We start from the raw sequence: 84,516 nt of genomic DNA on the forward strand, positions 1-84,516 counted from the left end.
AAGGGGGGACTAAGGGGGGATCGGCACCCCCCTTATCAAGGGGGGCAGGGGGGATCGAACCTAAAATCCATTTTTAATTTAATTATAACCAGCTACTTAACATAAAGTTTGATAATAACTGTGGTATAACTTCACAAGAACTTGATATTATTATTACAATAGTCTCAAAAACAATGATCGAATTAAGTCCCGCCGCCGCTAGAGAAATTGAACGTTGGAGTCAAAGCCGTCGTCTGACTGGTTCCTATCTGCGTTTGGCAGTAAAAAATGGTGGTTGTTCGGGACTTCACTATCATCTCGAATTAACCCCTATTGCGGCAGAAAACGATCGCTTTTATCAAAGTCAGGGTATTAATATTGTAGTCGATCCTGACAGCGATCGCTACCTACAAATTTTAAAATTAGACTATTCAGAAGATCTCATGGGTGGTGGTTTGCGTTTTACCAATGCCAACACCCAAAATACCTGCGGTTGTGGTCTTTCCTTTAGCGCTTAATTAACTGCTCCAAATAGCCAAGACAACTAAAAGCGCATTAACCAGATAAAAAGCTCCCACAATCTTCGTTTCCGTCCAACCACTTAATTCTAAATGATGATGAAAAGGAGCCATTTTTAATAATCTTTTGCCCTTGCCGTCGGGTCCTTTTGTGGCTTTATAATAGATAACCTGAGCGATTACCGAAAGAGATTCCAGAAAGAACAGACCACTAATTAAAAATAATCCCCAGAGATGTCCAGTAATTAAACCCACCGCAGCTAAAGCGCATCCTAAAGCGAGGGAACCCGTATCACCCATAAACACTTTAGCGGGGTTGCGGTTATGAAAAATGAAGCCTAGACAAGCACCAGCAAAACAAGTGCAGAAAATCGCCAAATCTGGATGACTAGGAGCGATAATAATGGCTAAACCCAAAAAAGCGATCGCACCTGTTCCCCCCGCTAATCCATCCACCCCATCGGTGAGATTAGTGGCGTTACTTTCAGCCACAAGGACAAATCCCGCCAAAATCCAGAAGAAAAAGCCCAAAGGAATGACTAATCGACCCCAAAGGCCGATATCGGTACTCACCTGATTGAACGACATCCAGAGGCAAAAAAGCACCGCCCCCGTTATCTGTAAAATTAACTTCATCCGGGGAGATAGGCCCTTATTCGACTTATAACGCAAAATTTGCCAATCATCTAACCAACCGATACCCATGTAAGCAAAAGTCAGCAAAGCAACCGCCACCACATTAGGAGTAAATTTAGACCAGATTAAAGCGAAAATAAGGGCTACTGGCACAAAAAAGCTGCCTCCCATCGTCGGGGTTCCTGCTTTCTTTAAATGGGCCTGGGGTCCATCTTCGCGCATGATCTGACCCATTTTCAAGCGCCGTAGCATCGGTACTACTTGACAGCCAAGACCAGCACTGATTAACGTTGTGGCCATCAGGGGGATTAACAGGGAATTAGTGGACTGAAAAAAAACTACTAACAGAAATAGTAATCCCGTTAGTAGAATCAGGAGATGGGTTCCAGTGGGTTTTTTAAAGATAGGGGCGGAAAAAATGTTAGCGTTCACGACTAAAGCGTCAGATAAGGGTAAAATTTGCCAAAGAAGACAGGATTAATCTTCATCTAAGACTAATTCGTCCTCGTCGTCATCATAACCGATATCATCGACATCCATCAGTTCAGATAGTTCCACATCTTCTTCGAGAGTCAGATCCGGTTCGGCGATTTTATCCCGGGGAATCATGCGATTATTTTTTTCTAACCACTCGACAATGGAAGCGTCTTTTTTTAGGGGAATAACCGCGGCCGGTTCGTAGCGGGGTTCTTGACGAATAGAAGGATTAAGCATAATCACTCGACGATTAACAGCAATCATTTCGAGTTTACCATGTCTTTTAAGGCTCTGATAATCTCTTGATTGGCCGCGGGGAAAGTGTAATTATCTAGTTCCTCGATAGTTACCCAGCGGATTTCTTCACATTCGATCGCTCTTGCTTGGCCGCTGAGATAACGACAGTTATATACTTGTAGATTAACCCGAAAATGACTATAGGTGTGGTCGATGGTGATTAAATGACTATCCACTGCGATGTCAATGCCAATTTCTTCTAATATCTCTCGTTTAATACATTCCTGCACCGTTTCATTGCCTTCGATTTTGCCGCCGGGGAATTCCCAAAAACCGCCTAGGAGTCCCTTGGCCAGACGGCGATCGATTAAAATTAAATCTCGATCATCTCTAATTACGGCCACACCGATTTGTTTAGAAGCTAAAGAGTCTGTTTCGGGAATCATAGTGGTTATTGGCGAAAAAATAGGAAAAAATAGTTAAAAACTGACTGCGGAGAATTGAGTCAAAAGATGATATAATGGAGAATTGTACGATTAACGATTAACAATGACAGTCAGTTCCGAATCAAAGTTTATTTTAAAAGTATTGTGGTTAGATCAGAACGTAGCGATCGCTGTAGATCAGGTGGTCGGCAAAGGAACTAGCCCCCTCACCGCTTATTTTTTCTGGCCGCGCAATGATGCTTGGCAACAACTGCAAGAGGAGTTAGAAGCAAAACACTGGATTGATGAGTCCGATCGCGTTGATGTTCTCAACAAAGCCACAGAAGTAATTAATTTTTGGCAAGAGTTACGCAATCAAGGCCGACAAATCACCATGGCCGATGCACAGTTAAAATTCCCCGAAGTTGTTTTTAGTGGTAGCAATTAATTTATCGAAAAAATCGGGTCTAAAACCTCGCCTTAAGGCGAAAAGTTTTTGGAGCGGGGCATAAATCCCCGTGACAAAAACGGCCTCCTGCCCCCTGCCTCCGTTAAGTCCGACTACTTAACTGATAACTGATAACTGATAACTGATAACTGAAAATTAATCGGGTAGGTTTATATAAACCCGCCCGATTTTGCTTTAATTTAATTTGATTTGGTTGGGTTTAAACCGATACTAAACCGCCAGCGGCCTGGTATCTAGCGCGAGCTTTGCGCCATGATTGTTGCGCTTGGATAGTTTTGCGACGGTCATCCCCTTTACTGACTTCATCGAGACGAGTTTGGGCCCGTTCGTATTCGGCGCGAGCTTTTTCCTTATCGATTTTTGAGCCTAATTCCGCCCCATTAACGAGGACTTTGATCTCATTATTTTCGACTTCGGCAAAACCGCCCAAAACCGCGATATTTTCCCAGTCTTTCCCCGGTCGAATTCGCATTACGCCAATATTCAGGGCAGTTAATAAAGGAGCGTGACCGCTAAGAATACCTAATTGTCCCGTGGAACTGGGTAGGATTACTTCTTCGGCCACGTTATCCCAGACAATGCGATCGGGTGTAATAACCCGTACTGTAATGCTCATTGGTGATAATAACGATAATTTTGGCAGATTTCTGGGTTAAGTAACCGCTAAACGCGGTTACTACTGACTTTTAATTAGCCTTTTTTGAGTTTTTCGCCTTTAGCGATCGCTTCATCGATATTGCCGACCATATAGAACGCTTGTTCGGGTAAGCGATCGAGTTCACCTTTGAGGATCATCTGGAAGCCTTTGATCGTATCAGCGAGGGTAACGTATTTACCTGGGGAACCGGTGAACACTTCCGCCACGAAGAAAGGTTGCGAGAGGAAACGCTCAATTTTGCGAGCGCGGTCAACGGTGAGACGATCTTCTTCCGACAATTCGTCTAAACCGAGAATAGCGATGATGTCCTGTAACTCTTTATAGCGTTGCAGGGTAGATTGAACAGCGCGAGCGGTGCCGTAGTGTTCATCACCGACGATATCAGCTTGGAGCATGGTGCTGGTGGAACCGAGGGGATCTACCGCCGGATAGATACCTTTGGAAGCCAGACCCCGGGATAGTACAGTAGTTCCATCCAAGTGAGCGAAGGTAGTAGCGGGAGCGGGGTCAGTCAAGTCATCCGCCGGTACATAGACCGCTTGGATGGAAGTGATCGATCCCTCTTTGGTGGAGGTAATCCGCTCTTGCAGGTCGCCTACGTCAGTGCCGAGGGTGGGTTGGTATCCTACCGCAGAAGGCATCCGACCGAGGAGCGCCGATACTTCCGAACCAGCTTGCACGAAACGGAAGATATTATCAATAAATAAGAGTACGTCTTGCTTGCTGACATCGCGGAAATATTCGGCCATGGTCAAAGCAGAGAGACCGACGCGCATTCTCGCTCCAGGGGGTTCGTTCATCTGACCGTAAACGAGGGCAATTTTCGAGTCTTCGGGGTTATCAGCGTTGATTACCTTCGATTCGATCATCTCGTTGTAGAGGTCGTTTCCTTCGCGGGTTCTTTCACCCACACCGCCAAAAACCGAGACACCCCCGTGTTGAATGGCGATATTGTTGATTAATTCCATCATAATGACGGTTTTGCCCACACCAGCACCCCCAAAGAGGCCGATTTTGCCACCTTGACGGTAGGGGGTGAGCAAGTCAATTACCTTGATACCGGTTTCAAAAACCGTCGGTGTTACCTCAAGATCGACTAATTTGGGAGCGGGACGGTGAATAGGAGAGGTTTCGGTGACGTTAACCGGTCCTTTTTCGTCCACGGGTTCACCAAGAACGTTAAAAATCCGACCGAGGGTGCATTTACCCACGGGAACGCTAATCGCTGCGCCGGTATCCACGATATCCATACCGCGCACTAAACCATCGGTGGTACTCATGGCAACAGCCCGCACTTGGTTATCACCGAGTAACTGTTGCACTTCACAAGTAACCGATAGATTTTGACCAGCGGAGTTGGTTCCTTTTACGGTTAAGGCATTATAAATACGGGGCAGTTTGCCACTGGGAAATTCGGCATCGATGACAGGACCGATGATCTGGACGATTTTACCAACGTTAGTTTCTGTTGTCGCTACCATTGTTTATGTCTACTCTGGGTTTTAGCTGATAACTCCCACAAGGGGAAAGTCTTAATTTTTTGTAAAATTAGCCAATACACAGCTTATCACGCTAGGGGATCAGATCAGTTATTTTCGCTATCAGCCCTCAGCAGTCGGTCGTCACGAGACTCGGAGACAGGAGATTATTTTATTTGTTCCCCCCACTTCCCGCTTCCCACTCCCCGCTTCCCGCTCCCTGCTTGACAAACACAGGGGTTTGCCTTTAATTGAACGTTACCTCATGTCTCAAGGAGAAGATGGCCACAGTGTCGAGGGTTTAATTGCTCAAGATATAGGTTGGGATTTTTAAGGGGAAACTCTCTTTTAAAATTGGCGTTTACTTTTGATTTTATTACTCAATCCAAGCTTTTGGGGGGTTGGGGGAAGTCGCTGAGTCTCAAATTAAATTAATTAAGCTTGAACAAATGCCAGAAAAAGCGACATTTTTTAAGGGATTACAGATACCAAAATACCATTTTAATTTCTATAAGTCATACAAAAATTTAGGTTAAGATGACCTCCGAGGATGAATTAATCTGATTTTTGACGCTTTCTAGTAAAAGTTGATACAAAAAATGAGGTGTTTTTTGATTGGCTAATTCCAGACTATTCTGATAAATTTTAACAGCAGATTCATCATTAATCATTCGATAGTGAATGATTTTTGTCCATTCTGGTGCAGTTATCATTAATTGAGGAATCACTTCAATAAAAGCCTGTATTTGTTGTTGGGGTTCAAAATCTTCTAAAAAATGCAATAAACTAAACATAATTTCAGGATGTTCACAGTTATCATCTAGGATAAGATGTAAGTCTTTTAAATCTTTATCATCAGGATATTTGGCAAGTTTTTTTAATGTTTCCTCAAATAAGTTAATTTCTTGGGGTGTTTTCATTAAGCGATTCTCTTGTAGGATTTTTATTAAATTCATGGGGTTGTTGCTCCTTGATCAAAAAAGGTTGACCAAGTAGTTTTATTAAGTTGAATGAGTTCTTGTAATCCCTTTCTAATATCTGCATTATATAATCCTTGACCTAGATAAATTGAGCGAATATCCCAAACTTCTTGTGCTAAGGTTTGTCGAGGGGAAAGAGTTAAGTCTGGACTTTTACCATAAGATAAGGTTTGACGATGACGACCTCCTTTTCCGGGGGATAAGTGTTCCATCATGATAGCAATTCCTTGATTAGTTGTGTAACCTTTGATTTTCGCTTTCATATACGCATTGGATGGTAGATGATGAGGGGTTAAGTTATCTCCTCTACGACCTAATTTTAACAAGTCGCCGTATGTCCCGACTTTTCCTTCTCCTGTCAGTAGTTTAAATTGAGTGATGTTGTCTCCTTATGATTATTTTAGGCCATAGGTTGATCATAGGTGAATAAAAATCTTATCACTCTTCTATCTCGGAAAATCCCTGTCAACACATAAGTGCTGAAACTCCTATTTTATAAGCGAGCGCTCGCCTATTTTCTAACAACAACTCGAAAATTTAGTTTCTGTTAGTTATTGATCACCCGAAAGCTTGCCCCGAAAGAAAGCTAGAATTTAGACACGATCAGAGCTTTTTCCTGATAATTAAGCTTCAATGACCCATTTTCCTCTTTTCCCCCTGCTCCCCTCTTCCCAACCCAAAAAAGTAAGGCAGGCCTTAGCCTACCTTAAAACAAAGCGAGGTTGATCAACTTTGAAGATGCCGATGCAGTGGATGGAATTGGACTCATACCATATATTGGCGATTATAACAAGGGTTTTGCTGCTTGCATGGATTCAAATAAAAAATAATTTAAAGCTTGACCATAGATTTTAGTCTATATACTGAAACACAAGAACTATCTCCTGTCAAATTTTCAAGGGACAGCTTTACTGAGACGCACTCCCTTCCCTCAACCGTCCGGGAGAATTGTGCTGTAAGATATCTTCAGTTTCAATTGTTTAGGCTCGCAATCGTAGATGAGAATAAATTTCGGTAGCTTTTGCGGCAATCTCAGGAAATTATCGGTTAATTATATGAATTCTGGTAAAATTATCGCCATTATCACGGGAGCGATTTCGATTTTAATCGCCGTTGCCTATTTAATCCTAGTCCAGATTCTGGACTTTCGCACCGAGATGATTCCCGCTCCCCTAGAAGTTATTTTTCCAGGATGGTAAAAATCGGGGTTGAACATTTTTCAACCCCGAAAAAAAGCAATTTTTGAGCGGATTAACCCACCGATTGTAACTGTAATTGCGAGAGAATATCGCTCTGCTCAGAGCGCTGATGACTAGAGACTGTCACCACACCGTCCGCAGTTACATCTAATAGCGCATGGTCTCCAGAATTGACTTTTCCCGATAACATCGCCTCGGCTAAACTATCCTCTAAGCGTCGAGTTAAAGCACGACGTAAAGGCCGCGCACCGTAGCTAGGATCATAACCCTCATTGATGACCAAATCCTTGAAAGCGGCGGTAACTTCCACAGAAATGCCTTTTTCTGTCAATTGTTTGGCTATATCTGCGATCAGAATATCGGCAATCTGGGTAACTTCTTCGCGAGTTAACTGTCGGAAAACAATGATTTCATCGAGACGGTTGAGAAATTCGGGACGGAAATATTGTTTTAACTCGTCTGTCACCCGATTAGAAATCTGTTGGTAACGCGATTGAGCAAAATCGTCAGCCATCTCGAATCCTAAGCTATTACCGCCTTTTTCGATGACTTTTGAGCCAATATTCGAGGTCATGATAATTAGGGTATTCTTAAAGTCCACCCGACGACCTTGGGAATCGGTCAAACGACCATCTTCTAACAGTTGCAGGAGAAGATTAAAAACATCGGGATGTGCTTTCTCGATTTCGTCAAACAAAACCACTCTATAGGGTTGACGACGCACAGCTTCCGTTAACTGACCACCTTCATTGTAACCGATGTATCCGGGAGGCGCACCAATTAACTTAGAAACCGTGTGGGATTCCATAAATTCCGACATATCTAGGCGAATCATACTGGATTCCGAGCCAAAGAGCAACTTAGCTAAGGCTTTCGTTAATTCAGTTTTACCCACTCCCGTGGGACCGGCAAAAATAAACGAGGCAATCGGACGGTTAGGATTCTTTAAATTTACTCGCGCTCGACGAATAGCACGAGAAACGGCATTTACTGCCTCCTGTTGACCAATAATCCGCTCGTGCAGTTGATATTCCAGATTTAAGAGCGATTCCGACTCAGTTTCAGTTAATTGGGTAACGGGAATACCAGTCCAAGCGGCGACAATTTGGGCGATTTCCTCCGCATCCACCACCGGAATTAAAGATTCGGGGTTAATTAGGGGTGATTCTTCGCTAACCTCCGCAGGACTTTTACTTTGTAGGGAATAGCGTAGATGGGTGCGGGATCCCGCTTCATCGAGAAGATCGATCGCTTTGTCCGGTAAAAAGCGATCATTGATATAGCGAGAGGATAGATGAACAGCAGCTTCGATCGCTTTTTGATCGTATTTTACCTGATGGAAATCCTCGTAGGTGGCTTTTAAACCGCGTAAAATCTCGATCGCTTGCTCTTTGGTCGGTTCTCCCACCATAACTGGCTGAAAACGTCTTTCTAGAGCCGCATCTCGCTCAATATGCTGTTTATACTCATCGAGAGTGGTTGCCCCTAAACACTGTAACTCGCCGCGAGCTAAAGCAGGTTTAAGCAGGTTAGAAGCATCCATAGCTCCCCCCATGCTACCAGCACCCACAAGAGTGTGAATTTCATCAATAAACAGGATAATACTGCCCGATTTGCGAACTTCCTCCACGATACCCTTTAAACGTTCCTCAAAATCGCCGCGAAAACGGGTTCCCGCCAGTAAAGACCCCATATCGAGGGCAATTACCTGTTTATCCTGCAAAAGTTCGGGAATATCGCCACTATGGATGCGTTGTGCTAACCCTTCAGCGATCGCTGTTTTGCCTACCCCCGGCGCACCCAGTAAAATCGGGTTACTTTTGGTACGACGGCCTAAAATTTGGACAACTCGCTCGATTTCTGGCTCTCTACCGATTACAGGGTCAATTTTGCCATTTTTGACCTCTTGGCTTAAATTGCGACCATATTGGGCTAAAATACCGCCTTGGGGAGCATTTTTCTGGTCTTCATAGTCACTGCTTGCCGTGAAGCGACCACTAGCGACTTTTTCCCCAGCATTTTTCAGTAAAAGGCCGCGAAGTTTGATCAAATCAACACCCTGCATAATTAAAATTTTAGCGGCTAGGGATTCGGGATCGGCGGTGATAGCGAGTAATAGATGTTCAGGTGCGATCGCCTGTTCCCCTAATTGTCGAGCTTCCTGAAATGCTTGCTCGAACATCTTTTTCGCTTTCGGGGTAAAAGGGATATTAACGGGACTGTAACCGCTGCCACGGCCGGTCATTCCTTCAATCAGGCGGCGACTTTCGTGCAGGGTGACTTTTAAATCCTTGAGAATTAAGGCTGCGGCGGCGGTGGCTTCTCCTATCAATCCTAACAGTAAATGCTCCGTACCCACGACACTGTGACCGGCACGACGGGCTTCTTCTTGGGCGAACATCACCGCTTTGATAGCTTTCTGGTTAAAGTATTCAAACATGATCGACGGCTTCCTGGCTACTGGGCTTTACTTGTTACTGTAACGTTTTCTTTACATTAGCTGGAAGGGGGATATCCGTATCAGTAGGGTGGGTTAGTCAGTGGTGAGTTTGGGCGATGCTTAAAATCCTTAACAAAAATTAAGGCTGCTGGCAGTTATAACCTAACCCCTGTGCAACTGTCGCTCTACAAAACTAATGCAGAAATGATAATTATTGATGTACCATATAAGGCGCGATAACTGAGGACGTAAGGATTGAAAAGGCTGCCAGCCAAGTTTTTTCGAGCCGAAGGTGGGTCGGAGCCAGTCAAAGATTGGTGGAAAACTCTCAGCCGTGAAGATTGCCGGATTATTGGCAGCGATATCAAGGACGTAGAGTTTAGCTTTCCCATCGGCTGCCCCTGTGCCGTTCACTTTCATCAAGAAGTCCCAAAAAAAACCAAAACAGGAAATCGATTTAGCTCTCAATCGTAAGAAGGAACAGAAAAAATATGACCCCTAACCCCCATACTGGCTCCGATTTCGATGATTTTCTCAAAGAAGAAGGTCTAGGAGGACTGTAGTGCGGTGGCACTCAAACGGTTACGGTTGCGGCAGTTGGCTGAGGAGATGAAACGGCTCTCTCTGACGAAAACGGAGATGGCGGCGCGGATGCAGACCAGTCGAGCGCAACTTGACCGCCTCCTCGACCCCGAAAAGACGGGCGTTTCCCTCGATACTATCCAACGGGCGGCTTCTGTGGTGGGCCGCCAATTGCGAATCGAGTTGCTCTGAGGGAAGTCAGAAAGTTCGGAGTGCCGCAGATGAAATTACCCAACGGGGAACTGGCAGAAATCTCGATGGAAAAACTGATTGGCTATTGCTTAAATCCAGAACATTCCAGGGGAAAAAATAAAGCCAGAGTCTTTCGCTCTCGTCTGGGAATAACTGCCGAGAACGCTGAGGTTTTGCGATCGCTCATCTCACAGGCTGCCCTGGAGGGGGAAGTTGTGCAACAAGCGGTCACGGAATTCGGCCAGCAGTTTAAAGTGGATTGGACGATACCAAAACGGGAAGGAACACAACTGCGAACTATCTGGGAAATCAGCTTAATTAATCCTAACCCTCGCCTAATTTCTGCCTTTATCAAGTAAACTACCATGAAAGACATCAAACTCTTAGATCCGGTTGCCATCCTCAACTCCGTCCCTCGGGAGCGATTGACTTTAGTTGAGCCAGATTATGAAGCTGTCCCCAGCTTGCCAAGCGGACAGGTGGGAACGGTGGTTGAGGTGTATGAAAAAGGTTCGCGCTATCAATATTTAGTGGAATTTTCTGACAGTCAGGGGCGGGAATATGCGATGGCTATTCTGCCAGGCGATGAGCTTCTGGTCTTGCATTATGAACTGGAGGCGGCGTAAATTCTGCTTAAGGGAAAACACTTATGGCTCAAGTAAAAGTTTTCTATGAACCGGAAATCGCACTTAACAATTATGTTCTAGCATATATTTTTTTAGTACGGCATTAATTAAAGTCTGATATTTTTTGGGAAATTGCTGTTTATACCAAGCAACAACTGAGGGTTCAAGCTGCAGAGTTACAGGAACTTTTAGAGGAGAATTAACAGTAGCTTCTTGCCAAAATTCGGCATCAGTAGCAGCTACATCTGAATAATCTATATCAGAATCTTTCATCTGACCAAGGATATTTAATTGTTCCTCTCTCGACATACTCATAATAAATTCCCCTTTCCTCTGCATTAGCGCGTCTTGTAGATATAAGCCGTATTTTCTGTTCTCGTAGAGTGTACACTGCAACTAGGACAAATTCTCCTAAAAGTCCCAAAGCGATTAATCTTTCTTCGCCGTAGTCTCTGCGATTATCAGGTTTTGATATCCAGACTCCTGAAAAGATTTCCTTGGCAAAATTAAAGTCGATCCCGTGTTTTTCAATATTGATGTTGTTCTTTTGGTCATCCCACTCGAACTCCATCTTTTCACTCTAACTCCATAAACTAAGAAATTATACTGCGATCGCAAGCGATGTATAATACACCCTCCCAACTACCAAGATAACCTCTAAGTCTAGAAATCATGCCTACCGGGGAGATGCAAGACTTAACAACAGTTAATAAATAATTACCTAACAATGTTAGCGAAATTTTGAACCCTATTATCGAATCTGACACACCGCGCCACAATCCCTCACGGAAGGCGATAGGTCGCCTGAGAAGCAGTAAAACAGGGGAAAATACCTGAAACTCTTTCCCCTGTGAATCCCTAAGCTAGGGAGAAGAATATAAAGATTTATTAAATTGTAGCTTTTGCTACAGTTGTGGGGGGGGAGTGTGTATGCTTCTGCTATCTCCCTTTGGTGTTGGGTTGGGGTGCTGCTTGATCTAGCTACGAGGGAGGGCGATCGCACTACCCGCAATTTCAACAATGGCATGGGCAAGGATGCGCGAGTCTATCTCGATTCGATAGAAACACTACTAAAAAGATTAATATTCATTATGGGTTGGAGAAATTCACTTTTACTAACATTGTTGATTTTGGTTGTTGGCATTGGTCTTGGAGCGATTACAGGAAGTCCTATAATGCGTGGACTTGTCTTCTGGACAGCACTTTGGGCAGCAATTGATTCCCATAGAATAGAAATTCATAAGTATAAAATTACAGGATCATTCGTACCATCATTTGGTAATTCATGGTCAGTTTTTTTGTTTTTACTTCTCCTTTGGGTGTATTGTTTTCCTGCCTATTTGATTATTAGAGGAAAGATTCTTAAAGGAATTATACCTTTAAGAAACGAAGACGAATAAGGCTACCAATCAATCCAGACTAACTCCCCTCTCCTGCTCCCAGAGGGGTTGGGGGAGAGGTCAAATCATCAAACTATTATCTATCAACGAGTTGCTCATCGCCAAGAAATTTATAAATTTTTCCCTTAGTGCGATAACATGATCTTGTATGGTATTTTCTTCAACCGCAAACTGAAACCTTCCCAATATACCGAAAAAGAAACCACAAAAGCCAGCTAAATTGTTTCTAAAAATACCATAAATGCCCCTTCATTCAGTCAGTTGAGGAGGGGAATTTATATCGTATTTTTATGTTATCTTGGGGGTATTTATACCGTTTTGCGGAAGGCAAAAGTCTTATACCATAAACTTTTCACGTTCCTAGTATGTGCCTCACTCATTCGCAAATTGCTATATTTTTACAATCCAAGTCAATCATTTTCAGTCTATACTGTTACCAGTGTAAAATAAATAAGAGGGGTTATTCATAATGAGTCCACATCCGTATAACTTTGACAACCTTCTCTTCTGGAATAACCTGATAAACCAAACGATGCTGAATATTAATACTTCGGGAATAATAGCTCGCTAAATCGCCACTGAGTTTCTCATAAACAGGATAAGATTGATACGGATTTGACTTAAGAATATTTAATAACTCGTTAGCTTGTTTTGCCAACCAAGTACGAGCCAGCTTTTCAGCATCTTTTTTCGCTTGTTTGGTAAAAACCAACTGCCAATTATCCATTTAAAATTGCTCTGATACCCGCCTCATCCACACAATCTTCAATAGAAGTGTTGCCACCTTCAATAATTGAATCTACCATACCAGGAATAGAATACAAATAAAGCGTTTCTTGAATAGAGTTCCAATCTTCCTCAGCAATTAAAATAGCATTCTTTTTCGTACCAGATAACAAAATCGGTTGATGATTATCATTGGTATCATTCACTAATTCATCAATTTGTTCTTTGGCTTCAGTAACAGTAACAATTTTCATGTAGCTATCCCTTAAATTAACAACAAGAGTGCAACCGATTCTAACACAAGTCAACTATTATTCAGGATAATAGCACCTTTTCTAAATATTTGTCAAATTTATTTTTGCTTATTCTCGTTGCCAATTCTTGATAAGTTGCCTTGCTCTGAAGAATGGTACATTGACTGATTGATTACTTTTCTGGGTGTTCCTAGTGGATTGAGTAAAGCACTAATAAAAACATTGGTATCTATAACAACTCGATTAGTCTGAGTAAAACTCCTAGTTTGGGTTGAAGCATGAAACCCAACAACTTCCCGGAATATTTTCACAATCTTGGTTGGGTTTCGCCTTGTGAGCCGATTGGTAATACCTGCTCAATAATGATAGCTCAACCCAACCACCTTGTTCCTAGAGATTTACACTTTTTGTTATCTCTGATCAAGGGTTGCGCTTGCTTTGGTTTAACCTGAGCGACTTAGTTTTTGCTGCGCTTTTTTCCGGCTTGAGATTTTGAGTTTTACGGCAACCGCTTGAGTTTTTTTGAATTACCCCTTGACAATCAAGACAGTCGCTACGGCTGATAACTGATAACTGACTTCTAACCCAATTTTGGACAAAGATAAGCAAAAATTATTTATTGACTCCACAAACTTGAGAATATTTAAATTAACATTTCGCAATATTTACAAATTCTTAAGAATTAATTGAGAAAGATTTTTATTTAACAACGATGTTATGATGGTCACAGCGATTTTACTGAATTTCATAATGGGTTGTTTTGTGCTTTTTTGGGCAGCAATGGTTGAAACCCTTGCCACATCTACAGGGTAATCCTAATTAAGAAGGGTAAATTAGTCAATTTCACGCATAACGATGATCTTTTTTTTGTGTAGTTTTATTGCAAAAAAAAAGTTTTTTTGACAAAAAGCACAAAGTATGATGGGTGCGTCAAAGTATTTCCGGCTGCGAGTAATTATTGCAGAGTTAGGTCAAAATCAGGGGATTTCCTGTTTTCAAGTGATGAAATACAGAAAAGCAGCAATTCGATCGAGAAATCGATAAAAACAGCCTAGACTAGAAAAAGAATCCTCTATCCTGACAGCTATCCTGTGGAGATTACTTTTTTAGGAACCAGTTCCGGGGTTCCCACTCGTTCGCGTAATGTCTCTAGTATCGCCCTTCGTTTGCCGCAACGGGCGGAAATATGGCTGTTTGACTGTGGAGAAGGAACTCAACACCAGTTACTGCGTAGCGACCTGAAAAGTTCCCAAATCCGACGCATTTTTATCACCCATATGCACGGGGATCATATCTTTGGTTTAATGGGATTGTTAGCCAGTATTGGATTAGCCGGTTCTGCTCAGGATATTGATATCTACGGACCCCCCGGACTAGGGGACTATCTGCGTGCTTGTGCTAAGTATTCCTATACTAATTTAGCCAATCGGGTGCGTGTCCATCCCATTTCCCCCGGCATACTCTACGAAGATGAAGAATTTACCGTCTCCTGTCAGCTATTAAAACATCGTATTCCTGCCCATGGTTATCGTATCGCCGAAAAAGACCGTCCTGGACGTTTTGATGTGGAAAAAGCCAACGCTTTAGGTATTCCCCCCGGACCAATTTACGGCAAGCTGAAAAAAGGAGAAACTGTCACCCTCCCCGATGGCAGCAAAATTCGCGGTCAGTCCCTCTGCGGAGAAACGGAAATCGGCCGTAAAATTGCCTACTGTACCGATACTATTTTCTGTGAAGGATCGATCGAATTGGCACAAAATGCAGATGTGCTAATTCATGAGGCGACTTTTGCACACCAAGATGCCGGATTAGCCTTTGAAAGTGTTCACTCCACTTCGACGATGGCAGCCCAGGTGGCCTTGGCAGCCCAGGTAAAATTGTTATTAATGACCCATTTTAGTCCCCGTTATCTACCGGGGAATTCTCTGGATATTTCCAATCTGTTAGAGGAAGCGCGGGCAATTTTTCCTAACACTAAATTAGCCTACGATTTCCTCACCTACGAAGTCCCCCGCAACCGTCAAGAAATCGCCTTAGGAGTTAAGTAATTATGCCAGCAGCAGTAGAAGAAAAAAGCATGGTTCCCACGGTTTTAGTGGGTATTGGTGGCACGGGTAACGAGATTTTATCGCGCTTGCGTCGCTTAATCGAGGAAAGTTATGGCAGTTTGAGCAATTTTCCGATTGTCAGTTTTTTGGTGGTTGACACGGATAAGGATTATAAAATCAGTAATCCTGAAGCTGCTGGCAGTGCTTTTAAAGATAACGAAAAACACTGGGCCCGGGTGAGTGGAAAACAGGTACAGGAGATGGTATCTGATATGGATAGATATCCCTGGATTAATAGTTGGTTTCCCCCGGAATTAGAGAGAAATATTACTTCCCTGGAAGCGGGAGCGGGACAAATTCGCGCCTGTGGTCGTTTTGCTTTATTTTGTAATTATCATGAGATCCAAAGAAAATTTCTAGACGCGGTGAGACGGGTAAAAGGACAAGAAAACTTTATGCTTGATCGCTATGGAATTAAAGTTAGTAATAGTGCTATTAATGTCTTTACTACGGGGTCTTTAAACGGTGGTACGGGTAGCGGAATGTTAATCGATCTAGGTTACTGTATTCGTAATTGGTTACGAGGGGAAAGTAGTCCTTTGAGTACGGCAATTGTTCCGACTCCTGAAGCATTTGCGGGGATTAGTGTCGGCGATCGAGTTTTGGCTAATGGTTACGCTGCCTTGATGGAATTGAATTACTTTTCTGACTACAGAACTGAATATCAGCAACAGTTTAGCAGCGGTTTAGTCGATGAAGTGGTTAGTAAATTACCCCCCTTTGATTTTACCTATTTAGTGGGGACAAAAAACGGCGAAGGTGATTTTAAACTCGGTCAAATTCGGGAAATGATCGCCCAAAATATCTTCCTAGATATGACCTCTGATTTTGCCCCCCATAAACGTTCTATTAGAGATAATATTAAGGGTTCTTGGGCGCAAGCTGACCCGGGGGGACGCGGTTATCCTAAGCAATTTATGAGTTTTGGACTATCAACTATTGAAATTCCTATTGCCCAAATTCGTGCTTCCTTATCGGAACGTTTAGCCAAAGATTTAATTAATTGGTGGCTGAATGATTCCGTGATTTTACCCGCTCAAATGTTGGACTTAGTAAGAGGTGATATCCTCAAAAAAATGCGCTTGAGCGAAGGGGAATTAATTATGGATTTATGTGCCGACAAGGATCGCTCTTTAATTGCCATAATCTCCCAATGGATTAACGAAACTCGTCAGGAAATCAATCAAGATAATTGGCTCTCTTGTACCAAACAGGGTGTTAATATTTTAGGCAATGAACAGGGAAAAATTCTGCAGTTTATTAATGATTATTTAACGCCAAGAGTCGAGGAATTTAAACGCAATCATTTACTAGAATTGAGTCCCGATGAACGGATGCACGGCGATTATCTGAAAAAGATTTATAGTAACCGAGATGAAATTATTCAACGGGGTAAAAAGTCCCTAGAAATGGAGTTTTATAATATCCTTGAGGATCGGAACCGTGGGGTAAAATTTGCCGAGAGTTTTATTTTTTTAGTACGACAAATCTTCACCGACATAGCGGAAAAATTCCGTCGCGATCAAGAACAGGTTTGGAGTCAAAACGAAAGTAAACGTCAACGAGAATACGACACAGCCTTGGCAGAAATTAATGATATGAAAGATAAACTTCATATCTCAAAAAAAGATAAGATGGAAGAATATTGTGAACAAGCTTTAACGGGATTGGAAGGCTATTTAATGGCCAATATTCAACGAAAAACCAGAGGTGCGGGAGTAGAGGTTATTAATCGTTTACTGGAACATCTTAATCAATTAGAAAGCCGTTTTAATCGCTTTCGTCAGAAGTTAATTCAAAGTCGCGATCTATTTAATCTGCAAGCTAACCAACAGATTGATAGTGCCGATGCTTTGTTAATTAATGGGATTAAATTATTTGATAGACAAGAATTAAATGGTCTTTATCAAGACTTTATCGAACAATTTGCTTCGGGGATTGCTGGTAACAAAAACGCCTACGATACGGGTATGGATAACCTTTGTTTACCTCTCTCAGAAGAGATTTTAAAGCAATCTAGTCCCCTCTGGAAAGAAACGCGGCGCTCCGATGAAAATATGCGTTTATTTGACATCACCGAGATTGCTGATATTCGTCAAGGTGATTTTCAAAAAGTTATCCTAAACCAAGCTAATCAACTCCTACAAAATGCTCCCGCTAGTAGTCGCATTCAGAAGGAATTGGCCGCTTGTGATCGCTTGTTAAAAATCTATAACAACGATGCCGATATTATCAATAATCTTCGCATTGCCTACCAAAAATCGCGACCCCTAATTATGCTTAATCCTGCGGTTTTGCGGGGAAAAGATGCGGGTTTTACACCCCAATTAAATCAAAATGTGGCCCTGATTGGGGGAAGAAATACCAGTAACCCGGCAGCCCAAAAAATTATTCCGAAACTGCGGGAATTTATTGCCAACGAAGACGATATTAAACCCTTGGGAGACGTGGAAAAATATCGTCTTGTCTTCGTGCAGGAAATTGGCGGTTTTTCCCTACGTTGTCTCGAGGGAATGCGAGAGTTGCGCCAATCCTATCAGGACTGGAAAGGAGAATTTATTCTCGCCAAACGCGCCCAACAAATGGGGGAAAATCGCGATTTACCCATCCCCGTGCATATCCAAAAGGAACCGCCTTTCTGGGATGTTTTTCCCGAAGATCCGAGTATTTATCAATTGGTGGTAACAGCCCGAGCTTTGAAAGTGCTTTTCCCAGAAGTCAATCGAGTCACTAATGAGAAAACAATTCGCTATGAAATTAAAACCGCAACGGGATTAAAAAAAGTCGATATCGCCACCAGTTGGGAAGATGCGGTACAGGTGTTAGAAGTAAAAGCTTGTCGCGAAGATAAGGAAAAAATTCAAAGTCAGGTGACAGCTAAGTTACAGGCTGCAGCTACTCCGGAGAAAAAACAAGCTTTGTATCGGACTTTCATTGAATATTTACAACAACGTTCCGAGGAGTTAACAGGAGGAAAAGACAATACAGAATATAAACGGGAAGATGCAATTATTTTGCAGTTAATCCATAACTATAAGTTGGATAGCGCTGGAGAAATTCCTCTTTCTCCGGTGACGGAAGTGGCTAACCCAGCTTTAATTATCTGCGGTAATTGTGGACATAAAAACCCGCCCTCGTCTAATTTTTGTTCTAAGTGTGGGGCAAAATTAGTTAAGTAGAAATTAGGCAATTGCTTGTTTTTAGTCCTCGGATAACAGAAAAAGTGGGGGTGTTAGCTGGACTAACATCCCCCAAAGTGAAAATTTTCGGGAAAAATTGCCTAATAGCGAAAAAACTGGATTATAATAAGGTCTTTACCCAAGATTTTTGCTAATCGCTAACTGCCATAAAACCCAATCAAGACCCCTGTTTATCGAGAGAAAAACCAATGGTAGCCACTTTAAAAGGACGAGATGTTTTAAGAATAACCGACATGAGTAGCCAAGAAATCAGCGCCCTACTCAATCTATCGGCACAGCTTAAAGCTGGCACTCTTAACCCTAGCTGCAAAAAAGTCTTAGGATTGCTATTTTATAAAGCTTCCACCAGGACCCGGGTTTCCTTTACCGTCGCCATGTACCAGTTAGGGGGACAGGTGATCGATCTTAACCCCAGTGTAACCCAAGTGGGGCGCGGGGAACCCTTAGCCGATACAGCCCGGGTACTCGATCGCTATCTCGATATTCTCGCGGTTCGCACCTTTAAACAAGAGGATTTAGAAGCTTTTGCCAATTACTCGCGCATCCCGATTATCAACGCTTTAACGGATTTAGAACATCCCTGTCAGATATTAGCCGATTTACAGACTATCCAAGAGACTTTTCAGACTTTACGGGGAATTAACCTCACCTATGTGGGGGATGGTAATAATGTCGCTAATTCTCTCCTCTTGGGTGGTGCTTTGATGGGGTTAAATGTGCGGGTTGCCTCCCCTGCAAACTATCAACCCGATGGGGAAATTGTCGCCAGCGCCCAGGCTATTGGCGAGAAAACCGGTAGTAAAATCTTGATTACCGACGATCCCGTTACGGCCGTAAAAGACTCTCAGGTAGTCTATACTGATGTCTGGGCAAGTATGGGACAGGAAAGCCTCGCTGATGCCCGAATTCCCGTTTTTCAGCCCTACCAAGTCAATGAACAGCTAATGAGTCACGCTGACAAAGACGCGATTATTCTCCATTGTTTGCCTGCTCACCGGGGCGAAGAAATTACCGACGGGGCGATCGAGGGTGTACAATCAAAAGTCTGGGAACAAGCGGAAAATCGGATGCACGCCCAAAAAGCTTTAATGGTGAGTTTATTGGGATTAATCTAGCTGCAGATGCTCAGTTACCTAAAATAATTATTAAACTCGATCATCAATCATCCTAAGACCTGTCCGACACCGGAAGTTAACGCTAGGATTGATGGTAAGAGCAATAATCAGGGCAGCCTCCACACCTAACTATATGTCAGACACCTCCGCCGTTAAAAAATATCTCGCCCATTGGTTTCAATTGGGAAAAAAAGTTATTTGTCCCAAAAACCAAGCTATGCTATTTCCGCTGCCAATTTTCAATGCTGATCGCTATTCGTCGGAGTTTGAAGATTGTTGGCAAAAAATGCTTGATCCTCAAAGTGGCGATTGTTACCTAGAGGGTACTCAACAAACCATCCAAGACTTACTTTCCCCTCAATGGGAATTTCATCCCTGCGCTCGTTGTACTATACCTGTACCAATTGAAGTGCTGGGCCAATCGGGTTTATCCTGTCCCTGCCATGATTTGAGTAATTGGCCCAATTTAGAATTACCCTTACCCCATTTACCTGTCAATAGTCGAGAAAATCTCGATCGCATCCGGCAAAGATTGCTAAAAAATTCTCCCTCACATTAACCGGACAAAAAGAGACGTTAGGGGTAACGTCTCGACAAAAGGGTTGATATTTAGGGTCTGCTGAATAAATCTAAAAACCTTGTTGGATAAGACTTTTAGACTTTTTTTTCCTCAAAAAGTGCCAGCCGTTGCGGGGATCGGGGGGAAAATTCAGGTACTTTTTCCCTGAAAATTAGGTAATTGACTACCTCAAAATCGGTAAAACCCCACACCCCACACCCCACACCCCACACCCTGCCCCCAGGAAAAGCTTTTTGCCGCAAACGCTATTTAACGATTTCTGCCAAAAAGATTGACTAAATCTCGCAATCTATCGCTATATTCTCCGGTTAAAGCTTCCTGACGATAGCGCCATGACCAATTCCCTTCTGCGACACTGGGGGTATTCATCCGCGCATCCGATCCTAAACCTAACACATCCTGTAACGGTACGATCGCCTGATTAGCCACGGAACTATAGGCCAGTCGAATCAGATCCCAAGCCACTCCCTGACCACTGGGAGCGCCAAGATATTGATATAGTCGCGCTTTTTCGTAGTCATTGGCGTTATCCTGAAACCAGCCCACAGTAGTATTATTATCGTGAGTGCCGGTATAAATCACACAGTTGCGTTCGACGTTAAAAGGAAGATAGGGATTACCCGCATCACCCCCAAAAGCGAAGTGGAGAATCTTCATCCCCGGGAAAGCAAAGTGATCGCGAAAATCTAGGACTGCTTGGTCAATATCGCCCAAATCTTCGGCAATAATCGGCAATTTACCTAAACGAGCGCCAATAGTATTAAAGAGATCATAACCCGGGGCCTTGAGCCAATGACCATTAATAGCGTTTTCCTGGCCAAAAGCCACCGCCCAATAGGCCTCTAATCCGCGAAAATGATCGATACGGATAATATCGACTAGGGAAAGAACCCCTTTTAAACGGCGTACCCACCAGTCAAAGCCCGTATTTTTGAGATAATCCCAGTTATAAAGAGGATTGCCCCATAATTGCCCCGTTTCTGAGAAATAATCCGGGGGAACCCCGGCCACTTCCAAGGGATTACCGGTTTGGGTATCTAGTCGGAAAACCTGCGGATTTGCCCAAACATCGGCGCTATTATGGGAGACATAAATGGGGATATCACCGATAATCTCGATACCGAGGGAGTTAGCATAGCGTTTTAGGGCTAACCACTGCTCAAAAAACTCAAATTGCAGGAATTTGTGCAGAAAAATCTCCTCTTGTAACTCCTGTTTCGGTGTTTCCAACGCACCCCAATGACGTTCGCGAATTTCTGTCGGCCATTCCATCCATGCTTTACCCTGGTAAGCGTGGGATAAAGCCATAAATAGGGCGTAATCCTCCAACCAATCGGCATTGCCATCACAAAAGCCGGCAAACTGTTTGTAAAGAATTGTGTCAGAACCCTTGACAAAATTGCTCGCCGCCTTTCTAAGTAGGGGAATTTTCCAAGCGATCAATCGCTCAAAATCCACTTGATCGAGGGGAAAATCGGGAATATCCTCGAAATCTGCGTCACTAAGCAGGTTTTTCTCCCGAAGAAGATCGAGACTAATCAGGAGATGATTGCCGGCAATGGCGCTAAAACTCATGTAGGGAGAGTTACCGTACCCTGTGGGGCCTAAAGGGAGAATTTGCCAGAGTTTTTGACCACTTTGAGCCAAAAAATCGATAAATTGATAGGCTTCCCTACCTAGTTCTCCAATCCCGTAACGGCCAGGATGACTGGTGGGATGAAGCAAAATACCGCTAGAACGGCTAAAAGCCATGAAAAAACCCCCTTATCAGTGATTCGGTTAGCAGTTATTAAGTGTTTAAAGCTGAATGCTCACTGCTATCTCCAAGCTAACCCGATCTCGATCGATAACGGCAATACTTAACAACTTTATTAGACCTATAGGACAAAATGAGGCATTACAGCCGTACATTAACAGATCGTCTTTCCAGTTAAAAAGATTCCTTCGGATCACGTTCCACGTTACCCCGGAGGAAAAACCGATCGCTTGTCAGTTATTGCGCCAATGATAGGGGCGCATCGTGGTCAGTGAGTTGATCGAACTGCGTGCGCCCAAAATGTAATATAGATATTTCGACCAAATTGAGATGCAGCCGCCGAAAATTCAAGAGCGATTCACTTACTGTCAGTAAGTCCCACTTCTTGTAACCTCCTCTTCAACCCAGACCGGTTACTGTACTGCTCGTAAATCCGGTTCAGGCGCTCTTGAAAAACGGGCAACCGGTTTTGATATTCGGCTAAATCTCTTAATTTGACCAACAATTTAACAGCCTCATCGTAGGATTTAGACTGAGCTTTCTGAATTAGGGACTCGACTTGCTGCCAAACTTGCGCTTCCCGTTTAGCTAAAGTTTGTAGTTCCTCAATTCGCTTGGCTTCCGCTTCTTGTTGTCGCCGTTTTTCTGCCTTTTTTCCTTCCTCAGCAGCAGCCTCAAGAAGTTCTTGGATCGTGCGTCGAGGCTGGTTAGAAGCAGGAGAATTAGGGATTAATTGAGATAGCTTTTGTTTGAATTTAGCAGATAAATTATGTTCTCCTTTAGCCAATCTTAATAGGAAATCTTCGCGTTCAGAAGCCGATAATTGGCTAATAGCTTGTTGCCAAGTTTGCTCCGAGATAGTTGTTAGTTTACCACTGGATGCACAAGCAACATTTAATAAGTGTTCGTCCAATTCAAAGATTTCCGTAAAAGCCTTTTGAGCGGCAGAAAGTTGCCCTAGTCCGGGGGGTAAAGGAGGTTCTAGTTGGGTCTTATCGATGTCTATATATCCCTCGGATAAGTCAATAGCTTTCAGCCAGGCTAAATATAATCCTCGATAATCTTGCTGGAGAATTTCTTGGCGTAATCCTATCAATTCCGATAGAATCCCTTCTCCTTCTATCCAGTCATTAAAACCTTCTTCTTGACTAAATTCCCAATCTAAAATTGCCCAATCTCCCGCAAAAGATAAGCTGATATAATTATCGATACAGTAAAGTTCAATTGTTTCTCGGTTGATCAGGGATGTGGGAAAACGAAACATTAATTGCTGTGTTCCCCAGTTGGTGATGTAGTACATGATATCGAAATACCGAGCCAGCACCTGTTTGGGATCCCCGCGAAAATTGCCGTAACTATAGTTGAAACTGGCAGTCGTTGCCGTCGGTTTGACGCGACTCGATAGCTCGCAGATGGCAGCCCTTTCCTCTTGGGTGAGGGGGCGATCGATAGCTTGGAATTCGTAATATTGGTATTCGCTCATGGTGTGCAACCTATCTCAAGGTTTATGATCGATATGCTGATAATTGTACGGGGATAGTTAGGGTTTAAAGATAAATTCGACAGGACGGGCGCTCTCGGATGTATTAGGAATAGCAAGAATAGGCAAATCGCCCGATCTTTACCGATAAGGAAAAAGTTCGGGTGATCGATCGGTAATTTTCCCGCATCTGTTTTTTCGAGAAATCTAATCTATTCCTTTGGATAGTGGCACGGTCAAAATCGATAAGATTATAATTTCTTTTGTTAAGCACTTTAGCGATCGCTGGATATTTCTACGATTCGTTGTCGGCTAATCGTTAAATTTTGTGAAAAAAAACTCATTGGTTGAGATTATCGGAGATAGAATCAGAATAGTTGAATAAGGGGGAAATAATTAGAGCCTTTTGGCATGGTTTATCGATAGAAAATTCTATAGATAAAAAAGCACTGGGTCTGCTTTTCCCGACTATTACCGGAAGATCGGTTTGGCGGGTAGGGCGGTGGCGTGTTTTTGAATTTAAAGTGCGATCGCTGTTCTTAGGGAGCAGTATGCTGTGGGGACAGTGACGGCGAAGATTGTTCAACCGAAACCTTTTCAATGAGTTTAACTCCCCCTTTGATGAACGGTCTCATTACTGGTTTATCTGAGAGGAATACAAGCCAAAAGGTCGCTGCCCGCAGATTGCTAAAAACCAGTTTTAGGGACAAGTATAAAAATGAGATGTTCCCAAGTTATAAGTTACTTAGAATCGGAAAGAAAAAAAGGGAGAGAGTAAGCGATTAGGAGTATCTAAACAAGTCTGTTTCTGATTAAGATCAAAATAATTGAGGAAATTATCTAATGACTAAAAATTCCAATAGTAAAAAAAATATTAGCAAACTAGAACTAATAGGATATTTATTTGCATTTTTTTCGTTTATGATGGCTATCTATACATTTTTCTTATGCAAAGAAAATGAGATAAGAAAACAGTCTATATTTTGGTTTTTTGGGTCTTTTGCCGCCGCTTCTATTTCTTATATCGATCAATTTAAAGTTGGAGATATTGAATTAAAACTCCAACAGCAAACAGAACAGATAGTCAATGAAGTGGGAGATAAACTTCAAGAACTTATCAGAGATAAACTGAGTCTAGTTGATTTACTGGAAGACTCAATAACCGAAGACCGCAGAAAAACAAGAGATGATCAGAATAGAAAGTATTTAGAATGGTTAAATAGTTTGCCAGAAGATAAAAAGTTAGCAACTCAAAAAATGAATACAATATTTCAGCTAACACAACGGAGTTTAAGAGTATCTGACTTAAAAAAAATGCTTGCCAAAGCATCCCTATATCAAGGAAATACTGAAAATGAAGAATTTGATAGAGAATTAACAAAAGCAATTGAAGAGTTCCAAAACAAATATGGATTGTCTCCTGATGGAACTTGTGGACAGATAACACTAAGTAAACTAAGTAAAGTTGTGAGGGGCTAAAAAACTAAATCTCAGTATTGGCAATTTTCCCTGCTTTCGCGTTCATCACTTAGTCAGTATTTAGGATTATCTCAACGACTCTTGGTGACAGATAATCGTACCAGTATGCCTGAACATTTAGAGGAATATTGACAAAAGAATCAACAAATCTGGGGACTGTTTTGGATACGTCCCACCACAACGATGGGAAAACTAGCCGAAGAATTAATTATGATTTGGGAAACTACCGAAGCAGAAGATGGATCGATTTGTCGATTGGATTCCTTTTTAATTAATGATATAATAAGATTATTAGCGTCCTTTTTATGCTTGATTATTAATTTGAATGACTCGCCAAATTCATGACCAATTTGCTAAGGAATATTTAGAGGAATTACTAACACCTCTAGGGACGATTAGAAAAAGTAAGAAAGTAAAAAGTGAGGTTCAAGAAATCGATGTCTGGTTTGAACCATTTAGCTCACCTACTCCCACTGAGTTACCTTTAGGGTTACTTGGAAAAATGGCGGCTACTTCCTGTTTGTTTGAACCTTTCCGCAATCCCCCGACCGAGGTAGAGATTCGCAGTTGTTTGTCAAAGTTATACGCGGTTCATGGGGATGTCTTGAGAAAAGCGAAACGGTCAAACAAAACTCTAACAGAAGCTGAACTACCAGTTCTCTGGATTCTAACGCCCACCTTTTCAGCTAGAATGATTGAAGATTTCGGGACTCACAGCGATGAGAGTAATTGGTTAACAGGGGTTTACTTTTTAGCGAAGTCTCTCAAAGCGGGTATCATCGTCATTCATCAATTACCAGTAAATGAAGACACCTTATGGTTAAGAGTATTAGGTAAAGGAGGAACTCAAAAACGAGCAGTAGAAGAGTTAGTTGAACTGCCAGAACGCAATCCTTTTCGAGAGAATTTATTAGAAATTCTGGCCAACTGGCGCAAAAACTTAGAATTGAGAGATAATTTAAGTACCGAAGAACAGGAGGACATCATGAATCTATCACCAGCTTATTTACAACAAAGGGAAGAGTGGAAGCAAGAAGGTACTTTAGAGGGACAACTTTCGCTGATAGCCAGTCTTCTGGAAGGACGCTTTGGCAGCCTAGATTCGGAATTATCTGGTCTGGTGGAACGGATCGCCCAACTTCCTATCTCGGAACGCACCGGATTGCTTCTTTCTTTGGCAAATTTATCCCGCGAGGAATTGTTGGAAAGATTGTAAATTTCGTTTCTCGCTCTTCTTACAGTCGTTCAACGATAACTGTTTTCCTTTTGTTTTTGCCGATAAGCTTCAAATTCGGGGTTACTGGCAAGAATTTGACGGACACGCTCGCGACTTATGCCGTATTTATCCCCTATTTGCTGATAGCTCAATCCTTGTCTATGGAGTTCTAAAAAATCGTAGCTTTTTTGCAGTTTTTCCTTTCTCTGTGCATCTCGTCTTGGGGTTGGACTCTTATCGCTAAGGTGTCCTACTATTTCCCTTCCCAACTCAGTCAAAGAATATTGAGAATCGTGGAAACTAACCAATCCTTGTTTTTCCAATTCTTTAAGTATTTTATGTACTCTGGTTAAATTATGAGCAGTTGTTGCCAATTGCCGAGATGGTTCCGAAAGTATCCGAATTGCCGAATCGATCTCAATCGGATAATCTAACATCCCTTTCAGAATCTGTTTCTGTTTTGCTTGGAGATTAGCGATCATCTCTTCTAAATGTTGAAAGTCTTCATTTTTATCCATCGGAATTATCGTTTCAATAGACCTTTCCCTAGTCTGATAAAATCACAATCAGGGGATATTGTCAACAACTAACCGTAGCTTACCCAGTCGTTTATGTCTTGCTGATGCACTTTTTTTAAAATGGTGATAAACTCAACTGTACTGGGTACACTCTCCCTATCGGATGAATTTGAGAAAAAATCGAGAGAAAAAAACGATGAACGAACGAGAAACATCCAACAAAATTGAGGCGGGCGGGGGTTTTCCCGTATTGCAATATTGGGCAGAAAAAACTCTCTCTCCTCAAGGGGTTAAACTCTGGCAAACCTTGAATCATAAAAGTGCCTGTTTAGCTTGCGCTTGGGGAACGGGAGGACAAAAGGGCGGTTTTGTCAACGAAGCGGGGGAAAGTCTGCAACGTTGTCTCAAAAGTGTCGAGGCAGTTACTTCCGAATTAATGCCAGGTATTAAAACCGATTTTTTTCAGACCTATCATCTCGCTCAATTACAGTCCTTAACCTCCCTAGAATGCGATCGCTTGGGTCGTTTCAGTTATCCCGTCCTCTTAAAAGCCGGAGAAAGTCACTATCAACGGATTAGTTGGGAAGAAGTGTATCGATTAGCCGAACAAGCTTTTCGTCAACCGTCCGAGACTATTGCCTCCTATAGTTCGGGACGTTCTTCTAATGAAGCCGCCTATCTCTTACAATTGTTTTTCCGGGCATTAGGAAGTAATAATTTAGCCGATTGTTCCGATCTCTGTCATGCCGCCTCGACCGTAGGCTTAAAACAGGTTTTCGGAACCGGAACTTCGATGGTCAGTCTGGAAAGTTTAAAACAAGCCGATTGTGTGGTGTTAATCGGTTCTAACGCTCCAGCTAATCATCCTCGCCTGATGAATGAATTAATTCAAATTCGTGATCGCGGCGGTAAAATTATTATTATTAACCCGCAAATTGAAGTCGGATTGGTCAAATTCTCCTCGCCCGCTTTTCCGATTAAATCTTTATTGCGGGGCGGTTCCGATATTTCAACTCTCTACCTACAGCCGATTCCGGGTAGCGACACCGCCCTATTCGTCGGATTACAAAAATCTTTGATCGAACAAAATTTAGTGCGGTGGAATTATCTGGAATCCCATACAGAAAATTGGCAATCTGTTATAGATTATGCCCGACAAACACCATGGGGAACCATTACTAAAACCTGCGGTTTGTCCCGAGAAGAAATTGAAGCAGCCGCCGCCCTTTTCGGCAATTTAGAGCGTGTGGTTTTCGCTTGGGCAATGGGGGTTACACAACAGGAAAACGGGGTAGATAATATTATCAGTATTGCCAATACCGCTTTAATGACGGGAAATGCTGGCAAAATCGGAGCCGGAACCATGCCAATCAGAGGTCATTCTAATGTACAGGGCTTCGGTTCTATGGGCGTTACAGTGAGATTACGTCAGGAAATCGCCGAGGCACTTGCTCAACTTTTAGGAAAGCCATTAAATATAACCGGCGGTTATGATACCAGGGCATTAATTGAAGCTGCCGAACGGGGAAAAATTAACACTCTTTTCTGTTTAGGAGGTAATCTTTATGGAGCAAATCCAGATTTAACTCAAGCCAAAAAAGCCTTAGCTCAAATTGATACAATTTTTTATGTAGCTACTAAGCCAAATTTAGGACATTTTCAGGGATTAGCCCGACAAAATACGATAATTTTACCCGTATTCGCTCGTTTTGAAAATCCTCACCCGACAACCACCGAATCGGGCAATAATTTTGTCCGTTTTAACGAGCGGGGAAGCAGTCATCTACAGGGTTCCCATGTGGATATCATCTCGGAAGTAGAACTGTTAACAAATATTGCCGTCAAGGTTTTAGGCACAAACCCGATTGATTGGTCGAGATTACACGATACCGCCTATATTCGTCAGTTAATCGCCAAAACGATTCCTGGTTATGAAAAGATCGGGCAATTAGATCAAACCCAAACAGAATTTACCATTAGCGGACGGATTTTTACCGAACCCCATTTTCCAACATCGACTGGAAAAGCGCAAATGTCTGTCACGCTTTTACCCACTTTAAAAGCACCGCAAAAGCAAGATTTCAATCAACCAGAAAATGCACCCGGAATTGCTCTGATTCTCGGAACAGGACGCAGTTATGGACAACATAATACCGTCGTTTATCAAGTGGGCGATAAATATCGGGGAATGCCTCACCGTCATTGTTTATTGATCAACGCCGAAGATGCCAAAAAAGCGGGCTTTCAAGAACATCAACGAGTCACCGTTCAAGGAGATGCCGGCAAATTAGAGAATATCGAACTTATTTTCGGTCCGATTCGCGAAGGTGTTGGCTTTATGTTCTATCCCGAAACTAATGTTTTATTCAAAGCTAAAATCGATCCTCGCTGTGGGACTCCTGCTTATAAACGAGTTCCCGTCTGGGTTTTTTAGTTATCAACTCCTCTAATTTTCTTTTTTGGAAATAATGAAATAGGGTTAACCAAGCCAACCAACGAATCGAGCAGAATGAAAAAGTTATGGTCGATTCGATCGCATTTCTGTTATCTTCTTCTTACCGTCATTAAAATAAGTATCCATGGGTAAGTTTTTACTAACCGTATTAAGCATAGCAAGTTTGTTTGCTGTCGGGATGGCTACCCCTAGCATTGCCAGTCCCACATCTGCAGCGACAAACTTGCAACTAGCTCAACGTCCTAACTGTAACAATCCCCAGACTCAAAGCGAAATGAACATTTGTGCCAGCATCGCTTATCAAAACGCCGATCGCAAGTTAAATCAAGTTTATCGACAACTACTGCCAAGACTGTCAGCTGCTCGCAAACAAAAATTAATTAGCGCCCAACAAGCTTGGATTAAGTTTAGAGACAGCAGTTGCGAATTTGAAAGAAGTGCCTATGAGGGAGGCTCTCTAGCTCCCATGATTTACGGTTTTTGTTTGGCAAATGTCACCGAGCAGCGTACCAAAGATTTGCGGAGATATTTAGAAGATAGCGATCTCTAAGTCAGAATCGCCGTTGATATTACCGATAATTCCTTAGACGTTTACTGCACAACAGCCTAAGCGGGTGAGGGGAATCGAACCCCTATCATTAGCTTGGAAGGCTAGGGTTTTACCACTAAACTACACCCGCATTTTCTTAGCACTTTTGTTAGCATAACACGAATTGCCAATTTTTGCAAGTAGGGATTTTCAGCTTGTTAATCGCCTCTAGATGGTCATAGATTGCCTAAAAATCCCGATCGCTCCTTTGTATCCCCGATTTGGCTAAAAGTTTCCTCCACGCGATCGAGGTCTAGTTGGGAGAAATTATCGATCGCCCAGTTGGACACTCTCTGCATAAAATGGAAGGGGTAGGTATGAGCGATTCCCACCACCTGCATTCCCGCTCTTTTTGCCGCTTCGCAACCGACAAAAGTATCTTCAATCACCAGACATTCCCAGGGTTGCAACTGTAGATTAAAATTCCAACGATTGAATCTTTCTACGGCCAGTAAATAACCATCCGGTTGGGGTTTACTGGTGCTGATCTCATCACCGGTGACAATGACACTAAAGTAATCCCCAAGGCCCGTCTGTTGCAAGATTGATTCCACTTCCGAGCGTATTGCTCCCGTCACCAAACCGATTTGTAGATCCCTGGCCTTAACTCGTTTTAAAAAAGAGTATATCTCTTCATAAATAGGAAGTTTCTCTAATTTTTCTAATCTTTCTCGGTATAAACTCGCTTTTTTGTTAATTAACTTAGTCAGATACTCCTCGGTCACTTGACGACCGCGACGGGTGAGAACATTACGCAAACAGACGCGATCGCTTCTTCCCAGACATAACTCCGCAAATTCCGACCCTAGGGGCAGTAAATTTTCCCCGAGCAAGATTTCATTGATTAACTCTTGATGGATTGGTTCATCATTGATGATCACCCCATTAAAATCGAACAGAACAGCCTTTAACATCAATCTTAGACAGAAAAGCTAATAAATACTCAGTGTTCTTGATTATACTAAAGTTTTTCGTCGAGGCTGGGGGGGTCTTGTCCCTGACCCCATCTCAACAAACAATTTTAACTGGAAAATTGCCAAGGCCTTGACAAATTCCCAGATTTGTTCTATTATTTTGTTATAGTGGGAATCCGTGCTGTCCTGTAACCCCCCTATTTGGGGCTGAAATATTAGCCAAAAATATAACAAAAGAATTTAGGGACCTGCGTGGGAATAATATCCCAACCGATCGGAGGGCGCAAGCTTTGCGCCCCTACAGTAACGGATTTTGTCCACAATGTAGGGGCGAACTGCGTTCGCCCAAAAGGTACATTAATGTAGGGGCGAACTGCGTTCGCCCAAAAGGTACATTATTAAAGCGCAAGTCCCTTAGGCCATTGTTTCCGATACCCAACGACGGAATAATTCCACAGCAATCCGATAACGGCAGTCTTGGCATTCGATGACATGATGATTTTCAAGGGTTTTTAGGGCCCGGTCGAGAGTTGTGGCAGTTAGTCCGGTGCTGGACAGTAAATCTGCCCGGGTTAATCCTTGCAGATGGGGAGAAAGAACTATTAAAATCTCCTGTTGTCCGGCCGCATCTTGTTTAGCCTGTTTCCAGACACCCGTAAAATAATAATTCCCCCTTTGGAAAAACTCGTCATCGATAGCTTTTTCCACATCTTCCACCTGAAAACGAATATCTTGGGGACGTTGCAACTCAAAGACCTGTTTATTATAAAAACGTACCAGATGAAAGCCGATCAGTTGTACTAAATAGGGTTGACCGTGGGTAAGTTGATAAATTTTGTCCAAAGCGGATGGGGTATAGTCTAGGGGAAAATCCTCGTCTTCCCCAACGGGATTAGCGAGGATAACGCGAGTAGATTCAGGAGAGAGGAAACTAACTGGAATCGGGTAAACACTGCCAAAAAAAGGATGAAAATAATCGGCAGTCATCTCCTCTAGGGTATGTAATCCGGCAAAAACAAAAGCTAGACGCGGACTACTCTGGACAAGGGAACGCAGATAGCCGAGGAAATTCGGGGGGAGGGTATTCGCTTCGATTAAATCCTCAATTATCTCGAACTCATCGAGGGCAATAATTAAACCGGTTTTAGCTTTTTTCGGCAGAATCTGGCGCATCAGACGGTCTAAATAACGATTAAAATACATTTCTGGATGTTGGGAGATTTTTTCCTCTTCTGGGGCATCAATTGCCAAAGTTTGGGCGATTTCCTCAGCCATAGTCAGGAGAACTTCGGCTAGGCTGGTTACTGTGGCCAAGCGCTGTAAATTAATGTAGATAACCGAGACATTTGGTGGAAGATAGGCCTCCAGATTGCGTAGAATCGAAGTTTTACCCATGCGACGATGACCATAGAGAACCACGGAGGATAGGTTATCTCCGGACCACATTGACTGAAGTTCCCGCAGGATATCCTCACGACCAACAAAGCGTTGACCGATCACTGGATCACCGATAATGTAGGGATTAGGAATCGGTTGGGTAATAGTTACCGTTCCCACCGTTCCCGCGATGGATGTGCTAATTTTTGCCCATTTTTCGGCAATAGAAAGGATTAATTCTTTTTCTGCTTGGGGTAAAGTAGCCGCCTTTTGGTCGGTTATATCCCTTAATTCCCCGATAATCCGATTAAGAGCGAGGGATCTGGTCTGTTGGGAGTAACTTCTCTGGACTAAAGCCATTTCTGTGATAACTAGATTTAAACTGCTGATAGCTTGCCAAGTTTGCGGACGTAATGAAGGTTCTGCGGCAATGGGGGCAACCTCCAGGGAAGCGATACTATCGGGAGTTGCTGCCAGACTAAATCGGTGTAAAGTTTGGGCGAGGCTATACATTTCTTCCCCGTAGGCGAGGGAACGTACCACAGCAAAGGCTTTTTCGGCTTTTTCGGTGTCCCGTTGGCGAAGATACCAAAAACCGGCGGCGGCGGCACGAGCAGGGGTATCGAGACGGATTTTGCTGGGAGGAAAAGAAAACAGTTTCGCCGACGCATATTTTAACAATTGCCAATCGGAGGGATTTTCTGCCAGACGGGAGACGCGATAGATAATTTCTGCCTCTGGGAATTGCGATAAAACGCGGTTAACGGCGACAAGGACAGGAATAAACTGGCGGCTGTACTGAAGGTATTGATTGAGGTTATTAATAGCCGTTTCCCAGTCTTGCTGTAACCATTGTTGTAGAGTCGAGGTTAACCCCGGCAGCGGTAGAAGGGTAATACGGGGAAAAAGTCGCCCTTGGGGACCAGCCAAAAGCCCGATTAGCCAATTATCAGGACGGAAAAAGGCGAATATAATCCCCACGCTGGACACCACGCCGGACACCACGCCGGACACCACGCCGGACACCACGCCGAAGTCCACGCCCAACGACACGCCGAACAGCACGCCGGACGACACCAAGCCAGACTCCACGCCGTACCCCACGCCGTACCCCACGCCCAACACCACGCCGTACCCCACGCCCAACACCACGCCCAACCCCACGCCCAACCCCACGCCCAACACCACGCCGTACCCCACGCCCAACACCACGCCCAACACCACGCCGCCGTACCCCACGCCCAACCCCACGCCCGACACCACGCCCCACACCACGCCCCACACCACGCCCACCCAATTAACAGAAAGTCCTAAATTTGCCGCTATGCTACAGATAATGAGAGGGGTAATTACAGTTAAGAGAAGACCCTGAATCCCTAGACGCAATTGTACGGGATGGTCGCGGAGAAATTGCCTTGTATCGCGCCATGTTTTCTGTTCTTTTAATTTATCGCCGCCGCCTCTCGTTTCCACATACCAGCGCACTGCTTGGGGAAAATAAAACACCCAGTACAACAGCAAAAGATAATCAAAGGGATTCCATAAAGATAAATCGCGTCTGAGTTTAGGAGCGAGATTAATTCTGGGGACGGTGCTTTCCTTCATAATTTTTATCTCTAGCTATTTACCCGGTGATGGTTTATTAAGTAGTTAGGTGTTACTCAAGGTAGGGTTGATTCATGAATCAACCCTACTATTCAGCACCCCCCTTATCAAGGGGGGCAGGGGGGATCAAACCAAAAATTAAATCAACTTATTGTTTAGTTATAACCTAAGTTCGGGATGCTGAGTTATTGACTTTGGTTTGATAAAGTTTAAAACAATTTTGCATCACCTCTCGCGGCTTTCCTTGACTTTGCCTAACAAGAGAACTTATTTCCTCCTCAGTAAAAGTCACTCCAGTTTGACTTAGACGATGACTAATAAACTCTTTAATTTTAGCTTCATCCCATAATTTAATCGGAAATTGTTGACAAATTCCCTCGAAAGGTGAATCACCTCCTTTGTTATCAGGAAATAAAACATCAAGGGAACGATTAGCCGCTACTACTAATCTTAAAGGTGGATCGGGACGATTAGCCAACTCTCTTAATTGACTTCTAAGCTGATAGCTGAAATATTTTTGAGTCATATTATCTACCACATCCAATAATAACAGGATTTTGTGTTTTTCTAATTCCCTAGTTAATCTAGTTCCTTTGAGCGGTTTATCGTAATTCGCATCTATACCAATCTGATGACATAATTCATAATAAAAATCCTTATCTCCTGCTAATCCTTCTAAGTTTAGATACAAGGGTTGTCGCTGACTAAGTAAATACTCCCTTGCTTGATGGTAAATTCCCCAAAGCAGGGTGGTTTTTCCCGTTCCCCTTTCCCCGATAATAGCAGCACTACTGCCGGAATTTAAAACCTCAAAAATATCTTTAATTTCTTGTTCCCGGCCAAAAATCTGCTGAATTTCTTCAATACCTCCGGAAGTGGGTTTAAAAGGATTATGGGCATTTTTTTGGGGTTGTAATTGCGGAAAATATTTAAAAATAGTCTGAACTGGAATCGCTCTTCCTCCTAAATCAGTAAACTCATCTCTGGTTATATTCACCACTCCGCACACTTTCCCCGTGCGTAAATTTAACAGAGGTGAACCACTAAAACCGGGTTGTACTTGCCCTAATTTAAACTTGATTAAGGGGTTTTCATCCCCCGTTAAACCTATATACTCAAAGTCACTAGGATCACCGTTCGGATACTCGTTGGTATAGCCGAAAGTGTATAATTTATCTGTTAATTGTAAATCGTGATCAAAATCGACATATTTGTGATCTAAAGACGAGTTTAATTGTAAAAGAGCCAGATCGATCCCATCTAGATTCGGTAAGTGGATAATTTTAGCCCCAGAAATTTGACCTTGCCAAATTATCTCGATAGTCTCGCGATTATCCCGCGCATCTTTCACCACATGAAGACAGGTCAAAATTAACCCTTGTCCCACAAAAAAGCCTGTTCCTGACCCATAGATTAACTTTAACCTGACAGTGTACGGGGGTAGAGATTCCGGGGTAAGCATTTAATCAATTTATCCTCCCCATTCCAGAGTAATTTTTAAATTTCCCTTTCCTTCACCTTCCACAATTAAAGCGGTTAGTTTACCAGATTTTACCCTGACTTCTACCCCAAATTCTACGGTTGCCTTTTTGGGCTGCACTTTACTTATCGTAGCAGCGATCGATTCAGTAACTGCCTCAATTGTATCAGCCACACTTTGAAAGTCAAATATTTGATCGGATACTTCCCGTTCACCACCGAAACTTCTCGCTTCCACTAACATGGTGACATTTTCTTTAACTTTCACTGAAATAATCTCAGATTTAGATTCTGGCATAAGGCTCCTCCAATGACCCGTTTATGGTTTTCTCGATTGCTTCTCGGACAAACTTATAGCGGAACTAAAAAGGCTTATATATATTTCGGCACGGATTCCCATTATACTAGAAAGTATAGGTCAAATCGAGGGATTTTGTCAAGTCTTTTTTGCCATTAATCTATTTGTGTTATGCAGTGGAGGGGGTTATAAGGAATAAAACCCCGATAGAGACAGACATTGCTGCGATTTTTGTCAATTGTTTTCGCTCTAGAACAAACTAATCAATTAAGTCTCTTGCCATATAAGGATTTAGTCAATTTATGCCCCTATATCGAACCATACCAAGTAACGAAGAACCTTCTTTTTCCTCTTCTTGAATCGCCGATTTCGGGACAATGACGACGTTAACCGATTCTTCTACTTCGTTGAATAGTTCTAAAACATATCCTTCCTCACCCCCCTTCGGATGGGCAACTATATCAACAAGAATCGCCGAATCACCCTGCTTAAGATTGTATTCGGGAACGTCGCGGGCTAGGGTCACTTCTTCGTATAGTTGCGCCATGGTTTATTTTTCCTTTCGGGGTTTGAGGGTGATAAATTGAAATTGATGATCTAGGTTTCGTTTTAGCCAAATCGTGACAACGGATAGGGGAACTTGATTACTGCTGATTAATTCCCCCTCGACTCTATAGAAGGTTCCGTATTCGATTCACCGATCAAGTGTATTAATTGATATTGTTTCAAGTTTTTTTTGGGGTTGTAATTGCAGAAAGTTTTTTGAAATAGTCTGGACTAAAAAGGCTTATATATATTTCGGCACGGATTCCCATTATACTAGAAAGTATAGGTCAAATCGAGAGATTTTGTCAAGTTTTTTTTGCCATTAATCTATATAATTGTCGGGCTGCTCACCAGTCATTGTCCTGAAAAAAATTATGCCCCGGTTTGTTAAACAAGCATATATGCAGCGTTTAATCAAGTCAGTCCCGATGAAAAAATTTTCACCCCCACAGATGAAAGAGGTTTCTTTCCCTACACCCCACACCCTACACCCTACACCCTCTTTCAAGTCAGGACGGGAGACAAAAACGAGTTATTGGACAGAAAGAGGCGATGGGATGTTATTATTTAAAGCCGATTCCCCGGAAGCAGCCGAATCGATCATCGGGCAGCATCCCCTGGCGAATAGTAGTGGAATAGGCTATTAAAGGAGTGAACCCTGTGCAAATATTCACAACAATCCCCGGTTTACGCACTTTTTTGGCTGATTATCGCCATGATCACAGTATTGCCCTCGTGCCAACCATGGGCGCCCTCCATAAAGGTCATGCTAGTCTAATTCGACGCGCAGTGACGGAAGCGGAGGTAACTGTGGTCAGTATTTTTGTTAATCCTCTACAATTTGGCCCCACAGAGGATTTTTCTCGCTATCCCCGCAGCCTTGACAGCGATCGCCAATTGTGTGAATCTTTGGGAGTTGCTGCTATTTTTGCTCCCAGTGCGGAAACTTTAGGAATTGGTGATTCTGAGGAGATAACCGCAGTTGTTCCCCCGATTTCTCTGACTAGCGGGTTATGTGGTGCTTTTCGTCCGGGACATTTTCAGGGAGTAGCCACAATTGTCACCAGGTTGTTTAATATTATTGCACCGACGATCGCCTATTTTGGCGAAAAGGATGCCCAACAGTTAGCGATTATCCGGCAATTAGTCAGGGATTTAAATTTAGCGATCGAGATTCGCGCTTGTGCTACAGTGCGAGAAACATCGGGATTAGCAGTTAGTTCTCGCAATCAGTATCTATCGGCCACAGAAAGGGAAAAAGCGACAATTATCGCCCAAAGTTTGCAATTAGCTCTCGAAAGTTTTCGTTTAGGGGAAAGACAAAGGGAAAAACTACTGGCTATTGTCCAAAAAAATCTCGACAGGGTGCCAGAATTTCGCTGTCAGTATCTGGATTTAGTCCATCCCCAGAGTTTACAACCGATCGAGCAGATCGAGACAGGGGGACTGTTAGCGATCGCTGGATCGATCGGTCAAACCCGTTTAATTGATAATATTATCTTGCGTCAACGTCGGGCAGTTATCGCTATTGATGGACCTGCTGGAGCGGGAAAATCGACAGTAACGCGCTTAGTAGCCGAAAAATTGGGGTTAACCTATCTCGATACCGGTGCGATGTATCGCGCGGTGACATGGTTAGTGGTGAATTCCGGTCTGGATTTGTCCGCAGAAGCGGCCATCGCCGAGTTATTATCTTTAGCGAAGATAGAAATAATCCCGGTCGATAGTCCCGAAAATGTGACTATAGTGAAGATTAATGGGCAGGATGTGACTTTAGAGATTCGCTCTCCCGCAATTACCGCGCAAGTGTCCAGAATTGCCGCTCAAAAAGCGGTGCGACAGCAGTTAGTCACCCTGCAAAGACAGATGGGAATGTCGGGGGGAATAGTTGTGGAAGGTCGGGATATTGGTACTAATGTTTTCCCAGAAGCGGAATTAAAGATTTTCTTGACAGCGACACCCGAAGAAAGAGCCAGAAGGAGATTAAAAGACTTAGAAGCGCAGGGAAATGGTGGGATTAGTCTCGCAGAATTAACCCAAGAGATTGAAAAAAGGGATTATTTGGATAGTAATCGCTCCCTAGCACCCCTGCGAAAAGCCACAGATGCGATCGAAGTTAATACCGATCATCTCACTATTACAGAAGTCACGGAAAAAATCATTGCTCTTTATCATCTTAACCAAGGGGATTTAGGGGGATAATTATGAAGTTAAATTACCTGACTTTATCATCTATCTGTTTAACGGTAACTTCCTTGATAATTATCGGCAGTCCAGCTATATCTTTAGCCGATCATAGATCACCAATAACTTTAGCTTCTCGGGATTTATCAAACCAGCAACAGGGAAAAAAAATTATTCTTAATGGTCGTTCTTTGCCCGTTTCTTGGCGACAGTGGACAGCAGCAAATAGTACCAGAATCGCCATGGGTGACACGGGAGCAAGACAATTATTCGGCATGGATTTTCTTAGCACAAATGATCCGAAAAAGCAACCGATAAACTGGTTTAATTTACAAACTTTATCGGCTAATTTGATCAATTCCGATCGCTGGCTGGATGTTACGGATATTTTACTAACAATGGGGGCAACAACCACTATTAATGGTGATAGTTTAACTATTAACTTTCCTGCTGCCCAGATTCAAGATATTCAGCTAGAAAATTATGGAGCAGTACAAAGGATTATTATTCAACTCGATCGCCCGACCTTTTGGCAAGTTAGTCAAGCAAAAAATGAAGCAGTGATTACCCTAGAAGGAAATGCCCAGCAATCGCTCATCTCTAGGTTTCAACCCCAAACTATCAGCAACAGTAACCAAAATAACGATGAAGATGATCTAGGCAACTCCAATAATAACTTACCCACTCAGATCACTTCCTTAGAAAATAATGGAGTGATCAGTCGTTTAAAAATTAACCTTCCCACTGCCTACGGATTACAGATCAGCAGTGTGGCTAATCCTCCCCGAATTATCATTGATTCTCGTCCCGATGCTATGGATGAAAAGCGCATTGTTTGGCAACCAGGATTAGTCTGGAATCAAAAATATATCCAGTTAGACAAAGATTGGTTTCCCGTGACTTGGTTAGAAATCGATCCCAGAAATCCTCAGATAACTATTAAACCAATTACCGCTAATTCCACCTCAATGCGCGGCACTAATCCCCTGATCACGATTAATAGCGAAAGTAACGCAGTAGCGATGATTAATGGCGGCTTTTTTAATCGTAATAATCAGTTACCTTTGGGGGCAATTCGTGTGGATGGCAAATGGTTATCTGGACCAATTTTAAACCGAGGAGCGATCGCATGGGATAATCGTGGTAAAATCAGGATCGATCGCCTTAGTTTAGAGGAAACCCTGATTACTGCCACCGGACAACGTTTTCCCCTAACCCAGTTAAATAGTGCCTTTGTGGCAGCCGGCTGCAGTCGTTATACTCGCGATTGGGGGAGTAATTATCATCCCCTCACCGAGCGGGAAACTGGGTTAGTCGTCCAAGGCGATCGCGTAACGGAGAAATTAAATAATCTTTCCCCACAGAACAGTATAGAAGTACCAGAAAATGGCTATTTAGTCATCTGCCGAAAGACAGATATTAATTTAAATATTGGTGAGACAGTCAACCTCGATAGCGTCACCCTACCGGGAGATTTTGCTAATTATCCTCAGATTTTAGGTGCTGGCCCCCTATTATTGCAGAATGGGCGCATAGTTTTAGATGGAAATGCCGAAAAATTTAGTCCTGCATTCCAAAATCAACAAGCTTCCCGCAGTGCGATCGCAGTTAGTCAAGAAGGAAAAATTCTGCTAGTTGCCATCCATAATCGCGTCGGGGGAAGGGGGGCAACTTTAGGCGAATTAGCCCGAATTTTGCTGTTAATGGCGGCAAAGGACGGTTTAAACCTAGATGGGGGTAGTTCCACCGGGATAGCCTTGGCGGGTTATCTGCTCGATCGCTCTGCCGTTACCGCCGCAAAAGTCCATAATGGAATAGGAATATTTTTATCCCCGTCTCCTTGAAAGGTGTGAAAACAATGGATAATAGCGACTGGATTAAACAATTGCTGCTGATGGGTATTGGCACCACTTCCATGGTGGCAGAAAAGATCAAAGAAGTGAGCGACGAATTAGTCAAAGACGGTAAAATCAATTCTGATCAGGCTAAAAACTTTGTCGATGATCTGATGACACAGATGAAGTCTGAACAGGGGAGCTTCGAGAACAACTTAGAACGCTATATTCGCCAGATTTTGCAGGATTTAGGGGTTCCCCGACAATCGGAAATGGACGAACTGCGGGGAAGGATTGATAGATTAGAACGACAGGTGAGAGACTTAGAGAATAAACTCTGGCGTTAGGGAACTATGAAATCAATGCGCGAAATCTTGCTCAGTTTTGCTATCATTGCGGTTTGTGGCTTATTTTTAATCCTTGCTTCCCTCTTTGGTGGAGGGGAAAAAGCCAATGCGATCGCCGCAGAAATCGATCCACCCCCTATCACTCAAACTATTAATAAGGAAATCATCTCCATGGATTTAGATCAAGCAGTTACCACCGATTCGGGACTAAAATACATCGATATCGTGGAAGGAACTGGAGAAACTCCCCAAAAAGGTCAAAAAGTGACTGTTCACTACACGGGAACCCTGACAGACGGCAAAAAATTCGATAGTTCTAAGGATCGCAATCAACCTTTTACCTTTACCATTGGAGTTGGTCAAGTGATCAAAGGATGGGATGAAGGAGTCGCATCGATGAAAGTCGGTGGGCAGCGTACCTTAATTATCCCCCCAGAATTAGGTTATGGTGCGCGGGGTGCCGGTGGGGTAATTCCTCCCAACGCGACTTTACTTTTCGATGTGGAATTGTTGGGAGTTAAATAGGTTTTTCCTCTGATTTTTCACTTCTACCCGCATCTATCCTGAATGCGGGTTTTTTGACAGATTGCTGGAAGCTAAGGGCAAAATCAGGAGGATTTAGTAAATTCTAGACCGTTTTCGCTGCCGTAACGCTCCATAAAACGCATAAAACGATCCCACTCTGCGGGAGAATTAAAAACCACCGTAGCTTCGATCGCCGTGGGTTTACCGTTGATGAATTTGCCTTTTACTTCCCTGGTGACGATTTCTCCTTCTTCATCGACGAGATACATCCCCGTGATTTCCTCGGTTTGTTGATCTCCGAGGATAGTCGGTTGATCAAAATAAAATTTTGCCGATCCCTTCTCTCCCGTTTTAGTGCGACTTAAGCGGATATCGGGAACAACTGGTTCTTTTAACCCCCGGGAAAACTGAATTTCTGCCATTACTTTTCTTTATCCTTCTCATAAAATAGACATTTCTAGATCATCTCACACCAAGTCGCAAGTAAAAAGCAGATGGGACACCATAAACTTAAAGTATCCACGGTAAACTCGCGGGGGTGGGTTTGACTGATGAAAGATCACCTGTAAACCTCTCCCTTCCCACTGATAACCAATAACTGAGATGAGATGGTTTTATTAGAAGCAGCGGTTCATTCTTCCCTACGCGCTTTTTTACGCGAACAAGGACGCTTTTACTGGTCTCATCATCTCACTATGGGGCGACTGGTGGCTAGAGCTTTACGCTTAAAACGGTCCTCTCTCATACAAACTGGAACTACTCTGTCCCGTTATTGTCTCAGTTATCTCACCCCGGCTCTTTTAGGTGATACACCTGTTCTGATAGTTGCTCCAGAGTCGGAAGTAAACCTACTGTTAGAAGTGGAAATCCCCCGTCTGCAAGCATGGTTACAAACTCAGCGAGATATCCTCAAAAGCGATCGCTTTCCGGCTAATTTTACCGGTTTACTCCTCACCACACCCCAACAATGGTTAGAGGATAAATTGGGCAATCTCGGTCATTTTCCCCAGAATATCGCCACTATAATCGATCGAGCCGAAGATTTAGAAACTTGTCTAGTAGATTATCTTACCGTCACCATTACTCCCGAACAATGGTCTGCTTTAGAGTCAGCATATCCCCAGCATAGAGAGTTTATAGACTTAATTAAAGCACAACTTAGCCAAAGTATTCTTGGTCATCCCATTAATCCCTATAATTGCTATCTTATTGATGCCAAGGAAAAAGAATATATAATTGCTCTCCTGCAACGCTTGCATCAAGACTTAACCACTGATTCTGTTTGGCAACTTTTAGCGGCAAAAATCCCCGAGCATAATTATCTCCTCTGGACATCAGTAGATCGAGATCGAGAAGAATTTACCCTAAAAATCAGTCCTTTGGAGGTGGCTAGTTTTTTCAAACCGATTTGGCAGCAGCAACCCTTTGTTTTAATCGGCAGTTTTTTAGATAGCGAAAAATCCGCTAATTTATACCGTCAAAATCAAGGTATCGGAGAAATTTTAACTCTAAAGTTTGCAGCTGATCGCGAAAGTGAATATATTCATTTATATCTACCCGATCGCATCAGCGCCCCCAATACCCCCGAATTTCAACCGATGTTATTAAAGCAAGTGCGGGAATTAGTTAGTGCTAATCATACCAGTGAACAACCGATAGTAATTCTGATTGAAGATGTTCCCCTCAAAGCACAAATTGCCACCCAAATCGCAGCCGATTACGGTTCGCGAGTACAAGTGGAAAAAACCGAGATTAATAATAATACTATTCTCGTTTGTGGTTGGCAATTCTGGCAAACCCATCAAGAAAAATTTCTCATCCCCAGTTTATTAATTATCGCTACTTTACCCTTACCTTCCCCCGAAAATCCTCTTGTTGCTGGCAAAATTGCTTACTACAAACGACAACATCTCGACTGGTTTCGTGCCTATCTTTTACCCACAGCAGTGAGGGAAATTCAGCAATCTGTTCAGTCTCTCCGGGAGTGTCAAGGTTGTGTGGCTGTCCTCGATAATCGTGTCAATGCTCGCAGTTATGGCCGACAAATTCTCTCCGCTTTAGAACCCTATGCTAAAGTTAATTATCTCGATCAACAATTTTTTCAAGATAAAGATTAAATCAGTTATCAGTTATCAGTTATCAGTTATCAGATGGGGTGCATCTCAATTTTGTAGAAATATCTATATTACATTTGGGCGCACGCAGTGCGCCCCTACCATTGACGCGATAATATTATTGTAGGGGCGAATTGCATTCGCCCTCTTGGAATAACTTCTGCTGCTCACCAATATGTGAGAGAATGTCACCAATAAGAGATGCACCCTATCAGTAATCAGTTCACTGTTCACTGTTTACTGATCACTGATCACTGATTACTGATAAAATCTCCCCCAGAGCCATATTTCCAACTATCTAAATAACGATGATAAAGATATTTTTGCTTGTCGGGTAACTTTTCTAAAACAGGTTTTAAGGTGGCTGCCAAGGGATATAAACCACTATACAAAGCTAAATTAAAATAATGTCCCGTCCAATCGATAAAAGGACTGATACCCACTTGTGGAATCATCGGTAAAACTAATTGAGGATTAACCAAAGGCAAAGTTTTTGAGAGGGAAGAAAACTGCACCACATCCTGTAAAAACGGTTTTAAGACCTCATCTCCCAACTTATCCATTACCCGAAAAACTCCACTCATTAAGTCATTAATTTGATTGGGATTAGGGTTAGCAGACATGGCAACACTCATAGTTTTTTGAAATAGCCACGTTACCGATATATTCGGTTGATAGGGTTGTAAAAGGGCTAAATCTTCTCGGTTTAAAGCATCAATTTGTAAAGCTTCCTCGATGGCAAAAGTTAGCCTTTTTAAATGTCTGACCATTGCCCCAAAACCACCAAAACTGACCGGAGATTGACTACCGCTACTATCTCCCACTGCTAGAATTCTTGACCAAGGCATTTTTAAAGGACTTTGACGATAGGCCGGGAAAAAACCCGCTAGAAAACGCTGAAATTTTACCGCTTCTAAATCCACCTTTTGATACTCTGGCAGTAATCTTAAATACTCCTCCATCAAAAATTCTAAACTAAAGCGATCGGGATGGGTATCAAGATAGGTAAATAAATAAGTTGTCCGACCATCCTTAGCGGGAAATGCTTCCCAAAAGTATTGACATTGGTGCAAGATTGGGGTAAAAGAATAAATCAAATCACCAGTTTCATTACTGGGAAAACCCTGACCGCAACTACCCACCACTAAACAAACTCCATCGGGTTTTTCTCCTTTTCTGGCCTGTTTTGCAATTGGGGAAAAATGACCCATGGCATCGATTAATAAACGGGTTTTTAAAGTCATTTCTCCCGTTTTAACCATTACTCCATCGGGATGAATAATCCCCCCACTAAACCCCGAATTTTCTAATAACTTCCCTCCCGCTTGCAAAAACTTAGTTTTTAAAGTCTCTAGCAAATAAACCGGATTAACACCAATATTTAAAATATCTCTAACCCAAAGCTCATAACCTTGATAAAATCCCACCCTCCCAGGATTATATTCCGTCGCTATCGCTTGATTTAATTCTGCTTCGGTCAATAAATCTAACTCTAAAAAACTGCTTAATTCTAAACGTGAAATATTCCACTCCTGCTCACGACCGCGCAGAATACCTCTTTCTAATAATGCCACACGCCAGCCCCTAGTTTGTAAAGCAGCCCCGATAAAAATTCCCAAAGTTCCCCCCGCAATAACTAGATCAAAATCCGTCTCTCCTAAAGATTCTTGACTTTGATTAATTACCGTAGGAATAAGCGGATTTTCTAAACGCAAAGCTTGCCAAGTTCGATCGCTGGCTCGCAATTGTTGTAAACTCTGAGGAGATACTCGATCGAGTAAAGATGCAACTAAAGACATAATCTTATATCAGTTATCAGTTATCAGTTATCAGTTATCAGTTTTCAGTTTTCAGTTTTCAGTTCACTGTTTACTGACTGAACACTCAAAAAAGCACCCTTCTAGTCGTTTCCTAACAGTGGAGACTTGCTACCTCACCATTAAGATAACTGCTCTATACGAGAAACCTATTTAGATTGGAAAAACTTTTTCCCTTCTTCAATGAGTTTATTAATATCCTTGAGAGAAACTCCGAAAATTGCTAAAACTCCCGTAAAGACTAACAAAAAACCGATAAAACTATTTCGATCATAGAGAAATAACCCCACTAAAACGATAAAATAGGGAGAGAGAATTTTACTAATATTTTCAACTACAGTAACCACCTCTGGAGTAGGAGTCTCAACAAGATTAATATCAGTTTTATCCTGATCTGGTTCGAGATTTTGCTTAATTGAAAACATCACCTCCTGTAAGTCTTTTACCTCCGGTGGGTTCGGTTCCTTCGCTGGTTTGCCAAACATTGTTAACTCCCTCGCCAATTTATCTATATCCTCTATGGTAGCCAAAAAAAGGGCAAGCGGGAAAAGCGCGAGCAGGTCGAGAAATTCTCAGGGCAATTTTCCTTATAACCCCCTCGGCCTCGGCTGCTATAATCAGAGGAACAACTCCCAAGTTCGTTAACGGTACAAAAAAACTATGAATACCAGTCCAGACCGTGTGATTATCTTCGATACCACCCTTCGAGATGGGGAACAGTCCCCGGGTGCCGCTTTAAATGTGGATGAGAAGCTAACCATAGCGCGCGCACTGGCACGACTGGGAGTTGATGTCATTGAAGCAGGTTTTCCCCACGCTAGTCCGGGGGACTTTGATGCGGTGCAGAAAATTGCCGCCAGCGTCGGCAGCGAAGCTGATAGCCCGATTATTTGCGGATTAGCCCGGGCTACTCAAAAAGATATCAAATCAGCAGCCGATGCGCTCAGACCCGCCGCCAAGCCCAGAATTCACACCTTCCTAGCCACATCTGATATACATCTCCAATACAAACTTAAGAAGACTCGTCAGGAAGTTCTTGAGATTGTGCCGGAAATGGTGGCCTATGCCAAATCCTTCCTTAATGATGTGGAATTTTCCCCCGAAGATGCCGGCCGCAGCGATCCGGAATTTCTCTATCAAGTCCTCGAAAGAGCGATCGCCGCAGGAGCCACCACCGTTAATATTCCCGATACCGTCGGTTATACCACCCCTAGCGAATTTGGGGCTTTAATCCGGGGAATTAAGGAAAATGTCCCCAATATCGACCAAGCAATTATCTCCGTCCATGGTCACGACGATTTAGGGTTAGCGGTGGCTAATTTCCTCGAAGCAGTTAAAAATGGCGCTCGACAGTTGGAATGTACCATTAACGGTATCGGTGAGCGTGCCGGTAATGCTTCCCTAGAAGAATTGGTGATGGCTCTTCATGTGCGGCGCTCCTATTTTAATCCTTTCCTCGGTCGTCCCCCAGAGTCCACGGAACCTTTAACCAAGATCAACACCAAGGAAATCTATCGCACTTCTCGCCTAGTTTCTAATCTTACCGGCATGATCGTGCAACCGAATAAGGCGATCGTCGGTGCTAACGCTTTCGCACACGAGTCGGGAATCCATCAGGACGGGGTGTTAAAACATAAACTCACCTATGAGATTATGGATGCAGAATCGATCGGTTTGACCCATAATCAGATCGTCCTCGGTAAACTCTCCGGCCGCAACGCTTTTCGCTCTCGTTTACAGGAATTGGGTTTTGAGCTTTCGGAAACGGAACTTAATAACGCTTTCATCCAGTTTAAGGAAATGGCCGATCGCAAAAAGGAAATCACCGATCGCGATCTAGAAGCTATTGTTAACGATGAAATCGATACGGTTCCCGATCACTTCCGCCTTGAGCTAGTACAAGTGTCCTGTGGAAATAGTGCCAGACCCACGGCCACCGTAACGATTCGCACTCCCGACGGTAGCGAGTTATCCGATGCGGCCATTGGTACAGGACCAGTGGATGCTCTCTGCAAGGCGATCGATCGAGTGGTGCAGATTCCGAACGAATTAATCTCATTCTCGGTGCGGGAAGTTACCGAGGGAATCGATGCTTTGGGAGAAGTGACTATCCGTCTCCGTTACGAAGGACGCACCTATTCTGCTCGCGCGGCCGATACCGATATTATTGTCGCCTCCGCTCGTGCCTACGTCAGCGCCTTAAACCGTCTCCACGTCGCACTGCAGCAGAAGGAAAAAACCCCAGAAATGGTACAAGTCTAGATAGGGTTTTAGGGTGTTAGGGTTTTAGGGTTTTAGTTGAAATTCCCCCACTACCCCACCACCCCACTTCCCCACACCCCACACCCCACACCCCACTCCCCATCTCCCCACGGTGCTATTGGAGAAAATCTTAAATTTGTCTCGCAAATTTCTAAAATGTTGCTAAGTTAATATTATGAGCTTGCGCTCTAACAATTTTAATACACTTGTATTGAAATTGGATTCGCGTAAAAGCAATGAGGGATGAAATTTGTCCGTAAGAATCCGATCAAATTAAATACAATAGCTAAAGACTAAAGGAATTAGCAAGGGCCAATAGGGATTATGTTCCTCTTGCCAGTGGGAACAGTTAACCCATCCCATAATTCCTTTGATACTTAGCTATCTGGTCAACACCGCAGACAAACCGGCGATCGGATTCCAGTCCTCCAGCCATTTACCCAATTTTTGCAGGAGCCAGATTATGAGTTGACCGAGCTAAAACGGCATTCCGTGTCGCTAAAATCGCATCGACACAAGGAAATTTAAGCAAAAATCTTCTCCCATTTGTTGTAATTAAAGCTACAATCGGAAAAGTCTTTCCCCGTCTCGGATTTGAGACACAAATTTGTTCAGTATCACCTAGATTGAGATTCGATCTTCTAGTTTTGCACAGAAGGAGCAAGAGGAAAACGGCATGATGCAGGCCCACGATGTACTAACCCTTACCGAGCCGCCATTGGATTTAGATTTGATTGACCTAGACGAAGACTTCGATGATGAGGATATCGAGTTAGAGCTAGAAGAAACCAGCGATAGCAACGATGGCAAAAAAACCCGCCGCCTTGCCAGCGCTCGTCGTCGCGACGCCGCTAGAAAAAAACCCTATACAGAAGATTCGATTCGGATTTATCTGCAAGAGATCGGCAGGATTCGGTTATTGAGAGCGGAGGAGGAGATCGAATTAGCGAGAAAAATCGCCGATCTCCTGAAATTAGAACGCATTCGCGAAGATTTTTGCCTCTATAGCGATGCTGAATGGGGAAAACAGGTTTTCCTGTTCGAGCGCATCGAAAAAATTATCGTTGAAAAATCGGAAAAAGAGCCGAAACTATCGGATATTAAGGCTTATTTAGGTAAGACGGAGCTAACGGCTCCCCTGCTGGAAGAATGGCTGGCCAAATCAAAGGAATACTTATCGGCCTTTAAGCGTCGTTTGTACCATGGTCGTCGCGCTAAGGAAAAAATGGTACAATCGAACCTGCGTTTAGTGGTTTCGATCGCCAAGAAATACATGAATCGCGGTCTTTCCTTCCAAGATTTAATTCAAGAAGGTTCCCTCGGTTTGATCCGTGCCGCCGAAAAATTCGACCACGAAAAGGGTTATAAATTCTCCACCTATGCCACTTGGTGGATTCGTCAAGCCATCACCCGGGCGATCGCCGATCAATCCCGCACCATTCGTCTTCCCGTCCACCTCTACGAAACCATCTCCCGGATCAAAAAAACCACCAAGATTCTTTCTCAGGAAATGCGTCGCAAACCCACCGAGGAAGAAATCGCCACCAAGATGGAGATGACCATCGAAAAACTGCGTTTTATTGCCAAATCTGCCCAATTACCGATTTCTCTAGAGACTCCTATCGGTAAAGAAGAAGATTCCCGTTTAGGAGACTTTATCGAAGCGGATGGGGAAACCCCAGAAGATGAAGTTTCTAAAAATTTATTACGCGAGGATTTAGAAAACGTCCTCGATACCCTTAGTCCTCGCGAACGCGATGTGCTGCGGCTGCGCTACGGTTTAGATGACGGCCGGATGAAAACACTCGAAGAAATCGGCCAGATTTTCAACGTCACTCGCGAGCGCATTCGTCAAATAGAAGCCAAGGCCCTGCGGAAACTGCGTCACCCTAACCGTAATAGTATCCTCAAAGAGTACATTCGTTAATTTCCCGTCCTTAAAAAACTAGAAACTGAGTCTCATTGAGGCTCAGTTTTATTGTAATCTGCACCTACCTCGACGGCTGCATCTCAATTTGGTCGAAATATCCATATTATATTTTGGGCGCACGCGATGCGCCACTAGCACGGATAGGTGAACTTGATTACTGCCGATTAATTCCCCCTCAACTCGATAGAAAGTCCCGTATTCGTTAGTAAGATATTCGATAGCGGGATTGACGAGGGTAAAACCAGCAGGATAACTGCTATACTATATTTATAGTTTACTGAGAGAATAGAAATGGATCACAATTGCGATGCTTGCGATTCTAAAATCGAAGATATTCCAGAGTTTATTCGTCAAAACCTCATTGTCGTAACATATAATATATGGACAGACAGCTGTAAGGCAATTAAAGAATTAAAAGACAATGATTACAACAAACACCTGATTTTAATTATAACAGATTTAGAAGAAGAAATTTTAGAAAATCGAGAAAAATTTTCAAAAAATCAATTTGCCAGAAATTATTTTACTACACAGATTAAACAATATTTAGAAGACCCAAAAAAATCTGCTGGGGAGCCATCGGCTAAGAGTTTATGGGCAAAACCAATATCTACTCAGTTGAAATTTATTTTAGAAGCTTTAAATTCAGCATCAGATTCTAAAAAATTTGAATTAAAAGACATATTATATTTTGTTGAAATAATACAAAGAGAGATAATTTCAGTAGAAAGTCTTGAAGGTTTACTTAATTTACTTATTACAGAAATCCTCAAAGAAGAAATGAATCGAGAGGAATTAAAATTTATCGTTAACACTATTATAATAATGTTTATTGAGCGAGGATACCATGTTAAAACTCTAGAAAATTTATTACCTAAACAATTATCTTTGTTTCAAGATCATTGGAACCTTATAAGTAAAAGTAAATATCGATTGTATTTATACCGTGCACTCATATATGAATCACCCAAATATAACGAGGAAGTTTATTCTGAAGACGAAGACTATAAAATTGCCCTCAAGCAATATTATGACTCTTTGGGGCTTAAAGATAGGATTTTTCTGATGAAAAAAATTTATGTCGAACCACCTAAAAAGTATAAGGTTATTTTTAAAATTTCTAATTTTGCTCTAGCCAATTCTCAATCATTAAATATAGGTAACGTTTATTTTTATATTCCGCGAATTCATGGAAAAATAACAAAAAGTATTTTTCGAGACGACACATACATAGATGAAAGTTCTGATCTTGTTCAGTTTGAAAAAAGAATACAGGAATTTGAAGTGATGTCCGAGAGTATTTATTATGTTGCTGTTGACATCGAAGGAAATGATTTTTATTCAATGAAGGATCAAGCGATAAGAACAGTAGAGAGGGCTGTGTCTGTCTTTTTCCGAAAGGATACTCTCATGAAAAAGACAAATAACAACGAAATACAAATAATGTTAAATAATTACATTATCTGTGACGATCTAGGTGAGGGTGCTTTTTTTGAGCATTCTTATATATCGAATGAAGAATTTGATATTCCTAATAATATTTATACTGACAGAATTGGTCCTTGGCTTTCTTCTAAAAACTCACTTAATAAAAGCGTTGAAACATGGTTAACTGCCATTGAACTATATCGTAAATCTGTTGAGTCAGTACAAAGTTCCGACGCGCTTCTATATTCTTGGTATTCCCTTGAGCATTTTATCAATAAATCGGAAAAAATTACTGTGAGGCTTCCGAAGGAAAAGGAATTTGATAAATCTGTTTTTGGAGAATGGTACAATGCGGACAATATTTCAGTCCTACAATTATTGCTCGCTATTGTTACCATTAAATCCAAGTTTTTTGATCTCCTAATTACTTTTGCGGATAATTTAGCGAGAAAAGGCTTTCCATGGGATAGATACTCAGTATCTGATGAAATTTTAAATATATTTTTTATTAGTAAAAAAGATAACGGTTCTATTGGGATAAACGCAAGTAATTTTCTTGAAAACTTTCAATTAATTTTTGATGATTTTGAGCAGAAAAATAGTCAATTCGATAAATATATAAGTGAGATTCGTGGTCATTTTATTGATCACACAACTTGCTTGAATAAAATAAAACAAGCAATAATCGATGTCAAAAATGATGTGTATAATATCTATCGCATTAGAAATATGCTAGTTCATAGTAGTAACACAAAAAGTAAGCTTTTAGAAGATTATTCAAAAAGAAATAAGGAATACAGCTTAAGACTTATTTTAGAAATCAGAAAACATTTATTTGCAACCGAGAGTGATACTGAAATACAGCCGATAAATACTTATTTTACAAGGATGATAATTGATGCTAACGTGGCATTTGAAGCAGTAGTCAATAATGATATGGATAAATTCAGAAAATGGATAATACAATAAGAAATTCTACGACAAGTAGCCGCAAAAATTGATAATATCGGGGGTAGAACTGAAAAAAGCAATTTAGCCGCCGCTACAGCAATTCTGGCGGGGTTAGTATTAAGTAAGGAAATCATCGGAAGCTTATTAAGGGAAGAAATTATGCGCGAATCAGTTATTTATCAGGATATCCGGGAAAGTGGAAAAGCACAAGGAAGAGAGGAAGGAAGACGAGAAGAAGCGGTTTCTTTAATTCTACGGCTACTTAACCGTCGTTTAGGTGAAATATCCTCGACTTTAAGCCAACAAATCCGAGAACTATCTCTAGAACAATTAGAAACTTTAGGAGAAGCGCTGCTCGATTTTACTAGCTTGACAGATCTGACCGCTTGGTTATCGGAGATAGAAACTTAAATCCCCAGAAGATGTCTGCTCGTCCTGCGTTAAATTTTTAAATACCGGCTTTTTTCCCGTATTGATTTAACTATGGCTACCAGCGATATTCCCCATTCTACTCACTCATCCCCAAAACCCCTGCCAAAACTGGGGCTTTTCACCATGTTTCGTTTAGGACTCTTTCAGATGGGACTAGGTATTATGTCCCTGCTGACTTTGGGGGTTCTCAATCGGATTATGATCGATGAGTTAAAAGTTTTACCCTTTCTCGCCGCAGCTGCGATCGCTATGCACCAGTTTGTTAGTCCGGCGCGCATCTGGTTTGGGCAAAGATCCGACGGTAAAACTATTTTCGGTCATCATCGCAGCGGTTATGTCTGGATTGGGGCGGCAGTTTTTACCGCTTTAGCTTTTATTGCTTTGCAGGTAGTCTGGCAATTGGGACTTAGTATTCAAACTTCGGGATGGAATACCATTTCCTACGCTTGGATTGCCCTCTTAGCCCTAATTTTCGCCCTCTACGGACTAGCTTTAAGTGCCAGTTCCACCCCTTTTGCTGCCCTCTTGGTGGATGTGTCCGATGAAGATAATCGATCGCAATTAGTTGCTATAGTTTGGTCAATGCTGATGGTGGGAATCGTCGTCGGGGCGATCGTTAGTTCTCGTTTGCTGGATACTCCCAATATCTGCGGTACAAATATTTTGACCTATGATCCGACTCAATCAGCCCCTATAGCCAATATTCCGCAACTACAGGCGAATATTAACCCCGTGTTTGCGATTATGCCCGCTATCGTTTTCGGTCTCTGTATTTTAGCGACTTTTGGCGTAGAAAAAAAATATTCTCGTTTTAGTAGTCGGTCCACTCTTGTGCAAAGAGAGGATCAAATTACCTTTAAAGATGCCCTACAAGTTCTCACCGCTAGTCGGCAAACCGGTTTATTTTTCACCTTTCTGCTGATGATGACTTTGAGTTTATTTATGCAGGATGCAATTATGGAACCCTTTGGCGGCGAGGTTTTTGGGATGTGTATCGCCCAAACCACCCAATTAAACGCTTTTTGGGGAACCGGAACCCTTTTTGGTATTGCTGCCACGGGATTTATGCTAATTCCCCGCATCGGTAAACAAAAAACCACTAAATATGGCTGTATTTTTGCAACAATTTGTTTTATTCTCTTGATTTTTGCCGGCTTTTCTGCTAATCAAAGTTTATTAAAATCAAGCTTGCTCTTTTTCGGTTTAGCTTCGGGAATGATTACCGCTGGGGCTACCAGTTTAATGTTAGATTTAACCGCCGCCGAAACTGCGGGAACTTTTATCGGCGCTTGGGGATTATCACAAGCGATCGCCAGGGGATTGGCCACGGTTTTAGGCGGTACGATTTTAAATATCGGTAAAGTTATCTTTTCTAGTCCGGTTTTAGCCTATAGCTTAGTTTTCCTCGTGCAAGCATTGGGAATGATCCTGGCAGTTTGGTTATTAAGTCGCGTCGATGTCAAGGAATTTAAGGAAAATGCCCGAGCAGCGATCGCAACAGTAATGAAAGGAGAGATCGACTAGCAAAAGCAAGTAAAAGTGAGATAACAGGAGAATTAGCCCGATCGGGGGAAGTTGGTTAGCAGCTTTTTTCCTATCCTAAAAGTAGAGAAGAAAACGAAAGAGGAGGCTAAAACGATGAAAAGGACTTTAATGATTGCCCTAGGTTCCCTAGCTTCCTTACTGCTGATTAACCCCGTCGGTGCGGAAAATCCCCGACAGGTGCAACAATTATTGAATACGGGGGAATGTCCGGGGTGTGATCTCCGGGGTGCCGATTTAAGAGGGGCGCATCTAATCGGTGCAGATTTGAGAAAAGCGAATTTACAGGGAGCTAATCTCGAGGAAGCTAACTTAGAGGGCGCAGATTTGACCGATGCTAACCTAGAAGGCGCAAATTTAACCGCAGTTCTTCTGACTAATGCCAGTTTAAATCAAGCTAATCTCAATGGAGTTAATTTCACCAGTGCCATGATCTATGATGCTGATGTGACGGGTGCGTCAATGGGGGGAATTAACTTGACAAATGCTCAGATTTATGGTACCGGCATCGCTGTGGGTGGTGAAAATCCTTAGATGTTCTTGTCCTCAAAATATAGTTAATTTTGTAACAGATGCGAGTGTCGCGTCTGTTTTTTTATACACTCTTAAGTAGGTAGGTGTTAAAAATTGTCAGATACCCCCCTTATCAAGGGGGGGCAGGGGGGATCGAACCCAAAATCTATCTTTAATTTAATTATAACCACTTACTTACTAAATAGTTTGAGTTATAAAATAACCGGCATGACTCAACCCACACCGCGCTCTAGTGTCTTAATTGTCGATGATTTGCCCAATAATGTGCGGCTATTGTCGATTATGCTCACCGAGAAGGGATATCAGGTACGCAAAGCGATTAATGGACAGATGGCCCTGAATACAGTGCGATCGCTAATTCCCGATCTGATCCTCCTCGATATTAATATGCCCGATCTCAATGGTTATCAAGTTTGTGAACAGTTAAAAGCTGATGAAAAAACCAGAGAAATTCCCGTGATTTTTATCAGCGCTCTTGATGATGTTTTAGATAAAGTCAAAGCTTTTCAAGTGGGAGGTGTCGATTATATTTCTAAACCTTTTCAAGGGGAAGAAGTCATGGCCCGCATTGAAAATCAATTAACTATTTGCCGTCAAAAAAAACAACTACAAAACGAAATTAAAGAACGTCAAAAAACTGAGGAAACTTTAGAAATTTATCTTCATGCTGTCTCTCACGATCTCCGCAATCCCGTGATCGGGATGTCAATGATCTTAAATAATTTAATTAAAAATTCTCAGGGAGAAACTAAAGAAGTATCCCGGAAGATTTTACAACAGATGGCCAACAGTTGCGATCGACAATTAACTTTAATTGATTCTCTTGTCGAAACCCGACAAAATGATCTTTGGGGAGTTTTCCTAGAACTAAATCCTTTATCTCTCTACGAAATTGGTCAACAGATCGGTCAGGAATGGGAGTTAAGATTAAAGGAAAATCAAGCAACTTTAATTAATAACTTTTCCCCCGATTTACCCTTAGTTAATGCCGACGCTCACCATCTCTGGCGAGTTTTTGAGAATTTATTAGCCAATGCCCTTAAACACAATCCCCAAGGAATAATTATCACTTTCTCGGCTAGACTAGAGGGCAATTATCTCCGGTGTACTATTGCCGATAATGGGGTGGGAATTAGCGAAACCCAGAGAAAACAATTATTTGATCGCTATCAACGAGGCAATAATAATAATCAGATTAGTTTAGGACTAGGTTTATATCTATGTCGTCAAATTATCCATGCTCACGGAGGCGAAATTGGCATTATGAATAATGATGAAAAAGGTTCACAATTTTGGTTTACTTTGCCCTACTAAGCTGTTGACTAAGTAGGTAGATGTTAAAAACTTTCAGACACCCCCCTTATCAAGGGGGGATCCCCCCGCCTATCGGCACCCCCCTTATCAAGGGGGGCAGGGGGGATCTATCTTCAATTTAATTATAACCAGCTACTTATCTACATTACTCGTTAAGACTGTCTATGAGCAGGAAGAGCTAGTTTAAACATTTGTTTTTTTCTGTGACTGCGGAAAGAAAGGGCTAAGATCTATCTAGATCAACTATCTTCACTTGCCATGGCCGCTAATGCCGACTATTCTGCCCATTCTAGACTTAACTTGCAACAACCTTGGCATACCTATTCGGTGGAAACCACCCTATCTATCCTCGGTAGTTCGGCTGTTAATGGCCTCAATAGGGAGCAAATCGCCCAAAGAATTAAATATTATGGCAAAAATGAACTAAAAGAACGTCCAGGGCGCAGTAATTGGCAAATTCTCCTAGATCAGTTTACCAATATTATGCTCCTCCTCTTAATTGCCGTGGCCATAATTTCCGGAGGACTGGATTTACTGGCATTGCAGCGCGGTCATCTGGCTAAAATTGGTGTTCCCTTCAAAGATACGATCGCTATTTTAACAATTGTCATCCTCAATGGCATCCTCGGCTATCTGCAAGAAAGTCGCGCCGAAAAAGCTCTGGCCGCTTTAAAAAAACTTTCCTCTCCCCAAGTTAATGTTATCCGCGAGGGTCAACGCAGAGAAATAGATGCGGTTAATCTCGTCCCTGGGGACATCATGCTGATTGAAGCGGGAACCCAAATCAGCGCCGACGGCCAAATTATCGAAGCTTTTAACCTGCAAATTCGCGAATCGGCCTTGACAGGAGAGGCAAATAGTGTTAATAAATCCGCCTCCATTGACCCCTTAGACAGGGATACTCCCCTTGGCGATCGCTTAAATTTTGTCTTTACTGGAACAGAGGTACTGCAAGGCCGGGCTAAGGTCATCGTTACCAATACGGGGATGACCACGGAATTAGGCAAAATCGCTCAAATGTTAGCAACAGTCGGCAATGAACCCACTCCTCTCCAAAAAAGAATGACTCACTTGGGTAATGTCCTTGTTGCTGGTTCTCTCATTCTAGTGGCCCTGACTATTACCATCGGCCTGATCAATGCCGGTTGGTCGGCCCTAGAGGAATTAGTGGAAGTTTCCCTTAGTATGGCAGTAGCCGTCGTTCCCGAAGGATTACCCGCAGTTATCACCCTAACTCTCGCCCTAGGTACCCAACGCATGGTCAAACGTCAGGCCTTGATTCGTAAACTGCCGGCAGTAGAAACCCTTGGTTCCGTTAATGTGATCTGTTCCGACAAAACCGGGACGCTAACGGAAAATAAAATGACCGTGCGGGAGATAGGGACAATTAATCGCAATTTTTCGGTGACTGGAGAAGGATATAGCCCAAAAGGACAATTTTTAGACACCGAGCAACGGGCGATCGATCCCAAAACCGATCTAGAATTACATCATCTCTTAATTGCCAGTGTCCTCTGCAACGATGCCAGTTTAAACCTCGATAACGGTCAGGATAGCATTTTAGGCGACCCCACAGAAGGAGCCTTATTAGTTTTAGGGGCGAAAGCGGGCTTAAATTTATCCCTAACCAAGCAAGAGTTCCCTAGAATCGCTGAAATCCCCTTTTCTTCTCAAAGAAAGCGAATGTCGGTCATTTGTCAAGGAGTCAATCCCGTACTATTTACCAAAGGTTCCCCGGAATTAATTCTTGAACAGTGTCTCTCCTATCAATCGGGATTAGAAAGTCTTCCTTTTGGGGATAGGGAAAAAGAAAAAGTCTTAGTCGCTAACAATGCTATGGCTAACAGGGGTTTACGAGTCTTAGGATTGGCCTATAAAAACCTGATTTATCCGCCAGAATCAAATGAAATCAGCGAAGATGCCCTAATTTGGTTAGGAATGGTCGGTATGATCGACGCAGCGCGACCGGAGGTACAAATCGCCGTGGCTAGGTGTCGAGAAGCGGGAATCCGTCCAATCATGATCACCGGTGATCATCAATTAACCGCTCTAGCGGTGGCTAAAAGTCTTGGTATTGCCCAAGCGGGAGCTTTAGTCATCTCAGGGCGAGAATTAGATAAATTATCACCAATTCAGCTAGAAAACATCATTGACAAAACTAACATCTATGCCCGTGTTTCCCCCGAACATAAATTAACTATTGTCCGCGCCTTGCAAAAAAAGGGTAAATTTGTTGCTATGACCGGAGATGGGGTGAATGATGCTCCGGCCTTGAAACAAGCAGATATCGGCATTGCCATGGGAATCTCCGGCACCGATGTCACCAGAGAGGCTAGTGATATGATTCTCCTTGATGATAATTTTGCCACTATCGTCGCTGCCACGGAAGAAGGGCGAGTGGTTTATAACAATATTCGCAGTTTTATTAAATATATTCTCGGCAGTAATATCGGGGAAGTGATTACTATCGCTGCTTCGCCTCTTTTGGGTTTAGCTACTCCTCTCACTCCCCTACAAATTCTCTGGATGAATTTAGTTACTGATGGTTTACCCGCGTTAGCTTTGGCAGTGGAACCCGCTTCTCCTAATATTATGCGTCGCCCTCCTTTTAGTCCCCAAGAAAGTATTTTTGCTCGCGGTTTGGGCAGTTATATTGTGAGAATTGGGATTATTTTTTCGATTATTAATATCACTCAAATGTTAATCGCTGTGCGCTTGGATCCGCTTTTTGGTAATACCGGTTCATGGAAAACTATGGTTTTTACTACTCTCTGTTTAGCTCAGATGGGTCATGCCATTTCTGTGCGATCGAGCGATCATCTTACCATAGAAATGAATCCTTTGACTAATCCCTATCTTTGGGTAGCAGTAACCCTGACGACAATTTTTCAACTGATGTTAATCTATGTTCCTGCCCTGCGGGATTTTTTCGGTACTCAATTTTTAACTAAAGAAGAATTATTAATCTGTTTGGGATTTAGTACCTTGTTATTCGTTTGGGTGGAGTTAGAAAAATTATTTACCCGTTGGTATCATCGGCGATAACCAGAGAGTTTTTTTCATTGTTCAGTAAACAGTGAATTGAAAACTCAAATCTCATAACTGATAAACCCCATCCACAGGGAAAACCATAGTTTGGCTTTTTCAGCTACGATCCTTATATAGCAATACTTTTAAGGCTTAGTGCCTTGGCCGTAAAATTCCAGTTCTCTAGCTGATTGCGATTTGGCTTACTATTAAAAATTGTTTTGATCTAAGATTGAATCAGCAATATTTTATTGGGAGTATCAAACAATGGAACCAGTTTCTCTGATTATCGCCGCCTTGACTGCTGGTGCGGTTGCTGCGGCTAAAGATACGGCGGAAAAAGGCGTTAAAGATACATATCAAGGTTTGAAAACCTTGATTAAGCGTAAGTTTGCTAATGATGCTTTAGCACAGGCAATGGTGAGGCAAAACCAGAGGATATCAAGAAAGCTGAAGGTTTGTTAAAAGATAAAATTGTCGAAGCCGGGGTTGATAAAGATAATGAAATCACTAAATTAGCCCAAGATTTACTAGACAAGCTCCAAGAACAACCCGGTGGACAACAAATTATCACCCAAAATATCAGTAATGTTAAATATGCTGCTACCTCTGGCACGGGTAATGCTAGTATTAGCTGCATCACCGAGCATGGCACATCTAAGGATGACTGAGACTGTATTTTAATTAATCAGGATGGTTGATATGTCAGAACCAAGCGAAATTCAACAAAATATTACAGAAGCTCAATATGCTGCTGCCTCTGGGACTGGCAATGCAACCATCACGATTACCAATTACTATTATCGAGAAGAAGCAAGAATAGCCCCTGCTGATTCTGCCGATGTTGCCGATGATAAACTGCCCTGTCCCTATCGTGGCTTGTTTCATTTTGGGCCAGGAGATGCAGAATACTTTTTTGGGCGCAAAAGCTTTATTAAAACCCTATTTCAGGCAACCCAAACCCGTAATTTTATCCCCCTATTAGGTGCGTCGGGAAGTGGTAAATCCTCGGTAGTTTTTGCGGGATTAGTCCCCAAATTGCAACAAGAAAGTCACTGGCAGTTTACCCATTTTCGTCCCGGTTCTGACCCTTTTCATGCCCTAGCTTTAGCATTAGTTCCCCTTTATACAACTAATCTAAATGAGACAGAACGCCTCGCCCAAGCGCGTCAGTTAGCCAATTATTTGCGTGATGGCGACATTCCTCTAGCTGATGTTTTTGCCCAAATCAAACACAATTATCCCAGTGAACGGGTACTGCTAATTGCCGACCAATTTGAGGAACTTTATACCCTCTGTCCTGATGAAACAATCCGCCGTAATTTTCTCGATAAATTAACTACATTCCCCTTTGAAAGGGTAGGAATGGTGTTGGTATTAACTATGCGGGCGGATTTCTTGGGGAATGCTCTTTCCTATCGTCCCTTTGCCGATGTCTTACAAAATACTGACTTGAAATTGGGGCCGATGAACCGAGAAGAACTCACAGAAGTTATTGAAAAACCGGCGCAAAAATTGGGGGTGACATTTGAAGCGGGACTGGTGGAGCGCATCCTCGATGATGTGGAGAGTGAGCCGGGGAATTTGCCATTACTAGAGTTTGCCTTAACGGAATTGTGGCAGCGGCGACAGGGCAAAGAATTAACCCATCTGGCATATACAGAAATTGGCGAAGTGCAGGGTGCTTTGGCCCGCCATGCCAATGAAGAATATGACAAGCTGAGTGAGGCGCAACGGAAAGAGGTGCGGCGCATTTTCATCCAATTGGTACGCCCAGGGGAAGGCACAGAAGATACGCGGCGGCTGGCGACAAAAGCGGAATTGGGGGCGGTAAATTGGGCGCTGGTGAAACAATTGGCGGATGCGCGTTTAGTTGTCACCAGTCGCAGTGAAAAGGCACAGGTGGAGACGGTGGAAGTGGTGCATGAAGCACTGATTCGCAATTGGGGGGAATTGCGGGGCTGGATGGATACAGACAGGGTTTTTCGCGCTTGGCAAGAGCGATTAAGGGCAGGAATGTATCAATGGCAACAGATAGAAAATGGAGACGTAACTGGATGGGATGAAAGCAGATTGTTGCGGGGTACAGCGTTGGCGGAGGCAGAAGAGAAGCTGAAACAACGTCCAGAGGATTTGAGCGAAGGGGAGCTATTTTATATCCAAGTAAGTGTAAAACTGCGAGACAAAGAACAAAGGCGGCGAGAACGTGTAAGACGACAGACTGTTTATGTTTATGTACTAGCAGGAGGTTCGATTTTGATTTTAGCTTTGGGTATATTGATTCAATGGCAGAACGCCGAAAAGCGAAAAGAAATAAATAACCTTGAACGACAACTAGAGTACGAGATAGAGTCCGCGAAAGAACAAGTAGAGTCCGCGAAAGAACAAGGGAGGACAAGCAAAATTCATGAGAGAGGGAGAATGTGTTACCAACTCCTAAGAGATAGGAATTGGAAACAAGGTTATGGAACGGTTGAGGAGTATGAAGAAAACAAAAGAAGGTTTGATTATTGTGAGTCGGAATGGGGTAAATAAAAGTAACACCGTGTGCGACTTTTTCAAAACTCTGATTTCACAAGTATTTCAAAGATACGGACTTGGCACGTTATTAGTGTCAGTTTCAGTCCTGACGGCAAGACTTTGGTGAGCGGTAGTCGGGACAAAACTATCAAACTCTGGAATGTAAAAACAGGCAAAGAAATCCGCACCCTCAAGGGGCATGATAGCTATGTCTATAGCGTTAATTTTAGTCCCGACGGCAAGACTTTGGTGAGCGGTAGTTGGGACAAAACTATCAAACTCTGGAATGTAGAAACAGGCAAAGAAATCCGCACCCTCAAGGGGCATAATAGCCGTGTCAGAAGCGTTAATTTTAGTCCCGACGGCAAGACTTTGGTGAGCGGTAGTGAGGATAAGACAATCAAACTGTGGAATGTAGAAACAGGCCAAGAAATCGGCACTCTCAGAGGGCATAATGGAATTGTCTTAAGCGTGAGTTTTAGTAGCGACGGTAAGACCTTAGCTTCTAGTAGTTATGACAATACAATCAAACTGTGGAATGTCGAGGGAAAAGAAATCCGCACTCTCTCTGGGCATAATAGGGAAGTCAATAGCGTTAATTTTAGTCCCGACGGTAAGAAATTAGCGACCGGTAGTGGTATCTTGATATCTGTTAGAGACAACACAATCAAACTATGGAATGTAGAGACAGGTCAAGAAATCCGCACCCTTCCCTTGCAACTCTACGAGAACACTGGGCATGATAAAAGTGTCACTAGCGTGAGTTTTAGCCCTGACGGTAAGACATTAGCTTCTGGTAGTTATGACGAGACAATCAAACTGTGGAATGTAGAGACAGGTCAAGAAATCCGCACTCTCACTGGGCATAATAGTAATGTCAATAGCGTGAGTTTTAGCCCCGACGGTAAGACATTAGCGACCGGTAGTGATGACGGCACAATCAAACTGTGGAATGTAGAAACAGGGAAAGAAATTCGCACTCTCACAGGGCATAATAGCACTGTCACTAGCGTGAGTTTTAGCCCCGATGGTAAGACATTAGCGACCGGTAGTAGTGACGGAACTATCAAACTGTGGAATGGAGAATATGGTTGGGGTTTAGATGGTTTAATGGGGCGGAGTTGCGCTTGGGTACGGGCTTATTTGCACAATCCTAATTCTGGTGTTAAGGAGGAGGATAGGCATTTGTGTGATGGGATTGGGGGTAAATAGTCAGTATCAGGATTTTGAGGATTAGAGGATTTTCAGGATGCTCAACCTTAAAAGATTGTTGGGAGTTTCCAAGTAAATAATCCAGTTAATCCTAAAATCCCGTTAATCTTGGTTTAGACTTCTTTGTGAGGATACAGAAGGATTGTAGGACGATGCAGAAGCATTTTAGGGCGATGCAGAAAGATTGTAGGACAATGCAGGACTTAAACGCTTTAATGGGGCGTAGTTGCGATTGGGTGCGGGTTTATTTAGAGAATAATATTAATGTCAGGGAGGAAGATAGGCATTTGTGTGATGGGATTGGTACAAAGAATTATCGGACTAAGGAGATTTTGCCATGACTTCCACGAAAGAATAGAGCTAACCAGCTAGGGTAAAATTAGGGTTTCGGCTTATCCTCAACTCAGCTTACCTAGGAATAGGCCGATTTATTTTGCTAAGGCTATATTTTGAGCAACTTTTGTCAATTTAGCCACAAACAGAAACATAAATCGTAGGTGCGTTAGCCAAAGCGTAACGCAGCAATTTATAGCGTTTCCTGTTCGCAAGAGGTACATTATCGATGTTGAAAAGTTTAATTAGCAAAGGTTAACTTGTGCCACACAGGTGTGAGAACTGCTATAATGCTCTTCTGGGACTTTCGGAAATTCCTGACCGAATCCAGATTCTGAAACCCTTGGTTGACAAGTGATCGCTAACTTTTTTTCTAATAAAAACTCAAATTTCGGGTTTCTGTTAGTTAGCGATAGCTTGAAGGCTTACCCCATAAGAGAGCTAGAGTTTAGAGACTGTAAGACTTTTGCCAGAGTCCCAGAAGAGCTTTATACTAAATCCGGTTATTGAAAACTGATTATCTATTACCCGGATTTAGTATGAGATATTATAGAGAGGTCTCCAGAAGTCAAATCGTAATCAGGAGTTAGTATATGCAAGCAATCCTTTTAAGCCGTGAAGAAGTTGCTCAACGTGCAGAGAAACTGTACGAAAGCAGAATCCGCCAAGAGGTGGAAGTTGAAGAAAAAATTGGCAAGATGGTCATCATTGACATTGAAACAGGTGACTACAAAGTTGATGAAAATGGCTTACACGCTGCTGACTTATTGAGCGAGAAACACCCCCATGCTCGGCTCTTTGGGATCAAAATTGGCTACAACGTTGCTGCCGCTGGTAATGATTCGTTAGTAGTGGCGTAGCCCTCTTGCTTACCTGCTATGAATTATGTAAAATATTTATTAATAAAAATAATTGGAACCCGATCAGTCTTTAAACCTCTAGCTTGATCATGACTTTTCTGATAAATATCTTTTTCTGGCTCCTGTCTGGCTTACTCAAATATCAGCTCTGGTAGGGTGCGTTCCCTAATGCAAGTATAGTTATGGTTTTCAGCGAATTGTGGGATGCCATGTCGCAGTAAGGTTTTTGCCTTGTGGTGATAGGCTATTCTCCCTAACGACCGTACAGCCGGCTTGCTTTTTGCTTCGGTAATATGGAATAAGATGATAAAACTCCCAATCGAACTTTCAAAACCCACTCCCCTCCGACGGCTGGCAATGGCAAAACACAAAGCCTGCTTGACCCACAGCGTGCCGAATGCCTTTGGTTAGCTATGGCTGTAGCCACTCTCTGGACGGTTATGCTGGGTGGAGAAGCGGAAAATCAATCTCCTGAACCCAATTTAGAGCAACTTCCCCCCCAACATACTGTCTTTAGTAAAACTCTCCACCTCAAACCCTTACGTCAGCTTTCTTGTTTTCTTCTGGGTTCTATTACCCTAGTTGCTGATTTACTGAAAGGTTTGTCGATTCACCTTCATCGGAAATTTTGGGTCTGAAACCCCGCCGTTCTAGGTTGGCTTTACGTTAGAATTAAAAGGCCAGTCTCGAAAACCAAGTGGACGGCGCAGCACCTTGAAAACTCGGCTTAGGGGGTTCCGACCGGAAAAGCTTGGCTGGGTAAAAAGTCGCGCGCAACAAGTACAAGAAGCTATAGGCGGTCAACGTACCGTGGGACACACGGAATCGGGCTTCTGAAATGGGGCGAAAGTCTGTGGACTCTGTGTAAGACAGTACATGGTTTTTTAACTGTGGTATGCGACGGTGGTGGAAGCAGAAACTTAAATCGTGAGGTTTAGGAATCGCCGCACTTTTAGGGCGGCGAGGATGTCAACGTTGAAGTTCTTTCCCTCTCACCCCCGTTGATGCTTTTTACTACTCCCCTTCCTCTTAGTTGTAAAATACCTACACCTGTCAGTCCCTATTGACCATCTCCTAAATCCTGAGAAGATTACCAAACAATGTTAGAATAATTCCCGTACTGTAGGCGCTTGCAGATTCTTGTGGGCGTGGCAGGGCAGGCGAAAAACGATTCCGTTAGGAATTAAACCAAAAAAGTTCCACTGGCAACAGCAGTAGATTTTATCTCACTGGGTTGACCAGTTGGCAGTTCGTCAAATTACGGATCAATACAAAATTATCATTTACAGATCTTTCTTGGTAACTTATGGCACAGCGTACACGCTTAGGTGAAATCCTTCGTCCCCTCAACTCAGAATATGGTAAAGTTTCTCCCGGTTGGGGAACTACCTTGCTGATGGGAGTGTTTATGGCTCTGTTTTTAGTCTTTTTGCTGATTATTTTACAGATCTACAACTCCTCCCTAATTTTAGAAGGATTTAATGTGGATTGGGGTCAGTAAGCAGATTCCAACAATCTTGTCGGCATTTTTGGCCGCAGAATTGTCTCTCGGACTTTAGCAGGTGGGTTATTGCCCACCGCAAGTTTTTTATTAGGAGCAAACACATGAATATTTTTGGGATTGGATTGCCAGAAATGGGGTTAATTCTCTTGATTGCCCTGCTAGTTTTCGGACCGAAGAAATTACCAGAAATCGGTCGCAGTTTAGGCAAAACTATTCGAGGATTTCAAGAAGCATCCAAGGAATTTGAAAGTGAATTTAAGCGAGAGGCCCAGCAGATTGAAGACTCGGTAAAAATCAAAGCTGAATTAGAAGAAAGTCAATCTCCTAGGGATCAAACTCGTTCCAGTTGACAACTTTGTAGAGATGTAGAGTAGGTCAAATTCGAGGCTATCCGCTAGATTAACATCGAGAATGACCAAATCGAGATTAAATTGGCAGTTTTACCATAGACCTCTTGTAAAAATCAAAAATTGTTGTTAGGGTCAGGAGTCGGTCGTCGGTCGTCGGTCGTCGGTCGTCAGGAGATTATTTTATTTATTCTTCCCACTTCCCCACACCCCGCACCCTACACCCCACACCCCACACCCTACCCCCACGAAAAACTTTTTCAGCAGACCCTAAGTAGGCAGAATATATCATTAGTTTGAGAATTCCCAGAAGGCAGGGAAAAAATGACTATTTCCTTGCTATAAGTATTGTAGATGTCAAGAGTGGTAAATGAATGTCTATAGTGGTATCCCCCGAACAAGTCCATCAAATCGTCAACAACCTCCATCACGATCCCTTTGAGGTTTTGGGGGCCCATCCCCTAGAAGAAGAAGGAAAAGTCAATAAATGGGTTGTTAGAGCCTATTTACCGAAAACCACGGCCGCCTGGGTTATTTTACCGTCCCAAAGACAAGAATATCCCATGACGACCGCTTATCACCCCCATTTTTTCGAGTGCGTTATCGATATCGGTGAACTGAACAATTATCAATTACGCATCCACGAGGGAGAACAGGAACGGGTAATCTATGATTCCTATGCCTTCCGTTCTGCCAAACTTAGCGATTTTGATTTACACCTGTTTGGGGAGGGCAACCATCATCGCATTTATGAAAAATTAGGGGCGCATTTAGCCGAAATCGAGGGTATTAAAGGGGTTTATTTTGCCGTTTGGGCTCCTAATGCTCGCAATGTCTCGATTATTGGTGATTTTAATAACTGGGATGGTCGTGATCACCAAATGCGGAAACGTAATAATATGGTCTGGGAATTGTTTATCCCGGAAATCGGTGTTGGCACTAAATATAAATACGAGATCAAAAATTGGGAAGGTCATATTTACGAAAAATCTGATCCCTACGGTTTTGCCCAAGAAGTACGCCCGAAAACCGCCTCGATCGTGGCCAATTTAGATAGCTATACTTGGGATGATAGCGATTGGATGGAAAAACGCCGCCATAGCGATCCTTTAACTCAACCGGTTTCCGTTTACGAATTACACCTCGGTTCTTGGCTGCACGCTTCTAGCGCCGAACCACCCCGTTTACTTTCCGGGGAAGGAGAAGCGGTTCCCGTGTCGGAATGGAACACTGGGGCCCGCTTTTTGAGTTACTACGAGTTAGCCCAAAAACTGATTCCCTACGTTAAGGAATTAGGTTACACCCATATCGAATTATTACCGATCGCCGAGCATCCTTTTGATGGTTCTTGGGGTTATCAAGTGACGGGTTATTTTGCCCCCACCAGTCGCTACGGCAATCCTGAAGATTTCATGTATTTTGTCGATCAATGTCACCAAAATGGCCTTGGTGTGCTAGTGGATTGGGTCCCCGGTCACTTCCCCAAAGATGGCCACGGGTTAGCTTTCTTTGATGGTACTCATCTTTATGAACACGGCGACCCGCGCAAAGGGGAACACAAGGAATGGGGAACCTTAATTTTTAACTACGGTCGCAACGAAGTCAGAAATTTCCTGGTGGCTAATGCCCTATTTTGGTTCGATAAGTACCATATTGACGGTATTCGAGTGGATGCGGTGGCTTCTATGCTCTATCTCGATTATTGTCGTAAAGATGGGGAATGGGTGGCCAACGAGTACGGTGGCCGGGAGAATTTAGAGGCCGCCGAATTCCTGCGTCAAGTCAATCATGTAATTTTTAGCTATTTCCCCGGAATTCTGTCAATTGCCGAAGAATCCACCGCTTGGCCGATGGTGTCCTGGCCCACCTATATGGGCGGTTTAGGCTTTAATTTGAAGTGGAATATGGGCTGGATGCACGATATGCTCGATTATTTCGGCATGGATCCCTGGTTCCGTCAATTCCATCAAAATAATGTCACTTTTAGTATGTGGTATAACCACAGCGAGAATTATATGCTGGCTTTGTCCCACGATGAAGTGGTTCACGGCAAAAGTAATATGATTGGCAAAATGCCGGGGGATGAGTGGCAAAAATTCGCCAATGTCCGGGCATTATTTAGTTATATGTTTACCCACCCCGGCAAGAAAACCATGTTTATGAGCATGGAATTTGGCCAGTGGAGTGAGTGGAATGTTTGGGGTGATTTGGAGTGGGGTCTTTTGCAGCATCAACCCCATCAACAGCTAAAACGCTTTTTCTCAGATTTGAACGCCACCTATAAGAGTGAACCTGCTTTATATACCCAGGATTTTGGTCAGGATGGCTTTGAGTGGATCGACTGTAGTGATAATAGTCATAGCGTCGTTTCTTTCCTGCGCTGGAGCAAAAATTGGCAGGAGTTTCTGGTGGTGGTCTGTAATTTTACTCCCCAACCCCACAGCCATTATCGCGTTGGTGTACCCCATCCCGGTTTTTATCAGGAAATCTTTAACAGCGATGCGGGTAAATATGGCGGTAGTAATATGGGCAACCTTGGCGGTAAATGGTCGGAGGAATGGTCCTATCATAGCCGTCCCTACTCGATCGATCTCTGTTTACCACCTTTAGGGGTTTTAGTTCTCAAAATCGGTCCTCATGCTTCTGGGGAATAGGTAAGCTTTTTTCAGTGTTGCCAAAGGCACGGCGTAGCCGTCCAGTAAACAGTAATCAGTGAACTGAAAACTAACATCTGATAACTGATAACTGAGCTGCCATTACTGTCGAGATGGCTAATACTAAATCCGTTGAGTAACGCACAGAAAACGGGTTTCTCCGAGAAACCCGTTTTCTACTCATGTAATAGGCAAAAGGATCAATAGATAATCAGTCTTTAATAACAGGATTTAGTCTGAACAGGTACAGACAAGAAAGTGCAGAAAGTGGGCATTTTCCTCTGGCGAGCATCGAAACCATAAACAAGCAAAAGTATCTGTATATTTACTGACTAAATAAGACAGATTTGCCCTAGATGCGGCCTAGGGAAAAGCCGGTCAAAAACTAACCCATCAGGATCACCGTATCGATGACGTGGATCACACCATTATCCGCCTCGATATTACCCGCGATCACCGTGGCATTTTTCACCTCAAAACCTTCGCTACAATCGACGGGAATCGGTGAACCCTCTAGAGAAGTCACTACAGCCAATTTTGCCAAATCTTCCTGCATATATTTGCCCGCAGCGACGTGATAGGTGAGAATTCGGGTTAATTGGGGGATATTCTGCACTAGGGTTGTAATCGTCCCGGGGGGCAATTTGGCAAAAGCTTCGTCGGTGGGGGCAAAAACCGTGAAGGGGCCAGGACTTTTTAGGGCATCCACAAGATTAGCCGCTTGTACCGCCGTCACTAGAGTTTTAAAATTATCGGCACTGACCGCAATATCGACAATATCTGCCATAAACTTAACTCAATCCCTTAAAAAAATTATCTATTTCAGATTTTAAACTCAATCTTGTGGCTCTTCTCGACTTTGTGTGATAATTTTTGCTTATGGAATCGTGAAATGTTGACGGAGAAAGACTTTTACGACTATTTTGCCGAAGAAACTATCAGTATAGGCTTCGTTTCCACACAGAAACCAGAAGAGCCATCTTGTCCCAAAGATCACTTTACTAAATTGTGTGTCAAAAGTTGGTAAAGTAGCCTAGTCTCATAAAATAGCAACCGACATAGGCCATCCTTACCTAATGCCTTAAAACTGGGTAACTCTTGGGTGACTTTGATTTTTTTCCCGGTTTTTTCGTTGCGAGTAAAATAGGTGTGTTTTCTGGGATTTAGCCAAGAGTTCTTAAGTTTAGCCATAGTCTCAGTTTTAGCGGGTTTATTCGGGCAAATAGTCACCATTGCCTGCTGTCCTTTAGTCAAATCTTTCTTAACATTTCAAACCCTTGTAGCACAAGGCTTTCAAGACTCGGTTAACAATTTGTAATATTCCTTGTTGACACCCTTACAAAACAAAGAAAAAACTGAAATCAAGTCAGGATCAGGGTTGGAGTGCTTACTGAAAAAATTGTTAAGAAAGATGCCTATAAGGGATAGGAGGGTGTCTGATAATTTTTAACGCCTACCTACTTAACTAGGGTTTATAACTGGGAAAATCGATATAACCTTCCTTGTCAAAAGAATACCAATCCTTCATCTCAGCATCGGGATTAAGAGGCCAATTATTGGCGAATCTTTCCACCAAATCGGGATTACTGATATAGGGGCGACCGAAAGCAATTAAATCCGCATCTCCTAACTGAATAGCGGCTTCAGCAGTTTCTTTTGTATAACCGCAATTGCCGATTAAAGCACTATTAAAAACAGCCCGAAACTCGGATAAAAGCATCGGTTTACCCTTTTCATGAAAACCAAAAGCCAAGCCATCTAGCAGATGCAAATAAGCTAAATTGTACTCATTTAATCTTTGGGCAACATAGAGAAAAGTTTCTCGAAAATCCTCGGAACCCATGTCATTATAAACCCCATTGGGAGACAGACGCACCCCCACCCGATGACTGGGAAAAACAGTTAAAATTGCCTCGACTACTTCCTGTAAAAAACGATAGCGATTTGCCAAACTGCCACCGTACTTATCCTGACGCTGATTAGTAACAGATTGTAGAAAAGTATCGATTAAATAACCATTAGCCCCGTGAATTTCTATGCCATCAAACCCCGCTAATTTTGCCCTCTGAGCGGCTTGACGGTAATCGGCGACAATTGCGGCGATTTCCTCGGTTTCTAAGGCTCTAGGGGTCTCGTAGGGCTGTTTGCCTATGGGTGTATGCAACTCCCCCTTAATCCTAATTGCGGAAGGGGCAACTGGTAAAGCCCCATTTTCCTGAAAACTAGAATGAGAAGCGCGACCACAGTGCCACAATTGACAAAAAATTGGTGTTCCTTTTTTTTGGGCGATTTTAGTCACCATTTGCCATGCTTGCGCTTGTTCATCGGTGTAGATACCGGGGGTATTTTGCCAACCGTTAGCTTGGGGAGAAATTACCGTCGCTTCTGTAATCATTAATCCCGCGCTGGCCCTTTGTCGGTAATACTCGGCCATTATCTCATTAGCAAGACGTTTTTCTCCGGCTCGCGCTCGCGTCATGGGAGCAAGCACAAGACGATTTTCTAAGTTTAAATCTCCCAATTTAAATTGACTTAAAAGAGCCAGGGAAGTAGTGAAGGAAGTCATCGAATTTGCCGATAGAGAGTTTAGGTTAATTTTACCGCAGTTAGTTAAAACCAGACAATCGCACCCAAGTATGATTGACTGGCCATCTGCGAGATTGTTCCTCTGCTAAGGGAGGAGAATTAATCGGATCAACTAGCTGAATATAATTAATATTGGTCATAAATCTGACTATAATTACAAGTTATTTAATTTATTCATCATCCAAAATTAAAGAGACAGAAACTATATTTTCTGGTAGTTAAGTCATGATGGTTCGGTATAAAATAGTGTAATTACGCTTATGTTTATCTGACCAGAAATAGTCATTGTCGAGATGTCTAGTAACTGGTGTTTTACCGATCAAATAGACTTCCTAGTGACTGAAACGAAACCCTTACTATTCGGTGCTTGCGAATTTTAAGAGGGTTTTTCAGAATCAGCATTTTTTAGTAAACTTACCCAAAAATACCCAAAAGAGGCAAACAGCCTCTACATTGCATTGATAAAAATGGGAAAACAGGAGTTTTTAGCAAGCATCATTCATTTAATTGTGCTAATCTCCAAAAAATAGCTATTTTTTCATAATTTATAGCAGTTCTCACACCTGTGTGGCACAGTTAAACCTTTGCTGATTAAGCTTTTCAACCTCAACAATGTACCTTTTGTGAACAGGAAATGCTATATTTAGAACTAATTTATGAGTAAAAAAAAAGTCTTGATCGACTTGGGCTTTGTGGCTAGTATGTAAAGCATCTAGCTTCTTCATTGGAGACACCTGAATGAAAGCCCTATTACTGTGGCCGCTGATGCCCAACTCCTTTTGGTCCTATCAAGAGACTTTAGATCTAGCCGGTTTAAGATCAACCAATCCGCCTCTGGGTTTAATTACGGTGGCGGCCCTATTGCCATCGGATTGGGAAATCCGGTTTGTTGATCGCAATGTCCGATTAGAAACGGCTTCCGATTGGGAGTGGTGCGATTTGGTCATCATCTCCGCCATGATCATTCAGAAAAAGGACTTTCAAGAATTGATTGCCAAAGGGTTGCAGTTGGGTAAAAAAGTGGCGGTGGGCGGGCCTTACCCCACCTCCTATCCAGAAGTTGCCCAAAAAGCTGGAGCAGATTACCTGATTCTGGATGAAGGAGAACTGACAATCCCGCTGTTCCTGGCAGCCCTGGAGCGGGGTGAACCGAGTGGTGTCTTTAGAGCCAGCGAGAAACCCGATGTAACCATGACACCGATCGCCCGCTATGATCTACTAGATCTGGATGCCTATCTGGCGATTACCGTGCAGTTTTCTCGGGGTTGCCCCTTTCAATGCGAATTTTGTGACATCATCAACCTCTATGGCCGCAAACCGCGCACCAAAACCCCAGAACAAATGTTGGCTGAGTTGGAGACGTTATATCAACTGGGCTGGAGGCGCTACATTTTTGTTGTCGATGACAACTTCATTGGCAATAAGCGGAATGCCAAGGTGTTTCTGCGGGAGTTGATCCCCTGGATGGAACAACACCAGTATCCCTTTAAACTGATTACGGAAGCTTCCCTTAATCTGGCCGAAGACAGCGAACTGATCGAGCTAATGGTCAAGGCCGGCTTTATGCTGGTGTTTATGGGGATTGAGACACCAGATACCGATAGCTTAATGGGCATTAACAAGGTTCAAAACACCCGCCAATCCCTGATCGAATCCTGTCACAAAATTACCCGCATGGGGCTGCAGATTATGTCTGGCTTCATTATCGGTTTTGACAATGAGAAACCAGGCGCAGGGCAGCGGATCAAAGATTTTATTATGGAGGCGAGTATTCCCCAGGGGCAGTTTAGCCTGCTCCAGGCACTGAAAAATACCGCCCTGTGGAATCGCCTGCAACGGGAAGGTCGTCTGGTAGATGGCATGGGCACTGTCCATCAGGGAGCCATGATGAACTTTGAGCCAACTCGCCCGGTGGAAGAGATTACCGAAGAATACATCGACGCTTTCTGGGAAATCTATGATCCTGTTAACTACCTGAAACGAACCTTCAACCATTTCATGATCATGGGGGGATGGCGCGGCAAATCGAACCGTAAATTAGATGGGCAACAGTGGCAATTGTTCCGCTCCTTGCTCTGGCGGCAGGGGATTGTCCGACCGACGCGCTTCCGTTTCTGGTGGCAACTGGCAGTGATTGCCTGGGTCAAACCCCGTCTGCTAGAAGAGTATCTAGCGACCCTAGGGATAGGTGAGCATTTTTTTGCCTATCGCTATGAAGTAAGAGAACAATTACTAAAACAACTAGCCGATTTGAAGCAACAGAAAGCAAGGGTAGCCCAGCTGGAAAAAACGCTCAAAAGCTAGACAATAGCACCGACGAACAGTCAATGCAGACATTTTGGCGAATTTTTCTTTTGTACGATAGTTTTCCTGAGTTGAGATTCTCCCCCCTTACTTTAAGTAAGGGGGAAAAAAATCAATTGGCACGCTGTTCAACCAACAGTTGGTAAGCATGATTAAAATCAGCCGTTGTAATGCGAATATCAGCCGGGTCAGTCATTCCCTGATGGCGATAACGACGAATTGCCATCAGTGCCGCTTGGTTACATAATAACGATAAATCTGCACCATTCCAGCCTTCCGTTGCCTCGGCCCAATAGCCTAAATCCACATCCTCTAAAGGACGTTCATCATTATGGACCCCGAGAATTGCTAAACGACTAGAGGCATTGGGTAAATCAACTTTTAACTGTAAATCTAACCGTCCCGCTCGCAATAAGGCTGGATCTAAGGCATCTGGGCGATTAGTGGCTCCAATCACTAAAATCGTTGCCGCCGTTTGCAACCCATCTAACTCCGTGAGGATTTGTCCCACAACCCGGTCACTCACTCCTGAATCTCCACTATAACGACCTCTTGCCGGTGCTAAAGTATCAATTTCATCAATAAAAACCACACAAGGGGCTGCCTGACGAGCTTTGGCAAACAACTCACGCACCGCTTGTTCGCTCGCACCCACCCATTTACTCAAAAGCTCAGGTCCATTAATACTGATAAAATTAGCTCGCGCCTGAGATGCAACCGCTTTGGCCAATAAGGTTTTTCCCGTTCCGGGGGGACCCCAAAGTAAAATACCTTTGGGAGCTTGGGCTTTGGTTTGCGTATATAATTGCGGATGGAGTAATGCTCCTTCCACAGACTCCTGTAGGGTTTGTTTAATCTGTTCAAGTCCGCCAATATTGTCCCAGTCCACATGGGGAGACTCCACCTCCACAGAGCGCAATACCGCCGGTTTAACTTCTTTAAGGGCTTGCAAAAAGTCGGCTTGGACTACCGTCATTGTTTCTGGAATTCGCGAGTCAATCGTAGGAACCTGGCGCCGCAAAGCACTATAGGCCGCTTTCTGGCAAACGGCTTTTAAATCTGACCCGACAAATCCCACCGCGTTATCGGCAATCAGATCTAAGGAAACTGATTCATCTAGGGGCATGGAACGGGTGAGAATTTGCAGGATTTCTAAACGGCCCTTGCGGTCAGGCACCCGAAAGAGGACTTCTCGGTCAAACCGTCCAGGGCGACGTAGGGCAGGGTCAAGATGGTCGGGACGGTTTGTCGCCGCTAGAACAATCACCCCCTGGCTTTGGGCAAAGCCATCCATTAAACCCAACAATTGGGCTACCAGTCTTTTTTCTACTTCCCCTTCAACTTTACTGCGATCGGGTGCCATGCTATCAATTTCGTCAATAAAAACGATACAAGGCGCATTCTTACTGGCTTTCTCAAAAATTCCCCGCAGTTTTTGCTCAGCCTCCCCATAATATTTGCTGATCACCTCTGGTCCGACTAAGGCAATATAGTTAACACCGAGTTCTTCGGCCAAAGCACGGGCAGTCAGGGTTTTGCCGGTTCCAGGGGGGCCGACTAAGAGAACGCCGCGAGTGGGTTCAAGTCCTAACTTGGCCAATAAGTCGGGGCGTTTCAGAGGAATGGCAATTAGTTCCTTGAGTTCTTTGATCACTTCCGTCAAGCCACCAACATCCTTCAGGGAAGCCGTGGTCGGTCCTTCGGGCGGTGTCACACTGTCTTCAACCCCTGAATCGTTGGGGGTATCGCGATTGCGATTAACCTCAAAATCATCCCCACCAGAATTGTTCGGGCGAGAAACTCCCCCTGAACGGGGAATACCGCCAGCACGGGGGATGTTACTCAAGGGACGAGAGTTAAACTGCACTTCGGTTTTAATTTCCCCTTTTTCCAGTTTTTCCTCTAAGGTTTTAGCCAGTTCGACTAATTGCTCAAAGCCTTTGAATAGTTCTACCATAAAATTTCTCCTGAGTCAAGTGAAGGATGGGGACTGGGTAATAGATGGGGTTAAGAAGTCCGACTTTAAAGACTAATTACCTTTAAAATAACAGATCTGCCGCGGCTTTGACCCGGGCTAGAGGTTCTACAGACCGAGGTAAACTGGGTAAGCGGATCAAAGTTTGATCTGGGAATAAATCCCGATCAATTTCCTCATTAGCATGATAACGATTCTGCACGACGTAACGTTGATAGACTCCCTTTTTTTTCAGAGATGCTGTCAATCGCAGTTGTTCGGCAACGATGGCATCTTGGGCTTGCAAAACTCCAATAAATTCTGTATGTTGGGGGTCTTTGAGTTTTTCCTGGGCAGACATCACCTGTTGTCTTAAGATTCGCAATCGTCCCATTAAATCTACACGCCCTAAGACATCTTTATACTTCATCCAAAGCTTAAAAATCCAACTTAACCAATCTCCTAAAGCCGTTGGCATTTCTAAAAATCGCAGGAGATGACCGGTAGGAGCCGTATCTAAAATAATCAAATCTTGTTGTTTCTGGTCTAATAACTCCATTACTTTTACTAGGGACAACATTTCATCAATTCCTGGCAGAGATTGAGCGACAATTTGCCGCCAAGCTTCTGGAGTATAAGCTAGTTTGATGTTCCCCTCTTCCTTACCTTCTCCACTAATCATTTCTGCCAGTTCCCATAAATAATCATCCCGAAATTTTTCTAAAATGATATTAGCATCAACTTCTTGACCACTTAAATTAGCAGTTAATTGTGTGGATTGATGTCCTAACTTTGTCCCAAAGGCATCTCCCAAAGAATGAGCCGGATCAATAGAAATAATTCTAATTTTTTGCTCGGGATGACGATTAGCTAAGGCCCAACCAATAGCTGCGGCAACGGTGGTTTTTCCCACTCCCCCCTTGCCACCAATGATAATGAGTTGGCGTTTGTCGTCAATAAAATCACTAAAACTCGGCAGAATTTTTTGCGGCCATTGAATAGGAGGCGGGGCCATAAATTCTACTTTTTCGATAATTTCAATTTGACTCATGATCTGATCTAATGCTTCACCTCCTAGGGGTTCTTTTGCCTGTTGGGGCAGGGTGAAAATTGTTTCTTGACCTGGAATTTTTAGGAATTTATCGAGGAGTTGCTGTTGCTCACTGTAGCGATCTAAATTTTGATTAGGATCCGTTAGAATGCGATTAATAAATAATCTGCCGCAGGGAATATTTAAGTGATGCAAACTATTGAGTAATCGTTCGGTTTCTAATAAACTCATCGGTTCGGCAATTGCCACAATTAAACAAAGGGTAAAATCCCGATCTTGTAGGATTCGTTTGCCTTCGGTTAATTCTGCTTGTGTTTTGACTAAAAAGTCATCCACATCATCGGCATTGTAGGTTTTTGCAAAAGTTTGCGAAATAACACGATGTTTTTCTTGAAACAACTCTAAAGAATTTAAAATAATCTCTAAAAAGTCTTTAATCCCCAATAAATTCAAGGTATGACCAGAGGGAGCCATATCAACAACAATTCGATCTACAACATTCTCTATTAGTAATCGTTGAATTTCTAATAGACCCATGATTTCATCTAAACCTGGCCAGTCTAAATCCCAAACAGGAGTTAAATCTTCTCCTTCAACAAAACTGCCCCGTTCTACTAAAAGTTCTAAAAATTTTCCGTATTTTTCTTTAAATTCTAAGAGCAATTTTTCCGCATCTAATGCCCTAACTTTTAAGTTGGGTAAGTCTTTTACAGGTGATGCTTGATCGCTAACTTCTGTTTGCAATACATCCCCTAAAGAATGAGCAGGATCGGTTGAGATTAACAGTATTTGTTCCTCGGGAAATAATTTAGCCCAACGGCGAGCAAATCCACAGGAAAGGGTGGTTTTTCCCACTCCTCCTTTGCCACTAAACATAACTAAATGTCGAGTGTCATAGCAACTTAGAGCGTTATTTACCAAGTTAAAGTTAGTCATAGAGAAATCAAGTTAAGTAAAGTGATAGGGGGGAGAAACTTGTCCTAATTGTAATTGCCAACGGGGGCAAGCTTTCTGCCAATGCAAGACTTGCTCGATTAGTAAAGGTTCTTCTTGAAAATTAACTAAAAGATAAATTCGTGATTCTGTCCCCGGAGCAGTAATAATCCTAGTTGACGGATAGCTTTGGGTCACTAAATGCCCGAGATTTTGCCATTCTGAACCTTGCAAAGTATAAAAATCTTGTTGGGCTTCATAAAGCTGTTTTTTGGCTAAAAAATATTGTCTGCCCTTGCTTTCAGAAGAGAGTACAGGCTCCTCTGGCTTACGGGGAATACATTTTAAAAGATATTCTCCTTTTCCCTCAAGTTCTTCAATTTTTTCTTGATATTCTTGGCCATGAGAACAAAGATGAGTCAGTAAATTTTCTGTCTCTAAAAAAGATGTGCCAAAACGTAAGGGTAAAACAGTGGTTTGTTGAAATAGTTCACAGATAACTCGATCGTGACATAAAACCGATTGAATCAAGCGTTCATCATCATTTTGTAAAGTGTCTAAACCAACTTCGGGTTCGACTACGGCCGAGAGAGAGCCAACAGTTATCAGTAACAATGGGTTAGCCATTCCAACGGGTAATTTTAGGCTTTCTATGGGGGTTTTCAAAAAAGCGTAAGTATATAGATTGTACAATTTCATAGGGTTTACCAAAAGAAAATTGACGATTTTTTACAAATTTTTATATTGGGGCGTTGATATGCTAGAATATTCTAAGTTATTCAGGGATTGTTATGACAACCACTCGTCCACCCAGACCAATTAGATCTAAAATTAGCACCATGCCTCGGAAACAATCTGAAGCAGATCACCAACTTGAGCTTTATAAGTTAATTACTGAAAAACAACGTATCCAAGAAAAATTAGAAATGATGGAGCGGCAGATTCAGCAATTAAAAAATCGTCTCACGTTTGTGACAGAGCAAATTGAGACTACAGAACAAAGTATTCAAAATTTGCGTGCAGCCAACCCTCCTAGTGTAGCTAAAAAACCTGATTCCCCCAAAACTGTTGCTCACTCCTCTAATAATTCCAGTAATTTCCAAACTTTTTACCTAGAATATTAAGGCTTAACCAAGGGCTAGTTCTGACCAAGCTTCAACGAGTTCTCCAGCTTGTCAAATCCGCCCTTACTAAGCTTACAATCTGTGATTTTGTTCATGATCTATGTGGTGGGAAATATTGCAAGTTTAGAGAGAAGATTCAGATTCGTTTTCTGCCTCTTCTTCTTCTAAGGCTTGAATTTTTAATAAAAGTTCTTCTTCCTGAATTTCAAACTCCTCCTCAGAAATGTTGCCCATATCGTAAGATAGTTGTAGGGATAATAACAATTTGTGCAAATTTTCCGCCTCATCATATTCTATATCTGCACGCTCTTGAATTTTCTCCCCAATCCAGATCAGACCCCCAATAGGACCGGTAACAGGAAGAAATAAAAGATCGAGAAACATAACTAATACTCTCCTTAGATAAGTTGGGCAAAGGTATAGGGTGCGGTTAAATTGTTATAGCGAATTCTTAGGCGATCACCAAACTGCTGATCGATCGCTTCAACGTTTTGGCTAAATTCCGGCTCTTGCTCCCAGGGAATTAAATAAGCTGCATTGTAAATCATGTCATCCGTCATCGGATCGCTTTCAATCACCTCTTGGGCGCGATGATTCAATTGCTCTCTAAAGACTTGAATAATGTCTTGTTTCCGTTGCAATACAGTAGCTTCAATGAGTTGACCTATATGGATAATTTCTTCCATATTTAAGTTTTTCCCCATCATCGCATCCCGTTCTTGTTTTAACTTAGGATTAGACTCCAAAGCCGCTTGTAATTCCCACTTATTATCCCAAAAAATCTTAATGCTAACCTCTCGTTGTCCTGACAGTTTAGCAAATAATTCTTTCAGTTGGGTTTTATAGGGAGTAATTAGTTGTTCGGTGACGGATTCCCAGGTTTTGATAACTAAGCCAAACCGCAGGGGCAACAACGTTGTAAACCCTGCTTCCATGACAGTTTCTAATACTTTTTCATGGCAAATTAAATAGCGACGGGATGCCAAATACTTCTCTTTATGAGCAGCGGAGTAGAGAAAACTAAAACCATCAATCATCTCACTGTGAACCGGCTCATTATCAATCCCCTGCAAAACCAGTCCGTCAGGAACTGGTTCGGGAAATATGCCATATAAATAAAGACCCACTGTCATCAGTATTCTCCCAAATTAAACCGGCTGAGAAGTTAAAACCAAACGAAGCTTTAGATGAATTAGATCTAGTTGAGCTAAACCCAGATCAACATTTCCTTCCACAACAACTCCTGTATTGAGAAGTCTATCCACTAATTCTAACACAGAGGGCTTAACACCCTCCTCTCCCGGGTAATAACTCCCTGCTTCCGGTAAAAGAGTGCCAAACTCTCCTAGGTGGACATTTAACTCTTCTGGCTCAACCTCAAAAATTTCACACAAATGGAGAACTTGTTCTTGCAATTTTTGGATACTTTCTGCAGCTCTATCTAAATCAGACTCACTGAGAACCCCTTTTTCCATTCGGCGAATGATTTGGGCTTCGAGCAATTGGCGTACCAGTTCCACAACAGTTAACAGTAAAGGGGCTAAACCAGCTTGGCTATTACTTTCTGGAGGGGTCAGCAAGGCTTGATTATCAGAATCGTAAGGTGTGCAAGCAAGGGTCATGGTTGGAGTTGGTAAATGAGGAGTTCTTAAGGGTGAGTCTCTAGTGGGAGGCTTGGCCAAGAAATTTTATCTGAGGGAAAAAACGATGTAATTAAACAATTTCAACCTTCCCCTGCCCTGTGAAGATTCTGGTGAGGAATTTACCCGACAGGAGGAATGTGCTTGATCATTTTAACTGGTATCATGGCCCTCGATTGCCTCCGATTGAGGTAGGAATTTTAAGGCTTGAAGTTCAGCTGCCAGGGTTTCTGTTAATAAGGCTTGGGATTGGCTATAGAGATAGGAGTCGCTTGCCCACCCATTAATTACCATCTCCCTTGCTCTATCAACAGAGGCAATCGTTAACTACTGTAAACTTCTTGACCGTTTGAGGATTCAGTTGAGGAATTTCAATATATACGAGGAATGTGATTGATCGTTGGGACTGCCATCACGTCTCTCCACTACACTCCATTTGGTTAAGGATTTTAAGGTTTGAAGTCGGCGTGAAAGTTCCAGGTTTTCCGCGAATAAAGCTTGGCCTTGGCTAGGGAGGTAGGGATAACCTTGCAAGCTGTTAATCGCAGTTTCCCTGGCCTTATCAAGGGGGGCAATCGTCTCGTGTAAATTTCCTAACCTTTGAGGATTCAGGTGAGGAATTTCACGCATCTGAGGAATGTGCTTCATCGTTCGGACTGGTATCATGGCTCTCCGTTGCACTCAATTGGTTTAAGGATTTTAGGGTTTCAAGCTCAGTTTCCAGGGTTTGGAGTCGGAGCGAAAGTTCCCGATTTTCTGCTAGTAAAGCTTGGGATTGGCTATGGAGGTAGGGGTCTCCTTCCCACCAGTTGATTCCCATTTCCCTGGCTTTATCAACAGAGGCAATTAACAAACGAATGCGGATATTTATAAGTTCAGTGGAGGCGATCGAAACGGAAATATCGCCGGCAATTACAATTCCTTTATCTAAAACTCGTTCGAGTATATCCGCTAAACTCGAACCTTGAGTTGCTGTTTTTAGGGAGTTGCTTGACTGGTTTTTGAGCGAGCCAGCAAAAGTGGAAGAAGTCACGGTTGGTTTCACTCAATAAGAGTATAAAATTAGTCTTTTCGCTGGGGCAAGTTGCCTCGCAGTAAAGATTGAATGGCTTTTAACGATTGATTTCCTGTCGAAGGCTCAGGAGTTGACGCTTGGGCATCGGAAGGCTCCGTTTCCTCTATAAAGGATAAGGATTCTAACGGATTGTCCTCGAGGATTTCCCATAAAATCGCTCTTGACTTATCAACAGATAAATTGGTGCGGGACAACAGAACATCGGCGCATATATCACGGAAGTCCGAGTCAGAGGAATCGGCCGCAATATCGTGAGAGGCGCAGACTTTAGCAATCATTAAACAAGAGCGCAAACCCGACGTTTTTTCAGTCCCAGTTTTCACCCGGAAGGTTTTGACAAGGTTGACAATAAATAAAGCATCTTCTCGACCAATTCCCGTTTTTTGAGCAAGAATTTCTGTCTGAGTTAGTTGGTCTGGTTCAGGCATATTGATAGTTACCAACCGATCCATTAAAGCATCTTGGGTGGCATGAACCCCACAGTATTCTTCTGGGTTGGAGGTGAAAATTGCCCGAAACTGAGAATTGACTTGTAGGTAATCGGGTTGATGGCTAGTGGGGGGCAGGGTGAGAATTTTTTCTTCCAAGGCAGAGAGTAAAACGTTGTTGACCTCAGGCCGAGAACGATTGAACTCATCATAAACTAGGGTAAACCCTTCTCGACAGGCCATTGTTAACCGAGAATCCACCCAATTGTGTTTTAGCTCGTCTTCAACCTTGAGAACGCTGTGGATATAGTTATCCATCAGTTTTTTATGGGTGTAGCCAGACTGGCTACCAATTAAATCGGAACTGGTAAAGTCATCATCGCCAAAGATTAGCATCACAGGTCTGGCTAAACAATTGGCCAGGTGCATTGCCAAGGTGGTTTTTCCCGTTCCTGCCGGACCACATAGATGGATGGAAAAACCAGCGTTTAGATAACGTAAGGCGCGAGTGGCAACTTGATCAATCGAAGGCGTAACAACAAATTGACCGGGGCGGAGGCTGAGGACGGATCTTCTTGTTTGAGTTTCAGTAAATGTCATAGTTGAAGTCTAGTAAATACCATTGATAATCCCCGCCTTGAGCGGACGGGTATTCTTGAGCTAACAATTGCCCGTTCAAATCTACCCTCAATAACCGATTAGGCAAAATCGTCTTCGGCTTTTAAGGCTTACCTCATAATATATAATATCCCAAAAGATCAGGAAGTGTCATCAATTACCTCTAGAACCTTGATTCTGAAGGTGTTTTTAGGATATTCATCAGTCAAGGGGCTAAGGGGCTACAATTCTTGTATAGATTACTTTTCAAGACTTAAACAATGAAAAGCCCAGATACAGTCCTTTTCCCTTACCTCCTTTGTCAATAAAAAACTACTAATCACGACATTAACTATAGACTGAGTGAAGCTTTATCATACTTTTTAGTTTACCAGAGACCTAGAGCGGACTAAATGGGAACCCAACACTCCTAGGTTGAGTCTAGGAACTTAGAAAAGCAGGATCAGCATGGTAGGTTGAAAACCAAAGGCTTATTGTTTTATTCTCAGATAGTCCTCTAGTTTAGCCAGGAAAAGGGACTAGAGGGTTTTAACTCTAGCCCTAGGCTTAAGTGGGTTGGAATTAACCTAGAGATTTATTTGCCAAAAACGTAGATAGACAAATCTTGACGAAATTGACGCAATTCGTCTTTTAGCTGTTTCGCTTCAGCTAAACGTCGTTCTTGAAATTGACTTAAATCATCCTTCACCTGTTTGGCTCGATCTAGATGAAGTTGGCGTAATTCGTCCTCTAGCTGCTTCGCTGCCGCTAAACGCTGTTCTTGGAATTGACTTAAATCCTCTTTCAGCTGTTTAGCTCGATCTAGATGCTGTTGACGTAAGTCGTTCGCCAACTGTTTCGCTTCAGCTAAACGTTGTTCTTGGAATTGACTTAAATCCTCTTTCAGCTGTTTGGCTCGATCTAGACGCTGTTGCCGTAAGTCGTTGTCTAGCTGTTTCGCTGCCGCTAAACGTTGTTCTTGAAATTGACGTAAATCCTCTTTTTGCTTTTCCGCTTGAGCTAAACGCTGTTTTTGGGTAGCTGTTAAAAACAAGTGGCTTTCCTGTTGAACTTTTTGGAAAGACTGACGCAAGGCAGTTGCCTGTTCTTGCGCTTGTTTTTGTCTTTCAGTTTTAACATCCGACAAAAAAGCTTGGACTTCTTGCGAGAGTTTAGCTACCTCTCCAGCAATCGATAAACGCTCCTGGCGGAACTTTTCGATGAGAGCAGGCATGGGGTTGTCCTCAATTACTAAATACTATGGAATGGATTAGACCCAATCACCCGCTAGGAAAACCTTCACGGGGACTGGGGGGAGAGACAGTAGAGTCCGACTTTTCTTATCACCCCAAAGTTGAGATAGTGAACTACCCTATCAATTATAGACTATTGCGCCCCAAGAGAGGGGTAACTAAACTCAATAGGGATTAAAGAAAAGCCGAGAATCTAGAAAACCTGGTCGGGTTTTAACTGAGCAGATAGGAGAATCTGGGATCAATCCTTAAGCAGGAACCGCCGCCGATTGAGTCAGACCAACTGCTTCAGCATATTTGAGGTAGGTTTCAACAGAAGCGATAACTACACGAGCTTCAATCGCTAATAATTCGATTCCGACGAGAGAGACGCGAGCCCAAGCATCAATAACGATACCTTTATCAAGGATACGATCGATAACTTCAGCTAAGCTAGAGGAAGAGTTGGTTTTTTCGACTGCCATGGTAATAGACCTTGTTTGTTAGTTGTATAGAAAGTGTACAGTGCTGATCCCAAAGTTGATATATCGAGCTACCGCATCTCAGGGGCGCGGCTTCCTAGCCCAAGAATGACCTTCTATTCCGAAAAATAGTGAGTCTCACACTCTGGTGATAGGGGGTAAACCTAGCTGCAAGGGTCAAAACACGTTTGCCGTGGCAACCTTGTCAATCATAGAGCATTGCGCCCCAAGAGAGGGGTAACTAGACTCAATAGGGATTTAAAGAAAAGCCGAGAATCTGGAAAACCCAGTCGGGTTTTCACTCAGCCGATGGGAGAATCTGGGATGGATCCTTAAGCAGGAACCGCCGCAGATTGAGTCAGACCAACAGCTTCAGCATATTTGAGGTAGGTTTCAACCGAAGCGATAACTACACGAGCTTCAATCGCTAATAATTCGATTCCGACGAGAGATACGCGAGCCCAAGCATCAATAACGATACCTTTGTCAAGGATACGATCGATAACTTCAGCTAAGCTAGAGGAAGAGTTGGTTTTTTCGACTGCCATGGTAATAGACCTTTTTGTTAGTTGTATAGAAAGTGTACAGTGCTGATCCCAAAATTGATATATGGAACTACCGCATCTCAGGGGCGCGGCTCCCACACCAAAAATGACTTTCTATTCCGAAAAATAGTGAGTCTCACACTCTGGTGATAGGGGGTAATCCTAGCTACAAAGGACAAAATCACGTTTACAAAAATAATTTGTAGGGGTCTAGCTTCGTTTTCGCTATCCGTTGCCGTGTCAACTTGATCAGTTATAGACTATTGCGCCCCAAGAGAGGGTTAACTAAACTCAATAGGGATGAAAGAAAAGCTAAGAATTTGTAAACCCCAGCAGGGTATTCACTGAGATCAATCCTTAAGCAGGAACCGCTGCAGATTGAGTCAGACCAACGGCTTCAGCATATTTGAGGTAGGTTTCAACCGAAGCGATAACTACACGAGCTTCAATTGCTAATAATTCGATTCCGACGAGAGATACGCGAGCCCAGGCATCAATAACGATACCTTTGTCAAGGATACGATCAATAACTTCAGCCAAGCTAGAGGAAGAGTTAGTTTTTTCGACTGCCATGGTAATAGACCTTTTTGTTGTTTTCATAGAAAGTGTACGGTGCTGAAGTCATGGAGGATTCAGAAACTTGTTTGTTTTTTCTGCCTTCATCACTTCGGCATCTGAAGAATAACACCCTTTTTTTGTCGGTGTCAATACCTAATCTCGATTTTTTCGTTAAGAAATAGACCTCTTGCATAATTTTTTTATGGTATAATATAAGGTTTTGCTTTTTTCTCAATTCTTAGATTGAAGTGGAAAAAAGAATAAAATGTGATCTTAGGTCAGGAAATCATCTATAATTTTGCTATGTTTATTAGCAAAATTATGGATTATCAAAACTTATCAGA

79 protein-coding genes, 1 tRNA gene and 4 pseudogenes are annotated in these 84,516 nt (G+C 42.8%); 42 read left to right on the forward strand and 42 right to left on the reverse strand.

Annotated elements, in window-relative coordinates; translation table 11 throughout:
- The first annotated feature begins 173 nt into the window (after positions 1–173).
- The gene (locus H6G40_RS05770; RefSeq protein ID WP_016514646.1) at positions 174–497 is read left to right on the forward strand and encodes a HesB/IscA family protein; all 324 of its coding nucleotides are present in this window, start codon (positions 174–176) and stop codon (positions 495–497) included.
- On the opposite strand, the gene mraY is transcribed toward H6G40_RS05770, so the two are convergent.
- From mraY to mutT, 3 genes are read right to left on the reverse strand one after another with little or no spacing between them, the layout of a single operon-like run.
- The gene (gene mraY, locus H6G40_RS05775) at positions 498–1,565 is read right to left on the reverse strand and encodes a phospho-N-acetylmuramoyl-pentapeptide-transferase (RefSeq protein ID WP_069475137.1); all 1,068 of its coding nucleotides are present in this window, start codon (positions 1,563–1,565) and stop codon (positions 498–500) included. It lies immediately after the preceding gene.
- 45 nt (positions 1,566–1,610) lie between these two features.
- Complete coding sequence (locus H6G40_RS05780) at positions 1,611–1,874, reverse strand: DUF3134 domain-containing protein (RefSeq protein WP_002735746.1); 264 nt, start codon at positions 1,872–1,874, stop codon at positions 1,611–1,613.
- The gene (mutT, locus tag H6G40_RS05785; protein WP_069475138.1) at positions 1,871–2,293 is read right to left on the reverse strand and encodes an 8-oxo-dGTP diphosphatase MutT; all 423 of its coding nucleotides are present in this window, start codon (positions 2,291–2,293) and stop codon (positions 1,871–1,873) included. Before mutT ends, H6G40_RS05780 begins: the two co-directional genes overlap by 4 nt.
- A gap of 103 nt (positions 2,294–2,396) precedes the next feature.
- On the opposite strand from mutT, the gene H6G40_RS05790 reads away from it, so the two are divergent.
- Complete coding sequence (locus H6G40_RS05790; RefSeq protein WP_002736597.1) at positions 2,397–2,720, forward strand: 30S ribosomal protein PSRP-3; 324 nt, start codon at positions 2,397–2,399, stop codon at positions 2,718–2,720.
- A gap of 220 nt (positions 2,721–2,940) precedes the next feature.
- Here H6G40_RS05790 and atpC read toward each other — a convergent pair whose 3' ends face one another.
- The 4 genes from atpC to H6G40_RS05810 form a co-directional block, all read right to left on the reverse strand.
- Complete coding sequence (gene atpC / locus H6G40_RS05795; RefSeq protein WP_002735380.1) at positions 2,941–3,357, reverse strand: ATP synthase F1 subunit epsilon; 417 nt, start codon at positions 3,355–3,357, stop codon at positions 2,941–2,943.
- 74 nt (positions 3,358–3,431) lie between these two features.
- Positions 3,432–4,880 carry a F0F1 ATP synthase subunit beta gene (gene atpD / locus H6G40_RS05800; protein ID WP_002737987.1) on the reverse strand — a complete coding sequence of 483 codons (1,449 nt, stop codon included), beginning with the start codon at positions 4,878–4,880 and terminating at the stop codon, positions 3,432–3,434.
- A gap of 524 nt (positions 4,881–5,404) precedes the next feature.
- Complete coding sequence (locus H6G40_RS05805; protein WP_002754861.1) at positions 5,405–5,833, reverse strand: Imm30 family immunity protein; 429 nt, start codon at positions 5,831–5,833, stop codon at positions 5,405–5,407.
- Complete coding sequence (locus tag H6G40_RS05810; protein WP_002737970.1) at positions 5,830–6,120, reverse strand: hypothetical protein; 291 nt, start codon at positions 6,118–6,120, stop codon at positions 5,830–5,832. Before H6G40_RS05810 ends, H6G40_RS05805 begins: the two co-directional genes overlap by 4 nt.
- Before the next feature lie 792 nt (positions 6,121–6,912).
- Between H6G40_RS05810 and H6G40_RS05815 the strand changes: the two genes are divergently transcribed.
- Complete coding sequence (locus H6G40_RS05815) at positions 6,913–7,056, forward strand: hypothetical protein (protein ID WP_002737229.1); 144 nt, start codon at positions 6,913–6,915, stop codon at positions 7,054–7,056.
- Between the two features lie 52 nt (positions 7,057–7,108).
- Here H6G40_RS05815 and H6G40_RS05820 read toward each other — a convergent pair whose 3' ends face one another.
- A complete protein-coding gene (locus H6G40_RS05820) occupies positions 7,109–9,496 on the reverse strand; it encodes an ATP-dependent Clp protease ATP-binding subunit (RefSeq protein ID WP_190537396.1) in 2,388 nt (795 codons plus the stop codon).
- A gap of 255 nt (positions 9,497–9,751) precedes the next feature.
- Here H6G40_RS05820 and H6G40_RS05825 point away from each other — a divergent pair, with 255 nt between their 5' ends.
- The 4 genes from H6G40_RS05825 (at position 9,752) to H6G40_RS05840 (ending at position 10,896) form a co-directional block, all read left to right on the forward strand.
- A complete protein-coding gene (locus H6G40_RS05825) occupies positions 9,752–9,970 on the forward strand; it encodes a hypothetical protein (RefSeq protein ID WP_199309365.1) in 219 nt (72 codons plus the stop codon).
- 177 nt (positions 9,971–10,147) lie between these two features.
- The gene (locus H6G40_RS23640; RefSeq protein ID WP_256094070.1) at positions 10,148–10,270 is read left to right on the forward strand and encodes a hypothetical protein; all 123 of its coding nucleotides are present in this window, start codon (positions 10,148–10,150) and stop codon (positions 10,268–10,270) included.
- A 29-nt stretch (positions 10,271–10,299) separates the two neighbouring features.
- Positions 10,300–10,629, forward strand: a complete 330-nt coding sequence (locus H6G40_RS05835; protein WP_002756983.1) for a DUF6883 domain-containing protein — start codon at positions 10,300–10,302, stop codon at positions 10,627–10,629.
- Between the two features lie 6 nt (positions 10,630–10,635).
- The gene (locus H6G40_RS05840; RefSeq protein WP_002765844.1) at positions 10,636–10,896 is read left to right on the forward strand and encodes a DUF4926 domain-containing protein; all 261 of its coding nucleotides are present in this window, start codon (positions 10,636–10,638) and stop codon (positions 10,894–10,896) included.
- 63 nt (positions 10,897–10,959) lie between these two features.
- On the opposite strand, the gene H6G40_RS05845 is transcribed toward H6G40_RS05840, so the two are convergent.
- On the reverse strand, positions 10,960–11,169 hold the full coding sequence (locus H6G40_RS05845) for a BrnA antitoxin family protein (RefSeq protein ID WP_238142392.1): 210 nt from the start codon (positions 11,167–11,169) through the stop codon (positions 10,960–10,962).
- A complete protein-coding gene (locus tag H6G40_RS05850) occupies positions 11,156–11,467 on the reverse strand; it encodes a BrnT family toxin (RefSeq protein WP_061430167.1) in 312 nt (103 codons plus the stop codon). The genes H6G40_RS05845 and H6G40_RS05850 overlap by 14 nt, the downstream gene beginning before the upstream one ends.
- A 355-nt stretch (positions 11,468–11,822) precedes the next feature.
- Between H6G40_RS05850 and H6G40_RS05855 the strand changes: the two genes are divergently transcribed.
- Entirely contained in the window at positions 11,823–12,296 is a 474-nt protein-coding gene (locus H6G40_RS05855) for a hypothetical protein (protein ID WP_253845440.1), read from the forward strand.
- A gap of 460 nt (positions 12,297–12,756) precedes the next feature.
- Here H6G40_RS05855 and H6G40_RS05860 read toward each other — a convergent pair whose 3' ends face one another.
- The 3 genes and pseudogenes from H6G40_RS05860 to H6G40_RS23895 all read right to left on the reverse strand — a co-directional run.
- Positions 12,757–13,023: a Txe/YoeB family addiction module toxin gene (locus tag H6G40_RS05860; RefSeq protein WP_069475142.1), complete on the reverse strand. Its 267-nt coding sequence runs from the start codon at positions 13,021–13,023 to the stop codon at positions 12,757–12,759.
- Entirely contained in the window at positions 13,016–13,276 is a 261-nt protein-coding gene (locus H6G40_RS05865; protein WP_002736246.1) for a type II toxin-antitoxin system Phd/YefM family antitoxin, read from the reverse strand. The genes H6G40_RS05860 and H6G40_RS05865 overlap by 8 nt, the downstream gene beginning before the upstream one ends.
- 76 nt (positions 13,277–13,352) lie before the next feature.
- Positions 13,353–13,581: pseudogene (locus tag H6G40_RS23895) on the reverse strand (putative toxin-antitoxin system toxin component, PIN family); the annotation flags it as partial.
- A gap of 786 nt (positions 13,582–14,367) precedes the next feature.
- Here H6G40_RS23895 and H6G40_RS05870 point away from each other — a divergent pair.
- The 4 genes from H6G40_RS05870 to H6G40_RS05885 all read left to right on the forward strand — a co-directional run bounded on the left by H6G40_RS05870 (position 14,368) and on the right by H6G40_RS05885 (position 20,258).
- Entirely contained in the window at positions 14,368–15,324 is a 957-nt protein-coding gene (locus H6G40_RS05870) for a ribonuclease Z (protein ID WP_002756024.1), read from the forward strand.
- A gap of 2 nt (positions 15,325–15,326) precedes the next feature.
- Positions 15,327–18,563: a tubulin-like doman-containing protein gene (locus H6G40_RS05875; RefSeq protein ID WP_190537398.1), complete on the forward strand. Its 3,237-nt coding sequence runs from the start codon at positions 15,327–15,329 to the stop codon at positions 18,561–18,563.
- A 209-nt stretch (positions 18,564–18,772) separates the two neighbouring features.
- Entirely contained in the window at positions 18,773–19,699 is a 927-nt protein-coding gene (gene argF, locus H6G40_RS05880) for an ornithine carbamoyltransferase (RefSeq protein WP_190537400.1), read from the forward strand.
- A gap of 133 nt (positions 19,700–19,832) precedes the next feature.
- Positions 19,833–20,258 (forward strand): hypothetical protein, encoded by a 426-nt coding sequence (locus H6G40_RS05885; RefSeq protein ID WP_039899639.1) that lies wholly within the window; start codon positions 19,833–19,835, stop codon positions 20,256–20,258.
- A 270-nt stretch (positions 20,259–20,528) separates the two neighbouring features.
- Here H6G40_RS05885 and malQ read toward each other — a convergent pair whose 3' ends face one another.
- Positions 20,529–22,031, reverse strand: coding sequence for a 4-alpha-glucanotransferase (gene malQ / locus H6G40_RS05890; protein ID WP_069475145.1), 1,503 nt, complete (start codon positions 22,029–22,031; stop codon positions 20,529–20,531).
- Positions 22,032–22,393: 362 nt separating this feature from the next.
- Positions 22,394–23,518, reverse strand: a complete 1,125-nt coding sequence (locus H6G40_RS05895; RefSeq protein WP_069475146.1) for a hypothetical protein — start codon at positions 23,516–23,518, stop codon at positions 22,394–22,396.
- 840 nt (positions 23,519–24,358) lie between these two features.
- Here H6G40_RS05895 and H6G40_RS05900 point away from each other — a divergent pair.
- Entirely contained in the window at positions 24,359–24,994 is a 636-nt protein-coding gene (locus tag H6G40_RS05900) for a peptidoglycan-binding domain-containing protein (protein ID WP_069475147.1), read from the forward strand.
- A 325-nt stretch (positions 24,995–25,319) separates the two neighbouring features.
- Positions 25,320–26,210, forward strand: a complete 891-nt coding sequence (locus tag H6G40_RS05905) for a hypothetical protein (protein ID WP_069475148.1) — start codon at positions 25,320–25,322, stop codon at positions 26,208–26,210.
- Between the two features lie 29 nt (positions 26,211–26,239).
- On the opposite strand, the gene H6G40_RS05910 is transcribed toward H6G40_RS05905, so the two are convergent.
- Positions 26,240–26,728: a sigma factor-like helix-turn-helix DNA-binding protein gene (locus H6G40_RS05910; protein WP_002736581.1), complete on the reverse strand. Its 489-nt coding sequence runs from the start codon at positions 26,726–26,728 to the stop codon at positions 26,240–26,242.
- Between the two features lie 196 nt (positions 26,729–26,924).
- On the opposite strand from H6G40_RS05910, the gene H6G40_RS05915 reads away from it, so the two are divergent.
- Both H6G40_RS05915 and H6G40_RS05920 read left to right on the forward strand, forming a co-directional pair.
- On the forward strand, positions 26,925–29,162 hold the full coding sequence (locus H6G40_RS05915) for an FdhF/YdeP family oxidoreductase (RefSeq protein WP_190537402.1): 2,238 nt from the start codon (positions 26,925–26,927) through the stop codon (positions 29,160–29,162).
- Positions 29,163–29,307: 145 nt separating this feature from the next.
- Positions 29,308–29,733, forward strand: coding sequence for a lysozyme inhibitor LprI family protein (locus H6G40_RS05920; RefSeq protein WP_042790808.1), 426 nt, complete (start codon positions 29,308–29,310; stop codon positions 29,731–29,733).
- Between the two features lie 59 nt (positions 29,734–29,792).
- Here the strand turns inward: H6G40_RS05920 and H6G40_RS05925 are convergent.
- From H6G40_RS05925 to H6G40_RS24255, 7 genes and pseudogenes are all read right to left on the reverse strand, one after another.
- A tRNA-Gly gene (locus tag H6G40_RS05925) sits at positions 29,793–29,863 on the reverse strand.
- Positions 29,864–29,948: 85 nt separating this feature from the next.
- Positions 29,949–30,686: an HAD family hydrolase gene (locus H6G40_RS05930; protein ID WP_190537404.1), complete on the reverse strand. Its 738-nt coding sequence runs from the start codon at positions 30,684–30,686 to the stop codon at positions 29,949–29,951.
- 414 nt (positions 30,687–31,100) lie between these two features.
- Positions 31,101–33,668 carry an AAA family ATPase gene (locus H6G40_RS05935; protein ID WP_190537406.1) on the reverse strand — a complete coding sequence of 856 codons (2,568 nt, stop codon included), beginning with the start codon at positions 33,666–33,668 and terminating at the stop codon, positions 31,101–31,103.
- Positions 33,669–33,834: 166 nt separating this feature from the next.
- A complete protein-coding gene (locus H6G40_RS05940) occupies positions 33,835–35,130 on the reverse strand; it encodes a S1 family peptidase (protein ID WP_069475152.1) in 1,296 nt (431 codons plus the stop codon).
- A gap of 9 nt (positions 35,131–35,139) precedes the next feature.
- The gene (locus tag H6G40_RS05945; protein WP_069475153.1) at positions 35,140–35,445 is read right to left on the reverse strand and encodes a CU044_2847 family protein; all 306 of its coding nucleotides are present in this window, start codon (positions 35,443–35,445) and stop codon (positions 35,140–35,142) included.
- Between the two features lie 295 nt (positions 35,446–35,740).
- A complete protein-coding gene (locus H6G40_RS05950) occupies positions 35,741–35,992 on the reverse strand; it encodes a DUF4926 domain-containing protein (RefSeq protein WP_002755998.1) in 252 nt (83 codons plus the stop codon).
- A 3-nt stretch (positions 35,993–35,995) separates the two neighbouring features.
- Positions 35,996–36,136, reverse strand: a pseudogene (locus tag H6G40_RS24255) (DUF6883 domain-containing protein); the annotation flags it as partial.
- Between the two features lie 229 nt (positions 36,137–36,365).
- Between H6G40_RS24255 and H6G40_RS05955 the strand changes: the two are divergent.
- From H6G40_RS05955 to H6G40_RS05975, 5 genes are read left to right on the forward strand one after another with little or no spacing between them, the layout of a single operon-like run.
- The gene (locus tag H6G40_RS05955; RefSeq protein ID WP_103112380.1) at positions 36,366–36,638 is read left to right on the forward strand and encodes a hypothetical protein; all 273 of its coding nucleotides are present in this window, start codon (positions 36,366–36,368) and stop codon (positions 36,636–36,638) included.
- Positions 36,639–36,651: 13 nt separating this feature from the next.
- Positions 36,652–38,193 (forward strand): bifunctional pantoate--beta-alanine ligase/(d)CMP kinase, encoded by a 1,542-nt coding sequence (locus H6G40_RS05960; RefSeq protein WP_190537407.1) that lies wholly within the window; start codon positions 36,652–36,654, stop codon positions 38,191–38,193.
- A 2-nt stretch (positions 38,194–38,195) separates the two neighbouring features.
- Positions 38,196–40,019: a phosphodiester glycosidase family protein gene (locus H6G40_RS05965; protein ID WP_190537410.1), complete on the forward strand. Its 1,824-nt coding sequence runs from the start codon at positions 38,196–38,198 to the stop codon at positions 40,017–40,019.
- A 14-nt stretch (positions 40,020–40,033) separates the two neighbouring features.
- On the forward strand, positions 40,034–40,357 hold the full coding sequence (locus H6G40_RS05970) for a phasin family protein (protein ID WP_002746237.1): 324 nt from the start codon (positions 40,034–40,036) through the stop codon (positions 40,355–40,357).
- A 6-nt stretch (positions 40,358–40,363) separates the two neighbouring features.
- Positions 40,364–40,882 carry an FKBP-type peptidyl-prolyl cis-trans isomerase gene (locus H6G40_RS05975; protein WP_042790805.1) on the forward strand — a complete coding sequence of 173 codons (519 nt, stop codon included), beginning with the start codon at positions 40,364–40,366 and terminating at the stop codon, positions 40,880–40,882.
- Between the two features lie 83 nt (positions 40,883–40,965).
- Here the strand turns inward: H6G40_RS05975 and psb28 are convergent, their stop codons facing one another.
- Positions 40,966–41,304, reverse strand: a complete 339-nt coding sequence (psb28, locus tag H6G40_RS05980) for a photosystem II reaction center protein Psb28 (RefSeq protein WP_002737398.1) — start codon at positions 41,302–41,304, stop codon at positions 40,966–40,968.
- Between the two features lie 186 nt (positions 41,305–41,490).
- Between psb28 and H6G40_RS05985 the strand changes: the two genes are divergently transcribed.
- Entirely contained in the window at positions 41,491–42,999 is a 1,509-nt protein-coding gene (locus tag H6G40_RS05985) for a helicase C-terminal domain-containing protein (RefSeq protein WP_069475157.1), read from the forward strand.
- A 248-nt stretch (positions 43,000–43,247) separates the two neighbouring features.
- On the opposite strand, the gene H6G40_RS05990 is transcribed toward H6G40_RS05985, so the two are convergent.
- Together H6G40_RS05990 and H6G40_RS05995 are read right to left on the reverse strand one after the other, a co-directional pair.
- A complete protein-coding gene (locus H6G40_RS05990; RefSeq protein ID WP_069475158.1) occupies positions 43,248–44,795 on the reverse strand; it encodes an FAD-dependent oxidoreductase in 1,548 nt (515 codons plus the stop codon).
- Positions 44,796–44,962: 167 nt separating this feature from the next.
- Positions 44,963–45,298 carry a hypothetical protein gene (locus H6G40_RS05995; protein ID WP_002738082.1) on the reverse strand — a complete coding sequence of 112 codons (336 nt, stop codon included), beginning with the start codon at positions 45,296–45,298 and terminating at the stop codon, positions 44,963–44,965.
- A 175-nt stretch (positions 45,299–45,473) separates the two neighbouring features.
- Here H6G40_RS05995 and H6G40_RS06000 point away from each other — a divergent pair, with 175 nt between their 5' ends.
- From H6G40_RS06000 to glgB, 17 genes and pseudogenes are all read left to right on the forward strand, one after another.
- Positions 45,474–47,075, forward strand: a complete 1,602-nt coding sequence (locus H6G40_RS06000; RefSeq protein ID WP_002736592.1) for a 2-isopropylmalate synthase — start codon at positions 45,474–45,476, stop codon at positions 47,073–47,075.
- A gap of 676 nt (positions 47,076–47,751) precedes the next feature.
- Positions 47,752–49,002 carry an RNA polymerase sigma factor RpoD gene (gene rpoD / locus H6G40_RS06005; protein WP_002755984.1) on the forward strand — a complete coding sequence of 417 codons (1,251 nt, stop codon included), beginning with the start codon at positions 47,752–47,754 and terminating at the stop codon, positions 49,000–49,002.
- A 294-nt stretch (positions 49,003–49,296) separates the two neighbouring features.
- Complete coding sequence (locus H6G40_RS06010) at positions 49,297–51,402, forward strand: hypothetical protein (protein ID WP_190537412.1); 2,106 nt, start codon at positions 49,297–49,299, stop codon at positions 51,400–51,402.
- A pseudogene (locus tag H6G40_RS06015) lies at positions 51,403–51,795 on the forward strand (DUF4351 domain-containing protein); the annotation flags it as partial.
- Between the two features lie 72 nt (positions 51,796–51,867).
- Complete coding sequence (locus tag H6G40_RS06020; RefSeq protein WP_190537415.1) at positions 51,868–53,340, forward strand: BCD family MFS transporter; 1,473 nt, start codon at positions 51,868–51,870, stop codon at positions 53,338–53,340.
- A 114-nt stretch (positions 53,341–53,454) separates the two neighbouring features.
- Entirely contained in the window at positions 53,455–53,892 is a 438-nt protein-coding gene (locus H6G40_RS06025; RefSeq protein WP_002735631.1) for a pentapeptide repeat-containing protein, read from the forward strand.
- 207 nt (positions 53,893–54,099) lie between these two features.
- Complete coding sequence (locus tag H6G40_RS06030) at positions 54,100–55,206, forward strand: hybrid sensor histidine kinase/response regulator (RefSeq protein WP_190537417.1); 1,107 nt, start codon at positions 54,100–54,102, stop codon at positions 55,204–55,206.
- Positions 55,207–55,464: 258 nt separating this feature from the next.
- Positions 55,465–58,251: a cation-translocating P-type ATPase gene (locus H6G40_RS06035; RefSeq protein ID WP_190537419.1), complete on the forward strand. Its 2,787-nt coding sequence runs from the start codon at positions 55,465–55,467 to the stop codon at positions 58,249–58,251.
- 249 nt (positions 58,252–58,500) lie between these two features.
- Positions 58,501–58,698, forward strand: a complete 198-nt coding sequence (locus H6G40_RS24105) for a hypothetical protein (protein WP_002736092.1) — start codon at positions 58,501–58,503, stop codon at positions 58,696–58,698.
- Positions 58,692–58,904 carry a hypothetical protein gene (locus tag H6G40_RS24110; protein ID WP_002737147.1) on the forward strand — a complete coding sequence of 71 codons (213 nt, stop codon included), beginning with the start codon at positions 58,692–58,694 and terminating at the stop codon, positions 58,902–58,904. Before H6G40_RS24105 ends, H6G40_RS24110 begins: the two co-directional genes overlap by 7 nt.
- A gap of 31 nt (positions 58,905–58,935) precedes the next feature.
- Positions 58,936–61,965 (forward strand): annotated as a pseudogene (locus H6G40_RS24115) (WD40 repeat domain-containing protein).
- Positions 61,966–62,117: 152 nt separating this feature from the next.
- Entirely contained in the window at positions 62,118–62,306 is a 189-nt protein-coding gene (locus H6G40_RS06055) for a hypothetical protein (RefSeq protein WP_042790804.1), read from the forward strand.
- A gap of 585 nt (positions 62,307–62,891) precedes the next feature.
- Complete coding sequence (locus H6G40_RS06060) at positions 62,892–63,158, forward strand: hypothetical protein (RefSeq protein WP_069475164.1); 267 nt, start codon at positions 62,892–62,894, stop codon at positions 63,156–63,158.
- A 413-nt stretch (positions 63,159–63,571) separates the two neighbouring features.
- On the forward strand, positions 63,572–63,796 hold the full coding sequence (locus H6G40_RS06065) for a hypothetical protein (RefSeq protein ID WP_002736478.1): 225 nt from the start codon (positions 63,572–63,574) through the stop codon (positions 63,794–63,796).
- A 668-nt stretch (positions 63,797–64,464) separates the two neighbouring features.
- The gene (gene psbH, locus H6G40_RS06070; RefSeq protein ID WP_002736544.1) at positions 64,465–64,659 is read left to right on the forward strand and encodes a photosystem II reaction center phosphoprotein PsbH; all 195 of its coding nucleotides are present in this window, start codon (positions 64,465–64,467) and stop codon (positions 64,657–64,659) included.
- A 104-nt stretch (positions 64,660–64,763) separates the two neighbouring features.
- The gene (locus tag H6G40_RS06075) at positions 64,764–65,012 is read left to right on the forward strand and encodes a TatA/E family twin arginine-targeting protein translocase (protein WP_002743526.1); all 249 of its coding nucleotides are present in this window, start codon (positions 64,764–64,766) and stop codon (positions 65,010–65,012) included.
- A gap of 371 nt (positions 65,013–65,383) precedes the next feature.
- The gene (gene glgB / locus H6G40_RS06080) at positions 65,384–67,663 is read left to right on the forward strand and encodes a 1,4-alpha-glucan branching enzyme (protein WP_002737827.1); all 2,280 of its coding nucleotides are present in this window, start codon (positions 65,384–65,386) and stop codon (positions 67,661–67,663) included.
- Between the two features lie 385 nt (positions 67,664–68,048).
- On the opposite strand, the gene H6G40_RS06085 is transcribed toward glgB, so the two are convergent.
- On the reverse strand, positions 68,049–68,450 hold the full coding sequence (locus tag H6G40_RS06085) for a fasciclin domain-containing protein (protein WP_123230391.1): 402 nt from the start codon (positions 68,448–68,450) through the stop codon (positions 68,049–68,051).
- Between the two features lie 54 nt (positions 68,451–68,504).
- On the opposite strand from H6G40_RS06085, the gene H6G40_RS23910 reads away from it, so the two are divergent.
- Positions 68,505–68,690, forward strand: coding sequence for a hypothetical protein (locus H6G40_RS23910; protein WP_002747899.1), 186 nt, complete (start codon positions 68,505–68,507; stop codon positions 68,688–68,690).
- A gap of 438 nt (positions 68,691–69,128) precedes the next feature.
- Here the strand turns inward: H6G40_RS23910 and H6G40_RS06090 are convergent, their stop codons facing one another.
- Entirely contained in the window at positions 69,129–70,229 is a 1,101-nt protein-coding gene (locus H6G40_RS06090) for an alkene reductase (protein WP_069475165.1), read from the reverse strand.
- Between the two features lie 758 nt (positions 70,230–70,987).
- Here H6G40_RS06090 and H6G40_RS06095 point away from each other — a divergent pair.
- The gene (locus tag H6G40_RS06095; RefSeq protein WP_123230393.1) at positions 70,988–72,553 is read left to right on the forward strand and encodes a B12-binding domain-containing radical SAM protein; all 1,566 of its coding nucleotides are present in this window, start codon (positions 70,988–70,990) and stop codon (positions 72,551–72,553) included.
- Positions 72,554–72,665: 112 nt separating this feature from the next.
- Here H6G40_RS06095 and H6G40_RS06100 read toward each other — a convergent pair whose 3' ends face one another.
- From H6G40_RS06100 to H6G40_RS06110, 3 genes are all read right to left on the reverse strand, one after another.
- Positions 72,666–74,510, reverse strand: coding sequence for an AAA family ATPase (locus tag H6G40_RS06100; RefSeq protein ID WP_069475166.1), 1,845 nt, complete (start codon positions 74,508–74,510; stop codon positions 72,666–72,668).
- A gap of 82 nt (positions 74,511–74,592) precedes the next feature.
- Positions 74,593–76,494 (reverse strand): ArsA family ATPase, encoded by a 1,902-nt coding sequence (locus H6G40_RS06105; RefSeq protein ID WP_080601638.1) that lies wholly within the window; start codon positions 76,492–76,494, stop codon positions 74,593–74,595.
- 12 nt (positions 76,495–76,506) lie between these two features.
- The gene (locus H6G40_RS06110) at positions 76,507–77,190 is read right to left on the reverse strand and encodes a GvpL/GvpF family gas vesicle protein (RefSeq protein ID WP_069475167.1); all 684 of its coding nucleotides are present in this window, start codon (positions 77,188–77,190) and stop codon (positions 76,507–76,509) included.
- 92 nt (positions 77,191–77,282) lie between these two features.
- On the opposite strand from H6G40_RS06110, the gene H6G40_RS06115 reads away from it, so the two are divergent.
- Entirely contained in the window at positions 77,283–77,615 is a 333-nt protein-coding gene (locus H6G40_RS06115; RefSeq protein WP_002737996.1) for a gas vesicle protein, read from the forward strand.
- Positions 77,616–77,738: 123 nt separating this feature from the next.
- On the opposite strand, the gene H6G40_RS06120 is transcribed toward H6G40_RS06115, so the two are convergent.
- The 11 genes from H6G40_RS06120 to gvpA (H6G40_RS06170) all read right to left on the reverse strand — a co-directional run bounded on the left by H6G40_RS06120 (position 77,739) and on the right by gvpA (H6G40_RS06170) (position 84,187).
- On the reverse strand, positions 77,739–77,999 hold the full coding sequence (locus tag H6G40_RS06120) for a gas vesicle protein GvpG (RefSeq protein ID WP_002736124.1): 261 nt from the start codon (positions 77,997–77,999) through the stop codon (positions 77,739–77,741).
- Positions 78,000–78,013: 14 nt separating this feature from the next.
- Positions 78,014–78,748 carry a gas vesicle protein GvpF gene (gene gvpF, locus H6G40_RS06125; RefSeq protein WP_002737267.1) on the reverse strand — a complete coding sequence of 245 codons (735 nt, stop codon included), beginning with the start codon at positions 78,746–78,748 and terminating at the stop codon, positions 78,014–78,016.
- A 15-nt stretch (positions 78,749–78,763) separates the two neighbouring features.
- Positions 78,764–79,237, reverse strand: coding sequence for a gas vesicle protein K (locus tag H6G40_RS06130; RefSeq protein WP_002737325.1), 474 nt, complete (start codon positions 79,235–79,237; stop codon positions 78,764–78,766).
- A gap of 171 nt (positions 79,238–79,408) precedes the next feature.
- A complete protein-coding gene (locus H6G40_RS06135) occupies positions 79,409–79,549 on the reverse strand; it encodes a hypothetical protein (RefSeq protein WP_176721672.1) in 141 nt (46 codons plus the stop codon).
- A gap of 63 nt (positions 79,550–79,612) precedes the next feature.
- Positions 79,613–79,921, reverse strand: coding sequence for a hypothetical protein (locus H6G40_RS06140; protein ID WP_002773813.1), 309 nt, complete (start codon positions 79,919–79,921; stop codon positions 79,613–79,615).
- Positions 79,878–80,288, reverse strand: coding sequence for a gas vesicle protein (locus tag H6G40_RS06145; RefSeq protein WP_002738199.1), 411 nt, complete (start codon positions 80,286–80,288; stop codon positions 79,878–79,880). Before H6G40_RS06145 ends, H6G40_RS06140 begins: the two co-directional genes overlap by 44 nt.
- A 29-nt stretch (positions 80,289–80,317) precedes the next feature.
- Entirely contained in the window at positions 80,318–81,358 is a 1,041-nt protein-coding gene (gene gvpN, locus H6G40_RS06150) for a gas vesicle protein GvpN (RefSeq protein WP_069475168.1), read from the reverse strand.
- A 592-nt stretch (positions 81,359–81,950) separates the two neighbouring features.
- Positions 81,951–82,589: a gas vesicle protein GvpC gene (gvpC, locus tag H6G40_RS06155; protein ID WP_002736872.1), complete on the reverse strand. Its 639-nt coding sequence runs from the start codon at positions 82,587–82,589 to the stop codon at positions 81,951–81,953.
- A 267-nt stretch (positions 82,590–82,856) separates the two neighbouring features.
- Complete coding sequence (gene gvpA / locus H6G40_RS06160) at positions 82,857–83,072, reverse strand: gas vesicle structural protein GvpA (protein WP_002735503.1); 216 nt, start codon at positions 83,070–83,072, stop codon at positions 82,857–82,859.
- A 329-nt stretch (positions 83,073–83,401) separates the two neighbouring features.
- Entirely contained in the window at positions 83,402–83,617 is a 216-nt protein-coding gene (gene gvpA / locus H6G40_RS06165) for a gas vesicle structural protein GvpA (RefSeq protein ID WP_002735503.1), read from the reverse strand.
- Between the two features lie 354 nt (positions 83,618–83,971).
- On the reverse strand, positions 83,972–84,187 hold the full coding sequence (gvpA, locus tag H6G40_RS06170) for a gas vesicle structural protein GvpA (RefSeq protein ID WP_002735503.1): 216 nt from the start codon (positions 84,185–84,187) through the stop codon (positions 83,972–83,974).
- Positions 84,188–84,516 lie beyond the last annotated feature (329 nt).

The sequence above is a fragment of the Microcystis viridis FACHB-1342 genome, from assembly GCF_014698335.1.
Taxonomy (GTDB): Bacteria; Cyanobacteriota; Cyanobacteriia; order Cyanobacteriales; family Microcystaceae; genus Microcystis; species Microcystis ichthyoblabe_A.

Bases quoted from the DNA above. Each gene is read 5' to 3' on its own strand.
- glgB (WP_002737827.1), top strand. From the start codon at position 65,384: ATGTCTATAGTGGTATCCCCCGAACAAGTCCATCAAATCGTCAACAAC.
- H6G40_RS05810 (WP_002737970.1), bottom strand. From the start codon at position 6,120: ATGAAAGCGAAAATCAAAGGTTACACAACTAATCAAGGAATTGCTATC.
- H6G40_RS05905 (WP_069475148.1), top strand. From the start codon at position 25,320: ATGACTCGCCAAATTCATGACCAATTTGCTAAGGAATATTTAGAGGAA.
- malQ (WP_069475145.1), bottom strand. From the start codon at position 22,031: ATGGCTTTTAGCCGTTCTAGCGGTATTTTGCTTCATCCCACCAGTCAT.
- gvpC (WP_002736872.1), bottom strand. From the start codon at position 82,589: ATGCCTGCTCTCATCGAAAAGTTCCGCCAGGAGCGTTTATCGATTGCT.
- H6G40_RS05770 (WP_016514646.1), top strand. From the start codon at position 174: ATGATCGAATTAAGTCCCGCCGCCGCTAGAGAAATTGAACGTTGGAGT.
- H6G40_RS05940 (WP_069475152.1), bottom strand. From the start codon at position 35,130: ATGCTTACCCCGGAATCTCTACCCCCGTACACTGTCAGGTTAAAGTTA.
- H6G40_RS23640 (WP_256094070.1), top strand. From the start codon at position 10,148: ATGCAGACCAGTCGAGCGCAACTTGACCGCCTCCTCGACCCCGAAAAG.
- H6G40_RS05780 (WP_002735746.1), bottom strand. From the start codon at position 1,874: ATGATTGCTGTTAATCGTCGAGTGATTATGCTTAATCCTTCTATTCGT.
- gvpA (WP_002735503.1), bottom strand. From the start codon at position 83,072: ATGGCAGTCGAAAAAACCAACTCTTCCTCTAGCTTAGCTGAAGTTATC.
- H6G40_RS06130 (WP_002737325.1), bottom strand. From the start codon at position 79,237: ATGACCCTTGCTTGCACACCTTACGATTCTGATAATCAAGCCTTGCTG.
- H6G40_RS06025 (WP_002735631.1), top strand. From the start codon at position 53,455: ATGAAAAGGACTTTAATGATTGCCCTAGGTTCCCTAGCTTCCTTACTG.
- H6G40_RS06055 (WP_042790804.1), top strand. From the start codon at position 62,118: ATGCAGAAGCATTTTAGGGCGATGCAGAAAGATTGTAGGACAATGCAG.
- H6G40_RS05935 (WP_190537406.1), bottom strand. From the start codon at position 33,668: ATGAAGGAAAGCACCGTCCCCAGAATTAATCTCGCTCCTAAACTCAGA.
- H6G40_RS06075 (WP_002743526.1), top strand. From the start codon at position 64,764: ATGAATATTTTTGGGATTGGATTGCCAGAAATGGGGTTAATTCTCTTG.
- H6G40_RS06020 (WP_190537415.1), top strand. From the start codon at position 51,868: ATGGCTACCAGCGATATTCCCCATTCTACTCACTCATCCCCAAAACCC.
- H6G40_RS05910 (WP_002736581.1), bottom strand. From the start codon at position 26,728: ATGGATAAAAATGAAGACTTTCAACATTTAGAAGAGATGATCGCTAAT.
- H6G40_RS06090 (WP_069475165.1), bottom strand. From the start codon at position 70,229: ATGACTTCCTTCACTACTTCCCTGGCTCTTTTAAGTCAATTTAAATTG.
- H6G40_RS06105 (WP_080601638.1), bottom strand. From the start codon at position 76,494: ATGACTAACTTTAACTTGGTAAATAACGCTCTAAGTTGCTATGACACT.
- H6G40_RS05885 (WP_039899639.1), top strand. From the start codon at position 19,833: ATGTCAGACACCTCCGCCGTTAAAAAATATCTCGCCCATTGGTTTCAA.
- H6G40_RS05915 (WP_190537402.1), top strand. From the start codon at position 26,925: ATGAACGAACGAGAAACATCCAACAAAATTGAGGCGGGCGGGGGTTTT.
- H6G40_RS05950 (WP_002755998.1), bottom strand. From the start codon at position 35,992: ATGGCGCAACTATACGAAGAAGTGACCCTAGCCCGCGACGTTCCCGAA.
- H6G40_RS05945 (WP_069475153.1), bottom strand. From the start codon at position 35,445: ATGCCAGAATCTAAATCTGAGATTATTTCAGTGAAAGTTAAAGAAAAT.
- H6G40_RS06060 (WP_069475164.1), top strand. From the start codon at position 62,892: ATGCAAGCAATCCTTTTAAGCCGTGAAGAAGTTGCTCAACGTGCAGAG.
- H6G40_RS06120 (WP_002736124.1), bottom strand. From the start codon at position 77,999: ATGTTTCTCGATCTTTTATTTCTTCCTGTTACCGGTCCTATTGGGGGT.
- H6G40_RS06010 (WP_190537412.1), top strand. From the start codon at position 49,297: ATGGATCACAATTGCGATGCTTGCGATTCTAAAATCGAAGATATTCCA.
- H6G40_RS05840 (WP_002765844.1), top strand. From the start codon at position 10,636: ATGAAAGACATCAAACTCTTAGATCCGGTTGCCATCCTCAACTCCGTC.
- H6G40_RS05865 (WP_002736246.1), bottom strand. From the start codon at position 13,276: ATGAAAATTGTTACTGTTACTGAAGCCAAAGAACAAATTGATGAATTA.
- psbH (WP_002736544.1), top strand. From the start codon at position 64,465: ATGGCACAGCGTACACGCTTAGGTGAAATCCTTCGTCCCCTCAACTCA.
- gvpF (WP_002737267.1), bottom strand. From the start codon at position 78,748: ATGACAGTGGGTCTTTATTTATATGGCATATTTCCCGAACCAGTTCCT.
- H6G40_RS05970 (WP_002746237.1), top strand. From the start codon at position 40,034: ATGGATAATAGCGACTGGATTAAACAATTGCTGCTGATGGGTATTGGC.
- atpC (WP_002735380.1), bottom strand. From the start codon at position 3,357: ATGAGCATTACAGTACGGGTTATTACACCCGATCGCATTGTCTGGGAT.
- gvpA (WP_002735503.1), bottom strand. From the start codon at position 83,617: ATGGCAGTCGAAAAAACCAACTCTTCCTCTAGCTTAGCTGAAGTTATC.
- H6G40_RS06030 (WP_190537417.1), top strand. From the start codon at position 54,100: ATGACTCAACCCACACCGCGCTCTAGTGTCTTAATTGTCGATGATTTG.
- psb28 (WP_002737398.1), bottom strand. From the start codon at position 41,304: ATGGCAGAAATTCAGTTTTCCCGGGGGTTAAAAGAACCAGTTGTTCCC.
- H6G40_RS05835 (WP_002756983.1), top strand. From the start codon at position 10,300: ATGAAATTACCCAACGGGGAACTGGCAGAAATCTCGATGGAAAAACTG.
- H6G40_RS05845 (WP_238142392.1), bottom strand. From the start codon at position 11,169: ATGAAAGATTCTGATATAGATTATTCAGATGTAGCTGCTACTGATGCC.
- H6G40_RS05805 (WP_002754861.1), bottom strand. From the start codon at position 5,833: ATGAATTTAATAAAAATCCTACAAGAGAATCGCTTAATGAAAACACCC.
- gvpN (WP_069475168.1), bottom strand. From the start codon at position 81,358: ATGACATTTACTGAAACTCAAACAAGAAGATCCGTCCTCAGCCTCCGC.
- H6G40_RS05930 (WP_190537404.1), bottom strand. From the start codon at position 30,686: ATGTTAAAGGCTGTTCTGTTCGATTTTAATGGGGTGATCATCAATGAT.
- H6G40_RS05815 (WP_002737229.1), top strand. From the start codon at position 6,913: ATGAATTCTGGTAAAATTATCGCCATTATCACGGGAGCGATTTCGATT.
- H6G40_RS05790 (WP_002736597.1), top strand. From the start codon at position 2,397: ATGACAGTCAGTTCCGAATCAAAGTTTATTTTAAAAGTATTGTGGTTA.
- H6G40_RS05900 (WP_069475147.1), top strand. From the start codon at position 24,359: ATGACTAAAAATTCCAATAGTAAAAAAAATATTAGCAAACTAGAACTA.
- H6G40_RS05920 (WP_042790808.1), top strand. From the start codon at position 29,308: ATGGGTAAGTTTTTACTAACCGTATTAAGCATAGCAAGTTTGTTTGCT.
- H6G40_RS05955 (WP_103112380.1), top strand. From the start codon at position 36,366: ATGCCCCGGTTTGTTAAACAAGCATATATGCAGCGTTTAATCAAGTCA.
- mutT (WP_069475138.1), bottom strand. From the start codon at position 2,293: ATGATTCCCGAAACAGACTCTTTAGCTTCTAAACAAATCGGTGTGGCC.
- argF (WP_190537400.1), top strand. From the start codon at position 18,773: ATGGTAGCCACTTTAAAAGGACGAGATGTTTTAAGAATAACCGACATG.
- H6G40_RS05895 (WP_069475146.1), bottom strand. From the start codon at position 23,518: ATGAGCGAATACCAATATTACGAATTCCAAGCTATCGATCGCCCCCTC.
- rpoD (WP_002755984.1), top strand. From the start codon at position 47,752: ATGATGCAGGCCCACGATGTACTAACCCTTACCGAGCCGCCATTGGAT.
- H6G40_RS05985 (WP_069475157.1), top strand. From the start codon at position 41,491: ATGGTTTTATTAGAAGCAGCGGTTCATTCTTCCCTACGCGCTTTTTTA.
- H6G40_RS05995 (WP_002738082.1), bottom strand. From the start codon at position 45,298: ATGTTTGGCAAACCAGCGAAGGAACCGAACCCACCGGAGGTAAAAGAC.
- H6G40_RS24105 (WP_002736092.1), top strand. From the start codon at position 58,501: ATGGAACCAGTTTCTCTGATTATCGCCGCCTTGACTGCTGGTGCGGTT.
- H6G40_RS05820 (WP_190537396.1), bottom strand. From the start codon at position 9,496: ATGTTTGAATACTTTAACCAGAAAGCTATCAAAGCGGTGATGTTCGCC.
- H6G40_RS05875 (WP_190537398.1), top strand. From the start codon at position 15,327: ATGCCAGCAGCAGTAGAAGAAAAAAGCATGGTTCCCACGGTTTTAGTG.
- H6G40_RS06000 (WP_002736592.1), top strand. From the start codon at position 45,474: ATGAATACCAGTCCAGACCGTGTGATTATCTTCGATACCACCCTTCGA.
- H6G40_RS06095 (WP_123230393.1), top strand. From the start codon at position 70,988: ATGAAAGCCCTATTACTGTGGCCGCTGATGCCCAACTCCTTTTGGTCC.
- H6G40_RS06085 (WP_123230391.1), bottom strand. From the start codon at position 68,450: ATGGCAGATATTGTCGATATTGCGGTCAGTGCCGATAATTTTAAAACT.
- gvpA (WP_002735503.1), bottom strand. From the start codon at position 84,187: ATGGCAGTCGAAAAAACTAACTCTTCCTCTAGCTTGGCTGAAGTTATT.
- H6G40_RS06065 (WP_002736478.1), top strand. From the start codon at position 63,572: ATGGCTGTAGCCACTCTCTGGACGGTTATGCTGGGTGGAGAAGCGGAA.
- H6G40_RS05850 (WP_061430167.1), bottom strand. From the start codon at position 11,467: ATGGAGTTCGAGTGGGATGACCAAAAGAACAACATCAATATTGAAAAA.
- H6G40_RS06135 (WP_176721672.1), bottom strand. From the start codon at position 79,549: ATGGTAATTAATGGGTGGGCAAGCGACTCCTATCTCTATAGCCAATCC.
- H6G40_RS06140 (WP_002773813.1), bottom strand. From the start codon at position 79,921: ATGATACCAGTCCGAACGATGAAGCACATTCCTCAGATGCGTGAAATT.
- H6G40_RS06110 (WP_069475167.1), bottom strand. From the start codon at position 77,190: ATGAAATTGTACAATCTATATACTTACGCTTTTTTGAAAACCCCCATA.
- H6G40_RS05860 (WP_069475142.1), bottom strand. From the start codon at position 13,023: ATGGATAATTGGCAGTTGGTTTTTACCAAACAAGCGAAAAAAGATGCT.
- H6G40_RS05965 (WP_190537410.1), top strand. From the start codon at position 38,196: ATGAAGTTAAATTACCTGACTTTATCATCTATCTGTTTAACGGTAACT.
- H6G40_RS05990 (WP_069475158.1), bottom strand. From the start codon at position 44,795: ATGTCTTTAGTTGCATCTTTACTCGATCGAGTATCTCCTCAGAGTTTA.
- H6G40_RS06035 (WP_190537419.1), top strand. From the start codon at position 55,465: ATGGCCGCTAATGCCGACTATTCTGCCCATTCTAGACTTAACTTGCAA.
- H6G40_RS05975 (WP_042790805.1), top strand. From the start codon at position 40,364: ATGAAATCAATGCGCGAAATCTTGCTCAGTTTTGCTATCATTGCGGTT.
- H6G40_RS06115 (WP_002737996.1), top strand. From the start codon at position 77,283: ATGACAACCACTCGTCCACCCAGACCAATTAGATCTAAAATTAGCACC.
- H6G40_RS06100 (WP_069475166.1), bottom strand. From the start codon at position 74,510: ATGGTAGAACTATTCAAAGGCTTTGAGCAATTAGTCGAACTGGCTAAA.
- atpD (WP_002737987.1), bottom strand. From the start codon at position 4,880: ATGGTAGCGACAACAGAAACTAACGTTGGTAAAATCGTCCAGATCATC.